Origin of the sequence: Campylobacter concisus, from assembly GCF_902460575.1 — a bacterium.
Taxonomy (GTDB): domain Bacteria; phylum Campylobacterota; class Campylobacteria; order Campylobacterales; family Campylobacteraceae; genus Campylobacter_A; species Campylobacter_A concisus_AW.
Map to the genome: position 1 here is coordinate 380,659 of NZ_CABPUY010000001.1, position 113,156 is coordinate 493,814.

Consider the following 113,156-nt stretch of genomic DNA (forward strand, 5'->3'; position numbering starts at 1 on the left):
AGAGAAAGTAGAGTCCTGAGCCACTAGACGAAAGGGTCATAAACCCAAAAAATGGTGTCCTGCGTTGGATTCGAACCAACGGCCCCCTCATTAAAAGTGAGATGCTCTACCGACTGAGCTAGCAAGACATAGTTAATTAAAAAAGAATTGAGATTATACAAAAAACATTATTATATGTCAAGAAAAGATCATTTAAATTTCAGAATAAGTCTTTGATTTTATTTAGCTACATTATTTTAAAATAAAAAATAAATTCTAAAAAATTTATTTTATATAATTGTCTATTTTTTACAAAATTTTGAGTTATAATCCATTTTAGCAACAAATAAGGAGCAAGGATGATCATTATAAATTCACGCCTACCTACTCAAAATTTAAAAATAGCAAAGTCTTTATCCAAGCTCATACAAGGCTATATTTATAGCTATTTGCCAAAGGCTGAACATGACGGATACACACATAAAGAGAGCGGTAAAAATTTTAAAAGATCAAATTTTGATTTTAAGTTAAATGGCTTAAGCTTAGAGATAAGATTTAGCTCGTTTGTGCCAGAATTTGAAAAAACGATCGCTTTTGCTGTGCTAAAAGATGGATTAAAACTTGGCGGCATTTGTTTGCTTGATACGTCTGTGTCAGTAAAAGAGCATAGAATTTCACAAAATGAGGCTACTTTTCAGGGATGTGTTGCGTGTTCGGTCGTTGGACTTTTGGGATACAAAGTGCATCTTGAGCCGCAAGACTCCAGGCATCTTGAAATGATGAAAACAAACGCGCTACAAAGATTTGAAACACTTATGGGGTACAAATATAAGGGCGAATTTGAGCTAAATTTGCTTTGGCAAAATTTACAAAAACCTTTTTATTTTTTTTATGGCAACAACAATATGCCAGTCAAAGCTTGGCCTGCAAAATGGCATATCAAAGCAAAGCCAGAGCTTATAAATTTAATCCTTGATGTGGGAGTTGGTAGTGGATGTATGAACTGCGGACTTGGGTTTTTAGAAGTGATAGAAGAAAAGCAAGTTATGTAGAATATAAATTTCAAATCCTATAAGGATAAAAGCTTAATACTTGCTTTTCAAAGTAGGCATTTTATATAAAATGCCATAAAAAATCAACTAAAATGTATGTAGATTATAATAACTTGACTTTTAAAAATATTTGGAGTAAAGTAACGCTTACTTAGTTTAAGGAGCATGTTTTGGCTGATATAGTTAAAATTCTTGCTGACATAGGCGAGGTATATGAAAAAGAAGAGCTTAAGCTCAAAAATGGTGCTCACAAATATGACAAGATCAAAGTCTATCTTTGCGACATAGCGACCAAGCAGATCGAGCCAAATTTAAACATAAGCAAAGACGACCTAATAATATGTAGATTTGGCGTTGGAGCAAATTCTGGCAATCTTTTCCCAAATTCTCAATTTTTATCCAAAGAAATAAATAAAGACGAAGCTAAATTTATAAGAGGTATTTTGAAATCTATTTCAAATTTACTCTCCTTTTTTGAGCCAAGCATTGTAGAAAAAGACGCTATTTTATCCATACTATCAAGCATAAATGAAGAGTGTTTTGCTGGTATTATAGATGAGATCAAAGGTCTTGATGAGCTAAAAAACGAAAAAGGCAAAAAAGTCGCTACTTTTTTCTCGCTATCGTATGGTGGCAAGCCGGTTTCTGCATATTTTAAGCAAATTTTTGAAAATCATATCAGCGTAAAAGAGCAAAAATCATCTTACGGATATGATATCTTGACAAATAAAAAAGGTATCGGCGGCGATGCAAATTTAGCATTTTGCTCGGTAAATGAGATGCCCGCTAATATGCAATTTATCAAATCAAAGCTCCTGCCGTTAAACGCCATTAGCGCAAAAAAGGTAGAAAATGGCTTTAAAGCGATAAAAGATAAGCTATCGCATAATTTTTATGGTATGAAAATGGCGATTTTGCCGACTATTTTGAGTAGCTCAGTAAATTTAGAAGAGATTGTAAAAATACTTGAAGAGACTTCAAAGAGCGACATAAAAAATATTGAAATCGCCGAGGAAGCCATAAAATTTAGCATAGATTATTATCTCGAGGCAACAGCTAAAAAACAGGAAAATTTGCCTGTTTTAAATACGATTTTATTTTACACGCAAAGCAACGCTGCTATCGATTTAAAGCTTGCGATAGACGATGTTTTACCATCTTTTATCTCTCGCATCTCAAATTTAATGAGCCATTTTAACATAAAAGCCTTCTATGAAAAAAATAGCGGCACAGATGAGACGATCTATCTGCAAAATTTATTTGAAAGCAGGCTTGGCGTGATGAGCTTTTTGCTATCAAGAAATAAATTTGATTTAGGGATTATGATAGAAAGATATAGCGATCTGATTTATTATGGTAGCGTCAATAAGAGTTACGCAAAAAAGTTGGAATGGAGCAAATACTTTAACGATTTTTATAAAGAAAGAAAGTTTGAAAATATTGCAAAATATCAAAATTTCTTTAATGAGATCAATGTCTTAAACAAAAAACTAGTCTTTCAAAAGGAGTGCGATTTGGAAAATTTAACCGATAAAAAAGAACTGATCAAAGAGCTAATCAAAAATAGCGAGTTTTTAAATCAAAACGATGCGCTCATTAGCGCTTATTTACTCGGTATGCTAAGCGCGGCCCTGATAAACTGGCAGCTTGGCGTGAACGGCGGCGTATCTTTTAGCAACTGGCTCAACGACTGCGGATCGATAAGTATGGAAAATTTAGAGCGAATTTGGACTAAGTGCGACGAGATGATCAGAAAGCTTAAAGCTGCTTCTGGCAAGCCAAATGCTAACATTGAAAACATAAAAGAGTGTTTGATCGAAATTTTACCGCAGGTCTTTTCTAAGGAGAGAAAGATAGTAAAAACCTCGCATACTACGCTTGCCTTTGCTATTGGCGGAAGTGACTATCGTAAATTTATAAAAGAAAAAACAAAATAAGGAGAATAAAATGCAAAAAAAAGAGATACTTTTTTTATGGGACGGAGAGAACTGGAACCCAAACGGCGACATGCTAAAGGATAACGCTCCTAGGCGAGATGATGAAACTGGCATAGCTGAGGTGACGGACGTGCGTATAAAAAGAACTATCAGAGATGAGATCATGAAAAAAGATGAGGCGTCGATTTTTATAAAGGAGTATAGGATAGAGGATGCCCTGCTAGACGCTAAAACTGCGATCAGACAAAGTATAAATATAAAGCAAAACAAAAGCGAACTGCAAAAAGAAATTTTGTCTAAATTTATCGATATACGCGCATTTGGCGGAGTTTTGCCTATTTCAGATAAAGACGAGATGAAGCAAGACAAAGAGATAAAAACCGCAGGCGTTCAATTTACTGGACCAGTGCAGTTTAGACTAAGCAAATCCCTAAACAAGGTCGAAGTAGAGCATGTTAAAGGAACTGGCGCTTTTGCTAGCGACTACGATCCAAACGACCCAAAAAAACAAAAAGATCAAGCGACTTTTAGAGAAGAGGAATTTATAAAATACGCTATTTTTGCTACTTATGGCATCATAGATAACTATAATGCAGCAAAAACAGGCTTTAGCGAAGCCGATGAGGCTAAAATTTTAAAAGCTTTGTGGCACGGCACTAAAAACCTAACAACTCGCTCCAAAATCGGTCAAACTCCAAGATTTATGCTAATCATCACATACAAAGACGATACGTTTGCAGGCGATCTAAACAATAGCATAAGTCTAAAAAGCGAAAAAGAAGATAGAGTGATAAGAAGCATCAATGAATACACTATCGACTTTACAAATTTAAAAAATAAACTCGCAAGATACGCTGCAAATATAGAAAAGATAGAGTATATGAGCGATTATGATTTTGAAACGATAAACAAAGAAAATTTTGACAGCAGCTGGAAAAAGATAGAGGCATAAAATGAGCATTGTTGCTTTTAGATTATTTGGCGATTACGCACATTTTTCGCATCCAGCGACGATTTATTCTAGCTTAACCTATCCAGTACCGCCAAAAACTACCATAATGGGCTTTTTAGGCGCCGTTATAGGCGAAGAAGAATATTTTAAGCTTTCAAACATCCAATACAGCGTAAAAATAGATAGGCAAATTTTAAAAAAGAGTTTTGTTTTTAACGGCATAAAATTTGCCCTATCAAGCAATATGCACATAGATGAAGGCTATCAAAACGCAAAAGAGAAAAAGCAGTTTTACAGAGAACTAATCTGCTCGCCATCTTATGTCGTATTTTTAAATTTAGAAAATTTAGAGCAAAGCTATCAAGATAAAATAATCTCAAATTTAAAAGAGCATAAAACCGCCTTTACGCCCTATCTTGGGATAAATTTTTGCATAGCGGATTTTAGCTGGATCGATATAAAAATATGCGAAAAAATATCACAAGATGAAAGCTTTATAAATACATTTACGCTTATGGATGATTTTGTTTTTGAAGGCATTAATGAAAATGCGAAATTAACTACGGCAAGAATGCCTTGTGGATGCGAAAATGGACGAATTTTTAAAGATTTTAAAGACTTTGTGATGGAGATAAACGGCAAAGAGCTTATAAAATCTAAAAACCGTGGAAATATTTATCAGATAAACGATGAAAGAGTCTATTTTATTTGACGAGTTTTGGTCTCATCCAAATAAACTTTTAGAAAATCATATAAAAAATATGATCTCGCCTAACGATGAAGAGCTGGATAGGCAGGTCAAACTCTACCACGACATCGCAAAACTGAAGAATAATTTTCAAATTTACATCAGAGATACTTCAAACGACAAGCTGGATAAAAACCACTCGCTTTTGTCGGCATATTTTTTCTTGCTAAACTCAAAATTTGATGAGATACCAACCCTGTTTGGCTTTCTTGCCATTGTTTCGCACCATGGCGACGTGGTAAATTTAATGACGCTAGCCAGAGAGGCTAATAAATTTTTTAAAAACCAAAAAGAGCTAGAGCAGTGGGACGAAGTGGCTGGCGCTGCTAAAAATATCAAAATTTATTTGGGATTATCTACAAAAAAAGATGAGTTTTTAGATAGAGCAGAAAAGCTTCGTCAATACTTAGTTTTATCGCAGTACAGAGACAAATTTACCTATGAGGACTTTATAAATTTCAAAAGCCTATATTCAAATTTGATTTATAGTGATAAATTTGAAGCGATCTTTAGCATGCCAAAACAAGAAAATAAAGATATACCGATAGATGTTTTAGAGAGTGATATCAAAAATTTGCCGCCAAATAAAAAGCGAAATACGTTTAGAAATTTCGTCTTAAATAACTTTGACGAAAAATACAAACTTTTTACTTTGACTGCGCCTACAGGCTATGGCAAGACCTTGACGGCATTAAATTTTGCATTGAAATTTAACAAATCTCGCATAATTTATGCACTTCCTTTTACTTCTATAATCGATCAAACCTACGATATAGTCGCTAAAATTTATAAAAATAGCGATATTTTGGTCAGCAAGGCACATCACAAAACAACGATAGATGAAGAAAATCTAACCGAAGAAGACAGATACTCAAAGATTAAATTTCTAATGGAGTCTTTTAGCGGCGAGATAAACGTAACTACGCTTTATCAGCTGATATTTGCGCTATTTGGCAATAAAAACAAAGATAACGTTAAATTTAATCAGCTAAAAAATAGCGTCGTTATCATCGATGAAGCGCAAGCGATCCCATATAATTTTAGAAAAGATTTTATCCTGCTTTGCGAGATCATTTCGCAGCGGCTTGGCACTATTTTTATATTTATGTCAGCGACGATGCCAGTTATCAAAAGTGAAAATTTTAAAGAAATTTCAAATTTAGACTATTTTTCAAAGCAGGATAGATATGTCATAAAATGGCTTGATATAGGCGGCGAAGATAAGCTTTTGGGAAAAATTTGCGAGGCTGCGAGCGATAAAAATACCCTCGTCGTCGTAAATACGATCAAAAAAGCACAAGAACTTTTTACAAAGATAAGGGATAAATTTAGCTGCTTTTGCCTAAACGGATATATGTATGATGATCACAAGCGTGCTACTATAGAGGCTGTAAGGTGCGCGGTAGATAAAAGTAAAGTTGATCCGCTCGCAAGCAAAATTTTACTTATCTCCACGCAGTCCATAGAAGCTGGAGTGGATCTTGACTTTGACATTGGATTTCGTGAAGTCTCGCCCATTAGCTCTATCATACAAACAGCAGGGCGCGTAAATAGGCATTTTGGAGCAACAATAGGCGAGCTATACGTCTTTCCTGAAATAAGCAAATTTACAAATTTGATTTACGGCGATCTATATAAAGTAAGCGGGGCTATTTTGAGCGATCTTAAGCAAAAAGAGGTGCGAGAGAGCGAAATTTTAGAAATTTCAAATTTGTATTTTCAAAAGATAAGCAATCAACTGGAAAATTTGCATATAAAAAGCGAGATAGAAAAGCTGGAATTTGAAAATATAAACCAAAAAATCGAAGATATCATGAATGACAACCATAAACAAACACTAATAATCGAGCCTGAAGAAAATTTCATTAAAAATTTTGAAGCTAAAATTTTTGAGATCAAAAATAGTCCAAATGAGAAATTTACCATAAGAGATCTTTTTAAAAACCACATCAGAAAGTTGTCGAAATTTAGCATAAACGTAGCGTTAAAAGATATGAATAAGCTAATGCTAAATTTAAAACAGATAAATGGGCTTAAAGATATCTTTTATCTGCCGTTTGGCTCGTCTTATTTTTATAGTGCCGAGTATGGCCTTAAAAAAGATACAAATTTAGACATAACCGACGAGGTATTTGACTAATGTTCTCAAAAGATCAGATCACTGGCACGCTTGTGAATTACTACGTCACCTGTAAGCGCGAGGCGTGGCTTTACGCTCACCATATCCACGCCGATCAGGAGAATGAAAACGTGCTAATGGGCAAGGCTTTGGCTGATATCAAAGAGCAAGATCTGCAAGAATTTGCCTTTGGCAACCTTAAATTTGATAAACTCTCAAAACAGCACGGTCACTACCTCATCACAGAGTATAAGAAAAGCCTAAAAAACGAGCTTGCGGGCAAGATGCAACTACTTTTTTACATCTATCTTTTAAAAACTGGCTTAAATTTAAAAGAGGTAAAAGGCAAACTAATAAGCGGTAAAAAGGTGATATTGGTGGAGGATACCAGCAAAAATTTCGCTCTAGTAGAGCAAATTTTAAGCGAGATAAGCGCACTTGCAAATTTAGAAAAGCCGCCTAAATTTACGCAGGGTAAATTTTGCCAAAACTGCGCATATCACGACTATTGCACTGCTTAGGAGAGAAGATGTATGTGATACTTTTTTACGACATCGCAGGACGCGAGCAAAAAGAGCGAAATAACGCAAATCGCATCAGAAAAGCCGTCGAGAAATTTCTGCCTCGCGTGCAGTTTTCAGTCTATGAGGGTAAGATCCGTGAGAGCGACTTTAAAAGGCTAAGTAAGACGCTGCAAAAAGAGTGCGCTAGTGAGCTTGACTCCATCGTCATCTATACATTTAACTCGCTAAAATACTCCGAGCGCATCGTCATTGGCGTAGATAAAAATAGCCCGGTATTTAGCTAAGGAGCAAATATGCAAAAGAGCGACAGGACGCACTTTATACTTAGTCCAGGTAGGCTTTATAGGCAAGATAACAATATCTATTTTGAAAAATTTGACGATACGGGCGAGCGAGCTTCGTGCAAGATCCTGCCGATAAACGCGATCGATGAAATTTACGTGCTGGCAAAAGTGCAGATCGATACCTACACCATCGCATTTTTGGCGGACAATAACATCCTTTTACACATCTTTAGTCCGTATCAGAGCTTTCGTGGGAATTTCTACCCAAACACGCCAAACTCCGTAAATAAAAGCGGCTTTGTGTTGCTGTGCCAGCTCCGCTCTTTTGACGATCCGATCAAGCGTGCATATATCGCGCGTGAGATCACTAGAGCCCACATCATAAATGACGCGGCAAACTGCAAAAGACACGGCGTGAAATTTGACGTGCAGCCTCACATAAAGGCACTAGATGCCGCCACTAGTGTGCCTGCTATCATGGCGGTAGAGGGTGCCTTTCAAAAGCTCTACTACGAAAAGTGGAACGAGATCATCGCAGATCAGCGAAGCTTTAAATTTACCGTCCGCTCAAAACGCCCGCCTGCTGATAAGATCAACAGCTTCATAAGCTACGTAAATACGCGCATCTACAACATCTGCCTAAGCGAAATTTACAAGACCGAGCTAGATCCTCGCATCGGCTTTTTGCACGAGCCAAACTACCGCGCGCTAAGCCTACATCTCGATCTTGCGGAGATTTTTAAGCCGATCTTGGGCGATACGCTGATTTTTAACATGCTAAATAAAAAAGAGATCACCGCAAAAGACTTCCAAACGGACGCTGGCAGGATAAAATTTAGCAACGACGCCGTGCAAAAGATCGAGCTAAAGATGATCTCGCGCCTTTGTGAGACGCTCACGGTGTGCGGTAGGGAGCTAACGTGGAGGCAGGTGATCCGCCGCGAAGCAAATAAGCTTAAAAAGTGTATCTGCGAGGACGCGCCTTATGAAGGCTTTAGGTGTGAGTGAAATCGCATTTTAATAAAGCGTTTTTTAAGATTTTAGAATGCTTGAAATTTAGGGCTCTGCGTATTTGTACATGGCTAAATTTTAGTCAAATTTAAGGCGAAAAAATATAGACTTCTTGCACTAGAATGCCTATAAAATCAGCTTTTTGGTGCTATTAGAATTTACTCCGTTGGAGTTTGAAACACTTCTTTGTCGGTTTGTTCTACGCCAATATCGCCATATTAGAATTTACTCCGTTGGAGTTTGAAACGTTTCAACAATCAAAGGTGGAATTTCTTGCACTGTATTAGAATTTACTCCGTTGGAGTTTGAAACTGAGCTCCGTCAACAACTGGTATTCCAGAGGCAGAATTAGAATTTACTCCGTTGGAGTTTGAAACATGTTTTAAGGGGTGTAGGGGATATCCCCTACAAAATTAGAATTTACTCCGTTGGAGTTTGAAACGTTTTAGGTAGGTGCTTTTGCTTAGTGTTCGCATGCAATTAGAATTTACTCCGTTGGAGTTTGAAACCCGATTATGAGAGCGTGGCGTATATAGTTTTCGATTAGAATTTACTCCGTTGGAGTTTGAAACTTTCTTACGCTGTCTTGGTAAATATCCCATAACGCTATTAGAATTTACTCCGTTGGAGCTTGAAACGCATTGTGCCAAACGACAAACTCAAAAAACAGCTTAGTATTAGAATTTACTCCGTTGGAGTTTAAAACAGTTTTGGAGAATAATAAATTCGGCATGCGTGGTTTGATTAGAATTTACTCCGTTGGAGTTTGAAACCTAAAAATAGTGAAGTTGTTTCATCTGCTAAAACTGAATTAGAATTTACTCCGTTGGAGTTTGAAACTCTTAAAATCTTGTATGATACTTCCATAAAATCAAAGAATTAGAATTTACTCCGTTGGAGTTTGAAACTACGGTGTTTCGCCTTTTGATGTAGAGCTTTGTCAAGAGATTAGAATTTACTCCGTTGGAGTTTGAAACATTTGCTAGTTTCTAAAAAATCAGCCAACTCACTATCATTAGAATTTACTCCGTTGGAGTTTGAAACATCCATTTCAAGTAGAGGCGACCGAGCAAAACATTAATTAGAATTTACTCCGTTGGAGTTTGAAACTGCACAGCAGAGCCTAGTAGCAAAGCTTTTGTAGGCTATTAGAATTTACTCCGTTGGAGTTTGAAACTGATACAATTGCGAAAAAAGGTAAGGAAATTGTTATTAGAATTTACTCCGTTGGAGTTTGAAACCTCCGTAGGTTGGCTTTGGTTTAAACACCCCTTGCATTAGAATTTACTCCGTTGGAGTTTGAAACGAAAAACAATGGTAGATAATGAAATAGATTTTACATTAGAATTTACTCCGTTGGAGTTTGAAACTCTTTCGTTGGCATATTGTTGTTGCCGTAGTAAAAATTAGAATTTACTCCGTTGGAGTTTGAAACGCATAACAATTAAACCTTTCATTGAAAATACTAGCATTAGAATTTACTCCGTTGGAGGTTGAAACTTTCTCCCAAAATCCGAAATGCGTATAGGTGCAGGATTAGAATTTACTCCGTTGGAGTTTGAAACAAGAACCGCTTAATGATAAAAAGATAAGCGTAAAAGAATTAGAATTTACTCCGTTGGAGTTTGAAACTTTTCTCGCTATCTGCATTTGTTTGAATTAAGCTTAAAATTAGAATTTACTCCGTTGGAGTTTGAAACCCAAAACAAGGCAGAACAAAGGTAACACAAGCGGATATTAGAATTTACTCCGTTGGAGTTTGAAACCTTTCTATACCCCTTATAAACTCCTTTCAGATGGATTAGAATTTACTCCGTTGGAGTTTGAAACACACGACATAAAGTGACAAATTTAAAAGCCAAAGATTTTCAAAGAAGAGATTTAAATAATATAGTTGCTATCTTGCAAAGATCTATCAAACGAACGATAATATTGTTTTATATAGATACTTCAAAAAGCCAAAACCCCAGCCAATACAGCAAAAAAGAAGCTAGAAATAATAATGAAATAGACTAAGCATAAACAAGCTTAATATCAAGAGCATTCACAACCTTAAATATACTTTCAAATCTAGGCTTTGAATTCTCTTTAAACATCTTATAAAAGCTTTCTCTATTTAAATTTGCTTTCTTTGCAACGTTTTCAATGCCTTTTGACTTTGCTATATAAAATAATGCTCTTTTAAATTCTTCAATATCGCCATCGGCTAAAACTTGATTTAAATACTCTTTTCTTAATTCATCAGTTGTTAAATAGTCTTCTAAATTAAATTTTGTAAATTCTTCTTTCATCTATAATCCTTTAAAATCTCTTTTGCTTTTTTAATATCATCGCTTTGGCTATCTTTATCACCAGCATTTAACAATATAATTATTTCATCGCCATCAAAAGTAAAAAATATCCTTAACCCACCACGATTAAAAAACCTAAGTTCGTATAAGTCTGTATCAATAAATTTATAATCCCCTAAATGATCTTTTGTTTCTATCTGTTCCAATCTTCTTAATATAGAAACCTTGACAATAGTATTATTTAACTTATGTAACCACTTATCAAATGTTGAGCTTTTTAATACTTTCATAGGGCAAATTTTAACAAATGTAGCTTAATGGCTACTTATAAAAATAGCGCGTAACACTCATAACCCGAAGGTCGGCGGGTTCATTAGAAGTTACTCTGTTGGAGTTTGAAGCTCACTGAATATGGTTAGCGATAACCGCAATCACTCTTTTGATAGCCGTTTTTTCGGGGCAGTTTCATATAAATTTTTAGTTGGCAAAGTTAGATGGCAGCTATTTTGACACAATTTAGAAAAACGCCTTGACCAAAGATTAAAATAAAGCAAATTACCACATTAATTTTGAAGAAGGTCGTAATATCTTTTGTCAATTATAATTAAAACAAAAAATATATGGATTTATAAAACCCACTTGTAAAGACAAGCAGGTTTTAAAATGTTTTATTTTTCTAGTTTTTCTTTAAGTTTTTCTTTTTTAGATTTAGCTTTTGAAGCAGCTTTTTCTTTCTTTTCTTTTACTTTGTCAACAACTTTGTCTTTTTCATCTTTTGCTTTTTCGCTCATGCCAGTTTCATCTTCTTTATTAGAAGTTAGTTCTTCTTTAGTTTTAGAAGCTTTCTTTTTAAATTTATCTTTTTTATCAGAGATTTTATCTTTCATCTCGTCTTTTGCCTCATCCATTTTCTTCTTACCAGCTTTTGCTTTTTCGCTTACTTCGCTCTTGCCAGTAGTAGAAATTTCACCTTTTAGGTTATCAAAAGTTTTATCACCGATGCCATTTACATTTTTGAGATCGTCGATTGAATTAAATTTATTTGCTTTTCTATACTCGATGATAGCATCTGCTTTTGCACTGCCGATACCATCAAGGCTCATAAGTTCCTCTTTTGTAGCTGTGTTTAGATTGATTGCTGCCATAGCCAAAGACGCAATAGCTGCAAGTGAAATCAAAATCTTTTTCATTTTTGTTCCTTAAAAGTAAATTTGAAGTAAAATTCTAGCAAAGAGTAATTAATGAAGTATAAATATGGAGTAATATAAAAATTATTTTAAAATGGTTTAGAGAAGAGAATCCCTGAAAAATTTCAGGGAAAAAGTTTTATTTTCTAAGTTCGCGGATCTTAGCTGCCTTACCGCGTAGTTCGCGTAAATAGAATAGCTTAGCTCTTCTAACACGACCTTTTCTAAGAACCTTTATCTCTTCAATAGAATCGCTAAATATTGGGAAAATTCTCTCAACACCAACACTGTTAGCGCCGATTTTTCTGATGATAAATGTTTCACCAGTACCGCTACCACGTCTAGCTATACAAATGCCTTCAAAATTTTGAATTCTCGTTTTGTCTCCCTCGTGAATACGAGTAGCCACACGCAATGTATCTCCTGCACGGAAGTCAGGGATATTCTTACCAGCAATTTGAGCATTTTCAAACGCTTCAATGTATTTATTTCTCATGTTTTTCCTTATTTATGTGGCTTTAGCTTTTGATATAAATCAGGGCGAAAGTACCTTGTTTTGCAGTGAGCCATCTTGTTTTTTAAGTTGTGGATTTTAGCATGATTACCCTTTAAAAACTCTGAAACCACAAATAGGGATTTAAAATTATCAGGTTTTGTAAAAGATGGGGCTTCAAGCAAATTATCCTCAAAACTCTCTACTTCAAGGCTCATGTCGTTTCCTAAAACTCCGGGCACATTTCTTGATATCGCGTCGCTCATACAAAGTGCAGGCAGCTCTCCACCAGTTAAAATAAAATCACCTATGCAAAAAACTTCGTCCGCCCAAAGCTCAACAACTCTCTCATCAAGACCTTCATATCTGCTGCAAACAAAGCAAATATGATCTTTTTTAGAAAGCCTCTTTGCATCATTTTGACTAAATTTTTTACCAGCCGGTGTCAAAAATATCACATGGGTATTTTTATCTTTTTCTTTTAGAAATTTGATCGACTCATCTAAAGGCTGCGGAAACATCAAAAGCCCTGCTCCGCCTCCTATCATATAATCATCAACTTTATTGTGCTTATCGTTGGTAAAATTTCTTGGATTTATGAAATCAATTTCAATAAATTTATTGCTAATTGCACGTTTTAAAATAGAATCGCAAAAGTAAGGTTTGACTAAATTTTCAAAAAGTGTAATAAATGTAAATTTCATGAATTTTCTAAGATATCTCTAGCGCCTTTTACTAAAATCTCTCCACTATCCAAATTTACGCTTTCGATAAAGCGCTCCAAATATGGAATGTAGAAATTCTTTGGTTTGCCAGCTGCGATAAGTTTTTCGTCAGTTTTTATGTATAAAAGTGAATTTGCAAAATTATCTTGGATATCTTCTACAATACCTAAAATTTCGTCATTTTCTACAACTTTTAAACTGATGATATCAAACTGAAAAAATTCGTCTTTTTTTAGTTTGCAGTTTTTTCTGGTGAGCTCTTTTGTGGTATAAATAGTTTTGTTTACAAGTGTTTTAGCAAGGTCTAAATCATCAAAATTTTCAAACAAAACCAGCTCTTTTTGTCTATTGTAGTCTTTTATGGTGAGCTGATTATTGTTTTTATCAAAAAAGGTTGCACCTTTTTTAAATTGCTCTGGGAAGTCGCTCTTGTTGTGAAGCTTTAAATAGCCCTTTAAACCAACACATCTCCCGATGGTAGCGACTTCAACAATATCACTATTCAATAGCTTTTACCGTTACTCTATAACTTGTATTGTCTTTGGCTTTACAGCCAATAATAACGGTCTTTATAGCATTTATCATTTTGCCGTCTTTGCCGATAAGTTTTCCAGTATCAACCTTATCAGCGCTTATAATGATCTCGACAAAATTTTCACCAAGCTCTTGACGCTCAATAGTCACCTTTTCAGGAAAATCAGCTATCAGCTTGGCGTATTCGTATAAAAAATTTTCAACCATTATTTTGTAATTTGTGCAACTCTATCGCTAAGTTTAGCACCGACGCTTTTCCAGTAATCCAATCTCTCTTTGTTGAAATTTATAACATTTGGCTCAACCATAGGGTTGTAATAACCAATGCTCTCTATCCAACCGCTGTCGCGTCTTTTTCTGCTATCTGTAACAACTATACGATAAAAAGGTCTTTTTTTACGTCCCATTCTTGTTAGTCTTACTACTGTTGCCATATTATATTCTCCTCTTGTTTTTAAATAAAGCTTAAATTTAGATAACAAATATCCAAATTTAAACCCTTTTGTCAAACAGGTCTTTTTAAATTTGCTTGTGAAAGCATGTTTGCAAGTCCTTTTGCTCCGCCCTTTCCTGAAAATTTCTTAGCAAGCTTTGAGGCATTTTCAAACTGCTTCAAAAAGCGATTTACCTCTACTTGAGATAGTCCAGAGCCAGCTGCCAAACGCCTTTTTCTGCTATTGTTTAAAAGGTCTGGATTTTCACGCTCTTTTTGTGTCATAGAGTTTATCATAGCCTTAATATGCAAAATTTCTTTTGAATTATCAAGGTCTATATCTTTTATCTGATTTGCAATATTTGAAAGTCCAGGTATCATCCCCATCAAAGACTTCATGCTACCAAGCTTTTTAACGCTTTCCATTTGATCCAAAAAGTCATTAAAGTTAAACTGACCTTTTTTTATCTTTTGATTTAGACGTTTCGCCTCTTTTTCATCGATAATAGTCGATGTTTTCTCGACCAAAGTGGCTAAGTCACCCTCGCCCATTATACGGCTTACGATGCGGTCTGGTATAAAACTCTCGATATCAGCTACTTTCTCGCCAGTACCGACAAATCTAAGTGGGATATTTAGCTGTTTTGCAATACTAATAGCTACGCCACCCTTTGAGTCAGAGTCAAATTTAGAAAGGATAACTCCAGAAATTCCCAAAATTTCATTAAAACTTGTAGCTGTCTTTACGGCGTCTTGACCACTCATAGCGTCAGCTACGTAGAAAATTTCATGTGGATTTATCGAATTTTTTACATCTTTTATCTCTTGCATCAACTTTTCATCGATCGCAAGACGACCAGCAGTATCCACTAAAAGCACGTCATAAAGACCGCTTTTTGCTTTTTCTAGTGCTTCTTTTGCTACTTTTATGGGGTTGTTTTCGTTTTCTATATAAAAAAGATCGATCTCATTTGCAACGCAGAGCTGTCTTAGCTGCTCAACTGCCGCTAATCTTTGCAAGTCACAAGCTGCAACTAAAACTTTTTTCTTTCTTAGTTTTAGATAGTTTGCAAGCTTGATAGTTGTCGTTGTTTTACCACTACCTTGCAAACCAGCCATCAAAACAATGGTCGGTGCAACTGGCGCATAGACAAAGCCTTGGTTGCCAGGAGCTGTTAAGATAGTCGTTAAATTTGACTTGATCGCATCTAGGAAATTCTTTTGACCAACGCCAGTTTGCTTTAGTTCGCTTTCGATAGACGCAAGTAGATCTTTAGTGACTTTGTGGTGAACATCAGCTTTTAAAAGAGCTTTTTTGAGCACGTCAAGTGCGTTTTTTAGAGCTTTTTCGTCATCTACAAAACGTATCTTGCTAACGGCTAATCTAAAAGACTCGCTAATTTGTTCGAACACTAATCACCTTTCGTAAGTTGTTATTAAAGGGCGTATATTACTAAATAATTTCTTTATTGCTCTTTAAATTTCAAATTTATTAGATAGTTCAAATCCAAGAGAGTTAAATTCTCTTGGGATCGGTGCTTTAAATTTATAGTTTAAAAGAGCGATAGAATAGGCATGTAAAAACATTCTATTTGCCCTATTTTTGCCGTATTTCTCATCGCCAACGATAGGTAAATTTAAGCTAGCCAAATGCACTCTTATCTGGTGCGTTCTGCCTGTTTTTATGGCAACTTTTACAAGCGTTTTTTTACCAGTAACCATGAGCGGTGAAATTTCACTGATCGCCTCTTTGCCATCTTTTGATATCTTTGAAAAGGCACCATTTTTATTTTTTATCGTTAAGATCGGCTCATTTACGACGACCTCCTCGCTCATGATGCCCCTAACTGCGGCCACGTAAATTTTCTCAACCTTCATCTTTTTAAACTCATTTATGGCAAGGCTAGCAAATTCGTCATTTTTTACAAGAAGCAGCACGCCGCTTGTGTCTTTATCAAGCCTGTGAAGAAGCGGAAATTTATACATTTGACTGATTTTTTCGCTAGTTATGGCAGCAGGCTTATTAATGGCTATTAAATTTTCATCTTCAAAGATAACGCTTGGCTTTGGCATCTCTTCGACGCTAAATTTAGTATTTTCGCTCATTAGCGCACGAGCGATCATCACCTTTTGCCCCTTGGCATAGACTAGTCCGCTATCGATTAGCTCCTTTGCCTCGTTGTTTGAGATATTTTTTTGTTTGGCTAAAATTTTATACGCTTTTTCTTCACTCATAAAGTGCTCCTTATATCTTCTATGATCGCATCAGCGCTGGCCTGCACGGCGATCTTGCTCTTTTTGGCGTTACCATCTATTGTGCCACCGATCTCGCTGGCCTTTGCGATGTAGATGTTTTCAACTAGGCCAAATAACGCCTTTTGGTTAAATATAAACTCACCGCTAATTATCACTGGGTTAAATTGTGCGCACTCGATTGGATTGTGCCCGCCGATATTTGGCACAAAACTGCCTCCAAGCACGACTATATCGCTAATAGCATAGACATTTACAAGCTCGCCTAAAGTATCAAGTAAATTTATCTTTGCTTCAAATTTATGTGTTTGGCTAAATTTAGCAAAGCTAAAATCATGCTTTTTAGAGTACTCGCCTGCTAGCTTTTCCACCTCTGCAAATCTCTCAGGGTGGCGTGGTGCGATGATTAATAGATCGTTTTCTTTTAAATTTAAATTATCTAAAATCATCTCTTCTTCGCCCGCATGTGTGCTTGCTAGCACGATCACTCTAGCTTTTGGCTTTTCATAAACTCTACTCACACTTGGCAAAAACGCAGCTTTTATGTTGCCAACGACCTCTATCTCACCTGCTCCTAGCGTTTTTAGCCGCTCTTTATCAAGCTCGCTTTGGGCGTAAATTTTATCTATAAATTTAAAAAGATATCTATAAAAAAAGCCAAATTTTAAATAACTTTTATAGCTTCTATCTGAAATTCTAGCGTTTATGAGGATCACACGGCTACCTTTTAGCTTTGCCATGAAAACTAGCATAAGCCAAAGCTCAGCCTCAAAAATGACTAAAATTTTGCTCTTTTTTAGCCAAAATGGCAAGAAAATTTCAAATGGCAAAAACCTTGTGTTAGAGCAAATTTTGCTTGCCGCTTCAAAGCCTGTATTTGTCACCACACTTATGGCTTTGCTGTCAAATTTTTGCATCAAAGGCTTAAGTGCTTGCACCTCGCCAAATGAGCAAGCGTGAAAATGCACATCCGCGTCTTGAAATTTGGGATTATTAAAGAGAAAAAAACGTGCTGGGATCGATCTATGATATTTTTTTTTGAAACTTAATAAAAGTAGAAAAATAGCCCCAAAAAAGCAGAGTATTGAGGCTAAAAAATAATATATTATTATCACGAAACGTGTTATTGCTCTTGTTTATATAAAATCCTGCCACAATGCGGGCAAGTAACGATATCTTCGCCTTTTACAACCGCAGAGAAAGTTTTATCATTTATCTGCATAAAGCAGCCATAACAAGCTTGTTTTTTAACAGGCACAACGGCTGTGTTGTGAGCCCATTTTCTGATCTTTTCATAAAATGCTAGGATCTTTTGGTTCATCGCAGCGACAAGCTTATCTTTTTTAGCATAAACCTCTTTGCGCTCTTTTTCGATCTTTTCAAGCTCAGATGAAACCTCGCTTTTTATCTTTTCTAAATTTCCTTCAAGCTCTGTTTTTTTAGCGTTTAGCTCATCTTTTTGAGCATTTTTATTGTCTATTAGTTTTTCAAGTCTAGCGATCTCTTCGTTTGCTGCTTCAAGCTGCTCTTTTGCGATATCTTCTTCTAGACCTAGTGCTTTTATCTCTTTTTCGCTTTTAGCGCTCGAGCTTTTTTTAGCTACGTCTTTGATCTTGGCGCTAAATTCAGCGATATGAGCGTTTGTGCCTGATTTTTGTGATTTTAGATCATTTACCTCTTCGTCAAGTCTTTCTACATTAACCGCTATAGTTTCACACTCTTCTTCTATGCTTTTATAGGCTTTTTCTACTTCTTGTATGCGCGGTGTGAAGCCGTCTATTTGTTTGTCAAGATCAGATAATTCAACTAATTGTTGCAAATATTTATTCATAATGTTTCCTTTTTTGTTAGCAATATGTAAATGGGTTTTTAGAATTGCTTATTATAACTTCTATTTTTAGATTTTGCAAATATTTTGCTAAAAAATCACTAAAATAACGCTCACTTTCATAGTGGTTTATGTCGATCAAATTTAGTCCATTTTCCTTTGCATAAAGGGCTTGGTGATACTTTAGATCACCCGTTAAAAAGGCATCTGCTTTGACCTCTTGGATGAGATCTGCGCCGCTTCCAGTGCAGATACAAATTTTAGAAATTTCATCTTTTGCATAAACTGCTCTTAAATTTTCTAACCCAAGTTTTTCTTTTACAAATTTGCAAAGCTCGCCAAATTTCATATTCACATCAGAATAGATCAAAAAGCCCTCTTTGCTTGAAATTTCAAGCCCCAAAACCTGCGTCGCAAATTTTTCATTTAAAAATGCAAGATCAGCATTTGTGTGAAGCGAGATGAGCGAGATATTTTTTATCATCATCTCTCTTATGAGCGAGCTTGGATAGAGGCTGTAGTCTAGGCGCTTTAGCCCTTTAAAAATGAGCGGATGGTGAGTGATGATGAGCGAGTTTGGCAAGACATTTTGCAAAAGCTCGCTATCAATATCAAGGCTTAGATAAATTCGCTCAAATTCGCTATCAAATGAGCCAACTTGCAGGCCGCTATTATCCCAAGACTCTTGGCTCGCAAATGGGCAAATTTCATCTAAGTTTTTATAAATTTCAGCTATTTTCATCAAATTTTACTTTTGCTCTAGGCTCTCTTTATATGTTAGTGCGCACTCTTTGGCTAGCTCGCGAATTTTTAGGATGTAGTCTTGTCTTTGCGTCACGCTTATCGCTCCGCGCGCATCAAGGACGTTAAATGTATGAGCTGCAAGCATGCAGTAGTCGTAAGCTGGCAGTGAAATTTTAGCCTCCAAGCAGCGTTTGCACTCGTTAAATGCGTTTTCAAACTGGTTAAAAAGCATATCAACATTTGCCACTTCAAAGTTATATTTGCTCCACTCATATTCGCCTTGTTTATGCACGTCGGCGTAGGTTACGATGTTGCCATTAGAGTCGTCCCAAACGATGTCATAGACGCTATTTACGTCTTGTAGATACATAGCTAAGCGCTCAAGGCCGTATGTTATCTCGCCAGATATGAGCTCGCATGCGATGCCGCCCACTTGTTGGAAATAGGTAAATTGTGTCACTTCCATGCCGTCTAGCCAAACCTCCCAGCCAAGCCCCCAAGCACCAAGTGTCGGGCTCTCCCAGTTGTCTTCGACAAAGCGAATGTCGTGATTTTTCAATTTTAGACCAAGTCTTTCAAGGCTTTTTAGATAAAGCTCCTGGATATTCTCTGGGCTTGGTTTTATGAGCACTTGAAACTGATAGTAAGCGCCAAGACGGTTTGGGTTTTCGCCGTATCTGCCATCAGTCGGACGGCGGCTTGGAGCTACGTATGCAGTCGCCCATGGCTTTGGTCCAAGGCTTCTTAAAAATGTCGCTTGGTGATATGTGCCCGCACCTGCTGGCATGTCGTATGGCTGAAGTATGACGCAGCCTTGCTCTTGCCAATAGTTTTGAAGCGTTAGTATTATTTGTGAAAATGTCATTTTTTGCCTTTTATTTTATTGATATATAAATTTCTATTTTGTCTTTTAAGTATTTTTCAAAGTCCGTTTTATAGGTTCTTTTTAGCTCACTACTTTCAAAATATCTCCAAATTTCACCCCAAAATTTTGCAACATTTTGTGGCTCATTTGCAAAACTAAAAAGAGCGTATTTTCCGCTTTGTATATTTAAATTTTCACTATCTTTTTGGCGTGATATTGTGCCGATGAAGTTATCGTAATGTCCATTAAGATCACTTTCGTAGTTGCAGTAAACGCTATAAATTTCACTCTCGCCATCATAGTATTCACTCATAAATTTAGACCATAAAGCTGGAATTTTACCCTTTCCGTCTATCTCATCTTCATTTTTAGTTCGAGTTTTTACTCCGCAAATTTCAAAGCTATCTTCTAAATTTATAATCTTCATAAGCTACTTTTGTCCGTTAAAATTTTCAACTGCTTGGTTCCACATGAGCTTGTATTTTCGTTTTAGAAATTCAACTTCATCTTGTGAAATTTTAAGCTGTTTTGTAAGCGTCTCAACCGTTTTTCTATCTTCGTCATAGAGCTCTTGCATCGAAATGAGCGCCTCTTTTAAAAATTTATTCTCATTTCTTAAGGTCTCAAGCGTCTCATCTTTTGCGTCAAGCACCTTTTCGTGTAAATTTAGTATCGTGCCGATCGTCTTTTCGACAAAGCTAAAACCATCTTGGCTTTGCGGTTGCAAGGATAAATTTTGCGAAACACTAGGCACCACGCTCATCGTTCCCTCGCTCGCTTCTATCAAAATTTCTCCATTTTCCTCTTTGGTTTTCAAAACGCCACGATTTATCATATCCTCGATAACTTCGCGCTCCAAGTGCACAAGTTTGCAAAATTCATCAACTCCAAGATAGGTTTGCACCGCTTCTCCTTTTATAGTATCACTTCAACCTTTGAAGAGTCTTCCTCTAAAGCCTTTATCTTTGCCTCTCTGTCGGCCTTTAGCGCGCTTGCTAGCCTCTCATCTTCAAGGGCTAAAATTTGCACCGCAAGATAGGCTGCATTTATCGCACCAGCCTTGCCGATAGCTAGGGTCGCCACTGGCATGCCACTTGGCATTTGCACAGTTGAGTAAAGTGCGTCAACGCCGCTTAGAGCTGAGCCTGCCATTGGTATGCCAATCACTGGTTTTGTTGTGTTCGCAGCGATCGCTCCAGCTAGGTGAGCTGCCATACCAGCAGCTGCAATGAAGACTTTTGCGCCCTTTTTCTCGGCATTTGCGACGTACTCACTAGTTCTTTTTGGGCTTCTGTGGGCTGAGCTGATTATCAGCTCATATTTTACGCCAAATTTCTCCAGAGTCTTTGCCGCCTCGCTAACGATCTCATAGTCGCTTTTACTTCCCATTATAATAGAAACAAATTTCATATCTTCTCCCTTAAAAAACTAAATTTTGGCAGCTTAACGCCGAGGTTTATCTCATTTTCATTGCCGCTATGAATTTCGCTCATGACCTTGCCTTTTTTGGTGATGAGCTGCTTAAATTTGATAAATTTTTTGCCATCTTGCGAATAGACCTTTGAAATTTCATTTTCACTATCATCTATGTGTGAGCCAGTTGGAGCTACGATCTCATAGCTATTTCCTGGAAAAATTTTAAATTTACACTTAAAAAACTCGCCATATTCACTTATCGCATTTACCTGATGAGTGCCCTCTTCTAGGCTGCTAACGTGGTTTTGCGTATCGGTTCGTTCATAAGGTCTATGCACCAAGTAGCCGTCTGTAAAGCCGCGATTTTTCAGTGTATTTATCTCATTTTCATAAATTTGTGCGTCAAATTTACCATCCAGTGCGTCATCTATCGCCATTTTATAGGCTCTTGCTGTGCAGGCTGCGTAGTACTCGCTCTTTGTGCGGCCCTCTATCTTAAAGCTATCTATCACGCCGCTATCAACGATATCTTTGATGTGTGAGATGAGGCAAAGATCTTTTGAGTTCATGATATGAGTGCCGTTTTCGTCCTCTTCTAAGCGGAAAAGCACGCCGCTCTCTTCATTTTTGGCGTAGAGTTCATACTTAAACCTGCAGTCATTTGCACAGCTGCCGCGGTTTGACATACGTCCGCTTTGCACTGAGCTTACTAAGCACCTGCCAGAGTAGGCAAAGCACATCGAGCCATGGACGAAAATTTCGATATCAAGAGTTGGAATTTCCTCTTTTATCTTTATAACATCTTTTAAATTCATTTCACGTGCCACGACGATGCGTTTTGCGCCCATATCGTGATAAATTTTAGCGTCCAAAACGTTCATAACGTTTGCCTGAGTTGAGAGGTGTATCTCGATATCTGGAGCGATCTCTTTTGCTAGGCTCATGACGCCTGGAGTTGCGATGATAAAGGCATCTGGCTTCATCGCAGAGATGGTTTGCAAGTGCCTTTTTAGCGGCTCTATCTGAGAGTTAAAAGGAAAGGCATTTATAGTCGCATAAAATTTCTTTCCCCTTTCGTGTGTGTAGTCTATCGCCTCTTTGAAAGTCTCAAGGTTAAACTCCCTTGCTGATCTAGTCCTTAGTGAAAAGCTAGCCACAGAACCATAAACAGCGTCGGCTCCGTATTCAAGGGCGATTTTAAGTTTTGTTAAATTTCCAGCTGGAGATAAAAGCTCAGGCCTTTTTAGCACTATTTTTTACCCAGACTTTCTATCAAGGCTTCGATGTCGTCGTTGCTGACTAGGTTTTCAGTCGTTGTATCACCAGCGATATGAACAGCAGAGCCAACACGCTTATCATCATCGATACGACCTTCAAACAAGGTATTCATATATTTGCTAAGTGCCCTCATAACGTTGATAACACGCTCTATCTTTTGCCTGTGGATGTCTTGATACTGCATCATATCCATAGCCATCATGATCTCATCTTGTCCCATTTGTAAATTTGAGATGATATTATCAACCGTGCCAAGAAGCGAGTTGTTTTTCTCCAAAGCTTCGCTAAATGCAGCGATATTTGGAAATTTCTCACTTAGCGTCGTAAATAGCTCGACGTTTGAGTTTATCGCGTCTTTTAGGCTATTTGAGTCGCTCTCAGCGTCCATAAAAAAGTTATTTATCGTCTCAAGCTTGTCAAACATCTGAGTAGCTTTCTCTTCGCTATCTCTTGTCACATCGTCAAGCTGATGCACCATTTTATGGTCTTCAGTCGGTGGTGGTGGTGGCCAAACGCCGTCTGCACTCACTCTGTAGTTTTCGCCCTGTTTTGAGCTACTCTCTGCTTTTGGTTGTGGCTCATCTGCTTTAGCACTCATTGCCTCTGCAACTTCTGCTACCTCGTCTGTTTCCTCTTTGACGTCCGCGACCTCTTGGCTGGCATCTTTAGTATCACCTAAATCATCCTCTAATCCGCCCGCCATAAGCGCGTCAAGTTCCTCTTGGGTCATAAAAGCTCCTAATAAAATTTGCCTTGATTATATAGGATTTAAATAAAAAGAAAGTTTAAAAAGTATGCGTTTATCTTTAAATTTATCAAATTTTAGGTAGCATTTTTGAAAAATAAACGACTTTAAAAGGCTAAAAATGACCGTCGATCTTCACAACCACACACCTCTTTGCAACCACGCAGTTGGCGAACCGCTAGAATTTGTGAGATGCGCCATAAAAGCTGGCACAAGATACTTTGGCTTTAGCGATCACGCACCGATGAACTACGATGAAGCTTATAGGATGAAATTTGAAGAGATGCAAAGCTATGAAGACGAAATTTTACGTTTAAGAGAGGAATTTAGCGGTGAGATAGAAATTTTACTTGGCTACGAGATGGACTTTTTAGATGGCTTTATGGACGAGCGAGTTTTTGCTAGAAAGGTTGATTATCTAATAGGCTCTGTGCATTTTTTTAACGGCTGGGCGTTTGACAACCCTGAATTTATCGGAGGCTACGAGTGCAAAGACTTGGATCAAATTTGGCAAGAGTATTTTGACCACATAGAAAGATCAGCCAAACTTGGTAAATTTGACATCATGGGGCACATCGATCTTTTAAAACTCTTTAAATTTTTACCTAAAAAAGATGTCAGGATCCTAGCCAAAAACGCGATAAAAGCGATAAAAGAGGCAAATTTGGTAGTTGAGATAAACGCAGCTGGCTTTAGAAAGCCTATCGGCGAGCAATATCCAAGCATAAATTTACTAGAGCTTATCGCTGAAAATGACATAACCATCACCTTTGGCTCAGACGCTCACGCAAAAGAAGATATCGGCAAAAACGGCGAAATTTGCGAGCAGATAGCTAGAAATTTAGGATATTCAAAGTGTGCGATATTTAAAAATAGAGATAGAGAATTAGTAAAATTTTAGTTTGGGGTCAAATAAAATATAAAGATAATCTTAAATATAAAATTTTGTGATACAATACGAAAATTAAAAACCAGAAGGAGATAAAAAATGGGAAAATTTGTCCAAAACATCGATCATTTTTTTGATTTTTGCAAAGAAAATGAAGTTAAATTTGTAGATTTTAGATTTACCGATCTAAACGGCGCTTGGCACAGCATAAGCTACAACATAAAAGCTGTTACAAAAGAGAATTTCACAAACGGCATCCCGATGGACGCTAGCTCGATGAACGGCTGGCAGCCTATCGACAAGAGCGATATGATAATGAAGCCAGAAGCGACATCTGCGTTTTTGGACCCATTTACCTCTGACATCACAGTCGTTGTTTTTTGCGATATCTACGATATCTACAAAGGTCAAATTTATGAAAAATGTCCTCGCTCGATCGCAAAAAGAGCGATGCAATATGTAAAAGATAGCGGACTTGGCGACGAGGCGTATTTTGGCCCTGAGAATGAATTTTTTGTATTTGACAACGTCAAAATCATCGACAGCCCAAACTGCGCGATGTATCAAGTAGATAGCGAAGAAGGCGAGTGGAACGACGCTGCGGACTTCAAAGATAGCTACAACACAGGTCACCGCCCACGCAGAAAAGGCGGCTACTTGATGACTCAGCCAATCGACAGCATGGTCGATCTAAGAGCTGAAATGATGCAGGTTTTAGAGCAAGTTGGACTTGAAGTATTTTTAGGACACCACGAAGTCGCTCAAGGTCAAGGCGAGATCGGCGTGAAATTTGGCAACTTAGTCGAGGCTGCTGACAACGTTCAAATTTACAAATACGTCGTTCGCATGGTCGCTCACCTAAACGGCAAGACAGTTACATTTATGCCAAAACCACTTTATGGCGACAACGGCAGCGGCATGCACGTGCATCAATCAGTCTGGAAAGATGGCAAAAATTTATTCTACAAAGAGGGCAACTACGCAAATTTAAGTGACTTTGCAAGATACTACATCGGCGGCGTTTTAAAACACGCAAGAAGCGTTGCAGCCTTCACAAACCCAAGCACAAACAGCTACAAACGCCTAATCCCAGGCTTTGAAGCGCCATCTATCCTCACCTACTCAAGCCAAAACCGCTCAGCAAGCATCCGCATACCTTACGGCGCTGGCGAGAAGTCAGTTAGAGCTGAGATGAGATTCCCTGATAGCACAGCAAACCCTTATCTAGCCTTCTCAGCGATGCTAATGGCGGGCCTTGATGGCGTTAAACACAAATACGAGCCAGTTGGCCCGATGGATGAAAATTTATTTAAACTTCACCTTGATGAGATCAGAGAACGCGGCATCGAGCAGCTCCCACATACACTTCGTGGCAGCCTTGAAGCGCTTATCCGCGATAATGAATACCTAAAACCGATAATGAGCGATCTTTTCATCGACACTTATCAACACATGAAATTTGAAACTCAGGTTTGGCCTTACGAAGCGCGCCCAACCGCTTATGAGTTTAAGACTTGCTTCTCTTGCTAAAACGCAATCTCCAAGCTTTTTTGGGCTTGGGGATTTTTTTAAATATAAAGTCTATATAGTTAAATTTTGGTCTAAATTTGGCTTTACGCACAAGAATAAATTTTAAATTTAATAAGCCCAAACTCATGCAAATTTAGATCTTTAAACTCATATCCAAAAAGCCATGACGGATAAATTTAAGACCTCAAGCTTAAAACATAAAAACAAAAACACCTATCTAAATTTTGGCTACTTTTGTTTAGAATTTTTGTCCAAAAGGATAAATTTAAAAATTAACAAGTCATAGCCATTGTAAATTTACTTTCATAGTTTTGGGATTTTGCTTAGCAAAATGGTTATAACAGATAAATTTAGGCTTTAAATTTAAGTATCAAAACAAAACAACAAGCTAAATTTTGACTAATTTTATTTAGAAATTTTGCTTTAGAAAGGTTAAATTTAATAAGCCTAAGTTCATGCAAATTTAGAAATTTAAGTTTATATCCAAAAAACCGCATCGGATAAATTTTAAACTTCAAATTTGAAATATAAAATCCTACAGTGATTAAAAATAGAATTAAATTTTATTTTGCAAACAAGGGTTAAATTTGCCATAGTTTTAAATTTATCGCCTCATTAAAAGTTCAAATTTAACAAGCCCTAGCTCTTTTAAATTTGCAATATAAATTTAGGATTTCATTTAGCCAATATTGCCGCCGCAGATAAATTTATTAAAAAGCTAAATTTGACCACTTTTATTTAAAAATTTAAGCCAAAAAGTCAAATTTAAAGCGCTAAATCAAGCAAATTTACAAAAGAGCCAAATTCCTAGCTATTTTGCACTTCAGGCTGTCCAAAGAGCCTATTTGCCTCTTTTATCACGCCCTCTTCTCTTTGCTTTTTAAGCTCCTCTGGGCTCTTGCTCTGACTTAGCGACATCAGCTCTTTTGCAAAGTCATTTTGCGGCTGAGATAGCGCATTTACACTAGTTTCAGGCGCTACCTCGGGCTTGCTTACTGGCTCATCTTTTTGCTCGTCTTGCTGTCTAGCCTTTATCTTAGCGATCTCCTCATCAAGGTAGCTATATTTATCCTGTGGCTCTTGTGGCGGAGTTTCTGGCTCAGGCTTTGCGGCTGAAATTTGCGTCTTAGCATTTACGATCTTTATTTTTTTACCAAAAATTGTATGTAAAATTTCATGCATTACGCCCCAGCTTTTTTTGAAAAATACCAGCTCATCGCCAGTTGCATTGACGACTAAACCAAGCTCATTTTCATTTAAAAAACTAAAACTTATATGATTTTTAAAAATTTCTCCAAGCTCAAAGCTTCTATCATAAATTTTTGCCACAAACTGCTCGTAGGGCGACTTTGGCGCTTCTTTTAGGGCTAAGATTTGCTCACTCACGCCAGCTTTTGGCTCTATAACCATGCTAGGCTCGCTCTTAGCAAGCTTTATAGCTTCATCGATATCTTGTAAATTTAGCGCCTCTATCATCATAAAAAGCATAAGCATCAGCACAAAGCCATTGTCGCTTGATACGCTTAACATCGACTTTGCCTGCGCCAAAATCCTGAAAAATCTCTCATATATAAGAAGTGAAAATTTCGGGTCGTTGTCTAAAAATCTCTGCTTTAAATTTGCCAAAATTTCATCTATGATCATCTCTGGCTCATAGGTCTCAAGCTCGGTTACTAGCACTCTTATGGCGTTTTTATCGGCATTTGCGACGCGCTCGATGATCTGCTCGATCCTACTTGGATCAAGAAGTCCGAGCATCGCTGCCACGCTTGATTTTGTGATATTGCCAGCGCCATAAATAATAGCTTGATCAAGCAGGGTTAGCGTATCTCTTAGCGAGCCGCCGCCGCTTCTAGCTAGTATCTCAAGCGCCTCCCTCTCGTAGCTCACGCCCTCTTTGCTAAGGATAAATTCAAGGTGTTTTACGATCTCATATCTGCTTATCTGCTTAAATCTAAAATGCTGCGTCCTTGAAAGCACCGTTGTTGGCAGCTTCAAAGGGTCAGTCGTCGCTAGGATAAATTTAACATAGCTTGGTGGCTCTTCAAGCGTCTTTAAGAGCGCATTAAACGCCTCTTTTGTTAGCATATGCACTTCATCGATGATAAAAATTTTATATCTAGCAGCCGTCGGAGCGTATTTTGTCTGCTCGATGAGCTCTCTTATGTCGTCGATCTTTCTGTGGCTGGCTGCGTCCATCTCGATGATGTCCATGTGGCGCGACTCATTTGCCATCACGCACTGCGCGCAGACCTCACAAGGCCTAGAAGTTGGCCCTTTCTCGCAGACCAAAGCCTTTGCAAATATCCTAGCACTCGATGTCTTGCCGCTTCCCCTAAGGCCTGAAAATAAATAGGCATGGCTCACTCTATTTTCATCAAGTGCGTGGGTTAGGCTCTTGCTTACGGCTTCTTGTCCGATGAGCTCGTCAAAATTTTTTGGTCGATATTTTAGGGCTAGTGCTTGCAACTGCTTTCCTTTTTGCAATTTTAATTTGCTGATTTTATAAAAAAAGGCATAAATTTATGGTTATGATAAAGTTAAATTTTGCTAAATTTAAGCAAAACTTTAGCGAGAAGGATAAATTTGCAAGCATTTATATCTGGATTTTTCACCTCTTTATCGCTCATTTTAGCCATTGGCACGCAAAACGCATTTGTGCTAAAACAGGGCATCAAAAGAGAAAATATCTTTATCATCTGTCTTATTTGCGCTATTAGCGATGCTGCCTTGATCTTTGCAGGAGTTTTTGGACTTGCTAGCCTCGTGCAAAATTTTTCTATCATCAAGCAAATCGCCCTATATGGTGGCTTTTTATTTTTACTATTTTACGCGCTAAAGAGCTTTCACACGTGCTTTTTTAAGGACCTTAGCATGGATACCAGCGGTGAAAATTCCAGATCAAATTTAAAGAAAAATATCCTTTTAACGCTCGCTTTTACCTGGCTAAACCCTCACGTCTATCTTGATACGATGATCCTAATAGGCTCAGTTTCTACTAAATTTAAAGATGAAAATTTGATATTTGGCGTGGGAGCTAGTCTTGCCTCGTTTTGTTTTTTCTTCTCACTTGGCTATCTGGCTAGGTTTTTAGCGCCCATTTTTGCAAGGCCCATCTCTTGGAAAATTTTAGAGTTTTTTGTCGGCCTCATCATGCTCGCCCTTGCCTTCATGCTCCTTTTTGCTAGCTTCTAGCCTCTTTTTTAGTGCCTCTTTTTTGCGAAGTTCGAGTGCGTAGGCTTCATTTAGCGCGTCTTCGCCATCTAAATTTGCTCCGTCTAAAAATTTGCGGTAGTCTTCAAACTGCCTATTTTTTATCCCCCAAAGCACGCCAAAAAGCAGGGCCGCCCCCATCAAAACCGAGATAAAAACAAGCATCGCAAGAGTCGTTGTATCCACTATTTGTCCTTAAATTTTCTAACTATAAAAAGCGAGTTTAGTATGACGCTTAGCGAGCTTGCCGACATGAAAAGCGCGGCAAATAGCGGCATGACGTAGCCACACACGGCAAATGGCAGGCTAAGTGCGTTATAAAGCAGGCAAAAGAGTAAATTTTGCTTTATCGTTTTGTATGTAAATTTTGAAATTTTCACCGCTTTTGCTAGGCTTTGCAGGCTATCATCAAGCAGCACAACGTCGCTTTTTTCTAAGCTCACCGCCGCGCCACTTCCCATGCAAATGGCCACGTGGGCAAGGCTTAGCGCTGCTGCGTCATTTATACCGTCTCCCACCATCAGCACGTTTTTGCCCTGCTGTTTGAGACCAGCTATAAATTTAGCCTTCTCATCAGGCAGCATCCCTGCCCTAAACTCACTCACGCCAAGCTCATCTGCCACGTTTTTTACCACATTTTGCACGTCGCCACTTAGGATGCACACCTTCATGCCAGCGCTCTTTAGCTCGTCTATCAAAGCCTTTGCTTCGGGCTTTACGCTATCTTTTAGGTAAAATTTAGCCACCAGCTCGCCCTGCTTGCCAACAAAAAAGCTCACATTTTCTTCGCTCTCATCAAATTTGACCCCATTTTCAGCCAAAAAGCGCCTACTTCCAGCCACAAAACGCTCACCCATAATATCAGCGCTAACTCCCTTTGCCACGCTTAAATTTGCATTTTCAAGCTCAACTTTTTTTGCACCTTTTTGCTTTAAAAACTCGGCCACCGCCACGCTTATTTGGTGGTTTGAGATGAGGCAAAGCGAGTAAATTTTATCGACACTCACGCCATCTTTTATAAAAAACTCGCCAACTTCAAATTTGGCCTTTGTAAGCGTCCCAGTCTTGTCAAAGACCGCCACATCGCACTTTGCAAGGCTTTCAAAAAATTTAGCCTCCTTAAAAAGCACCTTGTTTTTAAAGGCAACCCCAAGGGCACAAACGCTGCTAACTGGCGTGGCAAGGGCAAGCGCACAAGGGCAAGCGATGACGATGACGCTCACGGCTGTCACTACCGCTTCTGAAAAGCTAAATTTAAAATACCAAAACCAAAATGTAAAAAACGCTAGAGTAAGCACGCTAAGAGAGAATTTCGAGGCGATTTTATTGACTGCTAGCTCGATATTTGGCTTCTTTAGCTCTGCGTTTTGGAGTAAATTTATAAGCTTATTAAGATACGAGTTTTTAAAAATTTGTCTTGCTTCATAGACGATCTGCCCATTTAAACAAACGACGCCGCTTTTGACCTCACTGCTAGAGCCTAACAAAAGTGGTAAGCTTTCGCCTGTTAAGCTTGAGCTATCGATGCTTGCCTCGCCACTAAGAACCACACCATCAAGTAGCGCCCTCTCGCCAGCTCTTAGCACGATCTTTTCGCCTAAATTTACATCCTTTGGCTCTTTTAAAATATCCTTGCCATCCTCTAAAACACATACTTTTGCAAGCAACATATCGCTTAAGAAATTTGAAGTCTCAAGTGCCTTTTTCTTGCCTAAAATTTCTAAAAATTTACCGATAAAAACAAAGGTTATGATCATCGCTACCGAGTCAAAATAACTCTCGCCACTTCTTGTAAGCATCGCAAATATCGAGTAGATATAGGTTATGCTAGCTCCAGTGATAACGAGCAGGTCCATATTTGGCGAGGCGTTTTTGATAGCGATTTTTGCCCCTTTGAAAAACTCGCTGCCGGTGTAGAAAAGCACAGGCGTTGCCAGCACAAACTGCGCGAAGCTTAGCAGGTCCTTCACGTCGCTTCTGATACCGCTAAAGTAGCCACCATACTGCGCGATCGCCAGCCACATGATATTCATCGTGGCAAAGACGCCAACAAGCGCTTTTGCGTAGAAATTTCGCCTTTTTTTGACTAGTTCGTCCTCTTTTTGGCTCGCTGCGTAGGCCTTTGGAGTGTAGCCAACGGCGTAAATTTTCTCAATTATTTGCTCTACCAAAAGCTCTTGCTCATCGTAAACGATGACTGCTTTTTGGCTAAGCGAGTTGATATTTACCTCCAAGATACCAGGCAGGCTAAAAAGCGCCTTTTCAAGCAGCCAAATGCACGCTGAGCAGGTGATACCGTCAATGAGAAGTGAAATTTTAGAAAACTCGCCCTCTTTTGTCACTAGCTCGCTAAAATTTGCCGCTAAATTTTTGACATTTGCGCCGTTTTTTGCAGGCATTAGCGTGTTTTTGCCAAGCCTCTCATAAAACTCGCCAAGGCCACTTTCATTTAAAATTTCATAGACACCTTTGCAGCCAGCGCAACAAAACTTGAGCCCGCCTTTAGCCTCTATCATCGCGCTTTCATCAAAGCTTTGCTTGCAGTGAGAGCACCTACACTTCACGGACGCTTCTTTTTAAGCTGGTCTAAATAGCCATATATCGTGATCTTTGAGACGTTTAGCTTGGCTGCCACGACCTCGATAGCGCCCTTTATATTAAAAATGCCCTTTTCGTTCATAAAGCCCACGAGCTCTAGCTTTTGCTCTTTTTTAAGCTTTTTGCCCTCGTTTTTGGCGATGATCTTGTCGATCAAATTTAAAACTATCTGCATCACATCGTCGTTTTGCTCGCTTTTTGGCTCATTTTCGCTCGTTTTTAAGAAATTCCCAGCCATTTCAAAAAGGCTCTTTGCCACGCTAGCATCGACATTTACGCATATCGCTCCTATGATCTCGCCGTGCTCGTCTCTGATAAAGGCAGTTGAAGACTTCACTAGCTTTTCATCCTTGGTAAAAAAGTAGTTCGCCACATAGTCGTCTTTGAAATTCTTGCTGTTTAAGACCTCGCTTACAAGGTGGTCAAAACTTTGTCCGACCTTTCTGCCAGTGACGTCGCCAGCTACATAGACGACTGAGCGCTGCGGGTGAGAGAAATCGTGCAGGACGACTTCGCAGGCAAATGGCGAGCTTTTTTGTATGAGATTTGCCGTTGGGATAAATGCCTTTAATATATGGTGCATAAGGCGCCTTTTGTTTTTGTTTAAGTTTAGCCAAAATATTTTTAAAATTTCGATAAGAAAAATATAATTTTTTATGAAAATTTGTGAAATTTAAGTGAAAATAATAAATTTTTATCTATAATTTTTTAAATTTTTAAGGAGAAAATATGAAAATCTACGAAACAGAAATTTCAAAAAAGAAAAAGGCTCACTACTCTTTGGCGACCGAGCATAACGGCATCCTCTACATCTCAGGCCAGCTTAGTATGGACCCAGAGACTAGGCAGATCCCAGAGGGACTAAAGGCGCAAACAAGGCAGGCTTTAAAAAACCTTGATAACGTGCTAAAGCTAGCAAATGCGACAAGAAATGACATCTTGATGTGCCGCGTCTATACGCCAGATATCGACTTTTGGGACGAGATAGATGACGAGTATGCGCTATTTTTTGGCGATCATAAGCCAGCTCGCGTAGTAGTGCCGACAAACAAACTTCACTTTGGCTGCCTGCTAGAGATCGAAGCTACAGCCATACTTGATAGAAAACTTTAAAAAGCTTTAAAGGAGCGAAAATGCCTAAATTTATCTGCTCAAAGTGCGGCAAGAGCGTTAGTTTTGAGACGCCTATATTTGCGTGCGAGTGCGGTGGGCTTTATGATCTGGAGTTTAAGCCGGCCAAATTTGATCTAAATTTGATCGACCAGCGCGAGTTTAGCCTATTTAGATACAAAGAGTTTTTCCCTATTAAAAACGAGCTTTGGCGCGACATCAGCCTTGGCGAAGGGCTAACAAAGAGCGTGAAATTTGATGACTCGCTCTATCTTAAAATGGACTACGCGATGCCAACGCTCTCTTTTAAAGATAGGGGTGCGGTGATGCTTATTTGGTTTTGTAAAACTCATGGCATTAAAAAGATCTTGCAAGATAGCAGCGGAAACGCTGGAAACTCGGTCGCTGCATACGCGGCTAGAGCTGGCATAGAGTGTGAAATTTACGTCCCAAAAGGCACGAGCGAGAAAAAGATAAAGATGCTTGAGTACTACGGCGCAAAGGCGGTTGTCTTTGACGGCACGCGAGACGAGACGGCAGATGCTTGTAGAAAAAGGGCAAAAGATGAGGGAATTTTTTATGCAAACCACGTATTTAACCCGCTTTTTTACCAAGGCACTAAAACATATATATATGAAATTTACGAGCAGCTTGGCTTTGTCCCGGAAAATCTCTTTTTGCCAGTTGGCAACGGCACCTTGCTACTTGGCTGCGAGATCGCGCTAAATGAGCTATATGAAGCAGGAGTGATCAAAAAACTACCTAAAATTTTCATCGTTCAAAGCGAAAAGTGCGCACCATTTTTATGGGCAACAGGCGAGCCACGTGCGATCAAGCCAGAGCCAACTTTGGCTGAGGGCATAGCTATCGCAAAACCTGCTCGTGGCGCTGAGATATTAGCTAGCAGTTACGCAGGCGAACGCGAAGTGATCACGATAAAAGAAGAGGATATTGAGCCAGCTAGAAATTTCCTAGCAAGCCGCGGCTTTTACGTCGAGCACACCACAGCAGCGATCTACGCGGCATACACAAGCTACGCAAAATCACACAAGTTAGAGGGCAGAAGCATCATCTCGATGTGCGGTGCTGGACTAAAGAGCGAGCACTGATTTAAATTTGCAGGTCATTTTGCCTGCAAATTTGCCTACTTTAGCGACTTTGGTTGTGGCATTTCTTGACAACAAAGTTTTATTTTTATAAAATGCCAAAACTTTCAAAAAACTTTTGAAGCCCAGAATTCTGCAATCTTATCCCCGCATTTAAAGAGGAAAAATGGAAAACAACAACCAAACCGAGCAAAGTGCTGCTCAAAACACAAAAACTACAAAAAAACATCAAGCATCAAGAACCCACGTACCAGTCGATGGACACAAGATCGAAGAGCTAAGAACGCTTAGCTTAGATGAGCTAGTGCAGATCGCAAATGGCGTTGGCGTCGAAAATCCACGCGAATTTCGCAGACAGGATTTGATATTTGAGATACTAAAAACCCAGACAAAACAAGGCGGCTTTATACTATTTACTGGAATTTTAGAGATCACAAACGAGGGCTACGGCTTTTTAAGGGCTGTTGATGCAAATTTAAGCGACAGCTCAAACGACGCTTATGTTTCAAACTCGCAGATCCGCAAATTTGCACTTCGTGTGGGCGACATCATCACCGGCCAAGTAAGAGAGCCAAAAGATCAAGAAAAATACTACGCCCTTTTAAAGATCGAAGCGGTAAATTACATGCCTCTAGCAGATGCAAAAGAGAGACCACTTTTTGACAACCTAACCCCACTTTTCCCAACTGAAAAGCTAAATTTAGAATATGATCCGATGAAACTAACGGGCCGTGTGCTTGACCTTTTCACGCCTATTGGCAAGGGTCAGCGTGGTCTCATCGTCGCGCCTCCAAGAAGTGGTAAAACTGAGCTTATGAAAGAGCTAGCTCACGGCATCGCCAAAAACCACCCAGAAGCCCAGCTAATGGTGCTTCTAGTCGATGAAAGACCAGAAGAGGTTACCGATATGCAGCGCTGCGTAAAAGGCGAGGTATTTAGCTCGACATTTGACCTGCCAGCGCTTAACCACGTCCGCGTAGCAGAGCTAGTCATCGAAAAGGCAAAACGTCTAGTTGAGATGGGCAAAGACGTCATCATCTTGCTTGATAGCATAACCCGTCTGGCACGCGCCTACAACACAGTGACCCCACCAAGCGGCAAGGTGCTAACAGGCGGTGTGGATGCAAACGCACTTCACAAGCCAAAACGCTTCTTTGGCGCAGCTAGAAACATCGAGCACGGCGGCTCACTAACCATCATAGCAACAGCACTTATAGACACTGGCTCACGCATGGATGAAGTGATATTTGAAGAGTTTAAAGGCACTGGAAACAGCGAGATCGTGCTTGACCGCAACATCTCAGACCGCAGAATTTACCCAGCTATCAACGTGCTAAAATCAGGCACCAGAAAAGAAGAGCTACTTCAAAAACCTGATGAGCTTCAAAAAATTTGGGCTATTCGCTCTGCGATCGCGACAATGGACGATGTCGAAGCGCTTAAATTCTTATACGCAAAAATGCTAAAAACAAAAGATAACAAAGAGCTCCTCTCTATCCTAAACGAGTAAATTTAACTGAGCTTAAAGCACTTGCTTTGAGCTCAAATTTATTCACTTAAAATATCTAGCCAAAAATATCTTATAAATTTTAAATTTTCAAGCACTTGCAGTTATAAGAAAGATTACGATTATTTACTAAATTTTTCTATGTCTTGATTGATTAAATTTTCATATTCGCAAAGCTCGTTGCAAGTCTTTTTACTCTGCTCGATAAGCTCGTCAAATTTAAATCCAAGCATCACGATACGATAAAGGTTGGGCTTGTGTTTTCGCCAGTTGTAAAGCGTTGCGACATCAACGTCTAAATGATAAGCCATATCACGTTTTGTCATCTTAGCCACTTTACACTCCTTTTTTTGAGTGATTTTATAAATTTTATTCTGATAAAAAAACAATTGAATTATTTTATGTTTTTTATTAATTTAATTGAATATTTAAACTTTATTTAATATAAGAAAATTTAAAATAGCCACGTAACATTTTTTAAATAAGGAGTAAAAATGAAAAATGTAGTTTTAAAAGTTGCTTTAGGTTTAAGCCTAGCTAGTGCCGTCGCTTTAGCGCAAGGAGCGTTTGTGGGAGTTGAAGGAGATTATTCTTTTAATTCGAATTTAACAGCAAAAGGCGACAATGGCAAATCAAAAGCTAAAAAAGCGCAACCAGGTCTTGGCATAAAAGCTGGTTATGACTTTGATGTGGCTAGAGTTTATGGTGCTTACATTTATGATTTTAAAGTTAAGAAAACAGCAAATGACGAAGATAAAAGCGTAGCTGAATGGAAAACTCATAAATTTATAGTTGGAGCTGACTATACTCCAAGCGTAGCAAAAGATCTAAAACTAGTTCTTGGCGGTTACACTGGTTTTTCAAAGCTTAAACTAAGGGGTGGCGATGCTGAAAATCCGATGGAAAGTGCTAGCACAAACGGCTGGATACTTGGTGCAAAAGTTGGTGCCGAATACTCTATCAACGAAAACAATGCAGTTGAGTTTGGTCTAAAAGCTGATAGAACTGACTATGGCAAGATTAGTAAATTTGATATGATTGATGCCAAAGAGACAAACATCGGTCTTTATATGGGATATACATATAAATTTTAATCACTCACAAGCTCAAATTTCAAAGCAAATTTGAGCTTTTAACTAACTGCCCTACTTTAAAAATAAACTATAAATTTACCAGTTTTTCTAAATTTTCGCCGTCTAAACGGTAGGTTCTCCACTCAAGAGATTGGTTTTTAGCGCCCATGCTCTCATAAAATTTAATGCTTGGTTCATTCCAGTTTAGACAGCACCACTCAAGCCTTTTTAAATTTTCATCCTTGCAAATTTGAGCTAGAAATTTAAAAAATGCCTTGCCGATGCCTTGATTTCTAAACTCCTTTTTGACGTAGATGTCCTCAAGATAGATCCCACCAAGCCCTAAAAACGTAGAAAACGTGTAAAAATAGATAGCATAGCCAATAGCCCTACCCTCACTCTCGCAGATAAGGGCTTTTGCGTGATTTTTATTAAAGATGGAGTCTGCAAAAATTTCATTTGTAAAAGTGACTTGATCACTCATCTTTTCATAGCTCGCAAGCTCCCTTACAAGCTCGCAGATCACGTCTATATCAGCTCTCGTTGCTTTTCTTATTTGAAATTTCATTAGTTATCACCAAAGAGTGCTTTTAGATCCTTGACCATTTCGCCATTTTCGCCACTGCTGCTAGTTTTTGAGCCAAGCTCGTTTAGCTCGATCTCATAGCCAGTTAGCATGCTTGCAAGGCGGATATTTATGCCATTTTTGCCGATCGCCTTACTCTTTTGCTCGCTCGCAAGTGTCACGATCGCCTTGTTTTCTTCGATCTTTACAGATGTGATGATCGCAGGTGCCATAGCGCGAGCTACCAAGATCGCTGGCTCAGTGGTGTATTCGATCGCATCGATGCTCTCACCATGAAGCTCTTTGCTTACGGCATTTATCCTAACGCCCTTTGTACCGACCGTTGCGCCGACTGGATCGATGTTTGGAGTGGTTGAGATGAGCGCTACTTTTGCCCTTTCACCAGGGATCCTCGCACTTCCTTGAATGATGATACCGCCGTCTTTTATCTCAGGCACTTCTGAAGTTAGCAGCGCTTCAAGAAATTTAGGTGAAGTTCTTGAAAGTTCGACCTTTATGCCTAAATTTTTATCTGTAAAAACTTTTCTAATGACCGCTTTTACCACATCGCCTACTTTAAATTTCTCGCCTTTTATGCGGTTTTTACGTGGCAATATAGCACGAAGCTCATCTATCTCGATAAAGGTGTTTTCGTCGTTATCAACCCTAACAACCGGACCAAAGACCATGTGACCGCTCATCTCATTATATTTTTGTAAAATTTTCTCTTCAACTAGGCGTTGGATGTGATACTCAAGCTCTTTGTGAAGCGTTTGGGCTGCGGTTCTGCCAAGGTTATCAAGGCTTAGCTCGTAAGTGAGCTCATCTCCGATCTCTACGCCACTATCTATCTTTTTAGCCTCTTTTAAGCTTAAAAAGTGCTCATTGTCTTCAGCAAGCCTCTCATCGTCGTTTGCTACGATTGAAATTTTTTGATAAAGCTTTAAATTTTTATTTGCATCGATGCTTACATCATATTCATAATTTTCGCCATAAACCCTTTTAGCAGTGTTTATCAAAGCCCTTATGACACGCTCTTTTACATCTTCTATCTCTAAATTTTTCTCATTTGCAATTGATTCGATGATATCTGAAATTCTTTCCATTTTTTCTCCATTGTGACGATAAATTTCGGGGATTTTTCGTGAAGTTTTGAAATTATACATAAGCCATACTTTTAATAACTTTAAGCTTGTTATTAACTTTTATTTAATCCTTTTTTTATGATGATTTGGGTATATTGACCGATTAAAATTTAAGATTTTGAAAGGATTAAAAATGGAGCTTAAACTTGCAAGAGCCGAATTAGACGCAAAACCAAAAACGATTTCACTAGAAAAGATAGGGGCAGCTGTCGAAAAAGAGGGACAGAAAATTTTCTATTTTGATAAAGAAAACACGCACAAACAGCTAATCGCCTTAGTCGAGCACTTTGAAGAAAAAGGGCTAAGCGTTTATCACAGAACCGTAAAATACGGCCTTGATGATAGCGATTATATGTATGAAGTGCATATACTTTAATGAGTAAAAAACTCTTTATCCAAACTCTAGGTTGTGCTATGAATGTTCGTGACAGCGAGCATATCATAGCCGAGCTCTCACAAAAAGAAGACTACTCCTTAACACAAAACATTGAAGAAGCTGATTTAATCCTTATAAATACCTGCTCAGTTCGTGAAAAGCCGGTTCATAAGCTCTTTAGCGAGGTCGGAGCCTTTGAAAAAGCCAAAAAAAGAGGTGCTAAAATAGGCGTTTGTGGCTGCACTGCAAGCCATTTGGGTAGTGAAATTTTTAAGCGCGCGCCTTATGTTGATTTTGTCCTTGGCGCAAGAAATGTTAGCAAGATCACAAAGGCTGTAAATACACCTAAATTTATCTCAACCGACATCAACCACGACGAGAGCGAATACGCATTTGGCGAATTTAGAGGCTCGCCATACAAAAGCCACATCAACATCTCGATCGGCTGCGATAAAAAATGCACCTACTGCATCGTCCCACACACCAGAGGCGATGAAATTTCTATCCCCTCAAGCCTCATCCTAAAAGAGGTAGAAAAGGCCGCAAAAAGCGGTGCAAAAGAGATATTTTTACTAGGGCAAAATGTCAATAACTACGGCAAAAGATTTTCAGGCGTGCAAGAAAATATCGATTTTAGCGACCTGCTAGTAAAGATAAGCGAGATAGAGGGCGTTGAGAGGATAAGATTTACAAGCCCGCACCCGCTTCACATGGATGATAAATTTCTTGAAATTTTCACTAATAACCCAAAAATTTGCAAGTCTATGCACATGCCACTTCAAAGTGGAAACACAAAAGTTTTGCGCGAGATGAAGCGTGGATACACAAAAGAGTGGTTTTTAGACCGAGCGCTAAGACTTAGAAAGATGTGCCCAGATGTGAGCATCTCAACTGATATCATCGTCGCATTTCCAGGCGAGAGCGACAATGAATTTGAAGATACGATGGACGTGCTTGAGCAAGTTAGATTTGAGCAAATTTTTAGCTTTAAGTATTCACCTCGTCCGCTTACAAAGGCAGCTACTTTTACAAATCAAATAGACGACAAGACCGCCTCAGAAAGGCTAACTCGCCTGCAAAATCGCCACAGCGAAATTTTAGACGAGATCGTGGCGGCACAAAAAGATAAAATTTTTGATGTATATTTTGAAGAGCTAAGGGCAAATGGTGGCGTTGCTGGGCGAAGTTTTAACAACTTTTTAGTTCAAGTTGATGGCAGCGAAGAGCTTCTTGGCACTACGCAAAAAGTAAAGATCACAAATCCAAAGCGAATGGTTTTGTATGGCGAGCTGCAAATTTAAAAACACCCTTGAAAAGCTCGCCCTAAATGTTGGCGTATTTTTCATCTACATTTTGATGTGGCTCATTTTTCTAACCTGCAAAAAGAGCTACACTCCAAATTTCTTGCCACAAAATGGCTGCGTCGTCGTCTTTTGGCACGGCAGACTTAGCTTTATGAGCTTTGCTTACAGACGCTGGTGGAGCAGTCAAAACAGAAAACAAGGCAAGGTGATAATAAGCGACCACAAAGATGGCGAGCTCATCACCAGAATAATCAAATTTTTTGGCATCGGCACTATCAGAGGCAGCAGCTCAAAAGGCGGTGCAAGAGCGCTTATAGAAGCTCTAAGAGAGATAAAGCAAGGCCATGACGTCATCATCACGCCAGATGGCCCACGCGGACCAAGACATAGCGTAGCAGACGGAGCTGCGGTGATCGCGCAAAAGTCATCTTGTGAAATTTACGCGCTAAATTTCGAAGCAAACTCATTTTGGGAGTTTAAAAGCTGGGATAAGATGATACTTCCAAAGCCATTTTCAACTATAAATTTTAGCCTCTCAGCCCCTTTTAGCGTGGCAAATTTAGAGCACAAAGAGGCAAAAGAGAAGATACAAAACGAGCTTTGGCAAGCCTCACAAAATGACGGCGGCAAGAGCGTGTTACAAAACAAAGAGGACTTTAGGTCAAATTTAAAAATTTGGTGGAAAAAATATGCGCATAAAAATCCGCAAATAAGCGACGAGATAAGAGAAATTTTGGACGAAATTTATGAAAAATAAAATTTCTATCTTTATAGCCATTTTCATAGTAGCTTTATTTGGGCTATTTTTTTACAGCGACAACTCCTATAAACTCGCTCTTGAAGCGAAATTTTACTACAAGAGTAAAGAGTATGAAAAGGCTCTAAATTTAAGCCAAAAAGCCCTTGATCTTGACGCCTACAACAAAATGGCCACCACCACGCTTAATCAAAGCAAGGCAGCGATAAAATTTAGCTCATACATAAAAAATGGCAAAGAGTATTTAGAGCGCATCAAAAAAATGAGCCAAAATGGCGTCAGTAAGGCTGATAATGAGCGCATCAAAATGATGTGTGATGTGATGATAGAGGATTTTGAAAGCTTAAGAAATTCTGCTTTGCTTGATGATGGCCTAAAAAGCGAAGCTCTAAAGATGAAAGAGGCGTTTGCTAAACTAAAAAACGAGCTGTTTTAAAGTTATTTAATCCCTTTTTAGCTAACATATCAAAAATAATGCACTAAATTTAGGAGAGTTATGTCTTTTAGCATCAAAAAGCTTTTTTCAAACCTTTTCTTAAGCGCCGTGATCGAGGGCAATGAGTGCGTTTTTTACGGTCAGGTTTTTAGAAATGGCAAGCTCATAAAAACTACAAATGCTAAATTTACAGACATAAGCATCGAAAATGTTGATGAAAAAGTTTTAAAATACATAGAAGAGCAAGAAAAGACCTATTTTGGCGTCTATGTTTCGCTCTTTTTTAACGACGACTCACAAGGTGCGCTACCTACTGCTAACTTTGACGAGTACAAGAAATTTAACATCAACACGCAAAATTTAACCAGCCTTGTGATGCAAGATAGCTGGAGCATATATGCAAATTTAAATGCTATAAGGAGATATAAAAACCTCTTTGGGCAAGGTATTGTCGATCTTATCTACTCACCTATCGCCCTGCTCTTTCACGAGCTTTTAAAGCGTGGAATTTCGCCAAAAACCACGCTATATCTCTACATCCACTCGCACTCTTTTGCGCTTGCGATATTTAAAGATAAGCAGATGAAGCTCTCTACGTTTTTAAATATGAGTGACGCTGAAGAGGGCAACGAAGAGATCGAAAGCCTAAAAGAAGAGGATATAACAGACATAGATAACCTCATCGTCAAAGAAGAAGATGGCGCAACTGCGCTTGATGATTTTAAGAGTTTGGATGATTTTTTAAGTGATGATAAACCAAAAGAATTTGAAGATCTAAACTACGAGCTAAATATGCCAGCTTCGACCAATGTCGAGAAGTCAGTAGCGATCTTTGGACGCGATATGAAGATGTTTGACTACATCGCAAAGGCCATGAAAGAATTTTATGAAAATCCAATCTACGGCGGCGATTTTATCGAGCAGATCATCGTTTTTGAAAACACAAAGACGAGCGCAACCTTTTTACAATACCTGCAATCAGAACTATTTGTGGAGACATCAAGCTATCCGATCAACACAAATCACATCATGAATGAGATCATGCAAGAAGAGATAACACTATGAAATTTAGCTTCATCACCCCAGAACCAAGACCGCTTCTATCTATCTTTAGTAAGCTCTGGCTAAGCCTCATCGGCTTTGTCTTTGTGGTGCTTTTGGTGGCAAATTTCTTCATCGTTTATAAAAACTACTCAACCAAAAAAAATATAGAATTTCTAGCAAACGAGCAAAAAGAGCTTAGCCAAAAGATAGTCACCACGGATGAAATTTCAGCCAAACTTGCCGTGCAGATAGACTCGGCAAACGATATCTTTACATCAAATTCTATCCTAAAGCAAAGCTTGCACAATCTCTTTGACCTTGTGCCTGATAGCATCACGCTTGAAGAGGTTTTTATGGATAAAAACTCACTCATCATACGCGGTATAACGCCAACAAAGGATGTCTTTAACCAGCTCTTAGCGTCGCCGCTAAGGTCGATTTTCACCACGTCAAACACTAGCTTTTATCAGAGCAAAAACGGCTGGTACGGCTTTATAAGCACAAATAAGATTGATAATTCTGAGGGATATAATGAGTAAAAAAGATACGAGCTTAGAAAAAATCGACCCAGTAAAGCTTTTACTTTTTATATTTGCTTTTATCATAGTTTGCTTCATTATGATATTTGGCTTTATCGTACCAAATATAAAAGAATTTAAAAGCCTCTCAAGACAAAACTACTCGCAAACCTCATCATACACGAAGGTAAAAAATGAATTTGAAGCCAAATTTAAAGCACTTGAAGCGACAAGACAAAAAGATGGCGCTATCATCTTGGCTTATGATACAGCTTTTGATAAGGACAAATTTATAAATTTCGCATCGCAATTTTTTAGCGAAGTGAGCCTTAGCAAGATAGAAGAAGGTGAAAATAACGCAACTGAGAAGTTTTTTAGATACCGCCTAAACGTCACTAGCTCGCTTAAAACCCCGCAAAAATTTTATGACTTTTTAGACGCACTTAGCAGCTACGACAGCATCATAAAAGCAGAATTTCCTATCGTCATGAAAGGCGAAAACGACAAGATCCACACAACCTTTAACATAAAAGTTTTTGGGTTGAAGTAAGAACTCAAAGTTTACCATCAAGATAGAGTTTAACCAAAAACTCGCTATATCTTTTTCTACCAAGATAGTTTAAATGCTCCCAGTCAGATAATTCTTCATCACTAAATTTTAAATTTGTAAGATCAATAATTTTGGCATTTTTGATAGCTGATGTTATTTCATTTATATTATATTGAAGTCTTGTTCCATCAAATATTGGCTCAAATACAATAACTACTTTCACACCGCTTTTAGCCAATGGATCTATTATATATTTTTGCATGTATTTTAATGTGTTTAAATTTAGCTCTTTTAGGTCAAGTACCTTGCCATAGTTCTCTCTCGGCAATGCATTTGCAAAAAGTATACTATCGCCATTTGTACACTTTGCAACAATAAGCTTTCTATTTATGGTAAATTTTGAGTCTATTTCAAGAATATTATTTAAATTACAATCGCTATCTCTTTCAACATTAAATAATGGATGCCTTTCATCATTTGCAACCAAATCAATTATTTTATTTTTAGGCTCAAAGATATTATAAAAAACATTTAATCTATTATAGATAGCTTCAGAGTATCTTAAAAATAAATGAAAGCTTGTAAAATACTTTGGCAATGTTCTAAAAAACATTAATTTACTTGTGCCAAAATTTGCTATAAGTTCATCATTAGTATAAATTTTAATACCTCTTTCTGCATAGTCCTCAAAAAGATCACTAATTTTTATACTAAAAATAACTTTTTTTACATTAACTTTTTTAATAACTTTTGTAATAAAAGGATAATCGCCTATAAAATTGCCAGATACGCCAAAGTTATAAATACTGATATTATTATTTTTAGCAAAAAAATTTGTTGATATATGATGAAGAGTTCTACTACTCCCAACAAAAATAAGATCTTTTTTATAGATGTCATTTAATTCAAAATGCTTAGCCTTTGAAACTTTTGAAGAATTTACGAAATTAGTTTTACTTGTGCTAATATCTGAAAAAACATAAAGCACAACATCAAGCCCAACCATAGCAAAAGCCACTAAAAACAGGCATAGAAATATTTTTTTCTTAAAATCTAAAGTATAAAAATTCACTCGCATTATTAAGCCTAATTGCCAAGATTGATATAAACAAAAAGAAAGATGTTGCAAAAATTTGCCAGATAGTAAATTTAAATTTCTTATCAAATGCTATTTGCATAGAGTTTTTAAAAAGTAAAACAACCAAAAAAGCCAAAACGATAAAAAACATTTCAAGATAATTAACGTCTATTTTAAACTCACCAAAAAACATCCCTCGGATCACTTTCATAGCATCTTCAAAGCTTTTTGCCCTAAAAATATCCATGTAAAATTTACAAAGTTAAAGGTAATAATCCAAGCAATGATTTTATTTAGTTTAAAATTTAACTTTTGCCAACATCTGTGAATAACAATAGCAAAGCCATGCAAAGCACCCCAAACAACAAATGTCCAAGCAGCTCCATGCCAAAGACCGCCTATCAAAAACACTAAAAACAAATTTATATAGGTACGATATTGACCTTTTCTATTTCCTCCAAGCGGAATATAGATATAGTCTCTTAGAAAACGCGACAATGTAATGTGCCACCTGTGCCAAAAATCCTGAATATTTAAAGCCTTATACGGGGAGTTAAAATTTATAGGAAGCCTTATGTTAAAAAGCAGCGCAAGACCTATTGCCATATCGCAATAACCACTAAAATCAAAATAAAGCTGAAAAGTATACGAAAGCGACGTTGCCCATGCTTGTAGAAAAGTCAAATTTCTCTCCACATCAAATCCAGCATTTGCAAAGATTGAAAAAGTATCAGCAACCACACTCTTCTTGAATAGTCCTATACTAAAAACAAAAAGTCCAAGAGCTATAAATTTATAGTTTTTTATAAGATTAAATTTATTTGCAAACTGTGGCATCATCTCTTTGTGATGCACTATCGGGCCAGCTATAAGCTGTGGAAAAAATGTTATAAAAAGGCAGTAGTTTAAAAAACTATTCTCTTTTGTTTGTTTATTGTAGCTATCTACTAGATATGCTATTTGCTGAAATGTGACAAAACTAAGTGCAAGCGGCAAAGCAATATGAAGCAGACCCAAATTTGTATTTGCTATAGCGTTTAAATTTGAAATTAAAAAATCAGCATATTTAAAATATCCAAGTAAAGCAAGGTTGCAAACTATACCAAATATCAAGATAGCTTTACTTTGATGTTTTGCAAGAAATTTTGAAACAAGGAAGTTAAAAACAATACTTCCTAACAAAATTAGCAGATAATAAACACTCCAATAAGCATAAAAAAATAAACTAGCACTCACCAAAAAAGCTTTTGCAAGAGTGCTTAGTCTCTTTTTATTTAGAAAAAAATATACAAAAAATACAAGCGGTAAAAATGCAAATATAAAAACATATGAGTTAAAAAGCAAACTTATCCCTTACTTTTTATCCACGCATTTGCCAAGTTGGCAGGCTCTTTTATAAAGTGCGTCCGCCTTTGTTTCATCACCGCTTAGTTTTGCAAGCAAGAAGCATGACTGCGCATACTCAAGCTCGCAGCTCTTTGCCAAAAGCTTTAGCACCCTAGCCTCAGCCTTGGTTCTATCTATCTTATGAGTTTTTAAATTTTCGCTTTCGATGTAGGACTTTAGCCCCATTGCCTCGTTGTAGCAGCCAACGCCGTCGCCACTATCGCAAGCTAGTTTATAAAGCTTTAGAGCCTTTTCGATATCTTTTTGCTCATCAACTAGCCCTTGCTCATAAATTTGACCTAAATTTGAGCAAGCAGTCGCAAGCCCAGCGTTGCAAGCCTTTTCGTAGTAGCCTTTTGCCTTTACGAAGTCCTTTTCGTTGCTAAAATTTACAGCTAGGTTGTTGCAGTCGATGCTATTTCCGCTCTCGCAGTTTTGCACCATCTTTTCTTTTTCAAGCTCAAGACGCTCCGCCCTAGCCTCCTCATCACTTTGCCAAAAGCCAAAGCTCACCATCTTTTGCCACGACCAGCAGCCACTTAGCATAAAGCTAGCAGCTACGATAAGCCCAAAATTTAAAACTTTTTTCACTTATTTTCCTGCTTACATGCCAAGCTTTGCGCCTAGTCTTTTCATCTGTGGACACGCCTTGTTTAGACCACGAAAGCAAGCGACTTTGTAAATTCCATAAGCTCTTTTTTCGTCCTTGTTCATGCCAAGCCCTAGCTCATACATCGCACCGATATTTGCGCAGCTTGGCAGATCTCCAGCGTTGCAAGCGTTTGTATATGCCTCCATCGCAAGATAGTAGTCTTGTTTTACGATCTCGCCCTTTCTATATGCGTTGCCAAGGTGGTAGCAAGCCTGTGTGCCGCCACTGTTGCAGCTATCTTTGTAAATTTCGACCGCTTTTTTTGGATCTCTTTTTACACCAAGGCCGTTTTCATAGAGTGTGCCTAAATTTGAGCAAGCAAGCTGCACTTTCGCCTCGCAAGCCTTTTTGTAGTTTGCATAAGCGTTGTCATACTCTTTCATAAGCTCAAAATTTACGCCCAAATCATTGCACGCTTCAGCATCGCCGCTCTCGCACTTTGGTGTTAAAAGATCGATAGCATTTTTTGAAATTTGCTCTTTGTTTTGCACCACCTTTTCGTCCTTTGGTTGCTGCCATGAGTCATCTTGCTTTGGCGTCTCTCCGATGCCTATCACATTTAAGCAACCTGTGAAAAATAGAGCAATTAAAAGTAGTAGATATTTTTTCATTTTTATCCTTTTAGTATTGTCCAAACAAGTCATTTAGGGCTTCGCTGATGCTTGGGTGAGTGAAAATTTGGTTTTTAAAGAAATTTGCATCTGCTTTTAAATTCATCGCGATCGCGATCTCGTTTATGATCTCATTTGCGTAGATGCAATGAAAGCTAGCCCCCAAAATTTCGCCGCTACTAGCTTCAACGATCGCTTTTAGCATGCCCACATCGTGATTTAGCACCTTTGCTCCTGGCACTGCTGCCATGCTAAGCTTTAGCTCTTTGAAATTTAGCCCAAGCTTGCTAGCTTCTTTTGCATTTACGCCAACTCTTGCTAGTGGAGTGTCGGTAAATAGCACATTTGCATGGATGCTTCTGTTTTGTGTGGTGCGTTTTTTGTCGCCAAAAATTTGCGAGAAAACTATCCTAAAATCATCCAAACTAGTGTAGGTAAAAAGCTCTCCGCCGCGCACGTCGCCCACTGCGTAGATGTTTGACACATTTGTTTGAAGGCGCTCATTTGTCTTTATAAAGCCTTTTTCATTTAGCTCAACACCAGCTGCTTTTAAATTTAGATCATCTAAATTTGCCACTCTGCCAAGCGCTACTAAGAACGCATCTGCCTTGATGATCCTGTCTTCACCGTCTTGTTTGAAATTTAGCGCATTGTCTTTTAGGCTCTCTATCTCGCAGCCCTCTAAAATTTCGATGCCTTGCACGTTTAGCGCATCTTTTACGCTTTTAGCCATGTCTTCATCTTCGTTTTTTAGCAGTTTTGAGCGTCCAACGATGGTCACTTTTGAGCCAAAATTTGCAAACATCGATGCAAACTCGATGCCGATGAAGCCACTTCCAACGATGACAAGATGCTTTGGCATAGTTTTTAGATCTAGCAAAGTTTTGCTTGAAAAGACGTTTGAGTTTGTTATCTCAAATGGTGCATAAGCCTCTTTTGAGCCAGTGTTTATGATGATAAACTCGCCTTCAACGACTTTTTGCTCGCCGTTTGAGGTTGTAACTAGGACACTATTTTTATCTTTAAACGAGCCGACACCATCGATCACGTCTATATTTTCTTTATCATTTAGCATTGCGTAGTTTTTAGAATTTAAAGCTGAGATTAGCTTATTTTTGTTTTCGATGCTAAGCGTGTAATACTCGTTTTCAACGCTATTGTCTGCATATATCGCCTCTTTTGCGGCTGTGATTAGACGCTTTGTCGGTATGCAGCCCACGTTTATGCAAGTGCCTCCATACATCTTTGGCGATCTCTCGATTAGCGCGACCTTTTTGCCAAGCGCAACAGCCTTTACAGCTAGCGTTTTGCCAGCCTTACCAAATCCAATGATAACAATGTCATATTTCATTTAATTTTTCCTATTATGTAGTATGTAGTTTCGTTTATCTTTTTGATATCCATTTTGTATTTATTTGCCCAGCTTTTGATGATCTCGTCAACACGCTCTTTTATCTCTTTGACGGTTGCAACGTTTTTTATCTTTAGCCTATCCTCACTCCCGCTCATCGCTACAAAGCAAAGGTGTGGCTTTAGATGATCGTTTAGCTCGATCACACTCTTTGGCAAAAGGCCGTCAGTGTTATTTAAAATTCTACGCATATGCTCAGTGGTCGTTTCATCTATGTTGTAGCCAAGCTGTGTCAAAAGTGCGTTATGATCCATATCGTTCCTTTTTGCTTAAATTTGCGATCATTATAAGATAAAATTCGATAAAATCGCCTAAATTTTCAAGGACAAATATGAAAAAATTTATCATTTTTCTATTTAGCATTTTGCTATTTTGGGGCTGTTCGGCGCAGCAATTGTCGCAAAATTTAGGTCTTAGCGAGCCACCACTTGATCCTGAAGTCGAGCAGATAGCAGACGCCATCTATCTATATAACGAAGGCAATTACCAAAAAGCTTGCAAGAGATTTTATGACTACGCAAAAGATGGCAACGTCCTAGCCATGCAGCAAACTGGCGTTTGTTTTCGTGACGGCAAAGGCTTTAGCAAGGATATCTTAAGGGCACTTTTTTGGTTTGAGACAGCTGGCAGATACGGCAACATAGACGGACTAAGAAGCGCTGGATACATCTACGAGTACGGTCTTGGAGTCAATAAAAATTTAGAAAAAGCGATATATTTTTACGAAAAAGCCACTAGCCTTGGCTCAAGCGAGGCTAGCTATGATCTAGGGCTTATCTACCTAGGTAAAAATGACTATAAAAAAGCTAGAATTTATCTTGATGAGGCTTGCTATCACGGCAAAGAAGAAGCCTGCATGAAGCTAAAAGAGATGAAATTTTAGCTCTCATCTCTTTTAAATTTACTACGCCTCAGCCTTTTGAGCGATCAAAACACCCTCTATCATTTTTTTGATATCACCATCAAGTATCGCATCAGTTTGCGAAAATGCCTCGCCACTGCGGTTGTCCTTTACTTGCTGATACGGGAAAAGCACGTATGATCTTATCTGATGGCCCCAGCCGATCTCGCTCTTTTCTACGCTGTTGCTAGCCTCTTGCTGCTTCATCAGCTCAAGCTCGTAAAGGCGCGACTTTAGCATCTTCATCGCTGTGGCTCTGTTTTTGTGCTGGCTGCGGTCATTTTGGCACTGCACGACGATGCCAGTTGGTATGTGCGTGATGCGGATGGCTGATTCAGTCTTATTTACGTGCTGACCGCCTGCGCCACTGGCTCTATAAGTGTCTATCTTTAGATCTTTCTCTTCGATCTCGATCTCTATATCATCATCTACTTCGGGGCTTACCATGACACTAGAAAAGCTTGTGTGACGGCGTCCTGCACTATCAAATGGGCTTGTGCGAACGAGCCTGTGGATGCCATTTTCTGCCTTGAAATATCCATAAGCGTTTTCGCCTTTTACGATAAAGCTCACATCCTTTAGCCCCGCCTCTTCGCCCTCTTGAAAGTCTAAAGTCTCGACCTTAAAGCCCTCACGCTCGCAAAATCTAAGATACATCCTATAAAGCATGCTTGCCCAGTCGTTGCTCTCAGTGCCACCAGCTCCAGGGTGGATCGATACGATCGCGTTTTTGCCGTCATCTTCACCACTTAAAAGCATAGAAATTTCTAAATTTACTATCTTTTCATCTAAATTTTTAGCATCTTCAAAGAGGGAATTTATAGTCTCCTCGTCATTTTCAGAATTTGCTAACTCAAAGAGCTCTTTTGCATCGCTAACTGCTTGGTTGGCGTCACTAAATTTAGCAAGCATGTTTGAAATTTTTGTCTTTTCTTTATTTAGCGCCCCAGCTTTAGCGATATCTTGCCAAAAGTCAGGGTCTTGCTCGGTCGCCTCGATCTCTTTTAGCCTAGCCTTTATCTCGTTAGGCTTTACGATAGAGCCTATGTTTTCAACTTTTGTTTGTAGCTTCTTTAAAAGCTCGTTGTATTCGTAACTATCCAAGTTTTTCTCCATAAATTTTTGCCGATTTTAGCCAAAAGTTGCTTACATTTTTAAATTTACGCCCTTTTAATCCTTTTTTGTTACAATGCCAAGTTAAAATTTAGATAAAAAGAGTCAAATATGCAAATTATAAGAACTATAAAAGAGCTTGAGGAATTCGTCTCAAACGCAAGCGGCAAGATCGGTTTTGTCCCAACAATGGGCGCACTTCATGACGGACACGTTAGTCTCATCAAAAAATGTGTGAGCGAAAATGAGGTAAGCATCGTCTCAACATTTGTTAATCCAACTCAATTTTTACCAGGTGAAGACCTAGAAAAATACCCAAGAAAAGAGCAAAGCGACATCCAAATTTGCGAGCAAAACGGCGTTAGCGCTATCTTTATACCAGACGAAAAAGAGCTCTACTTTGAAGACGAGCCTCTCATCGTCGCTCCAAAGAAGCTTTCGACCATTTTAGAGGGCAAAACTAGGCCAGGACACTTTGACGGCGTCTTAAGAGTGCTAAACAAGTTATTTCGCCTAACTCGTGCAAATAGCGTCTATATGGGCAAAAAAGACACCCAGCAGCTCATCATCGTACAAAATATGATAAAGACATTTTTCCTAAACATCGAGCTAGTTGCCTGCGATATCGTTAGAGAGCCAGACGGCCTAGCACTTTCAAGCAGAAACGTCTATATCTGCGACGAAGATAAGTGCAACGCGCTAAGGCTTTCAAGATCGCTAAATAAAGCACAAAATTTGATCCAAAATGGCGAAGAAGACGCAAGTGAGATCAAGGCAAACATGCTCGAGGTGCTTGAGCCACTAAAAGTTGATTATGTCGCGGTTACGGATAGAAATTTAAACGAAATTTCAAAGGTAGAAAAAGGCAACACCATCATCTTAGTAGCCGCCTTTGTAGGCAAAACTAGGCTAATAGACAACATCTGGATCTAAAAATGCCAAAACTTCATCTAATATCGCTTGGTTGTAATAAGAATTTAGTTGATTCTGAGATCATGCTAGGACGCTTGCAAAACTACGATATCACGGACGATATCAGCGATGCAGACGTCATCATCGTAAATACCTGTGGTTTTATCAAGTCTGCCAAAGAAGAGAGCATCCAAACTATACTTGAGATGCACGAAGCTCGTAAAAATGGCTCTTTGCTCGTGGTGACTGGCTGTCTTATGCAGCGCTACAAAGATGAGCTAATAAAAGAGCTACCAGAAGTCGATCTCTTTACTGGCGTGGCAGATTATGACAAGATCGACGAGATCATCTTGAAAAGGCAAAATTTATTTAGCCCAGAAACTTATCTGCAAGCAAACGAAGAGCGTGTGATAACTGGCTCAAACTACCACGCCTACATCAAAATTTCAGAGGGCTGTAACCAAAAATGCAGCTTTTGTGCGATACCGACATTTAAAGGCAAGCTAAAATCACGCTCGCTTAAAAACATCGTAAATGAGGTCAAAAATTTGGTTAAAAAAGGCTACTACGACTTTAGCTTTTTATCCCAAGACTCAAGCTCATACATGCGCGATCATGGCGTTAGCGACGGGCTAATAAATTTAATAGACGAGATAGAAAAGATAGAGGGCGTAAGAAGCGCTAGGATACTTTATCTCTACCCAAGCACGACCAGCAAGGAGCTCATTTCGCACATCATCGCCTCGCCTATCTTTCACAACTACTTTGACATGCCTATCCAGCACATCAGCGAAAATATGCTAAAGATAATGAAGCGCGGAAGTGGCGCTAAAAAGATAAAAGAGCTTTTAAATTTGATGAGAAATGCCAAAAATTCATTCTTACGAACTGGCGTCATCGTGGGACACCCAGGCGAGAGCGAGGAGGATTTTGAAGAGCTTTGCGAGTTTTTAGAAGAGTTTAAATTTGATAGAATTTCCGCCTTTGCCTACTCAAAAGAAGAAGACACAGCCTCTTTTGAAATGGAGCAAATCCCAGCCAAGATCATCTCAAAAAGACTAAGCAAGATAGAAAAGATCACCAAAAAAGCGATAAATGAGAGCTTGCAAAAAGAGCTTGGCAAGCAAATTTACGCATCGCTTGAGGGCATTAGCAGCGAGGGTGAGATGTTTTACGCTGCCAAAAAAGATATCTGGGACAAAGATATAGATGGCGAAATTTTGATCAATGAAAGCGACGTAAAAGAGCTTGAGATCGGCTCGCTCTATCTCTGCGAGATCAGCGATGTGGTTGATCAAAAACTAGTCGCCACCATCGTCAAAAAAGCAAAATGATAAGCCAAAATGTGCTTGATAGGCTAAGCTTGGGCGCAAACCTGCTTGCCTTCTCGCACGGCATCGATAGCACCGCACTTTTTTACATTTTGCAAGAGGCTGGGGTCAAGTTTGATCTAGCCATAGTCGATCACAACGTTAGAGAGCAGAGTAAATTTGAGGTTGAAAGCGCCAAAGAGCTTGCCAGTAAATTTGGTAAAAAAATCTACATAAAAAGCGTAAATTTAGATAAGTCAAATTTTGAAAAAAACGCGCGCGAAGCGAGATATGAGTTTTTTGGTGAAATTTGCCAAAAATTTGGCTATGAAAATTTGATCTTGGCTCACCAGTTTGATGATAAATTTGAGTGGTTTTTGATGCAGCTTGGCAAGGGCGCTGGGCTAAAAGAGCTCTTTGGCATGAGTGAGCTTGAGAAGAGAGAGCACTTTTGGCTCGTTAGACCGCTTTTAAATTTACGCAAAAAAGAGCTTCAAAACTACCTTGACGAGCGAGGCTTGCGCTATTTTGTCGATGAGACAAACTTAGAGGGCAAGCTTAAAAGAAGCTTTGTAAGACTAAATTTTAGCGAGCCATTTTTGGACGAGTATTTTGGCGGCGTGAAAAAAAGCTTTGAGCTTTTGGAGGCTGATAGGCAAAATTTACTGCCAAATATTACAAAGATAGATGATAAAATTTTCATTATAAAAAATGATAGTAACGCCGTGCGGGGCGTTGATATGGCGGCAAAAGAGCTAAATGTGCTCTTAAGTAAGGCTCAAAAAGATGAGCTAAGCGCAAATTTAGCAAAGCAAACAAGCGTGGTGCTAAGTGGCAAGATCGCCGTTGGTTACGCTAATGAATACATCCTAGTGACACCATTTTGCAAAGCCATAATGTCAAAAATATTTAAAGAAAAAGCTAGAATTTTAAAGCTCCCAGCGATAAATAGAGGCTATTTATTTGCAAAGGGCACTCAAATAGAAAATCTCTCTAAATTTTTTAGCAAATAGAGCGTTTTGGGCTCTAAATTTGATCTACTAAAGGCTAATTTTAAACTTTTTATCACCAAATTTTCTACAATAATCTTAACAAGTCTGCAAAAAATTTAAATTTCTATCTGAAAATTTAATCTACAAAGGTCAAATTTAAAACTAAAATTTGCTTTAACCCTTAAACTAGAGCACCCGCTAACATTGGCATTTAGAGAAAAACTGCGAATTTGATTTTAGCCGCCTTTATTTTTCTCTGATATAAACTGGTTTTGCGTTTAAATTTAGAGTATAAAAGCTACGAATTTAACCCACAAAAGAGCAAATTTAAAGTTTTTAACGCTAAATTTTACCCTTACGATCCTCACACTAAAGTATTAAGCTGCAAAATTTAAAATTTCTATCGGTAAATTTATTTATTTTTAGTTTATTACAACTATTTTTGGGGCTTAAATTTAGCTACAAATTTGATCTAATAAGTCAATTTTAAAGACTTAAGTAGCAAATTTACTCAAGATCTCAAGTAAATCACTTCAACCTTGGCAAATGTGGCACTAAACCTGCAAATTTTCTATACTAAAAGTCAAATTTAATCTATCAAGAGCCAAATTTAGGGCAATAACTAATAAATTTAACTTATGGCTGTTTTAAATTGCAACCGCGCACCACAACCATCTGCGATATAAATTTCTCAAGCAAAAAACTCTAAATTGATCCACATATCTTTGTTACAGGATAGCTGCCGATCTTTAGCCTCAAATTTAAAATTCTTAGCGCTCTTGCAGCTTAAAATCGTATATTAAATTTAACTTTGCTACAAATAACAAAGATATATGAAACCAAATTTTATAAACGAGATAGTGAAATTTGTAGCTTATTAAATTTAGCTCATCTACAATATCAAATTTAATAAAAGCGCTCAAAAAAATTAAATTTATAAAATTGACGTCGATCGTAACAAAAGCCAGCCCATAAAATAAATTTAAACAAGCTGGCGGTTTAATTCTACCTCATCAAATCCATTTGCATAAAATAATACGTAAAATTTTATAAATTTTATTACACACTAGGCGAGGATTTTTTCTATCAGCTCTCTTTTTAGCACAAAGTCATAGCTAAAAGCATCCACCACGACGCCAGCGTAACTACTCTCTTTTAGCATCGCAAGATACTCTTTTAGCCCTATCTCTATGTTCTCTTGCTCGCTGTCGTTTCGCCAAAGCTTCATCGCCTCTTTGCTTGTAAATGCCGGAAAATAGCTAAGCTTCTCGCCCTCATCTTCAAGTAGGATAAATTTGATATTTGAGCCCTCTTCTTCATAAACGACGCCACCATCAGGCTTTGCAAGCGCTTGGTTTAAAAGCACCGGAGCAAAAAATGTGGCCTTTTTCAAAGCCGCTATCAAATTTACCTCATTTTGCTGGCTAGGCTCATTTAAAAATTTATCCATCGCTTCTTGCATATTAACCCCTAAAAGCCTCGTCTACGGCCTGGCAGATCGTATGGATGAAAAAGATGTGCGACTCTTGAATTCTTGCGGTATCGCTTGAGCTAACTACTAAATTTAGATCACATGCTTCATTCATCGCACCACCGCCTTTGCCACTAAGTCCAAGCACCAATGCGCCCATTTTCTTTGCACTTTTTATCGCTTCAAGGACGTTTTTACTATTGCCACTTGTCGAGATCGCCACGAGTAAGTCGCCTGACTGAGCTAAAGCCTCAAACTGGCGTGAGAAAACATAGTCAAAGCCGTAGTCGTTGCCAATGGCCGTAAGTGCCGAAGTATCGGTAGTTAGCGCGATGCCTGGTAGTGGCTGGCGCTCGCTTTTATATCTGCCAGTTAGCTCGGCTGCAAAGTGCTGTGCGTCCGCCGCAGAGCCGCCGTTACCACATATCAGCACCTTTTTGCCATTTTTGAGCGTATCAGCCACCATCTGGCAAGCACGCTCCAAGCTAGCCAGCAAATTTACATGCTCACTAAAGGTCTTTTGGTGGGCCTCGAGCTCATTTTTTATCATCGTTTTTAGCATCTTTTATCCTTTTTATTATCCCTGTTGTGCTTTTGCCCTCGACAAAGTCAATTAGCCTGACCTCTTTTACGATCTCGCTGCCAACGACCTCTTTGCCCTTGTAGTCAGCCCCTTTTACAAGCACGTCTGGTTTTATCTTTGTTATCAAATTTAATGGCGTATCCTCATCAAATATCACGACATAATCGACAAATCCAAGCCCGCTTAGCACGCAGGCTCTGTCATCTTGCGAGTTTATAGGCCTTGTTTCGCCTTTTAGCCTCTTAACTGAAGCGTCCGAGTTTAGCCCGACAACCAAAAGATCGCCAAGCTCCCTTGCACGGGCTAGGTATTTTACGTGTCCAGCGTGCAAGATATCAAAGCAGCCATTTGTGAAAACGACCTTTTTCTTGCCCTTTTGGCTCAAAATTTCCTCTAACTCCTCGACGCTTTTAAGCTTGTGCTCGAAATTTGCCCCAAATGAGCTATTTAACAGCTGCTCGATCTCGCTAAAGCTAGCCGTTGCGCTACCTATCTTTGCCACAACGACGGCTGCTGCGAGGTTTGCTATCTTTATCGCCTCTTTTATATCAGCTCCGTTTGCCAGCATGTAGCCAAGTGTAGCAAGCACCGTATCTCCAGCGCCAGTGACGTCAAAGACCTCTTTTGCTTTTGCCGCAAAGATGTGCAGCCTGTCGTCATATAGCGCGATGCCCTCTTCCGAGATCGTGATGATCGAATAGGTCAAATTTAGCTCGTCTTTTAGCTGTTTTATCGCCTTTTCAAGCTCGGCCTTATCTTTTATCTTTAAATTTGTAGCCTCGCTCGCCTCTTTTTTATTTGGCGTTAGAAGGGTTGCGTTTTTATACTTTGAGTAGTCGCTGCCTTTTGGGTCAATGAGAACTGGTATTTTTAGCCTCACGCACTCGTTTATGATCTCTTGACAAACCTTCTCGCTAAGCACGCCTTTGCCGTAGTCACTTAACAAGACAGCCTTGAAATTTGCAAGATTTTCTTTTACTTTTAAAACAAGCTCATCTTCTAAATTTATCTTTACAACGCTCTCTTTATCGATCCTGACAACTTGCTGATGAGATGCCATTATGCGGCTTTTTATCGAGCTTTCACGCCCTTTTTCAGTAAGGATCAGCTCATCTTTTACATTTAGCTCAACAAGCTTCTCTTTTATCTTTTTGCCAGCCTCATCATCTCCTAAGACGCTAGCCACGCTCACATTTGCGCCAAGCGAGAGCAAATTTCTCACCACATTGCCAGCGCCACCAAGCGTGTATGTTTCGTTATTTATCTTTACGACCTGCACTGGCGCTTCAGGCGAGATGCGCTCGCAACTACCCCAGATATAGTGATCTAGCATTAGATCGCCAACGACTAAAATTTTAACTCTCTTAGCCATTTATCTCTTCCTTATAAATTCTCTTTATCTCTGGCAAATAGTCTTTTATCGCCTCTTCCAAGCTCCACGTAGCGCTAAAGCCAAATGCCTCGCGAGCTGGGGCTACGTCGGCTTCTGTGTGAAACTGATATGAGCCGATAAATGGGTTTTTTATGTATTCGTTGCCTAAATTTACGCCGATCTCACGCTGCAAGATGTCAGCGATATCTTGAAAGCTTCTAGCCTTGCCAGTAGCTGCGTTATAGACGCCACTTGGCGCATCAAGTGCTTTTATGTTTGCGTCAATGATATCTTTTATATAGACAAAGTCACGCTTGATCTGGTCGCTGCCCTCAAAGAGCCTTGGGGTCTTGCCAGCTAAAATTTGCAGACCAAACTGCAGCACCATCGAGGCGGTCTTGTTTTTGAAAAACTCGCCTTTACCAAAGACGTTAAAATACCTCAGCCCAACAACGTTCACGCCGCGCTTTGCGTAAATTTTATTGATATTATCCATGCTTAGCTTACTAAAGCCATATACGTTATTTGGCGCTTCGCACTCGCCAACTGTTTGTGGGCTCTTTGCATTGCCATAAGTCGCCCCTGAGCTTGCATAGATCATCTTTGCGCCCAAACTCTCGCAGATGTCAAGCAAATTTACAAAGGCATTTACATTTGTTTTTATAAGCTCGTCTTGCTCTTTTACGGTCGTGTCCGAGATCGCTGCCTCGTGGTAGATGACGTCTGGAGTAAAGCCTTTTATCTTTTCAAGTGTGCTAAGATCGTTAATGTCACCAGCGTAAATTTCACCCTTAAAGCCAAGTAAATTTTTAAAATGTCCAAAGCTTTTTAGGTTGCCGTTGCTAAATGTCTCGTCGTTTCTAAATTTATCCACAACAAGCACGTGAGCGTCTTTAAAGTTTTCATCAAAATAGTGCGCCAAAGCTGAGCCGATAAAGCCAGCGCCGCCAGTTATAACTATCTTTTTTCCGTTTAAATTCATAGTGATTTTTCCTTTTTTAGCTTATTTAAAACATCTCTTACATCTTTAAAATTTATGCCATCAAGCAAGAAATTTTTGCCCACACCAGCCCTTTTGCCAGCTTCGACGTCACTTGGCTTATCGCCTATCATTAGCGAGTTTTCAAGGTCGATGTCAAACTCTTTGCAAGCATCAAGTATCATTTTTGGATTTGGTTTTCTGCAGGTGCATTTTTGCTCTGGAGCGTGCGGGCAAAAATAGACCTTGGTGATAAAAATCTGCTCTTTTTTAAAGCTTTCAAGCATAAATTTATTTAGAGCGTCAAACTGCTCCTGCGTGTAGTAGCCCCTGCCGATGCCTGATTGATTTGTCACGACAAAGAGCTTGTAGCCAGCTCCAGCAAATTCTCTTAACGCATCAAAAATGCCATCAATAAATTTAAAGTCTTCGATCTCGCAAACGTATCCAGCGTCTTCATTTATGACGCCGTCTCGGTCTAAAAAAAGTGCTTTGTTGGCTGTTTCTTTTATCATTTGGTGATTATAGCCAAAATATTTTAACCCGCCCCTTGCAAATTTACATTTTTGTATTATAATGCCGGCACGTTTTTTAAAAAGGATGACAAATGAAAAAACTACTAATCGTTTCAAGTGTTGCAGCACTACTTTCAACTGCTGCTTTCGCTGCAGATGGCGCTACTATCTATAAAAAATGCGTTGCCTGTCATGGCGCTAAAGCTGAAAAAGTTTTCAATAACAAAGTTCCAGCTTTAACATCACTTGATGCAGCAGCTATCGAAGCAGCTCTAAAAGGCTACAAAACAGGTGCAAATAAATTTGGTCTTGGTGCCATGATGAAACCTATCGCTACTCCAATGAGCGACGACGACATCAAAGCAGTAGCTGAATACATCCAAACACTAAAATAATCATAGGGGCGCTTGCCCCTTTTTCTACAAATTTAAACTCACACCAAATTTCAAAAGCTCTTTTGGCAGATAGTCATCTAAATTGCCGATCTTGTAGTTATCTATCTCTATTAAATTTAGACCATATTTTTTATAAAGCTCTATCTTTTGCTCTTTTTATATACGTCTCGTCATCTTCCAAGCCCCAAAACTCAACATAGACCTTGCCTTTTGGTATGTAAAAATCACAATAGACATCTTCTTTTATCGGCACTATTTTTTCATAAGCGTAGGCTATGCTCTCAGCAAAAAGCCAGTTTGCTATAACTAGCTCAGCCCTACTTCTTACGTAGTGACCGTCGTTTGTTTGGTATTCAGCCTTAAATTTCTCTCTAAAGTCTTCTTTTTGCTCTTTTTTGCTAGATATTTCGCCAACTTTTACTATCTCGTTTGTGAAATTTTCATTACAAAGTAGCCTCTCATCCCACCTAACGCTTGCTTTGCCCATGTAGAAATTTTGCATGCCGCCATAGTATCTGCCAACATCTGTCACGTTGTAGCCGTTGTCACATTTTTTATAAAGCCTAAATTTAACAAAACCTCATTTACATCTTTTGCGTTTTTGCCAAATTTCTTTGCTATCTCTTTTGCACTAAACGTATCAGCTATATTTCTTTGGTTAAATTTTACGTAAGATTTTTGGCGCAGCTTTCGTCTGATAAATTTTGTTATCAAATTTACTAAAATTACAAATATTACAATAGGTAGCGCAAAGCTAAAAAACGCTGGCAACATGATGGATAGTAAATTTGCCGTATCAAAAATTTGCATTTTTATAAAGTAGTGAAAGTAAATTTAAATTTTAAATGATAAATTCTGGCTCAAATTTTGTCCCATTTACCCTGACAACTCTTGCTGGTATGCCAACGACAGTTGCGTTTGCTGGGACATTTTTTAGCACGACTGAGTTTGCACCGATCTTAGCATTTTCGCCGATCGTTATAGCCCCAAGTATCTTTGAGCCAGCTGCGATGGTGACGCCATTTTTAACGGTTGGGTGGCGTTTGCCACACTCTTTTCCGGTACCACCAAGTGTCACTTGATGATACATCATCACATCATCACCGACCTCAGCCGTCTCGCCGATAACCACGCCCATGCCGTGATCTATGAAAAATCTCCTACCAATCTTTGCTCCTGGGTGGATCTCGATGCCTGTTAGAAATCTTGCTATTTGCGAGATGAGTCTAGCTAGAAAAAACCACTTTTTCTCATATAAAAAATGAGAAATTTTGTGAAATAAAACCGCATGGATGCCAGGAGTGTTTATAAGTATCGCCAAAAAGCAACAACTATGCACCGATGGGTCTTTTTCACGGACGGTTTGAACTAGCTCTTTTAGACTCTCCCACATATTTTACGCTCCGTAAAGCTCTGTACTTAGGTATCTCTCGCCGTTATCTGGAGCTATGAAAAGCACTTTTTTGCCAGCGCCAAGTCTTTTAGCCACTCTTTTTGCAGCCACGTAAGAAGCGCCGCCACTTATGCCTATCATCAAGCCATCGCTCTTTGCGATCGCTCTAGCTGCGTTTAGTGCGTCATCGTTGCTTACTTTTTCTACTTCGCTAACTAGGCTCATATCCATTGTATTTGGTAAAAATCCAGCTCCGATGCCTTGAATTTTATGTGGTCCTGGGTTGCCACCACTTAAAACTGGTGATGCTTCAGGCTCTACTGCGATGATCTTAGTGTCATAGCCTTTTTCTTTTAGAACCTTTGCTACACCGCTTATCGTGCCGCCTGTGCCAACGCCTGCTACAAAGGCATCAAGCTTGCTAAAATCAGCCACTATCTCAGCAGCTGTTGTTAGTTCGTGAGCTTGTGGGTTATACTTGTTTTCAAACTGGCTTAGCATTACGTGGTTTGGCTGAGAAGCTAGCTCAGTAGCTCTTGCGATCGCTGCTTTCATACCGCCAGCTGCAGGAGTTAGCTCAAGATGAGCACCATATGCAGCCACGATCTTGCGTCTTTCGATACTCATGCTCTCAGGCATGCAAAGTATCACTTTAAAGCCAAGCGCAGCACCGCACATAGCTACGCCGATACCTGTATTACCGCTTGTTGGCTCAACGATAGTATCGCCATGTTTTAGTGTGCCATCAGCTAGCATTTTGCTTATCATATTAAATGCGATCCTATCTTTTACAGAGCCGCCTGGATTAAAAAACTCTAATTTTACGTAAATTTCAGCCTCGTCAGCACCTGTTTTAACCTTTACGATAGGTGTATTACCGATCGTTTTTACGATGTTATCGTAGATCATCACTCCTCCTAAAATAAATTTCTTGTAAATTTAGCATAGAATTTAAAATAAAACATAAAAAGTCCTAATTTGCGCTAAATTTAAAATAAAAATTTAGTTTTTAATGCTATCAAGCACCTCTTGTCCGTTTTGGCTTAAAATTTTGCCTTTGAAATTCTCTTTGCAAAACTCCAAAATAAGCGCATGATAGAGCTTTAAAACCTCAGTCTCGTCAAATTTCTCACTATCAAGAAATTTGTAAATTTCATCATACTCAAGCGAGCTAAACCACTCAGCCGCCTCGTCGTAGCTCTCAAAAATGTAGTCAAAATATGCCATTATCCTAAGCGCATAAGCATCAACGACCATGTAAGGCTTGCCGCAAGCATAAGCAAGTATCGCGTCGCAAGTCTCAGCGCCAACGCCTTTTACGCTTATGAGCCACTCGCGACTTGCATTTTCTTTAAAGTTTTCAAAGCTCTCAAATTCATTTTTTATAGCTAAACAAAGCGTTTTTAGCCGTTTTGCCTTTGTGTTGTAAAAGCCACTTGGCTTTATGAGTGTGGCAAGCTCGCTGTTTTCAAGCGCACAAATGCCTTGCAGGCTATCTTTGCTGGCATTTTTTAGATTATTTAGTGCTTTTTCTACATTTTTCCAGTTGGTATTTTGCACCAAAATAGCACCCAAAATAACCTCAAAAGTGCCCTCACCTGGCCATTTTAGCTCGTCTAAATTTCTACTTTTGTGATTTAGCAGAGCTAAAAATAGATCAGTTGATCTCATTTTAAATTTTCTTTAAATGTTAGATAAAACTGCTTTGCAGTCCTGCCACTTCTGCTAGCTCTTAGCGTGGCAAAATTTTTAGCAAGCGTGTGAAGCTCATCTTTGTCGCCAGTGTAGTCTTTGAAGTAAAAATCAACCATTTTTAGGTACTCATCGTAGTTACCTTGATAAAAGCTGATCCAAAGACCAAAGCGGTCTGAGAGAGAAATTTTCTCCTGAGCTGCGTCGCTGTAGTGAATTTCTCCGTCTATTAGCTCTGAGTTTTCATTGTCACTTTTAAACTCGCTTATTAGGTGGCGGCGATTTGATGTGGCGTATAAAAGGACGTTTTTAGGCGGCTTTTGGATAGAGCCGTCCATGATAGGCTTTAGAAATTTATACTCATTGCTGCCATTTTCAAAGCTTAGATCATCGCAGAAAATGATAAATTTAAACTCGCTTTTTCTGATCTCATCGATAATGTCGCCAAGGTATTTTAGATCCTCGCAGCCGATCTCAATGATGCGAAGTCCCTCTTTATAAAATTTAGTAAAAACAGCCCTTACAAGGCTTGACTTGCCACATCCTCTCTCGCCCCAAAGAAGCACGTGATTTGCCTCGTCGCCAGCTATAAAATTTCTAGTATTTTTTAGCAAAATTTCTTTTTGTTTCTCCAGTCCATAAAGTGAGTCGATATCGACAAAATCGATATCCTCAACCGGCTTTAGCATCCCTTTTGTACTTCTATAAATCGCTGCGTACTTCATACCCCAATCTATCATCTCTTATCCTTTCTTAGATAGACCAAAATTTCAGCCAAAACATCGTCGTCGTCCTTGCTGCGTGACTTTAGCCTGATCTTCTCGTCGTCATTTTTTGTTATTAGTATGTTTTGCTCGCTATTTGAGATAGTCTTTATGCCAGCTTTTAGAGCTAAAATTTTGATGATGATGAGGTCTAAAAACTGCTTTGTAAATGTATCTATCTTGCCAAATCTATCCTCAAGCTCGCTTTGTATCTCATAGACCTCGGCGACCTCTTTGCACTTGCTAAGGCGTCTATAAATTTCAAGCCTGAGCCTATCTTCTCTTATAAATTCTTGATTTAAAAAGGCGCTTACGCTAAGTTTTAGATCGATCTTATCAAGCTTTGCGGAGTCTTGATTAAGAAGCTTATTGATCTCATCTTCTAGCATTTTTAGATATAGCGAGTAGCCGATAGCCTCGATGTGACCGCTTTGCGCCTCGCCGATGATGTTACCGCCACCCCTTATCTCAAGGTCGTGATAAGCTAGCACCGAGCCAGCTCCCAAAAATGAGTTGCCCTCAAGTGCTACAAGGCGTTTTAGCGCGTCCTTGCTAATGGCGTTTTTATCCTCCACCAAAAAGTAGCAATAAGCCTGCTTGTCGCTTCTACCCACGCGACCGCGCAGCTGATGCAAGTCAGCCATGCCAAATTTATTAGCATTTTCTACGATTATAGTGTTTGCATTTGGCAGGTGGATGCCGCTTTCAACGATGCTGGTGCAAAGTAGCAAGTCATACTCGCCCCGCTCAAATTTCATCATCTCATCTTCAGTGACTTTCGCATTTACCTTTGAGTGAAGTATCAAAATTCTAAGCTTTGGCAAAATTTTCCTTAGATCATTTGCCGTCTGCTCGATGTCTGCGATGTGGTTGTGGATGTAAAAGGTCTGCCCGCCGCGTCTTAGCTCACGCATGATAGCCTCTTTGACGACCTTCTCGTCCCACTCTCTCACGCTTGTTCTCACATCCAGCCTCGAACTTGGCGGAGTGGCTAAAATGCTATATGTTTTTATCTTGCTAAGCGCCATATTTAGGCTTCTTGGTATCGGCGTGGCGCTCATACTTAGGATGTGTGAGTGCTGAGAAATTTCTTTTAGCTGCTCTTTTTGCTTAACGCCAAATTTATGCTCTTCATCAACCACGATAAGCCCTAAATTTTCAGCCTTTACGCCAAGAAGCGCATGCGTGCCCACGCAAACTATGGGCTCATTTTCTTTTAGTGCTTTTTGCAAGCTTGATTTCTCTTTGGCACTTGAGAAGCGATCTAGCCTAAAGACCTTTATGCCAAATTTGCTAAATCTCTGGCTTAGCGTCTTGTAGTGCTGCGAACTAAGAAGCGTCGTTGGCACGAAGAAAAATGCGCTAAAGCCTGATTTTATGCAGGTAAATATGGCATTCATCGCAACTTCAGTCTTGCCAAAGCCAACATCTCCGCTAAGCAGCCTATCCATCACCTTGCCGCTTTTTAGCTCATCTTTTATATCATTTACCGCCTTTTGCTGGTCGCTCGTGTATGAAAAGCCAGCATCTTGGACGAAATTTAGATAAGAGATATCCTCTTTTTGTAAAATTTTGCCTGCGATTAGCTCCCTTTTTGCCGCCATCGCCACGATCTTTGAGGCAATCGCGAAGAGTTTTTCTCTAACCTTCTCTTTTATCTTGGCAAAATTTGCCTTACCCAAGCGATCAAGCACCGCCATAGAGCCATTTTGTGCGATGTAGCGATCTATCAAATTTAGATGCTCGACTGGCAAAAGAAGCTTGTCATCATTTTGGTAGGCGATAACTACAAATTCTTTCGTCGCACCCAAAACTTTGATCTTTTCAAGTCCCAAAAACCTGCCTATACCATAATCTTCATGCACGACGTAGTCATTTACTTTTAGCTCATCGACCACGAGACTTGAGCGTTTAACTCGCCTTTTTTTCTCAAATTTATTTAGAGAGACTACGATCTTGTCGCTTGAGGTTAAATTTACCACAAGGGGCGAAATTTCAAGCTTGACATTTGCAAAGTCATCAAGCTCATAGCCCTTAAAAAGCCCCTCATTTCTTGAAAGAACGGTTATGCTTTTGCTTTTGTTTAGCTCAAAAAAGTCAAAATTTAAAGTAACTTCTAGGTCTTTATAGACCTTTGGCTCAGGCAAAATTTCAATGCCCTTAAATTTCTCCTCAGGCGCATCATAAATTTCAAAATCGATCTTTTTAACAAGCTTTGAGTCAAAAACTTTCAAGTAGTCGCTAAAGCTATCTATCGCCCAAAATCCAAGCGAATTTAGATCATTCACCAAAGCATCACTTTGCATATCCTCGATCTTTTGGCTAACTTTTTCAAACTCATCTTTGCTCAAATTTGCGATAAATGGCACGATCTCGGCTTCGCTTAGCTCATTTTTGTTGCTAATTTGTGTGGCGGTGTTGTAGTTTCTGATGCTCTCCACCTCATCGCCAAAGAGTAAAATTCTAACAGGATCGTCCATATTTACGCCGTAAATGTCGATCACTTCGCCGCGAATGCTAAACTCGCCAACGCTCTCAACTATATCGACGCACTCGTAGCCAAATCGTATGAGCAAGTCGGCAAATTCGCTTAAATTTAGATTATCTTTTAGCTTGATCGTTGAGCTTTCTAGGTTTTTTTGCGTTGGAAGTGGGTTTAAAAGCGTGCTAAATGGGCTTACGATGATCTTTTTGCCATCAAATTTATAGTATTTGCTAAGAACGGATGAAATTTCAAAGAGCTCTTCGTTAAAACTTCTTAGATCATCGCCCTTTTTAGCTCTAAAATCAGGTAGTTTAAAGGCGCTAAAGCCAGCAAAACTGGCCGCATCAGCGCAGAGTGCCGCTTCTTTGTCATCTTCGCAGATGAGAATTTGTGGGGCATGTGTTAAAAGATACTCATAGACCTTTGCTTGCATAGTACTCTTTTAAAAAGGCTTCGACCAAGTGAAATGAGCCAAATGCTAGGTAAATTTTGCCGTTTTTTGCCTCTTTTATATCGTTCATATCGCTTGGCTCAAACTCCCTATGAAAAATTTCAAGCTCGTTTAAAGCCTTATTTATAAGCTCTCCGCCAAGCTCCCTGCCCTCGCAGTGGTAGTGATAAAGTAGCACACTCTCAACAACTGGCTTAAGAGCTGCCAAAACTGCTTTAAAATCTTTATCTAAAAACGAGTTATAAACTAGTGTTAGCTTCTTGCCGCTAAACTCTTCTTGGCTAAATTTCTTAGCCACAGCCTTTGCGCCAAGCTCGTTATGACCGACATCTACATATAAATTTGAAGCGATCTTTTCACATCTGCCACGAAGCGATAAGGCGCCAAGCTTTTTGATATCTATGCTGTTATCTAAAATTTTAGCCGCGGCGTAGGCTAGAGTTAAATTTGAGCGCAAAAACTCTGGCAAATTAAATTTATCTGCGTAGTTTGCGATCTCGTTTAAATTCTCTTTGGTCAAAATTTCTCTTGGAAAGCTCAGAGTTGCGCCTTTTTCGCTTGCGATCTCTTTTGCGATAGCCACACTTATCTCGTTCATCTCATCATTTAAAATAGCTCTTTTGCCCATAGCTTCAAATTTCGTGCGTGAAATTTCTTCTAAGCTATTGCCTAATATCGCCGTGTGGTCAAAGCCGATCGGAGTAAAGATGCTTAGCTCTTTTTCAAAGACATTTGTCGCATCCAGCACGCCGCCCATGCCAGCCTCGCAGACAAAGTAGTCGCAGCCCTCAAAAAGCACCGCAGAAAGCAGCGTCATATACTCAAAATAGCTCGTTTTTATCTTGTACTCGTCGCTTAAAAGAGCTTGCAAACGCTCGTGAGCTACCTCTAAAATTTCATCACTAGCAACCTCGCCATTTAGCCAAAATCGCTCATTAAATTTAAATATATGTGGGCTTGTGTAGTGGCCTACTTTTGCCCCTTTTTGGCTTAAAATTTGTGCTAAAAAGCGGCCCGTGCTACCTTTGCCATTTGTGCCGATGATGTGAATTATCTTAAAAGGCTTTAGATGCCCTTTGATCGTATCATAAGCCCTTATGATCCTACCATAGTCGATCTCTTTATAGTAAAGTGGCTTGCCGTCAAGAAATTTCGCTAGGCTCATTTTTCCTCGATTATCTTTGGCATGACTTGGTTTCTGCCGCCCTCTTTTGAGAGATAGAGCATCTTATCAGCGCCCTCAAGTGTCATCGTGTCGCTTAAATTTGCGCTTCTTGTAGCCACACCAGAGCTAATGGTAACTTTGATGCGCTCGTTTTTATATATAAATTTAAAATTTTCTATCATACTTCTTAGCTTCTCGCCAAATCTAACTCCATCTTTTAAGCTCGTACTTGGTAGCAAAATGACAAATTCCTCGCCACCATATCTACCGACAAAATCAACCTTTCTAGCATTTTTCTTAAGCACCTGAGCCACAGCAGAAAGGATCACATCGCCAGCTTCGTGGCCGTAAGTATCGTTTATCTTTTTAAAGAAATCAATATCAACAAAGCAGATCGAATAGTCCGTGCCGTAGCGCTTATAAGCCTCTTCGATGCGCTGAATTTCACTCATCAAAGCTCTTTTTGTAGCCACTTTTGTTAAAAAGTCCTCTTTACTCTCAAGCTTCGCAGCTTCAAGCTCTTTTTCTAAGCTTTTGACCCTGTTTTGAAGCTCAGAAATGGTCGCTTGTTTGCTGTTCATCTCAAGGCCAAGCTCCTTGCTCTCGATCTCAAGCGCACCTGCGATCTCGATAAGCATGCTCTTCACATGATCGATGCTGTTTGCATTTAAATTTACATTTTTAAGATCATTTTTGATGCTTTGCACCTTAGCAGAGCTACTTTGAGAGCTAGCTGCGATGTCTGAAATCCTCTCGCCTATGCTTTGTAAGATGTTGTTTAATGAGCCAACCTTTTCGATGATCTCGGTCCTATCTTCTTCGATCCTGCGATCGACAAAGGTTTTTATCTTCTCTTGAAATTCTTTGCTATTTAGGCTTTGTGGATTTTGTTTTAAAACGTTTCTAATGATGCTAAGCTCTTCGCCAAGCTCTTTTGTGATAGAAGGCTCAAGCGCAAAATTTAAAAGCTCAACTAAAGCATTTTCTTCGCCGCTCTCATTTTTTTGAGAGAGAAATTTCTCAAGCTCAGCGCTCATAGTCCTTAGATCGTCAAAGTCTCTCACGCCGTAATATTTCAAAAAGTCCAAAAATTCAGTATCGTAAGAGCTTACAAAGTCAAACCATTTAAGGCACATCTCTTCAAGATTTTTCTCATCATATCTTCTAGCAAGTAGCTGCATGCCCTGCTCCGCTAGAGCTTTTGCATCTTTATTGTGAAGCATAGAGATAGCCTGGAGAATTCTTCTTGCAAAGGCGTTTAGTGACTTTAACTTTTTATCATCAACCACTTGTGCTGTGCCATTTTTAGCACCGTGAGAGAGCCTAGCGGTCATAAAAGCTACAAACTCATCAACCGTTTTTATATGAAGGCTTATAGCTTGCGCCTTATAGTCATCACCAAGCCTTGAGATATATTTTTCTATCTTTTTGCTCTCTTCGGTAGTAAAGCCATATTTTTTAGAAATTTCATTATAAACTTCGGTGTAATTTTCTGGCGTTAGCATCAAATGGCGATCTTTTATCTCACTCAAGGCTTCCTTGACTATTTGACTAACGGTTACTGCTGCCATTTTTATATCCTTTTACAGCTAAATTTGCGATGTACTCATCAAACGCCTCTTTTGAGGCCTCTTTTATAGCTTCATACTTTTGAGTATCGCTAATAACACTATCTGCGTATCTTATGCTCTTTTGACGTCTTGCCACGCTAAAATCATACTCTCCAGTAACAGGTATATCTATGACACGACCATCTTTAAATTTGGTTTTATAGTTTAGAGTTAAAAGAGCTTTATAAGATGTGATATAGCCATATTCATCATAGATGATTGCCTCGTAATTTAAACTTTTTACCGAAACTATTATCGAAGTATCAGCGCTATCTTTACTTGATAGTGATTTATGCAGCCTTGCGACCATGCCCTCTTTTACTGCATCTTTTATCCAGACACTATTTTTTGGCTCTTCTTTGCTGATGATAACATCAACATAAACTCTATCTCCAACCAAATCCTGCGAGATCTTTGAAACTGGTTTATAGCCACATCCGCAGATAAATATAGCAATAAAAAACGCTAAAAAATATCTCAAAATTTATCCTTTAATGACAAAATTTACTAATTTGCCTTTTATATAAATCTCTTTTAAAATTTCTTTTCCTTCAAGCCATTTAGCCACATTTTGCTTAGCTTGTTTTAAAATTTCACTCTCACTCTCACTTGCTGCTACTTCAAACTCAGCCCTTTTTTTGCCATTAACTGTAACTGCAAGAGCGATGCTATCTTTTACAAAGACCTCTTCTTTTACAGCTATCTTTGTGAAATTTTTTCTGCCAAAAAGCTCTTCGCTAAGCTCATTTGCGATATGTGGCACGATAGGCTCTAGTAAATTTAAGATGATGAAAAAGCCCTCAGCATTTACATCGTCATTATCCTGCGCATTTATAGCGTTTAGCGCCTCCATACAAGCAGCGATTAAAGTATTAAAAGCAAATGTATCGCCAAAAACCTCGGTTGATTTTTTAAGCGCTTCATAAATTTTAAGCCTTGCAAATTTCTCATCTTTATTTAGACTTTCATGATCTATTTCAGGCAGTTTATCTATCTTTTTGATAGTTTGCGCCTTCTCCCAAAGCCTATTTAAAAACCTAAATGCACCCTCAACTGCGCTGTCGTTCCACTCTAGCTCTTTTTGAGGAGGAGCAGCAAAAAGGATAAAAAGCCTTGCCGTATCAGCGCCGTATCTATTTATGATATCATCAGGATCTACGACGTTACCCTTGCTTTTACTCATCTTTTTGCCATCTTTTAAGACCATGCCTTGAGTAAGTAAATTTTCAAATGGCTCATCATCTCTTAGATAGCCAAGATCTCTTAAGACCTTTTGGAAAAATCTAGCATATAAAAGGTGCAAGATCGCATGCTCGATACCGCCGATATACTGATCTACATTCATCCAATAATTCACGCTCTTTTCATCAAGCGCTTTTTGCTCCCAAGTCTTCTCATCGCTTGCAAATCTAGCAAAATACCAGCTACTCTCCACAAATGTATCCATTGTATCAGTCTCTCTGATCGCGTCTTTGCCGCATTTTGGACACTTTGTAAATTTCCAAGTTGGATGTTTATCAAGTGGGTTGCCCTCTCCTGTGATCTCCACATCTTCAGGCAGTGCGATAGGTAAATTTTCCTCTTTTTCTAGCACTACGCCGCAGCATTTGCAGTGTACAATAGGTATCGGCGCACCCCAGTATCTTTGGCGAGAAATTCCCCAATCTCTTAGTTTGTAGTTTGTGATCCTTTTACCAAGACCATCTTTTTCAAATTTCTCTATCATAAAGCTTTTGGCATCCTCTGAGCTAAGTCCGTTTATCAGCTCAGAATTTATAGCAACTCCGTATTCTGAGTACGCTTTAGAGTCATCACTCTCACCCCCAAGCGGCTTTACGACTGGCTTTATAGGTAGATTAAATTTGCTTGCAAACTCGAAGTCTCTTTGATCATGAGCAGGAACAGCCATGATAGCGCCACTGCCATAGTCAGCTAGGATGAAATTTGCAACCCAAACTGGGACCTTTTCATTTGTGAGTGGATGAATGACGTAAATTCCTAAAAATTCTCCATCTTTATCGCTTGCTTGACGCTCTCTTGGGCTTTGATTAAGTATTGCTTTTATCTTTGCCTTCTTGCTTTCATCAAATTTATCACTTTCAAGAAGCGCTTTTACGATAGGATGCTCTGGCGCAAGGGCTGTGTAGCTAACGCCATAAATAGTATCAGGTCTTGTAGTAAATACCTCAAAACCATCAAATTTACTACCTAAAGTCTCTTTTGAAACCTCATCAAGGCTAAATTTAAACTCCAAGCCGTAGCTTCTACCAATCCAGTTTTCTTGCATTGTGATGACTTGATTTGGCCATTTGCCCTCAAGAAGTTTTAGATCCTCAAGTAGCTCGCTAGCGTATTTTGTGATGTTGAAGTAGTATCCTGGAAGCTCTTTTTGCACAACATCATTACCGCATCTCCAGCATTTTCCATCTTCAACCTGCTCGTTTGCAAGCACGGTTTGATCGTATTCACACCAATTTACGATGGCATTTTTTCTATAAACAAGCCCTTTTTCAAACATCTTTATAAAAAAGCTTTGCTCCCATTTTGTATAAAGTGGGTCAGATGTGGCTAAAATTCTCTTTTTAGAAAACGAAAAGCCAAGGCTTGCAAGCTCTTTTTTCATATAGTCGATGTTTTCGTAAGTCCAAATTTTAGGGTGAATTTTATGTTTTATGGCTGCGTTTTCAGCTGGCATACCAAAGCTATCAAAGCCGATAGGATGAAGCACGTTGTAGCCGCTTTTTCTATATGATCTAGCCAGCGCATCGCCGATAGAGTAGTTTCTCACATGCCCCATATGTATGCGTCCGCTTGGATATGGAAACATGCTTAGGATATATTTTTTTGGCAAGCTCAGATCATCTTTTGGTTCAAATTCTTCATTTTTATCCCAAATTTCTTGCCACTTTTTTTCTATCTTTAAAGGCTCATATTTTCTCTTCTCAGCCATTTTTTCTCCTAAAATTCTTCTTGTGATTTGCTTGATTCTATTAATACCAAGGCTAGTGAAAATATATTTGCAATGACTGCGCCAATAGCTAGCGAATAGCTAAGCGTTGCATTTTCAGAGACTTGCAAAATAACAAAAGCTGGTATAAGGTGCAAATCAGCAACCAACGAGCTAGCAAAAAGCTCAGCTGAAAGTAAATTTTTAACACCGATCTTAAGCAAAGTTGAAACCAAATTTATACTAGCTGCCACAAAAAGGGCGATCTCGTTTTTATCATATAAAAACTCCGCCGTAGTCGTAAGACTCATCAGCGCAAAAAATATGTAGATAACTTTTCCCCAGTTCATTATCCCTCCTTACACAACGCCTTTTTCAAACATAGCACGCTCTTTATCACGCTCTTTTTTGATCCTTTGCTTCTCAGCCTCTCTAGCTCTAAAATGCTCGATGCTAAATTTAAACCAGATAAGAAATGGTGATGAGATGTAGATCGAGCTGATCGTTCCTATAACGATACCAACGATAAGGATAAATGAAAATCCATGTATCATATCTCCACCAAATAAAAACAACACAACAACAGTCATCATCGTAGTGGCTGAAGTTAGGATAGTTCTTGAAAGTGTGGCTGAGACTGACTCGTTGATAACGCCCTCGATATCAGTTCTCTTACTCTCTTTTATGCCTTCTCGTATCCTGTCAAAAATGATGATCGTATCGTTTAGCGAGTAGCCAAGCACCGTTAATACAGCCGCTAGAGTGTCTAAATTTACATCGATATCAAATAGCGAAATAGCACCAACAGTTATAACGATATCGTGAATTTCAGTTGCGATCGCAGCAAGCGCAAATCTCCACTCAAATCTAAATGTGATATAAAGAAGCACGCCAATTAGTGAAATTCCAAGAGCCATCAAGCCCTTTTGCCTAAGCTCGTCACCAACCTTTGGACCAACGATATCAACACGTCTTACTTCAAAATTTCCAGTATCTTTTAAAATTTGCTTTATCTCAGTGCCGATGTCACCAGTTAAATTTGAACTTGATCCTGAAAATCTAATAACAGCCTCATCTTCGCTTCCAAACTCAGTAACAGAGGCGTTTTTAAGCACTTCATTTGTGCCAAAAGCGTCGCGAATTTTATCAAGTGGCGCTTTGGTGTCGTATTTTAGCTGTATAAGCGTACCACCAGAGAAGTCGATGCCGTAGTTTAGACCCTTTGTTGCAAGTAAAAAGATCGAACCAACAAATAAAAATATAGAAAGTGCGAGTGACACAAATCTAAACCGCATAAAATCATAAACTTTTGCCTTAGTAAAAATTTGCATCTCTAGCTCCTTTTATAACCAAACCAAAGTCTGGTATTTCCGCTTTTTTCTATCTTGTCCATGACTGCATCAAACATGCCATGTGTGCCTAAAATGGCCGTTAGCATCGAAGCCATGATACCTATCGCCATAGTTACTGCAAAGCCTTTAACTGGGCCAGTACCATAAGCATAAAGCACTGCAACTGTGATAATGGTAGTTAAGTTTGAGTCGATGATCGCACTCATAGCGTGCTCATAGCCCTTTTGCACGGCCGTTCTTATCGCCACGCCTTCACGCAAAAGCTCACGTATACGCTCGTTTATGATGACGTTTGCATCAACCGCCATACCGATAGTTAGCACAATACCAGCCATACCAGGCAGAGTAAGCGTCGCTCCAAAAAGCGCCATGACAGCTACTAATATAACGACGTCCGCAACAAGTGCGATATTTGCAAAAACTCCAGAAATTCCATAATAAACTAGCATAAATAGCACTACTAAAATAGATCCAGCAGCAAGAGCTACCATGCTTTGGTTGATGCTCTCTTGCCCCAAAGATGGACCGACACTTCTTTTTTCTAGCATCTTAACAGGTGCTAAAAGTGCGCCACTTCTAAGCGCGATCGCCACGTCGTGAGCCTCGTCAAGTGTAAAGCCACCACTGATCTGGCCGCTACCGCCACCTATTCTTTCGTTTATAACTGGAGCTGAATAGACCTTGCCGTCAAGCACGATAGCAAGCCTTTTACCGACATTTGCACCAGTAAAATCACCAAAAATTCTAGCGCCTTCTGAATTTAGTGTGAAATTTATGATCGGTAGGTTATTTTGCTGAGAAAATGCGACTTTTGCGTCAGTTAACATCGAGCCATCAAGCACTGGGATATTTTTAACGACATATTTCACGCGGTCATTTTTGGCATCCTTAAAGATCACGTCACCATAGCTTTCAGCCTCGGCCTCGCTCATAGTATTAGCCTGATCTTGTCTTTTATCATCAACTGCCATAAGCTGCAAGTGAGCAGCCTTTGCGATAAGATCTCTCGCTCTTTGCTCGTCTTCTTCAGTCTTTATGCCAGGGAGCTCGACTAGGATATTATCTTTGCCTTGTCTAGCGACTGTTGGCTCAGCCAGACCAAACTGATCAAGCCTGTTTCTAATGGTCTCAACAGCTTGTGAGATCGCATACTCGATCGTATCAAGCCTCTCTTGCTCTGTAAGAGTGATATGATAGCTTAGACCATCTTTTTTGATATCAAGCCCTTTTATCTCAGCCAAAGCCTTATCAACCTTTGGAGCCTCGTCACTATCAAGTAGCGCAAAATCAACACTATCTTCTTTTATCTTAAATTTATCAATAAGCACATCTTCTTTTTTGGCATAATAATTTATGCTTCCAGCGATTGACTTGATCTTAGAGTGGATGGCTTCATTAGTTTCAACACCAAGAAGCATATGAAGACCACCTTGAAGGTCAAGTCCTAGCGAAATTTTAGCTCCGCTTTGAGTCTGAAAAAAAGATGGCACCGAAAAGCCAAAACCAAAAACCAAGGCTAATATTAATATAATCAGCCTATATGTAACTCTTGCGTTACGCATTATTTATCTTCGATCTTTTTAGCTACAAACTCACGTGCTATACGAACGATTACATCATCGTTAAGTTTAACTTTGATAAAATCATTTTCGGCTTTAATCACTTCGCATATAAGTCCGCCATTAGTTACTATCTTATCGCCTTTGTCAAGAGCTGCAAGCATTGCTGCATGGGCTTTTTGTTGTTTTTGTTGAGGTCTGATAACCAAAAAGTAAAATATGGCGAAAAGCACAACAAGAGGTAGTAATGATGTTAAAAAATCAGCGTTTTGCATGGATTTCCTTATTTGTAAGATTTTTAAACGGACATTTTAGCACTAAAATTATAATAAAAGCCTTTGTCGGTGCTTTTTTGCTTTCTAATTTCATTTTTTTAGCCATGGCTGAAAATCAAATTTTAAATTTCATCTCACCTTTTCTAACGCTAGCTGGAATTTTCGTCATAATAAATTTAAGCAGGGCTGGCTTTTTCGCGGCTGGATTTTTCACTGGGATTTTGTGGTTTTACTGGATCGGCTTTAGCTTCATCTACTACGAGCTTGTCTGGCTTATCCCATTTGTCATCCTCTTTGTAGCCCTTGTTTATGGACTTATGTTTTGGGTGGCCTCTTTTCCAAGCTTTGTGACACTAAGAGCCGTTTTACTATTTTTAATAAGCTATGTGCATCCATTTGGCTTTAACTGGTTTAACCTTGAAGCAACGCTTGTTTTAGGCGCTTTTGAGCCAGATACTAGAGGGCTTATATTTATATTTTTAGCAGCCATTTCTTTGAGTTTAAAAGGTAAAATTTTAAAATTTATCCTAGCTTTTATCTGCCTGATCGCCGCTTTGCAGTTTAAAAGTAACGAGGCAAAGACTCTGCCATTTGACGTGGAGCTAGTAAATACCAATGTCGCTCAAAGAGTGCGCTGGGATAAAAGCTTGCGCATGAAATTTACAAATGAAAATTTAGACATGATAAATAGCGCCATAGCCGAGCAAAAACGTCTCATCGTGCTTCCAGAGAGTGCGTTTCCATTATTTATGACAAATGAGCCACTGCTTGTTGATGAGCTAAAAGAGCTTTCAAAAAAGATAACTATCGTAGCTGGCGCGCTTGCTTATGAAAATAAGCAAATTTATAACTCTGCATTTTTGTTTCAAGATGGCACCCTTAGACGAATGGATAAGAAATTTTTAGTGCCATTTGGAGAAGAAATTCCTCTGCCAAAATTTATGCAAGATGCAGTAAATAAGCTATTTTTTGGCGGAGCTAGTGACTTTAAAAAGGCTGAAAATTTTAGTGACTATGAGATAGACGGGGTTAAAATCAGAAATGCTATCTGCTACGAGGCAACAAGAGAGGAGCTTTATAAGGGCGAATTTGACGTGGTCGTGGCTATCACGAACAACGGCTGGTTTGTGCCAAGTAGCGAACCTGTGCTTCAAAGAGTGCTTATAAAACACCTTGCTACAAAGTATAATAAAGCGGTCTATCACAGCGTAAATGGCTCAAAAAGTGAGATCATAAAGCCTAAAAAAGCGTTTTGGGATGAGTTTTAAAAGAAATTTAAAGTGGCTTTTAGATAAAGCCACTTTTTTGATTATTTTTTTAGTAAAGCTTTGAAAGTATCGACTGCATCAAGCTTTTCCCAAGGGTATTTTGCATTTCCCACTTGACCTTTTGCAGCTACTTTTGCATACAAAAATGTATCTTTGCTTGGTTTATCAAGACCAAATTTATTTGTTATCCAGCGAGGTGTTAGAGAAAAATGCTCGCTTACAAAATTTGAAAGCATATCGTCATTTACGCCGTTTGCGTGAGTTCCCATAGTATCAACACTAACTGAAGTTGGCTTTGCAACGCCTATTGCATAGCTTATCTGGACGATACATTTTTTAGCAAGGCCAGCTGCAACGATATTTTTAGCTATCCAGCGCGCTGCGTAAAGTCCGCTGCGATCAACCTTTGTGTAGTCCTTACTTGACTGAGCGCCACCGCCTATCGGGCTATATCCGCCAAAGCTATCAACGATTAGTTTTCTGCCTGTTAGGCCGCTATCGTGAAGTGAGCTGTGATTTACATATCTGCCTGTTGGATTTATGTAAATGATCGTTTTTTCTTTGTTATATAGCTCTTTTGGAAGGCCAGTTTCGTCTATTAAATTTTGAATTAGTGCGCGAAGCTCTTCTATCTTCATGCTCTCCACGCATGGCGCAGAAACGACGATAGTGTGGATACTTTGAGGCTTGCAGTTTTCAAAGTTGTCTTTACTGCCGTAATCAATCGTAACCTGCGTTTTTATATCAACGCCAAGTTTATCAGGGTTTGCTTTGGCAAATTTATAGACTTTTTCACAAAGCATTCTTGCGTAAGTTATAGCTGCTGGCATAAATTCTTTCGCTTCGCAGCTTGCAAAGCCAAACATGATACCTTGATCACCTGCTCCGATCTCGCCGTCACTTTGATCAACGCCTTGATTTATATCTGGACTTTGTTGATTTAGGCAGACTTTGACCTCGATATCATCTGGGTGCAAGCACTGCTCTTTTGTAAAGTTGCTCTTTCCGTCATATCCAATATGCGCAAGAGCATCTTTTACGATCTTTTCGTAGTCTTTATAAGAGAGTTTTACTTTTGAGTTTATTTCTCCGCCTATTACTATATTTTTTCCGGCTACAAAAACTTCGCTTGCGACGCGTCCATTTGGATCTTGCGTTAAAATAGTATCAACAATGCTATCAGCGATGATATCAGCGCATTTGTCTGGATGACCTGGACTTACAACTTCAGAAGTAAATAGATACATTTTAGTCCTTTTCCTTGGTTAAATTTTCGTGCAATTGTAACAAATCTATATAAAAAGCGAATTAATCTTTTTAAATTTCTTTATATTTAAAAATCATTTAGCTAAAATCAACAAAAAACTAATTTATTAAGGTGTCAAATGAGTATGTTTAAAAACATTGCAAGAAGATACGCCGATGGAAATTTGATCGTTCAAATTTTAGTTGGTATCATCCTAGGTGCCCTAGTTGGCTTTTATACACATTATCAGGCAGTCCCTTACAACCAAATCTCAGCTAAAATTCAAACCATCCAAAAAGAGAGTGGCTTAAGCGTAGATGAAGTCATAAAAACTCGCCTTAGCCAAGATGAAGCAAAACAGCTTGATGAAGCCAAAGAAAAGGCTAGTTCGGCTGATTCTATCGCTGCTTCAGCCTCAGTTTTAGGAGATTTGTTTAAAGGCGCTCTAAAAGCGATCGCACCTATTCTTGTATTTGTTTTAGTTGCAACCTCTATCATTTTAAAAGATTTTGGTCATACAAAAGGCATGCAAAAGATCATCACACTCTACCTTGTTGGCACCTTTTTAGCAGCTGTTGTGGCAGTAATTGCAAGCTTTTTATTTCCTATCGAGATACCACTAAAAGGTCTGCAAAGCGCTGATATGTCAGCACCTCAAGGCATCACAAACGTGCTAAAAGATCTTATCTATAAAATGGTAGAAAATCCGATAACCGCCCTAGCAAACGGCAACTATATAGGCATCATCACTTGGGCGATTGGTGGTGGTATCGCTATGAGATATGCTACACCTGAGACCAAAAAGGTATTTAAAGATATAAGCGACGGCGTAACTCATATCGTTAAATTTATCATTAGACTAGCTCCGTTTGGTATCTTTGGTATGGTTGCTATCAGCATTCATGATACTGGATTTGAGGCACTTGCAGGATATCTAAAACTGATCTTAGTTCTTGTTGGAGCGATGCTTGTGGTGGCATTTATCGTCTATCCAGCGATGGTTTTTGCACTAACTAAGAAAAATCCTTATCCACTTGTGATGATCTGCTTAAAAGAGAGCGCAATCTCAGCGTTTTTTACAAGAAGCTCAGCTGCAAACATCCCTGTAAATATGGCGCTTTGCAAAAAGCTTGGACTAAAAGAGGAGCTCTACTCGATCTCTATCCCACTAGGAGCCACCATAAACATGGGTGGTGCGGCAGTTACCATTAGCATCCTAGCGCTTACTGCAGTAAATTCTATCCCATCTATCACAGTTACATTTGGCGATGCGCTTCTTCTTTGCTTCATCTCAGCCCTTGGTGCGTGCGGCGCATCTGGCGTGGCTGGAGGATCGCTTCTTCTAGTGCCATTAGCGTGCGGACTTTTTGGCATCGGCAACGATATCGCTATGCAGTTTGTAACAGTTGGCTTTACGATAGGCGTCATCCAAGACTCAGTTGAAACCGCGCTAAATAGCTCATCAGACGTGCTTTTTACAGCTGTAGCCTCAGAGACTTCAAACTAACTTTCATAAAATTTCAGCTAAATTTTGGCTGAAATTTTACTTTTATCCATTTTTTTGTAAAATATCCCAAAAATTTAAAGGATAAATATGCAAATTTGGGATCTAAAAGCACTTTTTGCAAACGAAAAAGAGTGCGAGCAAAACGCACTAAATTTACAAAAAGAGTGCGAGAAATTTAAAGATAAATACCTTGAAATTTATGAAAATTTAAAAACAGAGGAGTTTTTAAAGGCATTTTCTGAATATGAAAGCTTGATAGCTAAAATTTCAAAAGTAATGACATACGCTTTTTTAAATTTTGCCAAAAATACAAGCAAGGGCGCATTTTACGCAAAGATCGATGAGATAGCGACAAAAGCAAATGAAAATTTGATATTTTTTGAGATCAAATTTAATGAATTTAGCCCTAAAAAACAAGAAGAGATCATAAAAAGCTCTAAAAAATACGGCTACTATCTAAGCAACCTAGCCAAAGCAAAACCGCACCAGCTAAGCGTTGCCGAAGAAAGAGTGCTACTTCGCACTGCAAGCACCGGAGCTGAGGGCTTTTCAAGGCTTTTTGATGAGAGCATGAGCAAGATGAGGTTTAAATTTAAAGGCGAGCTTTTAAACGAAGAAGAGATTTTAGCCAAGCTTCATGATAGCGACCAAAGCGTGCGAAAACTGGCCGCCAAAAGCCTTTCAAACGAGCTTAGCAAGCACCAGCACCTCCTTGGTTACATATATAATATGATAAAAACTGATCTAAAAACGAGCTGCGAGCTGCGAAATTTCAAGCTTCCTGAAGAGCCAAGACACCTTGAAAATCAAATCAGTAAAAAAAGCGTTGATTCGCTAATTGCTGTAACGGAGAAAAATTTTGATCTAGTCTCTAAATTTTACGAGCGCAAAAGAGAAATTTTAGGTCTTAAAAAGCTTTATGACTACGATAGATACGCGCCTCTTAGCAGCGAAGGCGAGTATAAATTTGATGAGTGTAAAAAGATAGTTTTAAAGGCATTTTCAAATTTCTCAAGCGAATTTGGCAAGATCGCCAAAAGCGCCTTTAATGACGGCTGGATCGACGTTTATCCAGCGCCAAACAAGCGAGGTGGAGCATTTTCTCACTCAGGATCAAGCGACACGCACCCTTATGTTTTGCTAAATCACACAAACCAGCGAAGAGACCTTTTTACGCTAGCTCACGAGCTTGGCCACGCCGTGCATCAAAAGCTCTCATATAGTGTAAGCTACCTAAACTCGGACACTCCGCTAACCACGGCTGAGACGGCTTCAGTCTTTTGCGAGATGCTAGTTTTTGACCACATAAAAGATGGCCTTAGCAAAAAAGAGAAAATTTCACTGCTCGCTGGCAAGATCGAGGATATATTTGCCACGCTTTACCGCCAGATAAATTTCACCACCTTTGAAAGGGCTGTGCATGCACATGAGGGCGAAATCAGCCTAGATGAGCTAAATAGAATTTGGCTTCGTGAGAGCAAAAAGATGTTTGGCAAAAGCGTCACGCTAAATGACTACTACAAAATTTGGTGGAGCTACATCCCGCACTTCATCCACACGCCATTTTACTGCTACGCCTACTCTTACGCGCAGCTTCTTGTGCTTGCTCTTTTTGGGCTTTACAAAAGCGGCAAATGCAAAAATTTTGTCGAAATTTACACCGAGTTTTTGAGCCTTGGTGGGAGCCTTAGCCCAAGGGAGCTTGTGGGTAAATTTGGCTTTGATATAGATGATAAAAACTTCTGGCAGATAGGCATAAACGAGGTCAAAAAACTAGTAGATGAGTTTTTAGAAATTTCAAAGGATTAAGATGTTAGACGAAATTTTAGACGACGAGAAATTTGCGCTTTTGATGAAGATGCACGTCTATGAGTGCATTGATTTTTTACTTGAAAAGGGGCTAAATTTCTCAGTTATGGCAAATTTACCGCTAGTTAGCTTTGAGCCTAGCTTGCCAGATGAGATAAGCAGCAGCTTTAGCATGCCAGTCATTATGTTCTCACTTGGTGGCTACACGCTTGAGAGTGCTAGGCTAACGCAAGATGAGCTTAGCTTTGAGGCTGGCTTTGGTAGTGAAAATTTTGCCTCAGTGGTATCGTTTCCACTTGGCGCGGTGGTTCAAATTTTGGTTGAAAATAGCCCGATCCTTGTAAATTTCTCCATTTATAAGCCAAAAGAGAAGCAAGTCGATCACGCTAAAAAATCAGCCTCAGTCTTTTTGCAAAACCCAAAAAATAAAGATATATTTAAGAAAAAATAGTAATTTTAAGCATTTTTGGCTAAAATCAAAAGAAAATTTAAAAAGCGAAAAATGGAAAATTTACTATCAAATTTAAACGAAGCCCAGCGCGAAGCAGCCACCCACATAGATGGTGCGATGCTCATATTAGCAGGAGCTGGCAGTGGCAAGACAAAGACTATCACAACTAGGCTTGCCTATCTCATCGGCGAGGTCGGCATAGACGCGGCAAACACGCTAACTCTTACTTTTACAAACAAAGCCGCCAACGAGATGCGCAGCAGAGCCATGGCGATGCTAAGCCAAAGCGGCAAAAACTACTCGCCGCTTCTTTGCACATTTCACAAATTTGGACTTTTGTTTTTAAAGCTCTACATAGAAAAGCTTGGCAGAAAAAACAACTTCGTCATCATCGACACAGACGACAAAAAACGCATCATCAAAAGCTTTGAAAGCCCAGTCGCTACGGCTATTTTGTCAAGTGAAATTTCAAATTATAAAAACTCACTTTTAAGCGTCGAAGAGGTCTATAAAAACGCAAATTTCTCTTCATTTGACAAGAGCAAGGACAACTTTTACAAGCAAGCAGCGCAAATTTATGAAAAATACGAGGACTATTTAAAGGCAAACAACCTTGTTGATTTTGACGATTTGCTAGGGCTTACATATAAAATTTTAGATGAAAACGAAGAGCTTGCGAGAGAAATTTCAAACCGATACAAATACATAATGGTCGATGAGTATCAAGATACAAACGACCTTCAGTATAAGCTCCTAAAAAAACTCTGTCTATGCCACGAAAACATCTGCGTCGTAGGCGATGATGATCAAAGTATTTATGGCTGGCGCGGTGCGAAGATAGATAATATCTTAAATTTCAAAGATCAATTTAGCAACGTAAAGATCATCAGACTTGAGAAAAACTACCGCTCGAGTGAAGCGATACTAAAGGCTGCAAACGAGCTAATAGATCATAACCGCAACCGCCTTGGCAAGAAGCTTGTAGGCACAAAGGGCGAAGGCGAGGCTGTAAATTTGATAGAGAGCTTTGATGAGAGCGTCGAGGCTGGCAAGATCGCAAAGAATATAAAAGAGCTTTTAAGCAAAGGCGTGCAAGCAAAAGATATCGCAATCTTATACCGCATAAACGCGCTCTCTCGCTCACTTGAAGATGGACTAAACAAAGAGCAGATCGCCTATAAAATGGTTGGCGGCGTTAAATTTTACGAAAGAGCCGAGATTAAAGATATCATAAGCTACCTAAGGCTGATAAATAATCCAAACGATGACTTCTCAATAAGACGTATCATCAACCGCCCAAAGCGAGGACTTGGTAAAGTGAGCCTTGATAAGCTCGAAAAAATGGCCTTTGAGGGTAAAATTTCTATTTTTGAGGCGATCTCAAATATCTCTGATAACGATGAAGCCTTTAGTAAAAAGGTAAAATCAGCCCTTCTTGAGTTTGCAAACAACCTTAAAGAGCTTCAAGAAAGCAGCTCAGTTTTTGACCTCATAGATAAATTTGAAGCTAAATTTGGCGTGAAAAAATACTACGAGAGCTTACCAGATGGAGCTGAAAGAGCGGCGAACATCGACGAGTTTTACGCTGTTTTAAAAGATCAGATCAAGCAAAATCCAAGCTTTGATCTGGAGGAGTTTTTAAACGAGATCACGCTAACAAGCGAACAAGACGGCATTAGCGATGAGGCTATTAGTATAATGAGCGTGCATGCGAGCAAGGGGCTTGAGTTTGAGCACCTTTTTGTGATCGGCCTTGAAGAGGGATTTTTCCCGCTTATTGGCGATGGTAGCGACATCGAAGAGGAGCGCAGGCTAGCTTACGTAGCGATAACAAGAGCTAAGAGGACACTTAGCCTAAGCTTTGCAAATTCGCGCTTTTACAAAGGTCAGCGCACAAGGCTAAATAAGAGTAGATTTTTAAGCGAGAGCGGTATCACGCATGGCTCGCTAGTTATCGAACAGAGCAATGAATTTAAAAAAGGCGACCTTGTTAAGCATAAAATTTTTGGTATCGGCAGGGTGAGCGCGGTTAGTAAGATCAAAAAAGAATTTAAACTGACTATAAATTTTGGTGGCAATGTAAGAGAGATCATGTCAAGCTTCGTGGAAAAGGCCGTATGAACGCCATTTTTGTGGCAAACAAGCCTGCTGGCATGAGCTCAAACCACTTTTTAGGACAACTAAAGAGAAAGTATGGCGTTAAAAAGGCTGGATTTTCAGGCACGCTTGATCCATTTGCGAGTGGCTGTCTGATAGTCGCTTTTGGCTCGTATACGAAATTTTTTAGATTTTTAGACAAAAGCCCAAAGGTCTATGAGGCGACGATCTGGCTTGGAGCTAGCAGTCCTAGCATGGATAATGAAAATATCACTGAAATTTCAAATGTAAAAGAGTTAAATTTAGAAAAACTTGAAGCCATAAGAGGCGAGCTAACTGGTAAGATAAGCTATATCCCGCCTAAATTTAGCGCCAAACATGTAAATGGCACAAGAGCTTACAAGCTAGCAAGAAGTGGCGAAGAATTTGAGCTAAAGCCAGAGACAATGGAAATTTATGAGAGTGAAATTTTGAATTATTCACACCCTTTTTTGACACTTCGTTTAAGTGTAAGTGAGGGGAGTTACATCCGCTCTTATGCAGAAATTTTTGGGCAAAAAGTTGGTTATAATGTAACTTTAAGCTCATTAAAGAGGGTAAGCGAGGGTAAATTTCGCTATGAAAATGAAAAATTTTTAAATATTTGCAATTTTTTAAATATTGAGCAAAACACGTATTTTGGGGATATTAATAACATACTAGACGGCAAGAAATTAAAAATTAACGATTTTGAAACACAAACACAAGGAATTTATTTGCTAAATTATGATAAATTTATGAGCGTAATCCAAATCATGGATGATACTATAAATTACACTTTAAACAAGGTAGAAAAATGTTAATCTTAGCAAGAAAAGAAAACGAAGAAATTTTACTAGGTAACGACATAAAAGTCGTCGTAGTAAGTATCTCAAAAAGCACCGTTAAGCTTGGTATCGAGGCCCCGCGCAACACAATGATACTAAGAAGCGAGCTGGCAAACGATATCAAAAACGAAAATATCCACGCCACAAAAAAAGCAAGCGAAGCCGATATCCACGAGCTTGCGAAAAAAATCGAGAAATGAAAAGCTTTGCAAAGATCAACGTATTTTTGAAGGTAGTTGGCACCAGAGGCAACTACCACGAAATTTTGTCACGTTTTATTCTTTGCGAGCAGCTTTTTGATGAAATTTATTTTGAAAAGTCAAATTCTTTTGCTATCGAATGCGACAACAAAGAGATAAAAGAAAACATCATCCAAAAAGCGATAGACGAGCTAAAAAAAGCTGGCTTTTCAAAGGAGCTAGATGAGTTTTTTAGCTCTCATAAAATCATCATCAACAAACAAATCCCAATAGGTGCTGGTCTAGGAGGAGGCAGTTCAAACGCTGCCACATTTTTACTAATGGTAAATGACGAGCTAAATTTAAATATAAAACGTGAAAATTTGATGCAAATAGCCTCTAAAATCGGCGCAGATGTGGCCTTTTTTGTCAGTGGCTACAAGGCAGCAAATGTAAGCGGCATAGGCGAGATCATAGAAGAATTTGACGATGAAGTGCCAAATTTAAATATCTTCACGCCAAATGTTTTTTGCTCTACACCGATGGTTTATCAAGAATTTAGAAGCAATTTCTTACAATACATAGACGTTAATGCTGCAAAAAAGATGCAAAATTTAAAGAGCAAAGAGCTACTTGAAATTTATAAAAACGAGGAACTAAACGATCTTTTTGCCCCATGCTTTAAGCTCTATCCACAGATGAACGAGTTTGGGGATAAATTTCTAAGCGGCAGCGGCGGTAGCGTATTTAGCGTAAAATAAAAGGTAAAATTTTGATAAAAGATCTAGCAAAAAACAAGAAAGCTTTGCACGACTTTAGCATACTTGAGACCTTTGAAGCTGGCATCGTTTTAAAAGGCAGCGAGGTCAAGGCCCTAAGGGCTGGCAGAGCAAATTTAAAAGATAGCTTTGTGCGCGTCATAAAAGGCGAGCTTTTCTTACTAAACGCCCATATCAGCTATCTTGAGACTACACATAGTGCATTTCGTCCAAACGAGCGAGCAGCCAGAAAACTTTTGATGCACAGAAAGCAGATCGATAAAATTTTCGGTCAAGTATCACAAGATGGGCTTGCTCTAGTTGTTTTAGCACTTTATCTAAGCGATAAAAACATCGTAAAAGCAAGGTTAGCCCTTGCAAAGGGTAAAAATTTACACGATAAGCGCGAGACTTTAAAAAGGCGCGAGGCGGACAAAGAGGCAAGAGCTGCCATAAAAAGATATGTTTAAGGGATAAGATGAAAAATTTACTCGTTTTAATAATAGCTTTATTTGCTTTTTTTGGTTGCGGCGATGATGAGAGCAGCAGCGTAAATTTTAAAGAATTTAGTCCAAACGAAGAGGTTAAGCTCGTAGATGTAAGCGGCAAGGAGCTTACTTTGGTTAGAAAAGATCACGGCTTTGCTATCAAAAATGATGAAAATAAGGTTTTAATGATCGACATTTTTGGCACATTTTGCCCGCCTTGCCAAAAAGAGGCAGCCGAGCTTACAAAATATCAGCTTGAAAACAAAGATAAATTTACACTAATCGGACTAACTCACTTTGAAAATGTCACAAATGAGTATGTTTTGCATGAATTTATGCAAAAATTTAATGCCTACTACTTCATAACAAACGATCAAAAGATAAATGACAGGCTTGCCGAGCAAATCGTAAGAGATATCGAATACAAACACGAGATCGCACTACCTTTTAAAGTGGTGATAAAAAACGGCGAATATCAAATTTTAACAGACGTAGATAGCGGACAATACGGAGTTAAATACTATCTTGGCGGCATAAAAGTCACAAAAATGAAAGAAGATTTGGCAAAAATCTATGAAACAAAATAAATTTGCCTTATATTTGGAACATCATTTGCTTATAAATGTGTGAAATTTTAGAAGGACTTTAAATGTTTGTTTTAGATAGATCAAAATCTAGCCCACTCGTCGAATCAGCCCTTGCAGGCAGAGAGCTACGCCAAAAGCTCATCTCTGGCAACCTTGCAAATGTTGATACGCCATTTTACAAGGCTAGAGATGTAAGATTTGAAGATGTTTTAAGAGAAAAAGCAAATGAAATTTACAACGTTTCAGAGAGCAAAAAACTAAATTTAGCTAAAACAAACGAAGCGCACATGGCTGCGGTTGATTTTCCAAAAAGTGACACAGCTCAAATTTTCTTGCGCGATGGCCACATGGCTAGAAACGATGCAAACACGGTTGATCTTGATGTTGAGACAACAGAAATGGGCAAAAATACAGTTATGATAAACGCCCTTGATAGTGCCTACAAAGCTCAGGGCAATATCTTTAAAAGCGTAATAGACGCAAGTGCTAAGAACTAGGAGAGATGATGTCATACTTAAATGATTTTGATATTAGCGGATACGGACTAAGCGCGCAACGCTTCAGGATGAACGTCATCAGCTCAAACATAGCAAACGCTCAAACCACAAGAACGGCTGAGGGTGGTCCTTACAGAAGACAAGAGGTCATCTTTAAAGAGATGAACTTTGATAAAATTTTAAACGATCAGCTTAAAAACTCACAAAGTCTGCTCGAATATGAAAATCCGCTCGACGATCCAAGCTCACCTAAAAACGCTCACCCTGCCATAACTAGCGTGATCGTAGATAAGGTGGTGCGTGACGACAAGGACTTTCAGCTAAAATACGACCCAAGCCACCCAGACGCAAATGCAAATGGCTACGTCGCATTTCCAAATATAAACCCAGTCATCGAGATGGCTGATTTACTTGAAGCGACAAGGGCCTATCAAGCAAATGTAGCGTCATTTCAAAACGCAAAGACAATAGCACAAAGTGCGATATCACTCATTTCAGGACAAGCATAATGATAAATAGCATAAATTTAGATAAGTTAAACAAAAACGAAAATTCAAACAAAATAGCAAAAGCAGGCGAAGAAGGCGGCTTTGAAAACGCACTAAACGACTCTTTAAAAGAGCTAAATAAGGTTCAAATAAACGCCGATAAAGCCATCGCTGATCTTGCAACTGGCGAGGTAAAAGACTTGCACCAAGCAGCCATCGCCATAGGCAAAGCAGAGACTAGCATGAAGCTTATGCTAGAGATTCGCAACAAAGCACTAAGCGCATACAAAGAAATTTCAAGAACGCAAATTTAAGGCCATTGAATGAATTCCAGAAAATCAAAAATAACCATACTTTTTTTATTAATTACTTTTGGAATTTCAATCTTTGTGCTCGTTATATTTTATAGAGCAAGCATCGAGCGAAAGCTTCCTAAGCTTCAGACAAGCGACGTAAATACCGCAATCCGAGGCAATATCGTCACAAAAGACGGCTTTAGCATCTCATCAAGCCAAAAACTCTACAAAGTGATGCTTGACACCAGAAACATCGATCCAAACAAAAAAGAGATGTTTATCAAGCTCTACTCGCTTTATAGAGGCGACGATCCAAACAAAGTAAGAAAGATCATAAACGGCACAAAAGGCCTTGTCACGCTCTCTTACAGCATCGACGCAAAGGGCGCTACCTACCTTCAAGAGCTCTCTAGAAAGCTAAATCGCAAAGGCATTTTGATCTCATATCTTGACCCAAAAACTGGGCTTGCCTCGTTTCAAGGTATGCGAGTGATGGAAAGTGGTCAAAACCGTAAATTTATGTCAAAAGACGCCTTAACGCCAGCTATTGGCTACGTGAGTAAAACAGAGAGCGACGCACTTACCAAAAGCAAAGGTGTAAAAGGGCTTGAGAGATACTACGAGGACTACCTAGCTCCGATACAAAACGCCAAAATCCTTGGCCCGCGTGATATTGGCAACAATATAATCTTAACTAGCGATTCAAATTTAGCAACGAGGGTTGATGGCTACAACGCGGTGCTTTCTGTACAGCTTAAATTTCAAACCAAGTTAGAGCAAATTTTAGATGAAAAGCGTGAATTTCTAGATGCAAAAGAGCTAATCATCTGCATAATGAATAGCAAAAATGGAGAAATTCTAGCCCTAGCTTCTAGCTCAAGATACGATCCATCAAATATAAGAAAGCAAGATTACAGCGCGCTAAATTCGAGCGCAAGCGAGTATGCATACGAGGTTGGATCGGTTTTTAAGCCATTTATCTTCTCCATACTACTTCAAGAAAAAAAGGTAAATCCTTTTGAGCTAGTAAATACCTATAATGGTCGCTATCAGCTAGGCAAAAGGATCATCAAGGACACCCACCCAGAGCCTTTTATGAGCGCTGAAGATATCATCGTGCATAGCTCAAACATCGGTATGATCCAGCTAGTAGAACGCCTAAATGGTCCGCAAATTTATCAAGGGCTTTTAAATTTTGGCTTTTCAAGAAAAACTGGCATCGACCTGCCATACGAGCAAGTGGGTATGATGCCAACGGTTACCAAGCTAAACTCATCAACCTATAAAGCGACAGTTAGCTACGGATACGGCCTTCAAGCGACATTTATGCAGCTTTTAAAAGCCTATAATACCTTTAACAACAAAGGCATTGAGGTGACGCCGCACATGGTGGCATATCTGGAGCGAAACGGCAAGCGCTACGATCTGCCAAAAGCAGAGCCAGCGCAGGTCATCTCGCAAGAGACAGCAAAGATAATGAAGAGAATTTTGATAAAAACAGTTGAAAAAGGTACTGGTCTAAAAGCATTTACGCCAGGTCTTGAGATAGGCGGTAAAACTGGCACCGCGCACATCGCTTCTGGCAAAGGCGGATATAGCAACACCTATAACGGCTCGTTTTTTGGCTTCGTAAATGACACAAGAGGCAACAGCTACACCATAGGCGTTTTGGCAAGAGACCCTAAAAAGCCTTACTACTACTTTGGTGCGCAAAGTGCGTTGCCGACATTTAAAAAGGCCGTTGATCTAATGGTTGAAGATGGCTATTTATTCCCAGATCCTAATGTCATAGCTGAGTTTGAAGCTAAAAAAGACAAGCTCAAAAACGATAAAGCAAAGCAAAAACCAGCTTTAGATTAAATTTAACTTCTAAGATATAAATATTAAATTTCAATTTTAGAGTTTAAAGTAGAAATTTGGATCTAGGCAAGCGGCCTAAATCCAGAATTTATGCAAGTCCAAGTTCATTTAAGACAGAGCTTAAATTTACAGAATTATTTGTATTTTTGCCAAGGCTATTTTGCTTCTCAAGCAGTGTTTGGCTCGTAAGTGCCATGTTTAGCTCTTTGCGGTAGTCACTTAAAATTTTATCCATGATTTTAAGTAGCTCATTTTTTTGATCCTGCGTTTTGGTCGGATCATTTATGCTTAAAAGCTCGGTTAGCTCCTCTTTTTTCTGAGCTATTTTCTCTTCTATCTTGTTTGAATTTAGCTCATTCATAAAGCCAGCAGCACCGATTTCTGTAAGCCTTTTCTTAAACTGCTCAAGCTTATCTGAAACCTTTGCCTCGCTTGTGATCTTATCAAGCGTTAGACTTAAAATTTCATCAAAACTATTTTTTTTATCTTTAGCTTTGCTTGAGCCTGACTGCAACAAATAATCGATAATATCGTTATTTTGAACCTTCATACATCTCCTTTTAAATTTGAGATGCTTTTTATAAGCAAGATTTATTCCTAAAGGCTAAATTCTCTAGCGTTTTTTTGACTTTTCTAGGATAAAACTAGCAAATTCATCGCTAAAATTTGGACACTCTACCACTTTATAAAAGCTAAAGCTTAGCTCTTTAGCAAGCTTGGCATACTCGATAACTAACTCAAAAATGGTCTCAGAGTTATCTATACAAAAAGAGAGCGGATAGATAAGCGCTTTTTTATTTTCGCACTTCGCCAAAGCCTCGTTTAGAGATGGCTCTAGCCATTTAACTGGGCCAAGACGCGACTGATAAGCAAGGCTCACATCTTTAAAATTTAGCCCCTGCTCTTTTAGCATTTTGCTTAAAATTTGCACATGCTCGTTTATGTGTTTTTCGTAGATATCACCCTTTTCTATGATCTTGCGAGGTAAAGAGTGAGCTGAAAAGATAAGACTAACATCGCTTATATCGGTATCATTTATCGCTTCACGGATGTGAGAAATAATGATCTTATTGTAAGCGTCATCATCATAAAATGGCTCACAAAGTGAAATTTTAGCTTTTAGATCGAGCTCCTCTTTTGCCTTTTTAAAATCAGCTAAGCTCGAAGTTATCGTAGTTTGTGAGTGGTGAGGGTAGAGCGGCAAAAGAACTATCTCACCAAAATCTTCATACTTTTTAAGCACATCTTTTACAAATGGCGAAGTGTAGTTCATCGCAAAATCAACCGCGTCAAATTCGCTTTTAAGGCTTGAAATTTTCTCACAAAGCTTAGCTGTAAGCTCGCAAAGTGGCGACTTTCCACCTATTTGCTCGTAGTTGTGCTTCGCGGTTTTTAGCCTGCCTTTTGTGATCATGAAAGCTACAAATTTTCTTAAAAATTTATTTTTTATACCCAAAATATATGGGTCATTAAACATATTTGTTAAGAAAATTTCGACATCATCTAGGCTGTTTGCACCGCCCATATTTAAAAGCAAAAGAGCTTTTTTCATCAAAATAGTTCTCTTATTTTTATAGCGTCATCGATGTTTGAAAGTTCGCTGCTCTCGCCACTTTGGCAAAGATCGTAAAAGGCCTCGTATTGCGCTTTTAGCTCGCTATTATTTGTATCTATCTTTAAATTCATCTGTCCATTTTCGCTCACTTGATGAAGCTTATGATCGATGAGATCGCCAAAATAGACGCCATTTTTCGCATTTACCTCTATCTTAAAGCGCTCCAGTGAGCCACAAAATGAGTCAGTGATATGCACTAGAATTTGATTTTTACTCTTAAAACTGATCGCCACGTTGTCGGCACTTTTGGCATTTGTCTTGTTTGTTTGAGTGTAGTAAAAGTCGCTAACTTCTGAATTTATGATATTTTTTGCTAGGTCGATGTCAGAAACTGAGAGCTCGTTTATGATGTTTCCATCGCAAAGTGGCTTAAAATGAGCGATTGAAATGCTATAAATTTCCTCTTCTTTTAAAAGTGCCTTTTTTAGCGACAAGATAGTTGGATTAAAGCGCTCAGAAATTCCCGTACAAACCCTAGTTTTATTTGTTTTGGCGGCATATTTTATCTCTTTAAGATCTGCGATACTTTTAAAAACTGGACGTGAGATAAGGATGTTTTGGCAGTATTTTGCACACTGGCAAAATGCCTCAACCATCTCCTCTCTTGGCGAGCAAAGCACGACTGCTTGAGGCTGGGCAACCTCTATAAATTCTTTAAAATCAGTATAAAAATCAGCTCTGCAAAACTCATCAACATTGTCTTTGTCAAAAATGCCACAAATTTCAAACTCGTTTGAGCGTCTAAGCTCTAAATAATGTTTTTTACCTGTGCTGCAATAGCCGATAATGCCGATTTTTAGCTTCACATTCACCCTTTAAAACTTTAGAAATTTTTAATTATTTTATTTACAAATCGCTTTTAAATAGATAAAACAAGAGATAGTTTTCAAAATATCACTATTTTTTCTCTTTTTAGAATTTCGCAAACGAATTTTGGCTAAAATCAAGCAAAATTTTAAAACTAACGAGGATAAAAATGCAAAATTTAGATATAAGAAAGGCATATCTTGATTTTTTTAAATCAAAAGGTCACGAAGTCGTAGCTTCTGCGCCGCTCGTGCCAAACGATGCAACACTTCTTTTTACAAACGCTGGCATGGTGCCATTTAAGAGCATCTTCACAGGCGAAGTGCCACGCCCAACACCACCTATCCGCACTAGCTGTCAGACCTGCATAAGAGCTGGAGGTAAGCACAACGACCTTGATAACGTTGGCTACACAGCGCGTCACCACACATTTTTTGAGATGCTTGGCAACTTTAGCTTTGGCGAATACTTCAAAAAAGAGGCGATCTCTTACGCTTGGGAATTTGTCACAGAGGTGCTAAAACTACCAAAAGATAAGCTTTATGTAACCGTTCACGAAAGCGACGATGAGGCGTTTGAAATTTGGAGCACTCACATCGCAAAAGAGAGAATTTACCGCTTTGGCGACCATGATAACTTCTGGCAAATGGGCGATACTGGACCATGCGGCCCTTGCAGTGAAATTTTTTACGATCAAGGCGCTGAGCACTTTAACACACCTGAAGACTACATGGGCGGAGATGGCGATAGATTTTTAGAGATCTGGAACCTTGTTTTCATGCAGTATGAAAGAAGTGCTGACGGCAAGCTAAGCCCACTACCAAAGCCAAGCATTGATACAGGTATGGGACTTGAGCGCGTTACTGCTATCTTGCAAGGCAAATTTAGCAACTACGACAGCACACTTTTTATGCCACTCATCAATGAAGTAGCAAAGCTTTGTGGCAAGCAATACGTCTATGAAAGTGGCGCTAGCTACCGCGTCATAAGCGATCACATTCGCTCGGTCACATTTTTGCTAGCTCAAGGCACGACATTTGATAAAGAAGGCCGTGGCTACGTGCTTCGCCGTATCTTACGCCGTGCGATCCGCCATGGATATTTACTAGGCATAAAAGAGCCGTTTATGTATAAGCTTGTCGATAAAGTTTGCGAGCTTATGGGCGGACACTACACCTATCTAAACGATAAAAAAGCGGCTGTAAAAGAGCAGATCAAGCTTGAAGAAGAGAGATTTTTAGCAACAATCGCTAGTGGTTTAGAGCTATTTGAGAGCGAGCTTAAAAATACAAAAGAAATTTTTAGCGGAGAGGCTGCTTTTAAACTTTATGATACATTTGGCTTCCCACTTGACCTAACAGCTGATATGCTTAGAGAAAAGGGCTTAAAAGTCGATGAGGCAAGGTTTGATGAGCTTATGAGCGAGCAAAAAGCACGTGCAAAAGCTGCTTGGAAAGGCAGTGGCGACAAGAGCGCGAAGGGCGATTTTAAAGAGCTACTTGAGAAATTTGGCGAGAATAAATTTATAGGCTACGAAGAGCTTAAGAGTAAAAGTAAAATTTTAGCCTTGCTTGATGAGGAATTTAAAAATATAGATAGCCTAGACGCTGGCAAAGAGGGCTGGGTGATGTTTGACGTCACTCCATTTTACGCTCAAAGTGGCGGTCAGTGCGGCGATAGCGGTAAGATAGTAGGCAAAGCAAATGTGCTTGATACGCAAAAATTTCATGGGCTAAATTTATCTTTAGTAAAAACTAGCGCGGCACTAAAAGTTGGCGACGAAGTTGAGCTTGAAGTGGGCAGTGATAGAGCCCAGACTGCGCGACATCACAGTGCTACGCACTTGCTTCACGCAGCCCTTAGAAGCGTGCTTGGCACACACATCGCTCAAGCTGGCTCAAATGTCGAGGCAGATAGGCTAAGATTTGACTTCTCTCATCCAAAGGCGCTTACTAGCGAAGAAATTTCAAAGGTCGAAAACCTTGTAAATGAGTGGATCTTAAACGGCGCACATGCAAAAACACAGGTTATGGAGCTTGAAGAGGCTAAAAAAAGCGGAGCGATCGCGCTATTTAACGAAAAATATGCCGACAAAGTAAGAGTTGTGAGCTTTGGCGACGTCAGCAAAGAGCTTTGCGGCGGCACACACGTAAAAAATATAGATGAGATCGGATCGTTTTTCATCACAAAAGAGAGCGGTGTAAGTGCTGGCGTTAGGCGTATAGAGGCTGTTTGCTCAAGGGCTGCGCTAAATTTAGCAAAGTCATTTAGAGCTGAGCTTGAAGAGCTAAAAGATGAGCTAAAAAGCGCAGAGCCACTAAATGCCGTTAAAAAGCTAAAAGGCGAGATAAAAGGTTTAAAAGATAAGCTAAAAAACGCTAAAAGCTCTGGGGAGCTAGCCTTTATAAATATAAATGATACCAAGCTTTGTGTGACACACATCGATGGTGGCGACATAAAAACTTTGATAGATGAGTTTAAAAATGGGCATGAAAAGGCTGCTATTTTGCTGATCCAAACAGATGAAGATGGCAAAATTTCTCTTGCAGCTGGCGTGAAAAATGCTCCATTAAAAGCTGGTGCTTGGGTTAAATTTGCAGCGCAAATCCTAGGCGGCAATGGCGGCGGCAAAGACGACTTTGCAACAGCTGGTGGCAAAAATGCTCTAGCTATCGAAGACGCCATAAAAAGCTCACTTGAGTATGCAAGGCAAGCTTTAGAAAAATGATTCATCAAGAGATCGCTTTTTTTAAATTTGATCAACTAATCATCTTCTTGCACATTAGTTTCGTAGCTCTTTTTATAGGGCTACAAGCTGGTTTGGTGCTTACTGGAAGCTATTTTATAAAAAATAAATTTGAAGATAAAGAGCGCTATCACATCTTGCTTCACATCATAAGGCGCTTTGGACTAGCCATCTTTGCGCTAGTTCTTGGCATCGCACTAACTAGCTTGATAATGATCTTTTACTTTGATGATGGCAAAATGCAAAATCCAATGACAAGTGCGATAGTAGCGACCAAATGGGCGATAGAGCTATTTTTACTCTTAAATTTAAGCTACATCTTTTATAGATACAAAAAGGCTTTAAAAACTCTAAGATCGCACGAGGTGATCGAGCTAAACGAAAGCCTAATCGTCATCATCTACTACTTCACGCCGCTAAATTTACTAGCCTCGCTTGCGGCTGTCTATCTTGGCGTGAGCTATAGGGGCTTTTGATGATCACTCTTGCTTCTAGCTCGCCAACAAGGGCAAATTTACTAAAAAATGCTGGGATAGAATTTAAACAAATTTCTTGCAGCTTTGATGAGAGCATGATAGCAAAGAGCCTAAAACCTGAAATTTACGTCCAAAACGTCGTAAAAGCTAAAAAAGAGCAGTTTTTAAAGTCAAATGGAGGGCTTTTAAATTTACTCTTTGCAGATAGCTGCGTGGCGTGTGGGGATAAAATTTTAGGCAAGGCAAAGGATGCAAAAGAAGCACTTGCTATGCTAAATTTACAAAGCGGTAATGAGTGTAGCGTCTATACGGCGATGATATTTTTAGGCGAATTTGAGCTTATAAATGTGAGCAAGACCACATATAAATTTGCTAAATTTAGCGAGCAAGATCTAAAAAGCTACCTAGAAAGTGGCGAGTGGCAAGGCAAAGCTGGAGCCATGACGATAGAAAATTTTAATAAAAAATACATCATCTCCCAGCACGGCGAGACAAGCACGGCAATGGGGCTAAATTTAAAAATATTAAAGGCATTTTTATGAAATACATCTTGGCATTTATCTTTGTAGTTGCCGTCGCACTTGGTGGAGCGTTTTTATACTTTTATTCGCAGGTGAGATTTGACGCTTACACCATCATCGACTACAAGCCAAAGCTTGCGACACAAATTTTTGATAGAAACAACGAGCTCATCGCAAATATATTTGAAGAAAATAGAATTTACGTCAAATATAACGACATTCCGCCACGTGTCATCGAAGCGCTCGTGGCTATCGAGGATACGAGCTACTTTGAGCATGGCGGTATCAACGTAGAAGCCATGGCAAGAGCTGCGATAAAGGACATCAAAGCTAGAAAGCTGGTAGAAGGCGCATCTACGCTAACTCAGCAGCTCATAAAAAACCTAGCCCTAAGCCGCGAGAAGAAATTTACAAGAAAGATAAAAGAGGTCGTGCTTGCTATGAAGCTTGAAAGCGAGCTTAGCAAAGAGGACATCATCGAAAGATACCTAAATCACGTATATTTTGGGCACGGCTACTACGGCATCAAAACGGCTGCGGAGGGCTACTTTAGAAAAGAGCTAAATGAGCTAAGTATAAAAGAGATAGCGATGCTAGTTGGCATGCCAAAAGCGCCAAGCACTTATGATCCTACAAAGCACCTCGACCTCTCGCTTAGCCGCGCAAACAGGGTCCTTGAGAGGATGTATAGCATCGGCTGGATAAACGAGGACGAATACCGCAAGGGCGTGCTTGAAGAGCCAGCAGTCTTTGACGATACGCTCACACGCAATAAAGCCCCTTACGTGGTCGATGAGATCATAAAAGAGGCTTCAAAGAAATTTGATGATATAAAAACTGGCGGCTACAAGATACAAAGCACAGTCGATCTAAACGTGCAAAAGATCGCTCAAGACGCTCTAGTCTATGGCTACAATGAAATTTTAAAAAGAGATAAAAAGGCAAATCCAGAGATGCTAAATGGCGCTATCGTCGTCACTCATCCACAAAGCGGACAAATTTTAGCTCTAATTGGCGGCATCGACTACGCAAAAAGTAGCTACAACCGCGCCACTCAGAGTAAGCGCCAGCCAGGATCAAGCATTAAGCCATTTATCTATCAAATAGCCCTTGATAGCGGCTACTCTGTCGTCTCTCAAGTAGCTGACATCGCTAAGACGTTTGACATGGGCAATGGCAAAGAATGGACGCCAAAAAACTATAGCGGCGGCTTTCAGGGCTACATCACGATAAAATCAGCCTTAACCCAGTCTCGCAACCTAGCAACCATAAATTTACTAAACGATCTTGGTCTTAGCTCAGTTCGCAAACAGCTTACGGATATGGGCTTTAGCGACATCCCTGAAAATTTATCAATCGCACTTGGTAGCTTTGGAATTTCACCACTTGACTTTGCGAAATTTTACTCGATGTTTCCAAACGATGGCGAAGTGGTCGAGCCTACGCTCATTAAGCATATAGAAAATAGCTTTGGTGCGTCGATGGATTATGAGCCACAAAAGAAGCAGGTGCTAAAACCTGAGCAGGCATTTTTGATGACTACCTTACTTCAAAATGTCGTAAATAACGGCACCGGACGCAACGCAAAGGTAAATGGCATCCAAATCGCTGGTAAAACTGGCACGTCAAATAACAGCATCGATGCTTGGTTTTGCGGCTATTCGCCTGATATCGAGGCCATCATCTGGTACGGAAACGACGATAACAGCCCTATGAAAAAGGTCGAGGGCGGCAGCAGGACAGCTGCACCGGTCTTTAAGAAATTTATGGAGGGCTACATCAAGCTCTATCCTACTCTAAGACGCGCGTTTGAGCAGCCTGATGGCGTTTATAAAGGATACTATAACGGCGCTGATGAGTACTACACAAACGACTCGCCGTTGCCGCAAAATACGCCGACAAATGACATCATTCAAGATCAAGAAAACGATGGATTATTATTTTAGGAGATAAGATGAAAAGATTAAAAATTTTACTTTGTCTAGCGCTTGCAAGCCTTGCATACGGCGCTGATCTAAACACAGCTAGCAAGAGCGAGCTAATGAGCCTTGGGCTAAACAAAAGCCAGGCGCTAAACGTCATAAAGTATAGAAAAGCTCATAAATTTACAAGTGTCGAGGAGCTTGAGAAGGTTCAAGGCATCGGCTTTAACGACATGCAAAAGGTCAAAGAAAAGCTTAGTGTAAAAGATAGCCAAAAGGCGAAAAAGGCTGAGCCTGAAAAGAAGTCAAAAAACAAGAAGCTAAAAAGCAAGAAAAAGAAAAAATAGTTTTTCTCTTCTAAATTTCTAGCCATTTACATTTTAGCTCTATCATCACGCCCCTGAAAGAAGGTGGCTAGAAATGCTAAACATCGACAAAATAAGACATATAAGCTTTGTTAAATTTTTAATTTTATTTGTAGCTTATATGTTTTTCATAAACTACATATTTTTATTTAAGGGCGTATTTTTAGGGTTTTTATCGAGCGACACTTTATCTTTTTCTATACTGCTTTTTGCTCTACTTGGCATATTTTTTCTTTTGCTCTTTGCTGGAGTTTTTTGCATTTTGCTTGTGCCATTTTTACTAAAACCTCTTGCTATCTTTCTCATCATGATTAGCAGCATCTGCCTACTTTATGCAAGCTTACGGCGTCATTATAGACAAAGACATGCTATTAAACGTCTTGCATATATGTAGCGCTTATAGAGATTAGCTATGGAGGTTTTAAAAGTGTGCTTAGATCAAGAGTAAAAATAGCCCTTAGCACTTTGGCAAGTGCAGCTATAATCTTTGCTCTCATGTCTAAAATTTTTATACCATTTTTTAGAGAGCTACAACGCCTCAAGCGTTTTACTCCCATACTATCCTATCTACTCTGGCATAAGATTAGCAAAGTCTTTACTGCAAAAACCGCTGCCTTTTACCTACGTGGCAGATGACGCAACTCTTACTAACGATAAAAAGAAAATTTTAGTTTTGATAGTTGGCGAGACACAAAGGAGCAAAAACTACTCGCTAAATGGCTACGCTAAAAACGATACAAACAAATTCACCAAGCAAAAAGATGTGGTAAGTTTTACAAATTTTTACTCATGCGGGACTGCCACAGAGACTAGTGTGCCTTGCCTATTTTCAGACTTAAAGCGAGAAAATTTTAGCAACCGCGAAGCCAAAGCTCGTGAAAATTTAGTTGATATCATCAACAAACTTGGCATAAAAACATACTTTTTTGGCAACAATAGTGGCGGATGCGAAAAAAAAGGAGTAGTGGTTTGCGACAATCTTGATCAAAACCACACTTCAGAGCACAGAGCAGCTGGCTTTGAAGAAGTGATATTTGATGAGGCAAAAAAGGTCATAAAAGATGCAAATTCCACTACATTTATCGTGCTACATTTGCAAGGCTCACATGGTCCTATCTACTACAAAGGCTATCCAAGTAAATTTAAAAAATTTACCCAAACATGCGACACTGCCGAGCTAAACAAATGCACGCCAGATGAGATAGCAAACACCTATGACAACACCATTTTATATGAGGACTATCTACAAAGCGAGCTGATAAATGCCCTTGAAGCAAGAAAAGATAAATTTGAGGTTGCCATGTTCTTTTTCTCAGATCACGGAGAGAGCCTAGGCGAAAATGGCATATATTTACATGGCCTTCCTTACTCCATCGCTCCAGATGAGCAAAAACACATCCCAGCCATCATCTTTTCAAGCGATAGCGAGCTTTTAAAAAGGCTAAAAGCTAGAAAAGACGAAAGTCTTTCGCATGATTTTATCTTTAGCTCAGTTCTTGGATATTTTGGGGTAAAAACTAAGGCTTACGAGCCAGAATTTGATATCTTTAGGGAGTAAATTTAAAAGCCAGCCTAGGCAAAGCCTGAAGCTGGCCGCAAATTTAAAAGCTGATCTCTTTTATATCAGCTACCTTTAGTATCTCGCTATAAATTTGACCGATGATCGCGACGCGGTTATTTCGCACTTTCTCGTTTTCAACATTTATCATAACTTTGTCAAAAAACTCATCGATCTGCGGTTTTAGAGCAAATAGCGCTTTTAGCCTTGGCTCGTATGCCAAGCTCTTATCGACAGCTTTAAATGCATCATTTAAAGCCTTTTCAGCATCTATCTCAAAGAGGCTCTCATCGACCTTGCTAAATTTATCATCTTTTATGATGTTTGCAAGGCGCTTAAATGTCGAGAAATTCTCTCTAAAATTTGGCTCGCTTGAAATTTTAGCAAGTGCCTCTATCATCTTAGTTAGCTCTAAGATGTCCTTTTCGCCGCTTTTTATGCACGCTTTTACGATAGAAGCGTTTGCGTCAAAGAAGGTGTAGAGCCTATCAAGGATGAAATTTATAAGCACTTCAACGTCAAATTTCTTATAATCTTTTGCGATATCTTCTAAAATTTCTTTTACGTTAAATTTCAAATTATGCGCCAAAACGATCTTTATCACGCCATTTGCCGCACGTCTTAAAGCGTATGGGTCCTTGGTGCCGCTTGGTATTTTGCCGATGCTAAAGAGCCCCATTAGCGTATCAAGCTTATTTGAAAGCGCCACAACTGAGCTAAAGACCTTGCTTGGGCACTGCGCCTCCTCGCCGTCTGGCAGATACTGCTCTTTAATGGCTAGAACGACGTTTTCATCTTCGTTTTTAGCCTTTGCGTAGTAAGCACCCATGATGCCTTGAAGCTCGGTAAATTCATAAACCATCTGCGTTGTAAGGTCAGCCTTACTTAGCATCACAGCTCGCTCTAGCTTGCTCCCGTACTCGCCAGCCTCTTTTTTAAGTAGCTCATCATAGTTGCTAGCTAGTTTTTTAGCCACTTTTAGCTCTCTAAGCTCTTTTTCGTAGATGCTTCCAAGCTCTTTTAGGTAGGTTATATTTTTTAGTTTTTCTGGGCTAAATTCGGCCTTAAGGTCGCTTTGCCAAAAGAACATCGCGTCGCTCAGCCTTGCTCTTAGCACCTTTTCATTGCCTTTGATGATAAGCGAATAGTCCTGTGTAATGGCGTTACTAACGACAATAAAGCCATTTGCTAGCTTGCCATCTTTAAAGACTGGAAAGTAGCGCTGATTTTCTTTCATCGATGTGATGATGACCTCGCTTGGCACCTCCAAAAACTCCTCTTCAAACGAGCCAAGAAGCGCCGTTGGATACTCGGTGATAGACACGACTTCAGCTAGCAGCTCTTTATCTATCTCGATCTTTAGCCCACTTTTTTGGCTAATCTTTTCAAACTCATCAAGGATTATTTTTTCTCTCTCATCCGCTTCAAGCACGACGCCACGGCTCTTTGAGCCATCAAAATACTCTTTTATATTTGAAATTTTTATCTTATCGTAGCTGATGCTTCTGTGAGGATAGGTAGAGTTACTGCTCTCTACGCCAAATTTGTTAAATTTAATGACCTCATCGCCCAGCAAGCACAAAAACGATCTTATCGGACGGATAAACTCAAATTCGCCGTTGCCCCAGCGCATAGACTTACCAAAGCTAAGGCTCTTTAAAAACTCCTCGACCATGTCGCCCATTATCTTAGCAACCGGCTCGCCCTTTACATCTTTTTCATAGTAAAGTACCTCTTTGCCGTCTATCTCTTTAAATTTAAGCTCGCTCTCATCTATGCCACATTTATTTGCAAAGCTAAGCGCAGCCTTTGTAAAAGCTCCGTCTTTTAGCGCTACTTGCTTTGGCGCGCCAACGAAGCTAGCCACGCTATCTGGCTGAGCTAATGGGAATTTCTCATGGAAAAAGACCAAACGGCGCGGCGTGTAGTAAAATTTAAACTCGCTTTTGATGTTATATTTTTCAAGCACAGCCTGCCATTTAGCGTTGATGTTTGGCAGCTCCCTTAAAAATGGTATCGCTGGGAGCTCCTCGACTCCGATCTCTAGTAACAACTCTTTCATATCTCACTCTTTTTATTAAAATTTTCTCTTTTTTCTCTTATCATCTCTCTTGCTTTCTCCTTCTCTTGCGCCTGCAAAATAACGCCTCTTATCATAAATATCACAAACAAAACAAACGCTGCGATCATAAAAATATCTAAAATTTGCACCATCTACTCCACAACGATCTCTTTTTCGTTTTTATAAATTTTCACCCTCGCCCGCTCAAAGCCTTGCACGCCATCTTTTAGCCTTTTTTTGCTATAAACTCTGATCTTGCCATGTGGCGTATGCAAGTAGCCGCCCTCTAGCTTGCCTGAAATTTTAGCGATCACATCGCCGCTTCTTGCAATGCCTAACTTTGAGCTATCAAGTAAATTTTCGCTCACATCTTTTGTGCCATGCTCATTTATGATCTCATAAGAGCTTACTTCAAGCGCCTCTTTGTAAAATTTCACTCGCCTGATCAAAATGTCAAGCTCATCGCCCACACCGACGCTATTTTTAGGGTCATATACGTAAATTCCACGGCGATTTTTTGAGATGATAAAGCCATGCTTATCTTTTAAGATGACAACAACTCGCTCCACAAGTGCTGGCACATCCTCAGGATGCTCAAAAAGCGTCTCCATGTCAGCTTTTTTGTAGTTTTGATCATCTACTTTTTTAGCTTCTTTTTTTAAATTTTCGTTTGATTTAGCAGGACTTGGTTTAGTTGAGATTTTAAATTTAAGTGCAAAATGGTCTGAATAAAGATCACTCTTTGCAAAGCCATGCTCATCAACCACAAAGCTTGGCTTAAAGACCTCAAAACTGCCATCAACGTAGCTTAGATCGCCATTTGCCATAAAGCTAGGCGAGAGCAAAACGTGGTCAATGGCCCGCTTTTTGCCATGGACTGCATGAGAGTATCTATCTTTTGGGGCTAAAAAGCTATAAAGATCGTAAAATCCACGAGTTGCAATGATATCATTTAGGATGGATTTTTGCCCATAAGGTGAGTTAAAATCGCCCAAAACTATGGCATTTTGCTCGTTACCTAGAGCTGCCCTTAGTGTTCTTTCGGCCTTTTTTTGCATATTTATGCCGTTTTTGTAAGCCGGGAAGTGATTGACAAAAACGCTAAATTTCTTACCCTCCACCTCAAAAACGACCTTTAAAATGTTTCTAGTTTTTACATTTGGTACTTCAAAAATTTCACTGCCATTTGGCTTTATTTTTGACACAAGAGCTAGTCCGACTGGAGAGTTTTTTGCCTTGCTAAAGGCTATAAATTTATACTCACTGCCATCAACCAAAGCCCTTAAAACCTGCTCGTTTTCAACCTCTTCAAGTGCGATGATGTCGGTATCTATGGCGTCTATGACCTGCCTTGTTCTTTTTAGTTTTGAGCTAGCCGCCTCGCAGTCCCACTTTGAAGTGCCAGATTTAAAGTCAGGATATTCGCTGCCATCATCCTTGCAGTCAAATAAATTTTGCACATTATAAGTTGCGATGCTTATCTCGCTAGCAAACGCCATAAAAACGGCAAAAACTAATGCAAAGAGCGCTCTCAAACCTCGCTCCTAAAGTCAAATTTAGAGATGTTTTGCCTGATCGCCTCATACGCGATGATGCCAGCACTCATGGCTAAATTTAAGCTCCTGCCCTCTTTTCCCATCGGGATCGTTATGGCATTTTTAAAATTTATATCCATAAATTCTCTTGGTAGCCCTGTGCTCTCTCCGCCAAAAAATATAAAATCTCCTGGCTCAAATTTAGCGTCGTAGTAAAGCCTATTTGTCTTAGTCGTAGCAAAGAAAAATCGCTCTTTGTGGCTTAAATTTGCCTGTAAAAATTCATTCAAACTCTCCCAAATTTTTGGATCTAAAATTTTCCAATAATCAAGCCCTGCTCGTCTAACCGCCTTTTCGCTCAGGTCAAACACGGTTGGCTTAACGATATGTAGCTTTAAATTTGCATTTACACACATTCTGCCGATAGCTCCAGTGTTTTGCGGTATCTGAGGATGGACTAGGACTATGTTAAACATAACTTTATTTTTGCCTTAAAAAGTGTTATAAACTGGCTCATTTTAGCCAAAATGGGCTTTTAAGAGTTTTAAAGATTAAGATTTTCTAAATTTGCGCTTGCTAAGATAGCTTGAAATTTCAAGCTCCTGTCTGCGTTTTATCTCAGCTGCGATCATCTCGTTTTTAAAGCCAGCCGCCAAGATCTCTCTCACATCTATCTTTGGCTCAAATTTATGCTCATAGACCCCAAGCTCTTTTGCACGCTCTATGCGCTCTTTATTGTAAGCTCCAAGCCACGATTTTAAGGGCAAATTTAGAGCAATTTCTAGTAGCTCTCTATCACTTGGCATAGCTTTAAAAAATGGCTCTTTTAAGATAGAAAAGTAGCTCTTTGGCAGGCGCATTTTTTCTAAAATTTCTTTTGCGTCAAGCTCAAATTTTCCAAAAAGCATATACAAAAATAGCCTCTCATCATCCACGAAATTTCTAGCACTTTTAAGCTCGCTCAAAAACTGATCATTTTCACAAATTTGCACGCCAAAAATTTCTTTAAAAAGTGAAAGTTTAAAAAGATAAAACGCCCCTTTTTCAAGATGCTCTGAGCGAAAAAATTTAATAAGCTCGGTATTTATCCTATCACGGCTTAGATGCGCTAGATCAAGCGTTTTCATAAGCTCTAGCGTCTCGTCAGCTATACTAAAATCAAGCCTAGCGCTAAACTGCACGCCACGAAGCACCCTTAGCGGATCTTCTTTAAATTTCTCACTATCGATATGCCTTAGCGTCTTGCTTTCAAGGTCCTTTTTGCCGCCATGAAAGTCTAAAATTTCGCCGTTAAAGATGTTCATCATCATGGCATTTACCGTAAAATCACGCCTAAGGCTTGCAAGGCTTGGATCATTTATATAGCTTACGGCAAAGTCTTTGTGCGAATTTCCCGTCTTACTCTCGCTTCGTGGCAGACCAAGATCGTAGTTTTTATATTTGTAGATGAAGTAGCTTTTGCCAACACCGCTAGCCTTTATGCCAGCCATTAGCTCGTCAAATTTGAGAGGCTCGATGTCATAAACTTCGATGTCATAATCATAAATTTCTCGCCCAAAAAGCGCGTCTCTCACGCAGCCACCTACTAGATAGACGCGCTTGCTAAAAGGGGCAAATAGCGACCTAAAGAAGTCTAGCTCGCTATTTTTGTAAATGCTTGTACCAGTTTTTGCCTCAAATTTATTATTTTGAGAGATTTTGTAGTCTATTTTCGATGTTTGCAAGGGTAAATTCTAAAAATTTAGTCGTTAGCTCGAGCCTTTGGCTAAGGTCTTGCTCGCTAGTTTGCTTAAGCCCCTCAAAAAGCACTTCGATGCGCTCAGCAAGGTTTGCTAAGAAAATTTCCTCCTCGCTTATCTCCCTGCTCTTTGGCAGAATTTGCGCTACCTTTAGCTCTGGCTCGATTTGCGCACTTATCTCAAGCACTGGCTCATCAGCCGCCTCTTGCTCACTAGCCTCCATCGCTAAAAGCTCTTTTTTTAAATTTTCTCTCTCAAGCTCTTCTTGCTTTTTGCTTTGCAACGCCTCTATCTTCTCAAGCTCAGCGCTAACCTCACTAATGGCCATCCTAGCGATATCATCAAGCTTCATAATCTTATCAACCACCTTTTAAATTCATTTATCTCTTCGTCACTTTTCATCCTGATAAAAAACTCTTTCATCTGCTCGTTTTTTATCACGCGCTCCTTGCGAAGTCCGCTCAGGCGGTTTATCGCGCTAAGGGCGTCCTTGTTTGACGGGTCTTGTTTTAAGATGTTCTTGTAAATTTCAAGCGCATCGTCTTTTAGCCCTTGCGCCTCGTAGATCAGTGCTTCAGTGATCGTGTTTTTCATTTTTTGATAAATCCTGCTATCACGTCGCCTATCTCGCTTGTTGAGCAAACCTCAACTGCGTTAAAAGCGGCGATATCTTTTGTTCTATATCCCTTTGCAAGAGCTGTTTTTACGGCATTTTCTATCGCATTTGCCGCCTCGCTCTCGCCAAAAGCGTATCTTAGCATCATCGCTGCACTTAAAATGGTCGCGATCGGATTTGCTATGCCCTGCCCTGCGATGTCTGGCGCTGAGCCGTGGATAGGCTCATAAATTCCCACTTTGCCGCCCATGCTAGCACTTGGCAAAAGTCCTATCGAGCCACAAACCATGCTCGCTTCGTCGCTTAAAATGTCGCCAAATAAATTTTCAGTAAGTATGACGTCAAAATTTGCTGGCGCCCTTACTAGCTGCATCGCTGCGTTATCGACATACATAAAGCTAAGCTCTACTTCAGGATAGCCCTTTGCCACTTCGCTGGTAACCTCGCGCCAAAGCTGGCTTGTCTCAAGGACATTTGCCTTATCGACCATGCAGACCTTTTTCTTGCGAAGCATAGCTGTCTCAAAGGCGATCTTTGCGATGCGCTCGATCTCAAATTTAGTATAAACCATCGTATTAAACGCTCTATCTTCGCCTTTTTCGCGTGGCTGTCCAAAATAAAGCCCGCCAGTTAGCTCGCGAACCACGACAAAATCAACGCCCTTTAAAACCTCTGGCTTTAGCGTGCTAGCATCTACTAGTTCGTCAAAGATGATGGCTGGGCGTAAATTTGCGTATGCTTCTAGCTCTTTTCTGATCTTTAAAAGTCCGCTCTCTGGCCTTAGGTGTCTTGGCAGGCTGTCCCATTTCTCGCCGCCGATCGCTCCAAAAAGCACAGCATCGCTACTAAGCGCTGAGCTTAGCGTCTCATCTGGTAATGGCTCGCCAAAAACGTCGTAAGCTGCGCCGCCCATAAGCTTGTAGTCATACTCAAATTTGATACCAAACTCAGCGCTTACAACGTCTAAAACCTTTATCGCCTCGTCGATGATCTCAGGGCCGATGCCATCGCCTTTTATAACGCAAATTTTGTAGTTTTTCATCGCCGCTCCTTAGTTCATCTTCGCTTTTGCGTACTCGATAAGGCCGCCAGCGTTTAAAAGCTCTTGCATAAATGGCGGGATAGCGTTAAATTTATACTCTTTTTTTGTACTTTCATTTATGATGACGCCGTTATCTACGTCGATCTTTAGCGTGTCGCCCTCGTTTATCTCATCAGTTTCTTTTATCTCAAGTATCAAAAGCCCTGTGTTAAAGCTATTTCTGTAAAAAATCCTCGCAAAGCTCTTAGCCACAACAGCCGCTATGCCGGCCTCTTTTAGCGCTAGTGGTGCGTGCTCTCTTGAGCTACCACAACCAAAATTTTCGCCAGCTACGATGATATCGCCTTTTGCTATTTTTGAGCTAAATTTAGGATCGGCGTCTTCCATGATGTGTTTTGCTAGCTCTTTTTCGTCTGAAGTGTTTAAATATCTTGCGGCGATGATGATGTCAGTGTCGATGTTATCTCCAAATTTCCAAACTTTGCCTTGTTTCATTTTTAACCTTTAGTTTTGTAAATTTGGGCTGATTTTAACCAAAAGAAGCTAAATAAATAATCAAAAAGCCAAATCAAGCGCTCCAAAAGCCCTAAATTTAGCCTAGATAAAGCATTTTACTTGCCATAAATGATTTAAATTTAACCAAATAAGGTGGCATTTTACGAACGGTGATGCGAGCGTCAAATTACGTAAATTTTGCCTTAACTAGGCGTTTTTATTCGTAGTATTCGTAGCTGATTTCTAGCTTTTTATATAGGCCGATCTTTATTATATCGCCGTTTTCGTAGTATTTGTCCGCTGGCTTAAATTTGACCGAGGTTTTATGCGTCAAATTTCCCCGCTCGTCCCTCGTTATGTCTTTAAACTGCAAGATTTGCCAGATTTTTGCCTCAGAGCCAAAGTAATTTACCGACGTATACTCCATTTCATCGCCATTTGCTGCGTAGTAATAAACCCATTTTGAGTTTGGGGCTTGCGTGATTTTTTCGTATTCGCCGTTTGGCTTGCGCTCGAAGCTTATCTCTATGCCGTGCCGCGGCTCCATATTATCTTCTATCCGCGTTAAAACGCCCTTTTCGTCGTAAACGTAGCTATCGTCTATCACTAGTTCCCTGCCCGAATAGACCGCCTGAGCGATCATTTTGCCGTCCTTGCCGTAGGTGGTTTTCTCCGTTCGGGGGTAAAATCTATCCTCGACATACTTTTCTTTGGCCGTCGCGACTAAATTTTCGCCTTCAAATTCGTATTCGTAGAGATAAACGGCGCTGTCTTGGTATTTTTTGCGGATTAGCCCGTCTTTGCCGTACTCAAACGATACCGAGCTGTTTGGCACACCGTTTATATGCTCGGTTTCTTGCAGTATATAGCCGTTTTCGTTAAACTCCGTCTGCTTTACGCGTGTGTTTTCTAGCGTGCCAGAGCCATCCATAGAGTATTCGTACTCCGTAGCCGTCATGCTTTTGACCTTGCCTTTTAGATCCTTTTTGTTCCAGTCGCTTTGCGGTAAAACGGCCGAATTTAGAAAGCAAATCGCTGATGCCGCCACTAAGATAGCCTTTAAAATTTTCATTTTTATCCTTTTTAAACCATGCGTATCATACTCAAAAAGCGGCATAGTCAGTAAAATTCTGGCTTTTATGAGCTTAAAAATGCACTTAAACTAGCTTAAGTTTTAAGCAAGTCTGAGGTGAATTTACATTTTTTGGGGTTTAATAAATTTAAGCCTTGGCCTTTTGCAAAATTTTTCTCATCTCATCTTCACTAAGTGGCTCAACAAGCACGTTTGCAGCGTCAATGAAGTGGTATTTTTCTTTTGGTAAATTTGCCATAAAAGCTCCATATTCACACTCATCAAGCACGTGAGCGTCACTATCATCCACGCCCACAACTAGCGTAAGCACCCAGCGCGAGACCTTGCGATCTCCAAGCGCCTCTTGTGCCTGCCACGACGGAGATGGAGCATAAGGCAAGATGGTCGGTAAATTTTCACTAAGCGTATATGTGCCAAAGATTTCGTTGCCGTCTTTGTCTTGATAGAGGTGCTCTCTTGCGCTGTATGCGTCAAGATACTGCACCTGCCTCATCATCTCATCAAATTTAGCCGCAGGGCTGGCGCTAGAAAAAATTTCATCTACCATAACCGCGTCAAACGCCACGTCTCGCTCAACGCCAGAGATATAAAGCGTTTGATTTTTCTCTTTTGCATCTTTTAACGCCTCAAGCCCCCACATGATGTCAGCCTCGTAGTCAAATTTTAAAATTTGCTCACTATCATAAATTTTTTCGTTGTCGCACTCTATTTTTGAGCCAGTTTGAGCCGAGAGCTTTGAAAGTAGCTCAAGTGCGATCTGCCAGTCGCCGACGCCACTTGGAGTATAAACACGCACGATATACTCGCCATCTTCGTAGTTTAGCTCAAAGCCACGAACGCTCTTTTGCCACACGCCTGCTATCATCACGTCAGCACCAAGCTCATTTGCGCTTGGCTCCTCTTGCGCGCTGTTAAAAAAGAAAAACCCCTCAACAAGAGCTGAAATTTCACGCTCGCTTAGCGCCTTTGCGTATCCACCAAGTAGCTTCTTTTTATTTTTTACACTAAATGTCAAACTCATAAATTCTCCTTTTGCTCTAAAATGTCATCACCCGATCGCACTCTCTCACCCACTCGGACAAGATATCCATGCTGCCTTTCACCTCAGCCTCGAAATAAGGCTCTCCCACATGCAAACCGCACCTTGTTTGGCAGCTACCACAAACCTTAAGCATCGCGCCGCTAGCGTAAATCTCCTTTAGCATCGCCACTAGATCAACGTCGTAGTTTTCTGGCTTTTTAGTACTATTTCGCGCAAGATCGACTGCGTCGTTCATGAGAAAGATCCTAACCTCTTCGCCCTTTTCTTTTAGCGCTCTAGCTAGCCTTAGTGCGTTGTAAGCGTTGTCCGTGCCATTATATGGCTGATTTGTAAGTATAAATAGAAATTTTTTCATCTCTTATCCTTTTGCTAAAAATGTAGTGCAAACTGGGCAAATTTTAACCAAGTTAGGTAAAAGAGGGATAAATTTATCTAAAAAGCAAGAGCACGCCGATCGTGCAGACTATAATGGCAGTGTAAATTTCAAGTAGCCTTAGGTGCGTTTGTAAAAATTTCTTTAGCATAGCTCCGCCAAGTGCGTAGATATTTAGCGCTAAAAACTCGATGAAAACAAGCGTTACGGTGATAACGCACATGCGAGTAAGGCTAAATGGGGCCTCTTTATCCAAAAATGTAGGCAGCAAGGCTGAGAAAAATATCCACGCCTTTGGGTTTGAGATGCTAACGATGAGGCCATTTATAAACATCTGCTTTTTGCTTGGCAAATTTGAGACCTTTGTGATGCTAAGCTCGCCCTTGCCAAAAAAGAGCATCACACCAAGATAGAGCATATAAAGGCCTGCGATGATGTTTAGCGCCTTAAATGCGTAATCAAAATGATGCAATACCGCGCCCACGCCAAGCATACAGCTAAACGATACAAAAGCAATTGCTAAAAGCTGCCCAGCCATCACGAAAAATGAGTGCTTGTAGCCAAAGCTCATACCAACACTCATCGCATAAGTCATGTTGATGCCTGGCATCATCGAGATGGGCGCAAGGGTGATAAAAAATAGCAAGAAATTCATGAGATGCCTTGAAATTTTAAAGAAACAGTAAATCAAATTTAATAAATTTAAGATAAAAAACGGCGCGAAAACGGGAGGTCGGATAAATTTAAGTTTTCACTTATAATATATTAAAAATTTTTTAGTGCAATTATAATAAGAGTCTGGTATTTTTCAGAATAAGATTTAAGAAACAATATTGCAATATAAACAACAAAGGAAGTAGCCATGAATAATATTTTTACAAAAGAATTCAGTTTAATTGAAATACTAGAATCAGAATGTGAGCTCTTATGCGATAAATTAAGCAATGTAAATATTAAATTTTTAAATGATAAAATTACATTTAGACAATCAACAAATTTTACAGAATACAATTTTATGTCGGATAGCTTTAAAGATGTAAATGAATACATCTTTAACATAAAAAATAACAACACAACAATAAAGATACTCGACTCTATGCAAATAAAGTATAATTTATTGGATGCAGATTTTAAAATATACAAAATAAGCAGCGATAATTTCGATATAAATAAACCTCAAAAAGCTAGGTATAAAATTTTATTACCATGCAGTCAAAAAATAGATTATACACAACACTATGATTTATTTGAATGTTTTAATTCTGAAAATATAAACACTCAAAAAGTGAAATCAATTATTTTACCAGTAGACATCTACGAATTTAAATTATATAGTATAGATGGGTATTCGATTATTATAGACTCCATAGAAGAACTAGATTTTAAATTATTTGATGAATATTATAGAATAGTTTTAACTGCATATTGTTTTATTACTGGTTTTGCACCAGTACAAAAAGGTTATATTTTTGGCTATTATGATAATAGTCACGAATACAAAAGCTTTGTGTATGATGCAAACGCTTTCTCGGAATATAATTCAAAAGTAAAAATAATAGACACCAATGTATACAACTATAGCGAAGACAAATCTATACAAAATGAACTTATCAGCAAGTTAAAACCAGTATCAAAAGACTCTATACGAAACCTGACTAACTGTATGTTAAATAATTCAAAATTTTATGACATTATGGACATAATGTTTAATATAAATAAAATTGGTAGTTTTGGACGTAGCACTGCTTCATTATATGCCGTTTGCTTAGAAATAATAACGAGCATAATTTGTCAAGATAATAAATATAAATCCACTATAAACAATAAGACCAAAAAGAAAGAATTACAGAAAGAATTAGATCAGGCGGCACAAGACTACTACAAAGATAAAATACCTGATGAAGAATACAACAAAAGTGTTATAAAAAGGAGAATCAATGCTTTATTGCAACCAACAAATATGGATAAACTTAGATTGCCATTTGAGATACTTGAAATAGAATTATCAGACAACGACTTAAATCAACTAGAAAGACGTAATGATTTACTACATGGAAACAATCTTTTTGCAAGTAAAAATTTACCACTAAAAGATGAAGCAAAAGAAATTTTATATTTAAACTTCCAGTTAAATTATCTTGTTAATGTGTTAATCTTAAAATATATAGGCTATAGTGGTGCAGTTATGAATTTATCAAAAATTATTAAGATTACTAGCAACCTAGAGACTGTAAAAAATGAAAAACCATATAAAGTTATATGATATACAAAATTGGAACAGAATTACAAATACTTATTCTTTCATCTTACCTATACCCCTATAATCATCAAAAGCACCCCATAATCACTATAAAAAATATAGGTAGTGAAAATTTACGCTTTCACGATCAGTACGCCAAGCCCTTTGCTAGCGGCATTTTGGTAAAAATTTAAAAGCCCAGTAAAGTGCTCTTTTAAACTCGCCTTTATATCTTCAAATTCGCTCTGCCGCCCAAAGATATCAGGATACGTGTTTGAGCTAGCAAATTCTTTTAAATTTATCTTTGCTAAAAGTGCGCTAATCTCAACATTTTTCATCGCCATAGCCACCTCTTTTACATCTGTTGCACTAGAAAAAGAGATCATCTCGCTTAGCTCTTCTTTTAAGGCACTACGTCCAAAAATAGCCCAGCTAAAAGGCTCCTTCGAGCTAAAAATATCGCCAGCCTTAAGCCTCTGCTTGAAATTTGTGCCAGTTAGCATCTTACACATCGCGTCCCACAAATTATCCATGTCGTATTCGTCCAAAAGCTCGCCGACGTCGCCATTTTTGATCTTTTCTATATCATCTTGCAAATAGGCGTAGTAATGCGCGCTGATACCCATTTTAGAGCCTTAAATTTAATATGAATTTTAAAAAAGAAAGGGCGGAGCTATAAATTTAACATATCCGCACAATAAAAAGCGGATATCGTGAGATGACTTTAAATGTTACGCATAATTTTTCTACTAAATGAGAAAAATCAAAGCTCACTTAAAAGCACTCGCGATATCTCCGCTAAAATTAAGCTTAGTGAGTTAAGAAAAACTCTTGAATTTTAGCTTTGTCGCTTGTTTTTGTAAGAGCAAGCATCAAAAGCACTCTAGCTTTTTGAGCGTTTAGATTGTCGCTTGTTAAAAAGCCGTATTTTGCGTCATCGACTTCGCCGTTCATAGTTGTCTCGCCGCTTCCCACGCGTGAGTCACGAACTACCACTACGCCAGCTTTTGAAGCCTCACCAAGAGCCTCTAGCACGCTAAAGTAAGGGTTGCCGTTGCCTAGACCAGCGCTAACGATGCCTTTTGCGCCATTTTTAACAGCTACATTTACAAAGTCAGGGTTGTCATTTGCGTGAGAGTAGATGATATCAACTCTTGGAAGCTCTTTTACGCCAGTTAGGTCAAAAGCTGAGCTTGCTGTGTGTTTTCTGATCGGATTCATATAGTATTTTACGTTGCCATAAAAGACTGTGCCGATCTTGCCGCTATTTGGTGATTTAAATGTATCAACGCCTGTTGTGTTAGTTTTTGTAACCTCTCTAGCTGCGTGAATTTCGTCATTCATAGTAACCACAACGCCCTTGCCTACGCTATCTTTGCTGATAGCTACATTTACAGCGTTAAATAAATTTAGCGGGCCATCAGCACTTAGTGAGCCACTATTTCTCATCGCACCTACAAGCACAACTGGCTTGTCGCTTTTAACGACTAAATTTAAGAAGTAAGCTGTCTCCTCCATAGTGTCTGTGCCGTGAGTAACGACGATACCATCGGCTTTGCCGCTGTTTAGAAGTTCATTTATTCTATTTGCAAGCTTAAGCCAAACTTCGTTGTTCATATCTTGTGAGCCGATATTTGAAATTTGCTCGCCTTTTATGGTAGCGATCTTGTTGATATCTGGCACGGCTGCGATTAGTTTATCGACCGTAACAGTTCCAGAAGTATAGCTAGAGTCAAGCGAGCCTGAGCCGCTTCCCGCTATCGTTCCACCAGTAGCTAGGATGTAGATGGTTGGCTTAGCAACCGCTAAAGTAGCACCTAAAATCATGAGTAACACCGCCTTAAAGATTAAACGCATTTTAGCTCCTTTGCATTAAAATTTGCTAGAGCATTATAACGTCATATATTTAAAAAATTTATTAATTTTTAAAATTTATATTTATTTAAAAAATTCTTATCAAAAGCATATAAATTCCAGTCGAAACGACTATGCTAAGAAGGGCATTTTTGAATTTCAAATG

123 protein-coding genes, 1 tRNA gene, 1 pseudogene and 1 CRISPR repeat array (1 of these 126 running past the window's edge) are annotated in these 113,156 nt (G+C 39.2%); of the genes and pseudogenes, 50 read left to right on the forward strand and 75 right to left on the reverse strand.

From position 1 onward, the window contains the following. Nucleotides 1–52 precede the first annotated feature (52 nt). Nucleotides 53–128, reverse strand: a tRNA-Lys gene (locus F3G76_RS01835). Between the two features lie 210 nt (nt 129–338). Between F3G76_RS01835 and F3G76_RS01840 the strand changes: the two genes are divergently transcribed. The 8 genes from F3G76_RS01840 to cas1 all read left to right on the forward strand — a co-directional run bounded on the left by F3G76_RS01840 (nt 339) and on the right by cas1 (nt 8,603). After that, entirely contained in the window at nt 339–1,031 is a 693-nt protein-coding gene (locus tag F3G76_RS01840) for a CRISPR-associated endoribonuclease Cas6 (RefSeq protein ID WP_149705754.1), read from the forward strand. Nucleotides 1,032–1,201: 170 nt separating this feature from the next. Further along, nucleotides 1,202–2,968 carry a TM1802 family CRISPR-associated protein gene (locus F3G76_RS01845; RefSeq protein WP_149705755.1) on the forward strand — a complete coding sequence of 589 codons (1,767 nt, stop codon included), beginning with the start codon at nt 1,202–1,204 and terminating at the stop codon, nt 2,966–2,968. A 10-nt stretch (nt 2,969–2,978) separates the two neighbouring features. Next, complete coding sequence (cas7b, locus tag F3G76_RS01850) at nt 2,979–3,920, forward strand: type I-B CRISPR-associated protein Cas7/Csh2 (RefSeq protein ID WP_149705756.1); 942 nt, start codon at nt 2,979–2,981, stop codon at nt 3,918–3,920. Between the two features lies 1 nt (nt 3,921). Next, nucleotides 3,922–4,632, forward strand: a complete 711-nt coding sequence (gene cas5 / locus F3G76_RS01855) for a CRISPR-associated protein Cas5 (RefSeq protein ID WP_148823693.1) — start codon at nt 3,922–3,924, stop codon at nt 4,630–4,632. Beyond that, the gene (gene cas3, locus F3G76_RS01860; protein WP_149705757.1) at nt 4,610–6,808 is read left to right on the forward strand and encodes a CRISPR-associated helicase Cas3'; all 2,199 of its coding nucleotides are present in this window, start codon (nt 4,610–4,612) and stop codon (nt 6,806–6,808) included. Before cas5 ends, cas3 begins: the two co-directional genes overlap by 23 nt. Continuing rightward, on the forward strand, nt 6,808–7,308 hold the full coding sequence (locus F3G76_RS01865; protein ID WP_149705758.1) for a CRISPR-associated protein Cas4: 501 nt from the start codon (nt 6,808–6,810) through the stop codon (nt 7,306–7,308). The genes cas3 and F3G76_RS01865 overlap by 1 nt, the downstream gene beginning before the upstream one ends. An 8-nt stretch (nt 7,309–7,316) precedes the next feature. Then, nucleotides 7,317–7,595 carry a CRISPR-associated endonuclease Cas2 gene (cas2, locus tag F3G76_RS01870; protein WP_149705759.1) on the forward strand — a complete coding sequence of 93 codons (279 nt, stop codon included), beginning with the start codon at nt 7,317–7,319 and terminating at the stop codon, nt 7,593–7,595. A gap of 9 nt (nt 7,596–7,604) precedes the next feature. Then, entirely contained in the window at nt 7,605–8,603 is a 999-nt protein-coding gene (gene cas1, locus F3G76_RS01875; protein ID WP_149705760.1) for a CRISPR-associated endonuclease Cas1, read from the forward strand. Between the two features lie 153 nt (nt 8,604–8,756). Beyond that, nucleotides 8,757–10,436: a CRISPR direct-repeat array (repeat unit 30 nt; unit sequence ATTAGAATTTACTCCGTTGGAGTTTGAAAC). Nucleotides 10,437–10,618: 182 nt separating this feature from the next. On the opposite strand, the gene F3G76_RS01880 is transcribed toward cas1, so the two are convergent. Both F3G76_RS01880 and F3G76_RS01885 read right to left on the reverse strand, forming a co-directional pair. After that, nucleotides 10,619–10,897 carry an addiction module antidote protein gene (locus tag F3G76_RS01880; protein ID WP_009293986.1) on the reverse strand — a complete coding sequence of 93 codons (279 nt, stop codon included), beginning with the start codon at nt 10,895–10,897 and terminating at the stop codon, nt 10,619–10,621. Next, nucleotides 10,894–11,187, reverse strand: a complete 294-nt coding sequence (locus F3G76_RS01885; RefSeq protein ID WP_149705761.1) for a type II toxin-antitoxin system RelE/ParE family toxin — start codon at nt 11,185–11,187, stop codon at nt 10,894–10,896. Before F3G76_RS01885 ends, F3G76_RS01880 begins: the two co-directional genes overlap by 4 nt. A 121-nt stretch (nt 11,188–11,308) precedes the next feature. Between F3G76_RS01885 and F3G76_RS01890 the strand changes: the two genes are divergently transcribed. Beyond that, a complete protein-coding gene (locus tag F3G76_RS01890) occupies nt 11,309–11,407 on the forward strand; it encodes a S26 family signal peptidase (RefSeq protein WP_107929386.1) in 99 nt (32 codons plus the stop codon). Nucleotides 11,408–11,565: 158 nt separating this feature from the next. Here F3G76_RS01890 and F3G76_RS11070 read toward each other — a convergent pair whose 3' ends face one another. The 17 genes from F3G76_RS11070 to F3G76_RS01975 all read right to left on the reverse strand — a co-directional run bounded on the left by F3G76_RS11070 (nt 11,566) and on the right by F3G76_RS01975 (nt 23,383). Beyond that, nucleotides 11,566–12,087, reverse strand: a complete 522-nt coding sequence (locus F3G76_RS11070) for a ComEA family DNA-binding protein (protein ID WP_107929387.1) — start codon at nt 12,085–12,087, stop codon at nt 11,566–11,568. 136 nt (nt 12,088–12,223) lie between these two features. Beyond that, the gene (rplS, locus tag F3G76_RS01900) at nt 12,224–12,580 is read right to left on the reverse strand and encodes a 50S ribosomal protein L19 (protein WP_002941851.1); all 357 of its coding nucleotides are present in this window, start codon (nt 12,578–12,580) and stop codon (nt 12,224–12,226) included. 8 nt (nt 12,581–12,588) lie between these two features. After that, entirely contained in the window at nt 12,589–13,281 is a 693-nt protein-coding gene (trmD, locus tag F3G76_RS01905; protein WP_107830385.1) for a tRNA (guanosine(37)-N1)-methyltransferase TrmD, read from the reverse strand. Then, complete coding sequence (rimM, locus tag F3G76_RS01910; protein ID WP_107929388.1) at nt 13,278–13,808, reverse strand: ribosome maturation factor RimM; 531 nt, start codon at nt 13,806–13,808, stop codon at nt 13,278–13,280. The genes trmD and rimM overlap by 4 nt, the downstream gene beginning before the upstream one ends. After that, nucleotides 13,801–14,043 carry a KH domain-containing protein gene (locus F3G76_RS01915; RefSeq protein ID WP_009293991.1) on the reverse strand — a complete coding sequence of 81 codons (243 nt, stop codon included), beginning with the start codon at nt 14,041–14,043 and terminating at the stop codon, nt 13,801–13,803. The genes rimM and F3G76_RS01915 overlap by 8 nt, the downstream gene beginning before the upstream one ends. Next, nucleotides 14,043–14,270: a 30S ribosomal protein S16 gene (rpsP, locus tag F3G76_RS01920; protein WP_009293992.1), complete on the reverse strand. Its 228-nt coding sequence runs from the start codon at nt 14,268–14,270 to the stop codon at nt 14,043–14,045. The genes F3G76_RS01915 and rpsP overlap by 1 nt, the downstream gene beginning before the upstream one ends. A 71-nt stretch (nt 14,271–14,341) precedes the next feature. Next, the gene (ffh, locus tag F3G76_RS01925; protein WP_149705762.1) at nt 14,342–15,682 is read right to left on the reverse strand and encodes a signal recognition particle protein; all 1,341 of its coding nucleotides are present in this window, start codon (nt 15,680–15,682) and stop codon (nt 14,342–14,344) included. Between the two features lie 63 nt (nt 15,683–15,745). Then, nucleotides 15,746–16,504 carry an RluA family pseudouridine synthase gene (locus F3G76_RS01930; protein ID WP_149705763.1) on the reverse strand — a complete coding sequence of 253 codons (759 nt, stop codon included), beginning with the start codon at nt 16,502–16,504 and terminating at the stop codon, nt 15,746–15,748. After that, nucleotides 16,501–17,637, reverse strand: a complete 1,137-nt coding sequence (waaA, locus tag F3G76_RS01935) for a lipid IV(A) 3-deoxy-D-manno-octulosonic acid transferase (protein ID WP_149705764.1) — start codon at nt 17,635–17,637, stop codon at nt 16,501–16,503. Before waaA ends, F3G76_RS01930 begins: the two co-directional genes overlap by 4 nt. Nucleotides 17,638–17,645: 8 nt before the next feature. Continuing rightward, nucleotides 17,646–18,353 (reverse strand): zinc ribbon domain-containing protein, encoded by a 708-nt coding sequence (locus F3G76_RS01940; RefSeq protein ID WP_002941798.1) that lies wholly within the window; start codon nt 18,351–18,353, stop codon nt 17,646–17,648. 16 nt (nt 18,354–18,369) lie between these two features. Then, complete coding sequence (locus F3G76_RS01945; protein ID WP_148823698.1) at nt 18,370–19,092, reverse strand: Nif3-like dinuclear metal center hexameric protein; 723 nt, start codon at nt 19,090–19,092, stop codon at nt 18,370–18,372. Between the two features lie 6 nt (nt 19,093–19,098). After that, a complete protein-coding gene (gene glyQ / locus F3G76_RS01950; protein WP_149705765.1) occupies nt 19,099–19,959 on the reverse strand; it encodes a glycine--tRNA ligase subunit alpha in 861 nt (286 codons plus the stop codon). Between the two features lie 10 nt (nt 19,960–19,969). After that, the gene (locus F3G76_RS01955; protein WP_149705766.1) at nt 19,970–20,386 is read right to left on the reverse strand and encodes a GyrI-like domain-containing protein; all 417 of its coding nucleotides are present in this window, start codon (nt 20,384–20,386) and stop codon (nt 19,970–19,972) included. A gap of 3 nt (nt 20,387–20,389) precedes the next feature. Then, nucleotides 20,390–20,863: a DUF3972 domain-containing protein gene (locus tag F3G76_RS01960; protein WP_002942132.1), complete on the reverse strand. Its 474-nt coding sequence runs from the start codon at nt 20,861–20,863 to the stop codon at nt 20,390–20,392. An 11-nt stretch (nt 20,864–20,874) separates the two neighbouring features. After that, nucleotides 20,875–21,369, reverse strand: coding sequence for a 5-(carboxyamino)imidazole ribonucleotide mutase (gene purE, locus F3G76_RS01965; RefSeq protein ID WP_103614230.1), 495 nt, complete (start codon nt 21,367–21,369; stop codon nt 20,875–20,877). Continuing rightward, nucleotides 21,366–22,625, reverse strand: a complete 1,260-nt coding sequence (locus F3G76_RS01970) for a peptidase U32 family protein (protein WP_149705767.1) — start codon at nt 22,623–22,625, stop codon at nt 21,366–21,368. The genes purE and F3G76_RS01970 overlap by 4 nt, the downstream gene beginning before the upstream one ends. Continuing rightward, complete coding sequence (locus F3G76_RS01975; RefSeq protein ID WP_149705768.1) at nt 22,625–23,383, reverse strand: chemotaxis protein; 759 nt, start codon at nt 23,381–23,383, stop codon at nt 22,625–22,627. Before F3G76_RS01975 ends, F3G76_RS01970 begins: the two co-directional genes overlap by 1 nt. A 136-nt stretch (nt 23,384–23,519) precedes the next feature. Here F3G76_RS01975 and F3G76_RS01980 point away from each other — a divergent pair, with 136 nt between their 5' ends. After that, a complete protein-coding gene (locus F3G76_RS01980) occupies nt 23,520–24,299 on the forward strand; it encodes a histidinol-phosphatase (protein ID WP_149705769.1) in 780 nt (259 codons plus the stop codon). 87 nt (nt 24,300–24,386) lie between these two features. After that, nucleotides 24,387–25,817, forward strand: a complete 1,431-nt coding sequence (gene glnA, locus F3G76_RS01985) for a type I glutamate--ammonia ligase (RefSeq protein WP_103570159.1) — start codon at nt 24,387–24,389, stop codon at nt 25,815–25,817. Nucleotides 25,818–26,624: 807 nt separating this feature from the next. Here the strand turns inward: glnA and F3G76_RS01990 are convergent. Next, complete coding sequence (locus tag F3G76_RS01990; protein ID WP_149705770.1) at nt 26,625–28,286, reverse strand: DNA polymerase III subunit gamma/tau; 1,662 nt, start codon at nt 28,284–28,286, stop codon at nt 26,625–26,627. A gap of 117 nt (nt 28,287–28,403) precedes the next feature. Here F3G76_RS01990 and F3G76_RS01995 point away from each other — a divergent pair, with 117 nt between their 5' ends. Next, complete coding sequence (locus F3G76_RS01995) at nt 28,404–29,012, forward strand: LysE/ArgO family amino acid transporter (RefSeq protein ID WP_223227393.1); 609 nt, start codon at nt 28,404–28,406, stop codon at nt 29,010–29,012. Here F3G76_RS01995 and ccoS read toward each other — a convergent pair. The 3 genes from ccoS to F3G76_RS02010 are packed head-to-tail and all read right to left on the reverse strand — an operon-like array spanning nt 28,947 to nt 32,211. After that, nucleotides 28,947–29,216: a cbb3-type cytochrome oxidase assembly protein CcoS gene (ccoS, locus tag F3G76_RS02000; RefSeq protein WP_103640143.1), complete on the reverse strand. Its 270-nt coding sequence runs from the start codon at nt 29,214–29,216 to the stop codon at nt 28,947–28,949. The genes F3G76_RS01995 and ccoS overlap by 66 nt on opposite strands. Then, nucleotides 29,216–31,594 (reverse strand): heavy metal translocating P-type ATPase, encoded by a 2,379-nt coding sequence (locus F3G76_RS02005; RefSeq protein WP_149705772.1) that lies wholly within the window; start codon nt 31,592–31,594, stop codon nt 29,216–29,218. Before F3G76_RS02005 ends, ccoS begins: the two co-directional genes overlap by 1 nt. Then, nucleotides 31,591–32,211: a helix-turn-helix transcriptional regulator gene (locus F3G76_RS02010; protein WP_149705773.1), complete on the reverse strand. Its 621-nt coding sequence runs from the start codon at nt 32,209–32,211 to the stop codon at nt 31,591–31,593. The genes F3G76_RS02005 and F3G76_RS02010 overlap by 4 nt, the downstream gene beginning before the upstream one ends. 146 nt (nt 32,212–32,357) lie before the next feature. On the opposite strand from F3G76_RS02010, the gene F3G76_RS02015 reads away from it, so the two are divergent. From F3G76_RS02015 to rho, 3 genes are all read left to right on the forward strand, one after another. Next, complete coding sequence (locus F3G76_RS02015; protein ID WP_103558502.1) at nt 32,358–32,741, forward strand: RidA family protein; 384 nt, start codon at nt 32,358–32,360, stop codon at nt 32,739–32,741. A gap of 20 nt (nt 32,742–32,761) precedes the next feature. Continuing rightward, a complete protein-coding gene (locus tag F3G76_RS02020) occupies nt 32,762–33,847 on the forward strand; it encodes a pyridoxal-phosphate dependent enzyme (RefSeq protein ID WP_149705774.1) in 1,086 nt (361 codons plus the stop codon). A gap of 163 nt (nt 33,848–34,010) precedes the next feature. Further along, the gene (gene rho, locus F3G76_RS02025; RefSeq protein ID WP_002941811.1) at nt 34,011–35,354 is read left to right on the forward strand and encodes a transcription termination factor Rho; all 1,344 of its coding nucleotides are present in this window, start codon (nt 34,011–34,013) and stop codon (nt 35,352–35,354) included. A 119-nt stretch (nt 35,355–35,473) separates the two neighbouring features. Here rho and F3G76_RS02030 read toward each other — a convergent pair whose 3' ends face one another. After that, nucleotides 35,474–35,686, reverse strand: coding sequence for a transcriptional regulator (locus tag F3G76_RS02030; RefSeq protein ID WP_002941953.1), 213 nt, complete (start codon nt 35,684–35,686; stop codon nt 35,474–35,476). 159 nt (nt 35,687–35,845) lie between these two features. Here F3G76_RS02030 and F3G76_RS02035 point away from each other — a divergent pair, with 159 nt between their 5' ends. After that, a complete protein-coding gene (locus F3G76_RS02035; protein WP_149705775.1) occupies nt 35,846–36,445 on the forward strand; it encodes an outer membrane beta-barrel protein in 600 nt (199 codons plus the stop codon). Nucleotides 36,446–36,512: 67 nt separating this feature from the next. Here the strand turns inward: F3G76_RS02035 and F3G76_RS02040 are convergent, their stop codons facing one another. After that, nucleotides 36,513–36,992: a GNAT family N-acetyltransferase gene (locus tag F3G76_RS02040; protein ID WP_149705776.1), complete on the reverse strand. Its 480-nt coding sequence runs from the start codon at nt 36,990–36,992 to the stop codon at nt 36,513–36,515. Further along, entirely contained in the window at nt 36,992–38,095 is a 1,104-nt protein-coding gene (gene nusA / locus F3G76_RS02045; protein WP_012139939.1) for a transcription termination factor NusA, read from the reverse strand. Before nusA ends, F3G76_RS02040 begins: the two co-directional genes overlap by 1 nt. A 172-nt stretch (nt 38,096–38,267) precedes the next feature. Between nusA and F3G76_RS02050 the strand changes: the two genes are divergently transcribed. Genes F3G76_RS02050 through F3G76_RS02080 form a run of 7 tightly spaced genes read left to right on the forward strand, consistent with a single transcriptional unit; the run spans nt 38,268 to nt 43,119 of the window. Then, a complete protein-coding gene (locus F3G76_RS02050) occupies nt 38,268–38,510 on the forward strand; it encodes an HP0268 family nuclease (RefSeq protein ID WP_149705777.1) in 243 nt (80 codons plus the stop codon). After that, nucleotides 38,510–39,811, forward strand: coding sequence for a tRNA (N6-isopentenyl adenosine(37)-C2)-methylthiotransferase MiaB (gene miaB / locus F3G76_RS02055; RefSeq protein WP_103558508.1), 1,302 nt, complete (start codon nt 38,510–38,512; stop codon nt 39,809–39,811). The genes F3G76_RS02050 and miaB overlap by 1 nt, the downstream gene beginning before the upstream one ends. Then, on the forward strand, nt 39,792–40,571 hold the full coding sequence (locus tag F3G76_RS02060) for a lysophospholipid acyltransferase family protein (RefSeq protein ID WP_149705778.1): 780 nt from the start codon (nt 39,792–39,794) through the stop codon (nt 40,569–40,571). The genes miaB and F3G76_RS02060 overlap by 20 nt, the downstream gene beginning before the upstream one ends. Beyond that, nucleotides 40,561–41,007, forward strand: a complete 447-nt coding sequence (locus F3G76_RS02065) for a hypothetical protein (RefSeq protein WP_149705779.1) — start codon at nt 40,561–40,563, stop codon at nt 41,005–41,007. Before F3G76_RS02060 ends, F3G76_RS02065 begins: the two co-directional genes overlap by 11 nt. Nucleotides 41,008–41,067: 60 nt before the next feature. Beyond that, complete coding sequence (locus F3G76_RS02070) at nt 41,068–42,072, forward strand: DUF8341 domain-containing protein (protein ID WP_149705780.1); 1,005 nt, start codon at nt 41,068–41,070, stop codon at nt 42,070–42,072. Beyond that, the gene (locus F3G76_RS02075; RefSeq protein WP_002941847.1) at nt 42,069–42,590 is read left to right on the forward strand and encodes a PilN family protein; all 522 of its coding nucleotides are present in this window, start codon (nt 42,069–42,071) and stop codon (nt 42,588–42,590) included. Before F3G76_RS02070 ends, F3G76_RS02075 begins: the two co-directional genes overlap by 4 nt. Next, on the forward strand, nt 42,583–43,119 hold the full coding sequence (locus F3G76_RS02080; RefSeq protein WP_002942078.1) for a hypothetical protein: 537 nt from the start codon (nt 42,583–42,585) through the stop codon (nt 43,117–43,119). The genes F3G76_RS02075 and F3G76_RS02080 overlap by 8 nt, the downstream gene beginning before the upstream one ends. 4 nt (nt 43,120–43,123) lie before the next feature. On the opposite strand, the gene F3G76_RS02085 is transcribed toward F3G76_RS02080, so the two are convergent. From F3G76_RS02085 to F3G76_RS02110, 6 genes and pseudogenes are all read right to left on the reverse strand, one after another. Next, the gene (locus F3G76_RS02085; protein ID WP_149705781.1) at nt 43,124–44,197 is read right to left on the reverse strand and encodes a hypothetical protein; all 1,074 of its coding nucleotides are present in this window, start codon (nt 44,195–44,197) and stop codon (nt 43,124–43,126) included. After that, a pseudogene (locus F3G76_RS02090) lies at nt 44,166–45,541 on the reverse strand (MBOAT family O-acyltransferase). Before F3G76_RS02090 ends, F3G76_RS02085 begins: the two are co-directional and overlap by 32 nt. Before the next feature lie 9 nt (nt 45,542–45,550). Further along, on the reverse strand, nt 45,551–46,174 hold the full coding sequence (locus F3G76_RS02095) for a tetratricopeptide repeat protein (RefSeq protein ID WP_103575803.1): 624 nt from the start codon (nt 46,172–46,174) through the stop codon (nt 45,551–45,553). A gap of 12 nt (nt 46,175–46,186) precedes the next feature. Then, on the reverse strand, nt 46,187–46,846 hold the full coding sequence (locus tag F3G76_RS02100; RefSeq protein WP_149705782.1) for a tetratricopeptide repeat protein: 660 nt from the start codon (nt 46,844–46,846) through the stop codon (nt 46,187–46,189). Nucleotides 46,847–46,856: 10 nt separating this feature from the next. Continuing rightward, the gene (locus F3G76_RS02105; protein WP_012139946.1) at nt 46,857–48,197 is read right to left on the reverse strand and encodes a dihydrolipoyl dehydrogenase family protein; all 1,341 of its coding nucleotides are present in this window, start codon (nt 48,195–48,197) and stop codon (nt 46,857–46,859) included. After that, nucleotides 48,194–48,511, reverse strand: coding sequence for a hypothetical protein (locus tag F3G76_RS02110; protein WP_012139947.1), 318 nt, complete (start codon nt 48,509–48,511; stop codon nt 48,194–48,196). Before F3G76_RS02110 ends, F3G76_RS02105 begins: the two co-directional genes overlap by 4 nt. Nucleotides 48,512–48,588: 77 nt before the next feature. On the opposite strand from F3G76_RS02110, the gene F3G76_RS02115 reads away from it, so the two are divergent. After that, complete coding sequence (locus F3G76_RS02115; RefSeq protein WP_103609951.1) at nt 48,589–49,140, forward strand: tetratricopeptide repeat protein; 552 nt, start codon at nt 48,589–48,591, stop codon at nt 49,138–49,140. A 21-nt stretch (nt 49,141–49,161) separates the two neighbouring features. Here the strand turns inward: F3G76_RS02115 and prfB are convergent, their stop codons facing one another. Continuing rightward, nucleotides 49,162–50,262 (reverse strand): peptide chain release factor 2, encoded by a 1,101-nt coding sequence (prfB, locus tag F3G76_RS02120; RefSeq protein WP_149705783.1) that lies wholly within the window; start codon nt 50,260–50,262, stop codon nt 49,162–49,164. A 120-nt stretch (nt 50,263–50,382) separates the two neighbouring features. On the opposite strand from prfB, the gene panC reads away from it, so the two are divergent. From panC to tilS, 3 genes are read left to right on the forward strand one after another with little or no spacing between them, the layout of a single operon-like run. Further along, on the forward strand, nt 50,383–51,204 hold the full coding sequence (gene panC / locus F3G76_RS02125) for a pantoate--beta-alanine ligase (protein WP_149705784.1): 822 nt from the start codon (nt 50,383–50,385) through the stop codon (nt 51,202–51,204). A 2-nt stretch (nt 51,205–51,206) separates the two neighbouring features. Continuing rightward, a complete protein-coding gene (gene rimO, locus F3G76_RS02130; RefSeq protein ID WP_149705785.1) occupies nt 51,207–52,517 on the forward strand; it encodes a 30S ribosomal protein S12 methylthiotransferase RimO in 1,311 nt (436 codons plus the stop codon). Beyond that, entirely contained in the window at nt 52,514–53,506 is a 993-nt protein-coding gene (gene tilS, locus F3G76_RS02135) for a tRNA lysidine(34) synthetase TilS (protein ID WP_149705786.1), read from the forward strand. The genes rimO and tilS overlap by 4 nt, the downstream gene beginning before the upstream one ends. A 1,045-nt stretch (nt 53,507–54,551) precedes the next feature. On the opposite strand, the gene F3G76_RS02140 is transcribed toward tilS, so the two are convergent. From F3G76_RS02140 to gmhB, 5 genes are read right to left on the reverse strand one after another with little or no spacing between them, the layout of a single operon-like run. Next, nucleotides 54,552–54,947: an SseB family protein gene (locus tag F3G76_RS02140; protein WP_149705787.1), complete on the reverse strand. Its 396-nt coding sequence runs from the start codon at nt 54,945–54,947 to the stop codon at nt 54,552–54,554. A gap of 1 nt (nt 54,948) precedes the next feature. Beyond that, nucleotides 54,949–55,518 carry a D-sedoheptulose 7-phosphate isomerase gene (gene gmhA / locus F3G76_RS02145; protein WP_149705788.1) on the reverse strand — a complete coding sequence of 190 codons (570 nt, stop codon included), beginning with the start codon at nt 55,516–55,518 and terminating at the stop codon, nt 54,949–54,951. Beyond that, a complete protein-coding gene (gene rfaE1, locus F3G76_RS02150; RefSeq protein ID WP_149705789.1) occupies nt 55,493–56,911 on the reverse strand; it encodes a D-glycero-beta-D-manno-heptose-7-phosphate kinase in 1,419 nt (472 codons plus the stop codon). The genes gmhA and rfaE1 overlap by 26 nt, the downstream gene beginning before the upstream one ends. Beyond that, nucleotides 56,904–57,893 (reverse strand): ADP-glyceromanno-heptose 6-epimerase, encoded by a 990-nt coding sequence (gene rfaD / locus F3G76_RS02155; RefSeq protein WP_103635555.1) that lies wholly within the window; start codon nt 57,891–57,893, stop codon nt 56,904–56,906. Before rfaD ends, rfaE1 begins: the two co-directional genes overlap by 8 nt. Beyond that, entirely contained in the window at nt 57,890–58,462 is a 573-nt protein-coding gene (gmhB, locus tag F3G76_RS02160; protein WP_411160710.1) for a D-glycero-beta-D-manno-heptose 1,7-bisphosphate 7-phosphatase, read from the reverse strand. The genes rfaD and gmhB overlap by 4 nt, the downstream gene beginning before the upstream one ends. A 35-nt stretch (nt 58,463–58,497) precedes the next feature. Between gmhB and F3G76_RS02165 the strand changes: the two genes are divergently transcribed. Next, nucleotides 58,498–58,800 carry a c-type cytochrome gene (locus tag F3G76_RS02165; protein WP_087582377.1) on the forward strand — a complete coding sequence of 101 codons (303 nt, stop codon included), beginning with the start codon at nt 58,498–58,500 and terminating at the stop codon, nt 58,798–58,800. Nucleotides 58,801–58,930: 130 nt separating this feature from the next. Here F3G76_RS02165 and F3G76_RS10670 read toward each other — a convergent pair whose 3' ends face one another. From F3G76_RS10670 to yajC, 15 genes are all read right to left on the reverse strand, one after another. Then, entirely contained in the window at nt 58,931–59,332 is a 402-nt protein-coding gene (locus F3G76_RS10670; protein ID WP_223227394.1) for a hypothetical protein, read from the reverse strand. Further along, on the reverse strand, nt 59,329–59,610 hold the full coding sequence (locus tag F3G76_RS02175; RefSeq protein ID WP_141088953.1) for a hypothetical protein: 282 nt from the start codon (nt 59,608–59,610) through the stop codon (nt 59,329–59,331). Before F3G76_RS02175 ends, F3G76_RS10670 begins: the two co-directional genes overlap by 4 nt. Nucleotides 59,611–59,641: 31 nt before the next feature. Beyond that, nucleotides 59,642–60,193, reverse strand: coding sequence for a serine O-acetyltransferase EpsC (gene epsC, locus F3G76_RS02180; RefSeq protein ID WP_002941946.1), 552 nt, complete (start codon nt 60,191–60,193; stop codon nt 59,642–59,644). 3 nt (nt 60,194–60,196) lie between these two features. Then, on the reverse strand, nt 60,197–61,102 hold the full coding sequence (gene cysK / locus F3G76_RS02185; RefSeq protein ID WP_149705791.1) for a cysteine synthase A: 906 nt from the start codon (nt 61,100–61,102) through the stop codon (nt 60,197–60,199). 93 nt (nt 61,103–61,195) lie between these two features. Further along, nucleotides 61,196–61,864: an endonuclease III domain-containing protein gene (locus tag F3G76_RS02190; RefSeq protein WP_149705792.1), complete on the reverse strand. Its 669-nt coding sequence runs from the start codon at nt 61,862–61,864 to the stop codon at nt 61,196–61,198. Next, nucleotides 61,861–62,625: an ATP-binding protein gene (locus F3G76_RS02195; RefSeq protein WP_149705793.1), complete on the reverse strand. Its 765-nt coding sequence runs from the start codon at nt 62,623–62,625 to the stop codon at nt 61,861–61,863. The genes F3G76_RS02190 and F3G76_RS02195 overlap by 4 nt, the downstream gene beginning before the upstream one ends. Next, entirely contained in the window at nt 62,622–65,567 is a 2,946-nt protein-coding gene (gene mfd / locus F3G76_RS02200; RefSeq protein ID WP_149705794.1) for a transcription-repair coupling factor, read from the reverse strand. Before mfd ends, F3G76_RS02195 begins: the two co-directional genes overlap by 4 nt. Then, nucleotides 65,548–66,750 carry a Mur ligase family protein gene (locus tag F3G76_RS02205; protein WP_149705795.1) on the reverse strand — a complete coding sequence of 401 codons (1,203 nt, stop codon included), beginning with the start codon at nt 66,748–66,750 and terminating at the stop codon, nt 65,548–65,550. Before F3G76_RS02205 ends, mfd begins: the two co-directional genes overlap by 20 nt. After that, nucleotides 66,747–68,321 (reverse strand): GGDEF domain-containing protein, encoded by a 1,575-nt coding sequence (locus F3G76_RS02210; RefSeq protein WP_149705796.1) that lies wholly within the window; start codon nt 68,319–68,321, stop codon nt 66,747–66,749. Before F3G76_RS02210 ends, F3G76_RS02205 begins: the two co-directional genes overlap by 4 nt. Beyond that, complete coding sequence (gene lptE, locus F3G76_RS02215) at nt 68,302–68,841, reverse strand: LPS assembly lipoprotein LptE (RefSeq protein ID WP_103646220.1); 540 nt, start codon at nt 68,839–68,841, stop codon at nt 68,302–68,304. Before lptE ends, F3G76_RS02210 begins: the two co-directional genes overlap by 20 nt. A 3-nt stretch (nt 68,842–68,844) precedes the next feature. Next, a complete protein-coding gene (gene leuS / locus F3G76_RS02220) occupies nt 68,845–71,310 on the reverse strand; it encodes a leucine--tRNA ligase (RefSeq protein WP_149705797.1) in 2,466 nt (821 codons plus the stop codon). Nucleotides 71,311–71,318: 8 nt separating this feature from the next. After that, nucleotides 71,319–71,657 carry a DUF6394 family protein gene (locus tag F3G76_RS02225; RefSeq protein WP_002942000.1) on the reverse strand — a complete coding sequence of 113 codons (339 nt, stop codon included), beginning with the start codon at nt 71,655–71,657 and terminating at the stop codon, nt 71,319–71,321. A 9-nt stretch (nt 71,658–71,666) separates the two neighbouring features. Continuing rightward, nucleotides 71,667–72,638 (reverse strand): protein translocase subunit SecF, encoded by a 972-nt coding sequence (gene secF, locus F3G76_RS02230; protein ID WP_009294062.1) that lies wholly within the window; start codon nt 72,636–72,638, stop codon nt 71,667–71,669. Nucleotides 72,639–72,640: 2 nt separating this feature from the next. Continuing rightward, nucleotides 72,641–74,221: a protein translocase subunit SecD gene (gene secD, locus F3G76_RS02235; RefSeq protein ID WP_103645240.1), complete on the reverse strand. Its 1,581-nt coding sequence runs from the start codon at nt 74,219–74,221 to the stop codon at nt 72,641–72,643. Beyond that, nucleotides 74,221–74,493 (reverse strand): preprotein translocase subunit YajC, encoded by a 273-nt coding sequence (gene yajC, locus F3G76_RS02240; protein WP_002941849.1) that lies wholly within the window; start codon nt 74,491–74,493, stop codon nt 74,221–74,223. The genes secD and yajC overlap by 1 nt, the downstream gene beginning before the upstream one ends. Between yajC and F3G76_RS02245 the strand changes: the two genes are divergently transcribed. Beyond that, nucleotides 74,469–75,761 (forward strand): apolipoprotein N-acyltransferase, encoded by a 1,293-nt coding sequence (locus F3G76_RS02245; RefSeq protein WP_188116559.1) that lies wholly within the window; start codon nt 74,469–74,471, stop codon nt 75,759–75,761. The two genes, yajC and F3G76_RS02245, sit on opposite strands and share 25 nt — an antisense overlap. Before the next feature lie 41 nt (nt 75,762–75,802). On the opposite strand, the gene metK is transcribed toward F3G76_RS02245, so the two are convergent. After that, the gene (metK, locus tag F3G76_RS02250) at nt 75,803–77,008 is read right to left on the reverse strand and encodes a methionine adenosyltransferase (protein ID WP_002942025.1); all 1,206 of its coding nucleotides are present in this window, start codon (nt 77,006–77,008) and stop codon (nt 75,803–75,805) included. 138 nt (nt 77,009–77,146) lie between these two features. On the opposite strand from metK, the gene sstT reads away from it, so the two are divergent. From sstT to F3G76_RS02315, 13 genes are all read left to right on the forward strand, one after another. After that, nucleotides 77,147–78,514 (forward strand): serine/threonine transporter SstT, encoded by a 1,368-nt coding sequence (gene sstT / locus F3G76_RS02255; protein WP_411160708.1) that lies wholly within the window; start codon nt 77,147–77,149, stop codon nt 78,512–78,514. 87 nt (nt 78,515–78,601) lie between these two features. Further along, a complete protein-coding gene (locus F3G76_RS02260) occupies nt 78,602–80,323 on the forward strand; it encodes a M3 family oligoendopeptidase (protein WP_149705799.1) in 1,722 nt (573 codons plus the stop codon). A 1-nt stretch (nt 80,324) separates the two neighbouring features. Continuing rightward, nucleotides 80,325–80,774 (forward strand): hypothetical protein, encoded by a 450-nt coding sequence (locus tag F3G76_RS02265; protein ID WP_103601313.1) that lies wholly within the window; start codon nt 80,325–80,327, stop codon nt 80,772–80,774. A gap of 51 nt (nt 80,775–80,825) precedes the next feature. After that, the gene (locus F3G76_RS02270; protein WP_107849892.1) at nt 80,826–82,895 is read left to right on the forward strand and encodes an ATP-dependent helicase; all 2,070 of its coding nucleotides are present in this window, start codon (nt 80,826–80,828) and stop codon (nt 82,893–82,895) included. After that, nucleotides 82,892–83,713 carry a tRNA pseudouridine(55) synthase TruB gene (truB, locus tag F3G76_RS02275; RefSeq protein ID WP_149705800.1) on the forward strand — a complete coding sequence of 274 codons (822 nt, stop codon included), beginning with the start codon at nt 82,892–82,894 and terminating at the stop codon, nt 83,711–83,713. The genes F3G76_RS02270 and truB overlap by 4 nt, the downstream gene beginning before the upstream one ends. Beyond that, nucleotides 83,707–83,937, forward strand: coding sequence for a carbon storage regulator CsrA (gene csrA / locus F3G76_RS02280; protein ID WP_002941828.1), 231 nt, complete (start codon nt 83,707–83,709; stop codon nt 83,935–83,937). The genes truB and csrA overlap by 7 nt, the downstream gene beginning before the upstream one ends. Continuing rightward, on the forward strand, nt 83,934–84,677 hold the full coding sequence (locus F3G76_RS02285) for a 4-(cytidine 5'-diphospho)-2-C-methyl-D-erythritol kinase (RefSeq protein WP_149705801.1): 744 nt from the start codon (nt 83,934–83,936) through the stop codon (nt 84,675–84,677). Before csrA ends, F3G76_RS02285 begins: the two co-directional genes overlap by 4 nt. A 14-nt stretch (nt 84,678–84,691) precedes the next feature. After that, nucleotides 84,692–85,144: an SsrA-binding protein SmpB gene (gene smpB / locus F3G76_RS02290; RefSeq protein WP_035170093.1), complete on the forward strand. Its 453-nt coding sequence runs from the start codon at nt 84,692–84,694 to the stop codon at nt 85,142–85,144. 8 nt (nt 85,145–85,152) lie between these two features. After that, nucleotides 85,153–85,749, forward strand: coding sequence for a thioredoxin domain-containing protein (locus tag F3G76_RS02295; RefSeq protein ID WP_021092210.1), 597 nt, complete (start codon nt 85,153–85,155; stop codon nt 85,747–85,749). A gap of 62 nt (nt 85,750–85,811) precedes the next feature. Further along, entirely contained in the window at nt 85,812–86,246 is a 435-nt protein-coding gene (flgB, locus tag F3G76_RS02300) for a flagellar basal body rod protein FlgB (protein ID WP_009294075.1), read from the forward strand. Nucleotides 86,247–86,254: 8 nt separating this feature from the next. Then, nucleotides 86,255–86,755 carry a flagellar basal body rod protein FlgC gene (gene flgC / locus F3G76_RS02305; protein ID WP_149705802.1) on the forward strand — a complete coding sequence of 167 codons (501 nt, stop codon included), beginning with the start codon at nt 86,255–86,257 and terminating at the stop codon, nt 86,753–86,755. Then, entirely contained in the window at nt 86,755–87,048 is a 294-nt protein-coding gene (gene fliE, locus F3G76_RS02310) for a flagellar hook-basal body complex protein FliE (RefSeq protein WP_002941937.1), read from the forward strand. Before flgC ends, fliE begins: the two co-directional genes overlap by 1 nt. A gap of 9 nt (nt 87,049–87,057) precedes the next feature. Next, on the forward strand, nt 87,058–88,890 hold the full coding sequence (locus F3G76_RS02315; protein ID WP_149705803.1) for a peptidoglycan D,D-transpeptidase FtsI family protein: 1,833 nt from the start codon (nt 87,058–87,060) through the stop codon (nt 88,888–88,890). An 88-nt stretch (nt 88,891–88,978) separates the two neighbouring features. On the opposite strand, the gene F3G76_RS02320 is transcribed toward F3G76_RS02315, so the two are convergent. From F3G76_RS02320 to F3G76_RS02330, 3 genes are all read right to left on the reverse strand, one after another. Further along, nucleotides 88,979–89,440 (reverse strand): hypothetical protein, encoded by a 462-nt coding sequence (locus F3G76_RS02320; protein WP_009294079.1) that lies wholly within the window; start codon nt 89,438–89,440, stop codon nt 88,979–88,981. A gap of 63 nt (nt 89,441–89,503) precedes the next feature. Then, a complete protein-coding gene (gene hemH / locus F3G76_RS02325) occupies nt 89,504–90,442 on the reverse strand; it encodes a ferrochelatase (protein WP_149705804.1) in 939 nt (312 codons plus the stop codon). Then, on the reverse strand, nt 90,442–91,311 hold the full coding sequence (locus tag F3G76_RS02330; protein ID WP_009294081.1) for a Gfo/Idh/MocA family protein: 870 nt from the start codon (nt 91,309–91,311) through the stop codon (nt 90,442–90,444). The genes hemH and F3G76_RS02330 overlap by 1 nt, the downstream gene beginning before the upstream one ends. 170 nt (nt 91,312–91,481) lie before the next feature. On the opposite strand from F3G76_RS02330, the gene alaS reads away from it, so the two are divergent. From alaS to F3G76_RS02355, 5 genes are read left to right on the forward strand one after another with little or no spacing between them, the layout of a single operon-like run. Continuing rightward, nucleotides 91,482–94,040 (forward strand): alanine--tRNA ligase, encoded by a 2,559-nt coding sequence (alaS, locus tag F3G76_RS02335; protein ID WP_149705805.1) that lies wholly within the window; start codon nt 91,482–91,484, stop codon nt 94,038–94,040. Next, nucleotides 94,037–94,534 carry a 3-isopropylmalate dehydratase gene (locus F3G76_RS02340; RefSeq protein ID WP_149705806.1) on the forward strand — a complete coding sequence of 166 codons (498 nt, stop codon included), beginning with the start codon at nt 94,037–94,039 and terminating at the stop codon, nt 94,532–94,534. Before alaS ends, F3G76_RS02340 begins: the two co-directional genes overlap by 4 nt. Next, nucleotides 94,534–95,076, forward strand: a complete 543-nt coding sequence (maf, locus tag F3G76_RS02345) for a septum formation inhibitor Maf (protein ID WP_149705807.1) — start codon at nt 94,534–94,536, stop codon at nt 95,074–95,076. Before F3G76_RS02340 ends, maf begins: the two co-directional genes overlap by 1 nt. After that, nucleotides 95,073–97,001, forward strand: a complete 1,929-nt coding sequence (locus F3G76_RS02350; protein WP_149705808.1) for a transglycosylase domain-containing protein — start codon at nt 95,073–95,075, stop codon at nt 96,999–97,001. The genes maf and F3G76_RS02350 overlap by 4 nt, the downstream gene beginning before the upstream one ends. Nucleotides 97,002–97,009: 8 nt before the next feature. Then, nucleotides 97,010–97,324: a helix-hairpin-helix domain-containing protein gene (locus F3G76_RS02355; RefSeq protein ID WP_149700578.1), complete on the forward strand. Its 315-nt coding sequence runs from the start codon at nt 97,010–97,012 to the stop codon at nt 97,322–97,324. Between the two features lie 153 nt (nt 97,325–97,477). On the opposite strand, the gene F3G76_RS10675 is transcribed toward F3G76_RS02355, so the two are convergent. Further along, nucleotides 97,478–97,663, reverse strand: coding sequence for a hypothetical protein (locus F3G76_RS10675; RefSeq protein ID WP_223227395.1), 186 nt, complete (start codon nt 97,661–97,663; stop codon nt 97,478–97,480). 11 nt (nt 97,664–97,674) lie between these two features. Between F3G76_RS10675 and F3G76_RS10680 the strand changes: the two genes are divergently transcribed. Together F3G76_RS10680 and F3G76_RS02360 are read left to right on the forward strand one after the other, a co-directional pair. After that, entirely contained in the window at nt 97,675–97,752 is a 78-nt protein-coding gene (locus tag F3G76_RS10680; RefSeq protein WP_223227417.1) for a DUF1705 domain-containing protein, read from the forward strand. A 77-nt stretch (nt 97,753–97,829) separates the two neighbouring features. After that, entirely contained in the window at nt 97,830–98,900 is a 1,071-nt protein-coding gene (locus tag F3G76_RS02360; protein ID WP_223227396.1) for a phosphoethanolamine transferase, read from the forward strand. A gap of 43 nt (nt 98,901–98,943) precedes the next feature. Here the strand turns inward: F3G76_RS02360 and glyS are convergent, their stop codons facing one another. From glyS to F3G76_RS02420, 13 genes are all read right to left on the reverse strand, one after another. Next, entirely contained in the window at nt 98,944–100,962 is a 2,019-nt protein-coding gene (gene glyS / locus F3G76_RS02365; protein ID WP_149705809.1) for a glycine--tRNA ligase subunit beta, read from the reverse strand. Beyond that, nucleotides 100,959–101,111: a hypothetical protein gene (locus F3G76_RS10415; RefSeq protein ID WP_162141910.1), complete on the reverse strand. Its 153-nt coding sequence runs from the start codon at nt 101,109–101,111 to the stop codon at nt 100,959–100,961. Before F3G76_RS10415 ends, glyS begins: the two co-directional genes overlap by 4 nt. Nucleotides 101,112–101,114: 3 nt before the next feature. Beyond that, nucleotides 101,115–102,497, reverse strand: coding sequence for an endonuclease/exonuclease/phosphatase family protein (locus tag F3G76_RS02370; protein WP_149705810.1), 1,383 nt, complete (start codon nt 102,495–102,497; stop codon nt 101,115–101,117). Then, on the reverse strand, nt 102,494–102,973 hold the full coding sequence (locus F3G76_RS02375; RefSeq protein ID WP_149705811.1) for a tRNA (cytidine(34)-2'-O)-methyltransferase: 480 nt from the start codon (nt 102,971–102,973) through the stop codon (nt 102,494–102,496). The genes F3G76_RS02370 and F3G76_RS02375 overlap by 4 nt, the downstream gene beginning before the upstream one ends. Before the next feature lie 75 nt (nt 102,974–103,048). After that, nucleotides 103,049–104,221, reverse strand: coding sequence for a tRNA nucleotidyltransferase/poly(A) polymerase-related protein (locus F3G76_RS02380; RefSeq protein ID WP_109146403.1), 1,173 nt, complete (start codon nt 104,219–104,221; stop codon nt 103,049–103,051). After that, complete coding sequence (locus F3G76_RS02385) at nt 104,181–104,603, reverse strand: CiaD-like domain-containing protein (RefSeq protein ID WP_223227397.1); 423 nt, start codon at nt 104,601–104,603, stop codon at nt 104,181–104,183. The genes F3G76_RS02380 and F3G76_RS02385 overlap by 41 nt, the downstream gene beginning before the upstream one ends. Next, nucleotides 104,585–104,830 carry a hypothetical protein gene (locus tag F3G76_RS02390; RefSeq protein ID WP_002941772.1) on the reverse strand — a complete coding sequence of 82 codons (246 nt, stop codon included), beginning with the start codon at nt 104,828–104,830 and terminating at the stop codon, nt 104,585–104,587. The genes F3G76_RS02385 and F3G76_RS02390 overlap by 19 nt, the downstream gene beginning before the upstream one ends. After that, nucleotides 104,827–105,894 carry a 3-isopropylmalate dehydrogenase gene (leuB, locus tag F3G76_RS02395; protein WP_109146405.1) on the reverse strand — a complete coding sequence of 356 codons (1,068 nt, stop codon included), beginning with the start codon at nt 105,892–105,894 and terminating at the stop codon, nt 104,827–104,829. Before leuB ends, F3G76_RS02390 begins: the two co-directional genes overlap by 4 nt. Nucleotides 105,895–105,903: 9 nt before the next feature. Beyond that, a complete protein-coding gene (locus F3G76_RS02400) occupies nt 105,904–106,389 on the reverse strand; it encodes a 3-isopropylmalate dehydratase small subunit (RefSeq protein WP_012140000.1) in 486 nt (161 codons plus the stop codon). Between the two features lie 217 nt (nt 106,390–106,606). Continuing rightward, nucleotides 106,607–107,461, reverse strand: a complete 855-nt coding sequence (locus F3G76_RS02405; protein ID WP_149705812.1) for a hypothetical protein — start codon at nt 107,459–107,461, stop codon at nt 106,607–106,609. A gap of 148 nt (nt 107,462–107,609) precedes the next feature. Beyond that, nucleotides 107,610–108,503: a DUF4299 family protein gene (locus F3G76_RS02410; protein ID WP_149705813.1), complete on the reverse strand. Its 894-nt coding sequence runs from the start codon at nt 108,501–108,503 to the stop codon at nt 107,610–107,612. Nucleotides 108,504–108,519: 16 nt separating this feature from the next. Further along, nucleotides 108,520–108,879, reverse strand: coding sequence for a DsrE/DsrF/TusD sulfur relay family protein (locus F3G76_RS02415; RefSeq protein ID WP_149705814.1), 360 nt, complete (start codon nt 108,877–108,879; stop codon nt 108,520–108,522). Nucleotides 108,880–108,952: 73 nt separating this feature from the next. Next, nucleotides 108,953–109,552: a LysE family translocator gene (locus tag F3G76_RS02420; protein WP_149705815.1), complete on the reverse strand. Its 600-nt coding sequence runs from the start codon at nt 109,550–109,552 to the stop codon at nt 108,953–108,955. 207 nt (nt 109,553–109,759) lie between these two features. Between F3G76_RS02420 and F3G76_RS02425 the strand changes: the two genes are divergently transcribed. Further along, nucleotides 109,760–111,160, forward strand: a complete 1,401-nt coding sequence (locus F3G76_RS02425) for a hypothetical protein (protein ID WP_149705816.1) — start codon at nt 109,760–109,762, stop codon at nt 111,158–111,160. 110 nt (nt 111,161–111,270) lie between these two features. On the opposite strand, the gene F3G76_RS02430 is transcribed toward F3G76_RS02425, so the two are convergent. From F3G76_RS02430 to F3G76_RS02440, 3 genes are all read right to left on the reverse strand, one after another. Further along, nucleotides 111,271–111,762, reverse strand: coding sequence for a DUF1877 family protein (locus F3G76_RS02430; protein ID WP_149705817.1), 492 nt, complete (start codon nt 111,760–111,762; stop codon nt 111,271–111,273). A 184-nt stretch (nt 111,763–111,946) separates the two neighbouring features. Beyond that, entirely contained in the window at nt 111,947–112,993 is a 1,047-nt protein-coding gene (locus F3G76_RS02435; RefSeq protein ID WP_103650606.1) for a type II asparaginase, read from the reverse strand. An 85-nt stretch (nt 112,994–113,078) separates the two neighbouring features. Beyond that, a protein-coding gene (locus F3G76_RS02440) for a branched-chain amino acid transporter permease (RefSeq protein ID WP_087580903.1) crosses the window boundary here: on the reverse strand, nt 113,079–113,156 show its 3' portion. 258 nt of this gene lie beyond the right edge of the window; only the last 78 of its 336 coding nucleotides appear in the window; its start codon lies off the right edge, out of view; the stop codon is at nt 113,079–113,081.

Excerpts from the sequence above, each read along its gene's own strand:
- F3G76_RS01840 (WP_149705754.1), top strand. The coding sequence starts at position 339 with ATGATCATTATAAATTCACGCCTACCTACTCAAAATTTAAAAATAGCA.
- cas7b (WP_149705756.1), top strand. The coding sequence starts at position 2,979 with ATGCAAAAAAAAGAGATACTTTTTTTATGGGACGGAGAGAACTGGAAC.
- cas5 (WP_148823693.1), top strand. The coding sequence starts at position 3,922 with ATGAGCATTGTTGCTTTTAGATTATTTGGCGATTACGCACATTTTTCG.
- cas3 (WP_149705757.1), top strand. The coding sequence starts at position 4,610 with ATGAAAGAGTCTATTTTATTTGACGAGTTTTGGTCTCATCCAAATAAA.
- F3G76_RS01865 (WP_149705758.1), top strand. The coding sequence starts at position 6,808 with ATGTTCTCAAAAGATCAGATCACTGGCACGCTTGTGAATTACTACGTC.
- cas2 (WP_149705759.1), top strand. The coding sequence starts at position 7,317 with ATGTATGTGATACTTTTTTACGACATCGCAGGACGCGAGCAAAAAGAG.
- cas1 (WP_149705760.1), top strand. The coding sequence starts at position 7,605 with ATGCAAAAGAGCGACAGGACGCACTTTATACTTAGTCCAGGTAGGCTT.
- F3G76_RS01880 (WP_009293986.1), bottom strand. The coding sequence starts at position 10,897 with ATGAAAGAAGAATTTACAAAATTTAATTTAGAAGACTATTTAACAACT.
- F3G76_RS01885 (WP_149705761.1), bottom strand. The coding sequence starts at position 11,187 with ATGAAAGTATTAAAAAGCTCAACATTTGATAAGTGGTTACATAAGTTA.
- F3G76_RS01890 (WP_107929386.1), top strand. The coding sequence starts at position 11,309 with ATGGTTAGCGATAACCGCAATCACTCTTTTGATAGCCGTTTTTTCGGG.
- F3G76_RS11070 (WP_107929387.1), bottom strand. The coding sequence starts at position 12,087 with ATGAAAAAGATTTTGATTTCACTTGCAGCTATTGCGTCTTTGGCTATG.
- rplS (WP_002941851.1), bottom strand. The coding sequence starts at position 12,580 with ATGAGAAATAAATACATTGAAGCGTTTGAAAATGCTCAAATTGCTGGT.
- trmD (WP_107830385.1), bottom strand. The coding sequence starts at position 13,281 with ATGAAATTTACATTTATTACACTTTTTGAAAATTTAGTCAAACCTTAC.
- F3G76_RS01915 (WP_009293991.1), bottom strand. The coding sequence starts at position 14,043 with ATGGTTGAAAATTTTTTATACGAATACGCCAAGCTGATAGCTGATTTT.
- rpsP (WP_009293992.1), bottom strand. The coding sequence starts at position 14,270 with ATGGCAACAGTAGTAAGACTAACAAGAATGGGACGTAAAAAAAGACCT.
- F3G76_RS01930 (WP_149705763.1), bottom strand. The coding sequence starts at position 16,504 with ATGAGTGAAGAAAAAGCGTATAAAATTTTAGCCAAACAAAAAAATATC.
- F3G76_RS01940 (WP_002941798.1), bottom strand. The coding sequence starts at position 18,353 with ATGAATAAATATTTGCAACAATTAGTTGAATTATCTGATCTTGACAAA.
- F3G76_RS01945 (WP_148823698.1), bottom strand. The coding sequence starts at position 19,092 with ATGAAAATAGCTGAAATTTATAAAAACTTAGATGAAATTTGCCCATTT.
- glyQ (WP_149705765.1), bottom strand. The coding sequence starts at position 19,959 with ATGACATTTTCACAAATAATACTAACGCTTCAAAACTATTGGCAAGAG.
- F3G76_RS01955 (WP_149705766.1), bottom strand. The coding sequence starts at position 20,386 with ATGAAGATTATAAATTTAGAAGATAGCTTTGAAATTTGCGGAGTAAAA.
- purE (WP_103614230.1), bottom strand. The coding sequence starts at position 21,369 with ATGAAATTTGTTTCTATTATAATGGGAAGTAAAAGCGACTATGAGATC.
- F3G76_RS01975 (WP_149705768.1), bottom strand. The coding sequence starts at position 23,383 with ATGACCCAAGAGGAACTTGACGCGCTTATGGCGGGCGGATTAGAGGAT.
- F3G76_RS01980 (WP_149705769.1), top strand. The coding sequence starts at position 23,520 with ATGACCGTCGATCTTCACAACCACACACCTCTTTGCAACCACGCAGTT.
- glnA (WP_103570159.1), top strand. The coding sequence starts at position 24,387 with ATGGGAAAATTTGTCCAAAACATCGATCATTTTTTTGATTTTTGCAAA.
- F3G76_RS02010 (WP_149705773.1), bottom strand. The coding sequence starts at position 32,211 with ATGCACCATATATTAAAGGCATTTATCCCAACGGCAAATCTCATACAA.
- F3G76_RS02015 (WP_103558502.1), top strand. The coding sequence starts at position 32,358 with ATGAAAATCTACGAAACAGAAATTTCAAAAAAGAAAAAGGCTCACTAC.
- F3G76_RS02020 (WP_149705774.1), top strand. The coding sequence starts at position 32,762 with ATGCCTAAATTTATCTGCTCAAAGTGCGGCAAGAGCGTTAGTTTTGAG.
- rho (WP_002941811.1), top strand. The coding sequence starts at position 34,011 with ATGGAAAACAACAACCAAACCGAGCAAAGTGCTGCTCAAAACACAAAA.
- F3G76_RS02035 (WP_149705775.1), top strand. The coding sequence starts at position 35,846 with ATGAAAAATGTAGTTTTAAAAGTTGCTTTAGGTTTAAGCCTAGCTAGT.
- F3G76_RS02040 (WP_149705776.1), bottom strand. The coding sequence starts at position 36,992 with ATGAAATTTCAAATAAGAAAAGCAACGAGAGCTGATATAGACGTGATC.
- nusA (WP_012139939.1), bottom strand. The coding sequence starts at position 38,095 with ATGGAAAGAATTTCAGATATCATCGAATCAATTGCAAATGAGAAAAAT.
- F3G76_RS02050 (WP_149705777.1), top strand. The coding sequence starts at position 38,268 with ATGGAGCTTAAACTTGCAAGAGCCGAATTAGACGCAAAACCAAAAACG.
- miaB (WP_103558508.1), top strand. The coding sequence starts at position 38,510 with ATGAGTAAAAAACTCTTTATCCAAACTCTAGGTTGTGCTATGAATGTT.
- F3G76_RS02060 (WP_149705778.1), top strand. The coding sequence starts at position 39,792 with ATGGCGAGCTGCAAATTTAAAAACACCCTTGAAAAGCTCGCCCTAAAT.
- F3G76_RS02065 (WP_149705779.1), top strand. The coding sequence starts at position 40,561 with ATGAAAAATAAAATTTCTATCTTTATAGCCATTTTCATAGTAGCTTTA.
- F3G76_RS02070 (WP_149705780.1), top strand. The coding sequence starts at position 41,068 with ATGTCTTTTAGCATCAAAAAGCTTTTTTCAAACCTTTTCTTAAGCGCC.
- F3G76_RS02075 (WP_002941847.1), top strand. The coding sequence starts at position 42,069 with ATGAAATTTAGCTTCATCACCCCAGAACCAAGACCGCTTCTATCTATC.
- F3G76_RS02080 (WP_002942078.1), top strand. The coding sequence starts at position 42,583 with ATGAGTAAAAAAGATACGAGCTTAGAAAAAATCGACCCAGTAAAGCTT.
- F3G76_RS02085 (WP_149705781.1), bottom strand. The coding sequence starts at position 44,197 with ATGCGAGTGAATTTTTATACTTTAGATTTTAAGAAAAAAATATTTCTA.
- F3G76_RS02100 (WP_149705782.1), bottom strand. The coding sequence starts at position 46,846 with ATGAAAAAATATCTACTACTTTTAATTGCTCTATTTTTCACAGGTTGC.
- F3G76_RS02105 (WP_012139946.1), bottom strand. The coding sequence starts at position 48,197 with ATGAAATATGACATTGTTATCATTGGATTTGGTAAGGCTGGCAAAACG.
- F3G76_RS02110 (WP_012139947.1), bottom strand. The coding sequence starts at position 48,511 with ATGGATCATAACGCACTTTTGACACAGCTTGGCTACAACATAGATGAA.
- F3G76_RS02115 (WP_103609951.1), top strand. The coding sequence starts at position 48,589 with ATGAAAAAATTTATCATTTTTCTATTTAGCATTTTGCTATTTTGGGGC.
- panC (WP_149705784.1), top strand. The coding sequence starts at position 50,383 with ATGCAAATTATAAGAACTATAAAAGAGCTTGAGGAATTCGTCTCAAAC.
- rimO (WP_149705785.1), top strand. The coding sequence starts at position 51,207 with ATGCCAAAACTTCATCTAATATCGCTTGGTTGTAATAAGAATTTAGTT.
- tilS (WP_149705786.1), top strand. The coding sequence starts at position 52,514 with ATGATAAGCCAAAATGTGCTTGATAGGCTAAGCTTGGGCGCAAACCTG.
- F3G76_RS02140 (WP_149705787.1), bottom strand. The coding sequence starts at position 54,947 with ATGCAAGAAGCGATGGATAAATTTTTAAATGAGCCTAGCCAGCAAAAT.
- gmhA (WP_149705788.1), bottom strand. The coding sequence starts at position 55,518 with ATGCTAAAAACGATGATAAAAAATGAGCTCGAGGCCCACCAAAAGACC.
- rfaE1 (WP_149705789.1), bottom strand. The coding sequence starts at position 56,911 with ATGGCTAAGAGAGTTAAAATTTTAGTCGTTGGCGATCTAATGCTAGAT.
- rfaD (WP_103635555.1), bottom strand. The coding sequence starts at position 57,893 with ATGAATTTAAACGGAAAAAAGATAGTTATAACTGGCGGCGCTGGCTTT.
- F3G76_RS02165 (WP_087582377.1), top strand. The coding sequence starts at position 58,498 with ATGAAAAAACTACTAATCGTTTCAAGTGTTGCAGCACTACTTTCAACT.
- F3G76_RS02175 (WP_141088953.1), bottom strand. The coding sequence starts at position 59,610 with ATGCAAATTTTTGATACGGCAAATTTACTATCCATCATGTTGCCAGCG.
- epsC (WP_002941946.1), bottom strand. The coding sequence starts at position 60,193 with ATGTGGGAGAGTCTAAAAGAGCTAGTTCAAACCGTCCGTGAAAAAGAC.
- cysK (WP_149705791.1), bottom strand. The coding sequence starts at position 61,102 with ATGATCTACGATAACATCGTAAAAACGATCGGTAATACACCTATCGTA.
- F3G76_RS02190 (WP_149705792.1), bottom strand. The coding sequence starts at position 61,864 with ATGAGATCAACTGATCTATTTTTAGCTCTGCTAAATCACAAAAGTAGA.
- F3G76_RS02195 (WP_149705793.1), bottom strand. The coding sequence starts at position 62,625 with ATGATAGATTGGGGTATGAAGTACGCAGCGATTTATAGAAGTACAAAA.
- mfd (WP_149705794.1), bottom strand. The coding sequence starts at position 65,567 with ATGCAAGCAAAGGTCTATGAGTATCTTTTAACACATGCCCCACAAATT.
- F3G76_RS02205 (WP_149705795.1), bottom strand. The coding sequence starts at position 66,750 with ATGAGCCTAGCGAAATTTCTTGACGGCAAGCCACTTTACTATAAAGAG.
- F3G76_RS02210 (WP_149705796.1), bottom strand. The coding sequence starts at position 68,321 with ATGGCAGCAGTAACCGTTAGTCAAATAGTCAAGGAAGCCTTGAGTGAG.
- leuS (WP_149705797.1), bottom strand. The coding sequence starts at position 71,310 with ATGGCTGAGAAGAGAAAATATGAGCCTTTAAAGATAGAAAAAAAGTGG.
- F3G76_RS02225 (WP_002942000.1), bottom strand. The coding sequence starts at position 71,657 with ATGAACTGGGGAAAAGTTATCTACATATTTTTTGCGCTGATGAGTCTT.
- secF (WP_009294062.1), bottom strand. The coding sequence starts at position 72,638 with ATGCAAATTTTTACTAAGGCAAAAGTTTATGATTTTATGCGGTTTAGA.
- secD (WP_103645240.1), bottom strand. The coding sequence starts at position 74,221 with ATGCGTAACGCAAGAGTTACATATAGGCTGATTATATTAATATTAGCC.
- F3G76_RS02245 (WP_188116559.1), top strand. The coding sequence starts at position 74,469 with ATGTTAAAAAATCAGCGTTTTGCATGGATTTCCTTATTTGTAAGATTT.
- yajC (WP_002941849.1), bottom strand. The coding sequence starts at position 74,493 with ATGCAAAACGCTGATTTTTTAACATCATTACTACCTCTTGTTGTGCTT.
- metK (WP_002942025.1), bottom strand. The coding sequence starts at position 77,008 with ATGTATCTATTTACTTCTGAAGTTGTAAGTCCAGGTCATCCAGACAAA.
- sstT (WP_411160708.1), top strand. The coding sequence starts at position 77,147 with ATGAGTATGTTTAAAAACATTGCAAGAAGATACGCCGATGGAAATTTG.
- F3G76_RS02260 (WP_149705799.1), top strand. The coding sequence starts at position 78,602 with ATGCAAATTTGGGATCTAAAAGCACTTTTTGCAAACGAAAAAGAGTGC.
- F3G76_RS02265 (WP_103601313.1), top strand. The coding sequence starts at position 80,325 with ATGTTAGACGAAATTTTAGACGACGAGAAATTTGCGCTTTTGATGAAG.
- F3G76_RS02270 (WP_107849892.1), top strand. The coding sequence starts at position 80,826 with ATGGAAAATTTACTATCAAATTTAAACGAAGCCCAGCGCGAAGCAGCC.
- truB (WP_149705800.1), top strand. The coding sequence starts at position 82,892 with ATGAACGCCATTTTTGTGGCAAACAAGCCTGCTGGCATGAGCTCAAAC.
- csrA (WP_002941828.1), top strand. The coding sequence starts at position 83,707 with ATGTTAATCTTAGCAAGAAAAGAAAACGAAGAAATTTTACTAGGTAAC.
- F3G76_RS02285 (WP_149705801.1), top strand. The coding sequence starts at position 83,934 with ATGAAAAGCTTTGCAAAGATCAACGTATTTTTGAAGGTAGTTGGCACC.
- F3G76_RS02295 (WP_021092210.1), top strand. The coding sequence starts at position 85,153 with ATGAAAAATTTACTCGTTTTAATAATAGCTTTATTTGCTTTTTTTGGT.
- flgB (WP_009294075.1), top strand. The coding sequence starts at position 85,812 with ATGTTTGTTTTAGATAGATCAAAATCTAGCCCACTCGTCGAATCAGCC.
- flgC (WP_149705802.1), top strand. The coding sequence starts at position 86,255 with ATGTCATACTTAAATGATTTTGATATTAGCGGATACGGACTAAGCGCG.
- fliE (WP_002941937.1), top strand. The coding sequence starts at position 86,755 with ATGATAAATAGCATAAATTTAGATAAGTTAAACAAAAACGAAAATTCA.
- F3G76_RS02315 (WP_149705803.1), top strand. The coding sequence starts at position 87,058 with ATGAATTCCAGAAAATCAAAAATAACCATACTTTTTTTATTAATTACT.
- F3G76_RS02320 (WP_009294079.1), bottom strand. The coding sequence starts at position 89,440 with ATGAAGGTTCAAAATAACGATATTATCGATTATTTGTTGCAGTCAGGC.
- hemH (WP_149705804.1), bottom strand. The coding sequence starts at position 90,442 with ATGAAAAAAGCTCTTTTGCTTTTAAATATGGGCGGTGCAAACAGCCTA.
- alaS (WP_149705805.1), top strand. The coding sequence starts at position 91,482 with ATGCAAAATTTAGATATAAGAAAGGCATATCTTGATTTTTTTAAATCA.
- F3G76_RS02340 (WP_149705806.1), top strand. The coding sequence starts at position 94,037 with ATGATTCATCAAGAGATCGCTTTTTTTAAATTTGATCAACTAATCATC.
- maf (WP_149705807.1), top strand. The coding sequence starts at position 94,534 with ATGATCACTCTTGCTTCTAGCTCGCCAACAAGGGCAAATTTACTAAAA.
- F3G76_RS02350 (WP_149705808.1), top strand. The coding sequence starts at position 95,073 with ATGAAATACATCTTGGCATTTATCTTTGTAGTTGCCGTCGCACTTGGT.
- F3G76_RS02355 (WP_149700578.1), top strand. The coding sequence starts at position 97,010 with ATGAAAAGATTAAAAATTTTACTTTGTCTAGCGCTTGCAAGCCTTGCA.
- F3G76_RS10675 (WP_223227395.1), bottom strand. The coding sequence starts at position 97,663 with ATGCTGCTAATCATGATGAGAAAGATAGCAAGAGGTTTTAGTAAAAAT.
- F3G76_RS10680 (WP_223227417.1), top strand. The coding sequence starts at position 97,675 with ATGCAAGCTTACGGCGTCATTATAGACAAAGACATGCTATTAAACGTC.
- glyS (WP_149705809.1), bottom strand. The coding sequence starts at position 100,962 with ATGAAAGAGTTGTTACTAGAGATCGGAGTCGAGGAGCTCCCAGCGATA.
- F3G76_RS02375 (WP_149705811.1), bottom strand. The coding sequence starts at position 102,973 with ATGTTTAACATAGTCCTAGTCCATCCTCAGATACCGCAAAACACTGGA.
- F3G76_RS02390 (WP_002941772.1), bottom strand. The coding sequence starts at position 104,830 with ATGAAAAACACGATCACTGAAGCACTGATCTACGAGGCGCAAGGGCTA.
- leuB (WP_109146405.1), bottom strand. The coding sequence starts at position 105,894 with ATGAAAAACTACAAAATTTGCGTTATAAAAGGCGATGGCATCGGCCCT.
- F3G76_RS02400 (WP_012140000.1), bottom strand. The coding sequence starts at position 106,389 with ATGAAACAAGGCAAAGTTTGGAAATTTGGAGATAACATCGACACTGAC.
- F3G76_RS02405 (WP_149705812.1), bottom strand. The coding sequence starts at position 107,461 with ATGAAAATTTTAAAGGCTATCTTAGTGGCGGCATCAGCGATTTGCTTT.
- F3G76_RS02410 (WP_149705813.1), bottom strand. The coding sequence starts at position 108,503 with ATGAGTTTGACATTTAGTGTAAAAAATAAAAAGAAGCTACTTGGTGGA.
- F3G76_RS02415 (WP_149705814.1), bottom strand. The coding sequence starts at position 108,879 with ATGAAAAAATTTCTATTTATACTTACAAATCAGCCATATAATGGCACG.
- F3G76_RS02420 (WP_149705815.1), bottom strand. The coding sequence starts at position 109,552 with ATGAATTTCTTGCTATTTTTTATCACCCTTGCGCCCATCTCGATGATG.
- F3G76_RS02425 (WP_149705816.1), top strand. The coding sequence starts at position 109,760 with ATGAATAATATTTTTACAAAAGAATTCAGTTTAATTGAAATACTAGAA.
- F3G76_RS02430 (WP_149705817.1), bottom strand. The coding sequence starts at position 111,762 with ATGGGTATCAGCGCGCATTACTACGCCTATTTGCAAGATGATATAGAA.
- F3G76_RS02435 (WP_103650606.1), bottom strand. The coding sequence starts at position 112,993 with ATGCGTTTAATCTTTAAGGCGGTGTTACTCATGATTTTAGGTGCTACT.